Source organism: Pseudomonas sp. PAMC25584 (genome assembly GCF_058135675.1).
Genome location: NZ_CM176870.1, coordinates 5906742 through 6018541 on the forward strand (window position 1 = coordinate 5906742; position 111800 = coordinate 6018541).

At 61.0% G+C, this 111800-nt stretch carries 110 protein-coding genes and 1 other RNA gene (2 of these 111 cut by a window edge); 45 read left to right on the forward strand and 66 right to left on the reverse strand.

Going from position 1 to position 111800, the window contains the following annotated elements; translation table 11 throughout:
• Nucleotides 1–3 carry the 3' portion of a Cd(II)/Pb(II)-responsive transcriptional regulator gene (gene cadR, locus ACS5Q8_RS27705; RefSeq protein WP_017845051.1) on the forward strand. Its footprint begins 447 nt before the window's first position, so only the last 3 of its 450 coding nucleotides appear in the window; its start codon lies beyond the left edge, outside the window; the stop codon is at nt 1–3.
• Between the two features lie 173 nt (nt 4–176).
• Here cadR and ACS5Q8_RS27710 read toward each other — a convergent pair whose 3' ends face one another.
• The 3 genes from ACS5Q8_RS27710 to ACS5Q8_RS27720 all read right to left on the reverse strand — a co-directional run bounded on the left by ACS5Q8_RS27710 (nt 177) and on the right by ACS5Q8_RS27720 (nt 2723).
• On the reverse strand, nt 177–1010 hold the full coding sequence (locus ACS5Q8_RS27710; protein ID WP_253399984.1) for a thymidylate synthase: 834 nt from the start codon (nt 1008–1010) through the stop codon (nt 177–179).
• 52 nt (nt 1011–1062) lie between these two features.
• A complete protein-coding gene (gene lgt, locus ACS5Q8_RS27715) occupies nt 1063–1875 on the reverse strand; it encodes a prolipoprotein diacylglyceryl transferase (RefSeq protein ID WP_276195326.1) in 813 nt (270 codons plus the stop codon).
• Between the two features lie 65 nt (nt 1876–1940).
• Nucleotides 1941–2723, reverse strand: coding sequence for a sulfite exporter TauE/SafE family protein (locus tag ACS5Q8_RS27720; RefSeq protein ID WP_443695312.1), 783 nt, complete (start codon nt 2721–2723; stop codon nt 1941–1943).
• Between the two features lie 121 nt (nt 2724–2844).
• On the opposite strand from ACS5Q8_RS27720, the gene ACS5Q8_RS27725 reads away from it, so the two are divergent.
• Complete coding sequence (locus tag ACS5Q8_RS27725; RefSeq protein WP_465159657.1) at nt 2845–3591, forward strand: NRDE family protein; 747 nt, start codon at nt 2845–2847, stop codon at nt 3589–3591.
• Between the two features lie 142 nt (nt 3592–3733).
• Here the strand turns inward: ACS5Q8_RS27725 and ptsP are convergent, their stop codons facing one another.
• Together ptsP and ACS5Q8_RS27735 are read right to left on the reverse strand one after the other, a co-directional pair.
• On the reverse strand, nt 3734–6013 hold the full coding sequence (ptsP, locus tag ACS5Q8_RS27730; RefSeq protein ID WP_276195329.1) for a phosphoenolpyruvate--protein phosphotransferase: 2280 nt from the start codon (nt 6011–6013) through the stop codon (nt 3734–3736).
• A 22-nt stretch (nt 6014–6035) separates the two neighbouring features.
• The gene (locus ACS5Q8_RS27735) at nt 6036–6515 is read right to left on the reverse strand and encodes an RNA pyrophosphohydrolase (protein ID WP_026139795.1); all 480 of its coding nucleotides are present in this window, start codon (nt 6513–6515) and stop codon (nt 6036–6038) included.
• Between the two features lie 143 nt (nt 6516–6658).
• Between ACS5Q8_RS27735 and ACS5Q8_RS27740 the strand changes: the two genes are divergently transcribed.
• On the forward strand, nt 6659–7315 hold the full coding sequence (locus ACS5Q8_RS27740) for a histidinol-phosphatase (RefSeq protein WP_443695314.1): 657 nt from the start codon (nt 6659–6661) through the stop codon (nt 7313–7315).
• A gap of 111 nt (nt 7316–7426) precedes the next feature.
• Here ACS5Q8_RS27740 and ACS5Q8_RS27745 read toward each other — a convergent pair whose 3' ends face one another.
• Together ACS5Q8_RS27745 and ilvA are read right to left on the reverse strand one after the other, a co-directional pair.
• Entirely contained in the window at nt 7427–7840 is a 414-nt protein-coding gene (locus ACS5Q8_RS27745; protein ID WP_426099951.1) for a DUF2269 family protein, read from the reverse strand.
• A 40-nt stretch (nt 7841–7880) separates the two neighbouring features.
• Entirely contained in the window at nt 7881–9395 is a 1515-nt protein-coding gene (gene ilvA, locus ACS5Q8_RS27750) for a threonine ammonia-lyase, biosynthetic (protein ID WP_247396877.1), read from the reverse strand.
• Between the two features lie 137 nt (nt 9396–9532).
• Between ilvA and rpiA the strand changes: the two genes are divergently transcribed.
• Nucleotides 9533–10204 (forward strand): ribose-5-phosphate isomerase RpiA, encoded by a 672-nt coding sequence (rpiA, locus tag ACS5Q8_RS27755; RefSeq protein WP_276195332.1) that lies wholly within the window; start codon nt 9533–9535, stop codon nt 10202–10204.
• Nucleotides 10205–10321: 117 nt separating this feature from the next.
• Here the strand turns inward: rpiA and ACS5Q8_RS27760 are convergent, their stop codons facing one another.
• The 4 genes from ACS5Q8_RS27760 to ACS5Q8_RS27775 form a co-directional block, all read right to left on the reverse strand.
• Complete coding sequence (locus tag ACS5Q8_RS27760; protein ID WP_426099950.1) at nt 10322–11236, reverse strand: SdiA-regulated domain-containing protein; 915 nt, start codon at nt 11234–11236, stop codon at nt 10322–10324.
• Nucleotides 11237–11355: 119 nt separating this feature from the next.
• Nucleotides 11356–12282 (reverse strand): SdiA-regulated domain-containing protein, encoded by a 927-nt coding sequence (locus ACS5Q8_RS27765; RefSeq protein ID WP_276195334.1) that lies wholly within the window; start codon nt 12280–12282, stop codon nt 11356–11358.
• A gap of 233 nt (nt 12283–12515) precedes the next feature.
• Entirely contained in the window at nt 12516–13181 is a 666-nt protein-coding gene (locus tag ACS5Q8_RS27770) for a fumarylacetoacetate hydrolase family protein (protein ID WP_465159658.1), read from the reverse strand.
• 22 nt (nt 13182–13203) lie between these two features.
• A complete protein-coding gene (locus ACS5Q8_RS27775; RefSeq protein ID WP_276195336.1) occupies nt 13204–14598 on the reverse strand; it encodes an FAD-binding oxidoreductase in 1395 nt (464 codons plus the stop codon).
• 204 nt (nt 14599–14802) lie between these two features.
• On the opposite strand from ACS5Q8_RS27775, the gene serA reads away from it, so the two are divergent.
• A complete protein-coding gene (serA, locus tag ACS5Q8_RS27780; RefSeq protein WP_276195337.1) occupies nt 14803–16032 on the forward strand; it encodes a phosphoglycerate dehydrogenase in 1230 nt (409 codons plus the stop codon).
• Between the two features lie 66 nt (nt 16033–16098).
• Here the strand turns inward: serA and ACS5Q8_RS27785 are convergent, their stop codons facing one another.
• Nucleotides 16099–16539, reverse strand: a complete 441-nt coding sequence (locus ACS5Q8_RS27785; protein WP_247396887.1) for a DUF4399 domain-containing protein — start codon at nt 16537–16539, stop codon at nt 16099–16101.
• 133 nt (nt 16540–16672) lie between these two features.
• Here ACS5Q8_RS27785 and ACS5Q8_RS27790 point away from each other — a divergent pair, with 133 nt between their 5' ends.
• Nucleotides 16673–17167, forward strand: a complete 495-nt coding sequence (locus tag ACS5Q8_RS27790; RefSeq protein WP_465159659.1) for a transporter substrate-binding domain-containing protein — start codon at nt 16673–16675, stop codon at nt 17165–17167.
• Between the two features lies 1 nt (nt 17168).
• Here ACS5Q8_RS27790 and ACS5Q8_RS27795 read toward each other — a convergent pair whose 3' ends face one another.
• Together ACS5Q8_RS27795 and ACS5Q8_RS27800 are read right to left on the reverse strand one after the other, a co-directional pair.
• Complete coding sequence (locus ACS5Q8_RS27795) at nt 17169–17651, reverse strand: 2-thiouracil desulfurase family protein (protein WP_276195339.1); 483 nt, start codon at nt 17649–17651, stop codon at nt 17169–17171.
• Between the two features lie 2 nt (nt 17652–17653).
• The gene (locus ACS5Q8_RS27800) at nt 17654–18286 is read right to left on the reverse strand and encodes a 2OG-Fe(II) oxygenase (protein ID WP_276198006.1); all 633 of its coding nucleotides are present in this window, start codon (nt 18284–18286) and stop codon (nt 17654–17656) included.
• Nucleotides 18287–18417: 131 nt separating this feature from the next.
• On the opposite strand from ACS5Q8_RS27800, the gene ACS5Q8_RS27805 reads away from it, so the two are divergent.
• Complete coding sequence (locus tag ACS5Q8_RS27805; protein ID WP_465159660.1) at nt 18418–19170, forward strand: DUF2059 domain-containing protein; 753 nt, start codon at nt 18418–18420, stop codon at nt 19168–19170.
• 105 nt (nt 19171–19275) lie between these two features.
• Here the strand turns inward: ACS5Q8_RS27805 and bipL are convergent, their stop codons facing one another.
• The gene (gene bipL, locus ACS5Q8_RS27810) at nt 19276–20217 is read right to left on the reverse strand and encodes a phospholipase BipL (protein ID WP_276195341.1); all 942 of its coding nucleotides are present in this window, start codon (nt 20215–20217) and stop codon (nt 19276–19278) included.
• A 112-nt stretch (nt 20218–20329) separates the two neighbouring features.
• Between bipL and ACS5Q8_RS27815 the strand changes: the two genes are divergently transcribed.
• Both ACS5Q8_RS27815 and ACS5Q8_RS27820 read left to right on the forward strand, forming a co-directional pair.
• Nucleotides 20330–20905 (forward strand): DUF6436 domain-containing protein, encoded by a 576-nt coding sequence (locus ACS5Q8_RS27815; protein WP_247407550.1) that lies wholly within the window; start codon nt 20330–20332, stop codon nt 20903–20905.
• A gap of 31 nt (nt 20906–20936) precedes the next feature.
• On the forward strand, nt 20937–23291 hold the full coding sequence (locus ACS5Q8_RS27820; RefSeq protein ID WP_465159661.1) for a penicillin acylase family protein: 2355 nt from the start codon (nt 20937–20939) through the stop codon (nt 23289–23291).
• Nucleotides 23292–23421: 130 nt separating this feature from the next.
• Here ACS5Q8_RS27820 and ACS5Q8_RS27825 read toward each other — a convergent pair whose 3' ends face one another.
• Nucleotides 23422–24387, reverse strand: coding sequence for a GlxA family transcriptional regulator (locus ACS5Q8_RS27825; RefSeq protein WP_465159662.1), 966 nt, complete (start codon nt 24385–24387; stop codon nt 23422–23424).
• 333 nt (nt 24388–24720) lie between these two features.
• Here ACS5Q8_RS27825 and ACS5Q8_RS27830 point away from each other — a divergent pair, with 333 nt between their 5' ends.
• On the forward strand, nt 24721–25362 hold the full coding sequence (locus ACS5Q8_RS27830) for an HD domain-containing protein (protein ID WP_276195344.1): 642 nt from the start codon (nt 24721–24723) through the stop codon (nt 25360–25362).
• A 148-nt stretch (nt 25363–25510) separates the two neighbouring features.
• Here the strand turns inward: ACS5Q8_RS27830 and ACS5Q8_RS27835 are convergent, their stop codons facing one another.
• The 8 genes from ACS5Q8_RS27835 to ACS5Q8_RS27870 all read right to left on the reverse strand — a co-directional run bounded on the left by ACS5Q8_RS27835 (nt 25511) and on the right by ACS5Q8_RS27870 (nt 34293).
• The gene (locus ACS5Q8_RS27835) at nt 25511–26395 is read right to left on the reverse strand and encodes an ABC transporter permease subunit (protein WP_247402191.1); all 885 of its coding nucleotides are present in this window, start codon (nt 26393–26395) and stop codon (nt 25511–25513) included.
• Nucleotides 26392–27312, reverse strand: coding sequence for an ABC transporter permease subunit (locus ACS5Q8_RS27840; RefSeq protein WP_426099944.1), 921 nt, complete (start codon nt 27310–27312; stop codon nt 26392–26394). Before ACS5Q8_RS27840 ends, ACS5Q8_RS27835 begins: the two co-directional genes overlap by 4 nt.
• Nucleotides 27309–28451, reverse strand: coding sequence for an ABC transporter ATP-binding protein (locus tag ACS5Q8_RS27845; protein ID WP_276195345.1), 1143 nt, complete (start codon nt 28449–28451; stop codon nt 27309–27311). Before ACS5Q8_RS27845 ends, ACS5Q8_RS27840 begins: the two co-directional genes overlap by 4 nt.
• 65 nt (nt 28452–28516) lie before the next feature.
• The gene (locus ACS5Q8_RS27850) at nt 28517–29611 is read right to left on the reverse strand and encodes a polyamine ABC transporter substrate-binding protein (protein ID WP_426099943.1); all 1095 of its coding nucleotides are present in this window, start codon (nt 29609–29611) and stop codon (nt 28517–28519) included.
• Between the two features lie 209 nt (nt 29612–29820).
• The gene (locus tag ACS5Q8_RS27855; protein ID WP_276198008.1) at nt 29821–30915 is read right to left on the reverse strand and encodes a polyamine ABC transporter substrate-binding protein; all 1095 of its coding nucleotides are present in this window, start codon (nt 30913–30915) and stop codon (nt 29821–29823) included.
• A 205-nt stretch (nt 30916–31120) separates the two neighbouring features.
• Nucleotides 31121–32485, reverse strand: coding sequence for an aspartate aminotransferase family protein (locus ACS5Q8_RS27860; RefSeq protein ID WP_426099942.1), 1365 nt, complete (start codon nt 32483–32485; stop codon nt 31121–31123).
• A 58-nt stretch (nt 32486–32543) separates the two neighbouring features.
• Complete coding sequence (locus tag ACS5Q8_RS27865; RefSeq protein WP_426099941.1) at nt 32544–33902, reverse strand: glutamine synthetase family protein; 1359 nt, start codon at nt 33900–33902, stop codon at nt 32544–32546.
• Between the two features lie 88 nt (nt 33903–33990).
• Nucleotides 33991–34293 carry a glutamine amidotransferase gene (locus ACS5Q8_RS27870; RefSeq protein ID WP_276195347.1) on the reverse strand — a complete coding sequence of 101 codons (303 nt, stop codon included), beginning with the start codon at nt 34291–34293 and terminating at the stop codon, nt 33991–33993.
• Between the two features lie 278 nt (nt 34294–34571).
• On the opposite strand from ACS5Q8_RS27870, the gene ACS5Q8_RS27875 reads away from it, so the two are divergent.
• From ACS5Q8_RS27875 to ACS5Q8_RS27885, 3 genes are all read left to right on the forward strand, one after another.
• Nucleotides 34572–35948: a glutamine synthetase family protein gene (locus ACS5Q8_RS27875; protein ID WP_247402177.1), complete on the forward strand. Its 1377-nt coding sequence runs from the start codon at nt 34572–34574 to the stop codon at nt 35946–35948.
• A gap of 261 nt (nt 35949–36209) precedes the next feature.
• On the forward strand, nt 36210–36851 hold the full coding sequence (locus ACS5Q8_RS27880) for a TetR/AcrR family transcriptional regulator (protein WP_276195348.1): 642 nt from the start codon (nt 36210–36212) through the stop codon (nt 36849–36851).
• 178 nt (nt 36852–37029) lie between these two features.
• A protein-coding gene (locus tag ACS5Q8_RS27885) for an IS3 family transposase (protein WP_465159113.1) occupies nt 37030–38405 on the forward strand; the annotation gives its coding sequence in 2 pieces (ribosomal slippage) (nt 37030–37530 and nt 37533–38405; 1374 coding nt in all).
• 35 nt (nt 38406–38440) lie between these two features.
• On the opposite strand, the gene ACS5Q8_RS27890 is transcribed toward ACS5Q8_RS27885, so the two are convergent.
• The 10 genes from ACS5Q8_RS27890 to argE form a co-directional block, all read right to left on the reverse strand.
• Entirely contained in the window at nt 38441–38656 is a 216-nt protein-coding gene (locus ACS5Q8_RS27890; protein WP_003213899.1) for a TOBE domain-containing protein, read from the reverse strand.
• 28 nt (nt 38657–38684) lie between these two features.
• Nucleotides 38685–39491: an aliphatic sulfonates ABC transporter ATP-binding protein gene (gene ssuB, locus ACS5Q8_RS27895; RefSeq protein WP_276195349.1), complete on the reverse strand. Its 807-nt coding sequence runs from the start codon at nt 39489–39491 to the stop codon at nt 38685–38687.
• Complete coding sequence (ssuC, locus tag ACS5Q8_RS27900; protein WP_443697281.1) at nt 39488–40276, reverse strand: aliphatic sulfonate ABC transporter permease SsuC; 789 nt, start codon at nt 40274–40276, stop codon at nt 39488–39490. Before ssuC ends, ssuB begins: the two co-directional genes overlap by 4 nt.
• Before the next feature lie 9 nt (nt 40277–40285).
• The gene (ssuD, locus tag ACS5Q8_RS27905; protein WP_247402582.1) at nt 40286–41434 is read right to left on the reverse strand and encodes an FMNH2-dependent alkanesulfonate monooxygenase; all 1149 of its coding nucleotides are present in this window, start codon (nt 41432–41434) and stop codon (nt 40286–40288) included.
• A gap of 25 nt (nt 41435–41459) precedes the next feature.
• Nucleotides 41460–42428, reverse strand: coding sequence for a sulfonate ABC transporter substrate-binding protein (locus ACS5Q8_RS27910; RefSeq protein WP_276195352.1), 969 nt, complete (start codon nt 42426–42428; stop codon nt 41460–41462).
• A 93-nt stretch (nt 42429–42521) separates the two neighbouring features.
• The gene (ssuE, locus tag ACS5Q8_RS27915) at nt 42522–43115 is read right to left on the reverse strand and encodes an NADPH-dependent FMN reductase (RefSeq protein ID WP_276195353.1); all 594 of its coding nucleotides are present in this window, start codon (nt 43113–43115) and stop codon (nt 42522–42524) included.
• Nucleotides 43116–43431: 316 nt separating this feature from the next.
• On the reverse strand, nt 43432–44070 hold the full coding sequence (locus ACS5Q8_RS27920; RefSeq protein ID WP_276195354.1) for a peroxiredoxin: 639 nt from the start codon (nt 44068–44070) through the stop codon (nt 43432–43434).
• Nucleotides 44071–44361: 291 nt separating this feature from the next.
• Nucleotides 44362–45726, reverse strand: a complete 1365-nt coding sequence (locus ACS5Q8_RS27925) for an OprD family porin (protein ID WP_276195355.1) — start codon at nt 45724–45726, stop codon at nt 44362–44364.
• 696 nt (nt 45727–46422) lie between these two features.
• Nucleotides 46423–47721, reverse strand: coding sequence for an amino-acid N-acetyltransferase (gene argA / locus ACS5Q8_RS27930; protein ID WP_276195356.1), 1299 nt, complete (start codon nt 47719–47721; stop codon nt 46423–46425).
• 133 nt (nt 47722–47854) lie between these two features.
• Nucleotides 47855–49003 carry an acetylornithine deacetylase gene (argE, locus tag ACS5Q8_RS27935; protein WP_276195357.1) on the reverse strand — a complete coding sequence of 383 codons (1149 nt, stop codon included), beginning with the start codon at nt 49001–49003 and terminating at the stop codon, nt 47855–47857.
• A gap of 158 nt (nt 49004–49161) precedes the next feature.
• On the opposite strand from argE, the gene ACS5Q8_RS27940 reads away from it, so the two are divergent.
• Complete coding sequence (locus ACS5Q8_RS27940) at nt 49162–50529, forward strand: CYTH domain-containing protein (RefSeq protein WP_465159663.1); 1368 nt, start codon at nt 49162–49164, stop codon at nt 50527–50529.
• A gap of 84 nt (nt 50530–50613) precedes the next feature.
• On the opposite strand, the gene ACS5Q8_RS27945 is transcribed toward ACS5Q8_RS27940, so the two are convergent.
• Entirely contained in the window at nt 50614–51084 is a 471-nt protein-coding gene (locus tag ACS5Q8_RS27945; protein WP_010167872.1) for an Lrp/AsnC family transcriptional regulator, read from the reverse strand.
• A gap of 127 nt (nt 51085–51211) precedes the next feature.
• Here ACS5Q8_RS27945 and ACS5Q8_RS27950 point away from each other — a divergent pair, with 127 nt between their 5' ends.
• From ACS5Q8_RS27950 to ACS5Q8_RS27980, 7 genes are all read left to right on the forward strand, one after another.
• Complete coding sequence (locus tag ACS5Q8_RS27950) at nt 51212–51550, forward strand: ACT-like domain-containing protein (RefSeq protein ID WP_465159664.1); 339 nt, start codon at nt 51212–51214, stop codon at nt 51548–51550.
• 83 nt (nt 51551–51633) lie between these two features.
• Entirely contained in the window at nt 51634–53316 is a 1683-nt protein-coding gene (locus ACS5Q8_RS27955; RefSeq protein WP_443697289.1) for a GspE/PulE family protein, read from the forward strand.
• A gap of 77 nt (nt 53317–53393) precedes the next feature.
• Entirely contained in the window at nt 53394–54314 is a 921-nt protein-coding gene (locus tag ACS5Q8_RS27960; RefSeq protein WP_046381704.1) for an SPFH domain-containing protein, read from the forward strand.
• A 10-nt stretch (nt 54315–54324) separates the two neighbouring features.
• Nucleotides 54325–54771 carry an NfeD family protein gene (locus tag ACS5Q8_RS27965; protein WP_426099934.1) on the forward strand — a complete coding sequence of 149 codons (447 nt, stop codon included), beginning with the start codon at nt 54325–54327 and terminating at the stop codon, nt 54769–54771.
• 69 nt (nt 54772–54840) lie between these two features.
• Nucleotides 54841–55155, forward strand: a complete 315-nt coding sequence (locus ACS5Q8_RS27970; protein ID WP_003176799.1) for a DUF2388 domain-containing protein — start codon at nt 54841–54843, stop codon at nt 55153–55155.
• Nucleotides 55156–55339: 184 nt separating this feature from the next.
• Entirely contained in the window at nt 55340–56005 is a 666-nt protein-coding gene (locus ACS5Q8_RS27975) for an outer membrane protein (RefSeq protein ID WP_276195362.1), read from the forward strand.
• Nucleotides 56006–56161: 156 nt separating this feature from the next.
• Nucleotides 56162–57301, forward strand: a complete 1140-nt coding sequence (locus ACS5Q8_RS27980; protein WP_276195363.1) for a DegT/DnrJ/EryC1/StrS family aminotransferase — start codon at nt 56162–56164, stop codon at nt 57299–57301.
• Between the two features lie 42 nt (nt 57302–57343).
• Here ACS5Q8_RS27980 and gcvH read toward each other — a convergent pair whose 3' ends face one another.
• From gcvH to ACS5Q8_RS28025, 9 genes are all read right to left on the reverse strand, one after another.
• The gene (gene gcvH, locus ACS5Q8_RS27985) at nt 57344–57730 is read right to left on the reverse strand and encodes a glycine cleavage system protein GcvH (RefSeq protein WP_276195364.1); all 387 of its coding nucleotides are present in this window, start codon (nt 57728–57730) and stop codon (nt 57344–57346) included.
• A 51-nt stretch (nt 57731–57781) separates the two neighbouring features.
• Nucleotides 57782–58864 (reverse strand): glycine cleavage system aminomethyltransferase GcvT, encoded by a 1083-nt coding sequence (gene gcvT / locus ACS5Q8_RS27990; protein WP_465159665.1) that lies wholly within the window; start codon nt 58862–58864, stop codon nt 57782–57784.
• 156 nt (nt 58865–59020) lie between these two features.
• Nucleotides 59021–60637, reverse strand: a complete 1617-nt coding sequence (locus ACS5Q8_RS27995) for an ABC transporter permease (protein ID WP_426099932.1) — start codon at nt 60635–60637, stop codon at nt 59021–59023.
• Nucleotides 60638–60780: 143 nt separating this feature from the next.
• Nucleotides 60781–61785 carry an extracellular solute-binding protein gene (locus ACS5Q8_RS28000; protein ID WP_276195367.1) on the reverse strand — a complete coding sequence of 335 codons (1005 nt, stop codon included), beginning with the start codon at nt 61783–61785 and terminating at the stop codon, nt 60781–60783.
• A gap of 157 nt (nt 61786–61942) precedes the next feature.
• Nucleotides 61943–63160, reverse strand: coding sequence for a 2-octaprenyl-3-methyl-6-methoxy-1,4-benzoquinol hydroxylase (locus ACS5Q8_RS28005; protein ID WP_276198009.1), 1218 nt, complete (start codon nt 63158–63160; stop codon nt 61943–61945).
• Nucleotides 63161–63169: 9 nt separating this feature from the next.
• Entirely contained in the window at nt 63170–63655 is a 486-nt protein-coding gene (locus ACS5Q8_RS28010; RefSeq protein ID WP_276195368.1) for a DUF4442 domain-containing protein, read from the reverse strand.
• Nucleotides 63648–64835, reverse strand: a complete 1188-nt coding sequence (gene ubiH, locus ACS5Q8_RS28015) for a 2-octaprenyl-6-methoxyphenyl hydroxylase (RefSeq protein ID WP_443697786.1) — start codon at nt 64833–64835, stop codon at nt 63648–63650. The genes ACS5Q8_RS28010 and ubiH overlap by 8 nt, the downstream gene beginning before the upstream one ends.
• Nucleotides 64832–66154: a Xaa-Pro aminopeptidase gene (pepP, locus tag ACS5Q8_RS28020; protein WP_276195369.1), complete on the reverse strand. Its 1323-nt coding sequence runs from the start codon at nt 66152–66154 to the stop codon at nt 64832–64834. The genes ubiH and pepP overlap by 4 nt, the downstream gene beginning before the upstream one ends.
• Nucleotides 66155–66191: 37 nt before the next feature.
• A complete protein-coding gene (locus ACS5Q8_RS28025) occupies nt 66192–66749 on the reverse strand; it encodes a YecA/YgfB family protein (protein WP_443694019.1) in 558 nt (185 codons plus the stop codon).
• Between the two features lie 138 nt (nt 66750–66887).
• On the opposite strand from ACS5Q8_RS28025, the gene ACS5Q8_RS28030 reads away from it, so the two are divergent.
• From ACS5Q8_RS28030 to ACS5Q8_RS28045, 4 genes are all read left to right on the forward strand, one after another.
• Nucleotides 66888–67097 carry a TIGR02449 family protein gene (locus tag ACS5Q8_RS28030; RefSeq protein ID WP_247405660.1) on the forward strand — a complete coding sequence of 70 codons (210 nt, stop codon included), beginning with the start codon at nt 66888–66890 and terminating at the stop codon, nt 67095–67097.
• Entirely contained in the window at nt 67094–67411 is a 318-nt protein-coding gene (locus ACS5Q8_RS28035; protein WP_247405663.1) for a cell division protein ZapA, read from the forward strand. Before ACS5Q8_RS28030 ends, ACS5Q8_RS28035 begins: the two co-directional genes overlap by 4 nt.
• 30 nt (nt 67412–67441) lie before the next feature.
• Nucleotides 67442–67620: non-coding RNA, 6S RNA (gene ssrS, locus ACS5Q8_RS28040), on the forward strand.
• 57 nt (nt 67621–67677) lie between these two features.
• Complete coding sequence (locus ACS5Q8_RS28045; RefSeq protein WP_276198010.1) at nt 67678–68307, forward strand: 5-formyltetrahydrofolate cyclo-ligase; 630 nt, start codon at nt 67678–67680, stop codon at nt 68305–68307.
• 7 nt (nt 68308–68314) lie between these two features.
• On the opposite strand, the gene ACS5Q8_RS28050 is transcribed toward ACS5Q8_RS28045, so the two are convergent.
• Nucleotides 68315–68464, reverse strand: a complete 150-nt coding sequence (locus ACS5Q8_RS28050; RefSeq protein ID WP_426099931.1) for a hypothetical protein — start codon at nt 68462–68464, stop codon at nt 68315–68317.
• A gap of 195 nt (nt 68465–68659) precedes the next feature.
• Between ACS5Q8_RS28050 and ACS5Q8_RS28055 the strand changes: the two genes are divergently transcribed.
• From ACS5Q8_RS28055 to ACS5Q8_RS28070, 4 genes are all read left to right on the forward strand, one after another.
• Nucleotides 68660–69109, forward strand: a complete 450-nt coding sequence (locus tag ACS5Q8_RS28055; protein WP_276195372.1) for an EVE domain-containing protein — start codon at nt 68660–68662, stop codon at nt 69107–69109.
• A gap of 139 nt (nt 69110–69248) precedes the next feature.
• Complete coding sequence (locus tag ACS5Q8_RS28060) at nt 69249–70214, forward strand: HlyD family secretion protein (protein WP_276195373.1); 966 nt, start codon at nt 69249–69251, stop codon at nt 70212–70214.
• Nucleotides 70211–72937: a ribosome-associated ATPase/putative transporter RbbA gene (gene rbbA / locus ACS5Q8_RS28065; RefSeq protein WP_465159666.1), complete on the forward strand. Its 2727-nt coding sequence runs from the start codon at nt 70211–70213 to the stop codon at nt 72935–72937. The genes ACS5Q8_RS28060 and rbbA overlap by 4 nt, the downstream gene beginning before the upstream one ends.
• Nucleotides 72937–74055, forward strand: a complete 1119-nt coding sequence (locus ACS5Q8_RS28070) for an ABC transporter permease (RefSeq protein ID WP_247407850.1) — start codon at nt 72937–72939, stop codon at nt 74053–74055. Before rbbA ends, ACS5Q8_RS28070 begins: the two co-directional genes overlap by 1 nt.
• Before the next feature lie 96 nt (nt 74056–74151).
• Here ACS5Q8_RS28070 and ACS5Q8_RS28075 read toward each other — a convergent pair whose 3' ends face one another.
• The gene (locus tag ACS5Q8_RS28075) at nt 74152–74559 is read right to left on the reverse strand and encodes a flagellar basal body-associated protein FliL (protein ID WP_247407849.1); all 408 of its coding nucleotides are present in this window, start codon (nt 74557–74559) and stop codon (nt 74152–74154) included.
• A gap of 150 nt (nt 74560–74709) precedes the next feature.
• Here ACS5Q8_RS28075 and ACS5Q8_RS28080 point away from each other — a divergent pair, with 150 nt between their 5' ends.
• Together ACS5Q8_RS28080 and glpT are read left to right on the forward strand one after the other, a co-directional pair.
• Complete coding sequence (locus ACS5Q8_RS28080; protein WP_465159667.1) at nt 74710–75687, forward strand: NADPH:quinone oxidoreductase family protein; 978 nt, start codon at nt 74710–74712, stop codon at nt 75685–75687.
• 310 nt (nt 75688–75997) lie between these two features.
• Nucleotides 75998–77335, forward strand: a complete 1338-nt coding sequence (gene glpT, locus ACS5Q8_RS28085; RefSeq protein ID WP_247406189.1) for a glycerol-3-phosphate transporter — start codon at nt 75998–76000, stop codon at nt 77333–77335.
• On the opposite strand, the gene ACS5Q8_RS28090 is transcribed toward glpT, so the two are convergent.
• Nucleotides 77332–77985 carry a gamma-glutamylcyclotransferase gene (locus tag ACS5Q8_RS28090; RefSeq protein ID WP_276195378.1) on the reverse strand — a complete coding sequence of 218 codons (654 nt, stop codon included), beginning with the start codon at nt 77983–77985 and terminating at the stop codon, nt 77332–77334. The two genes, glpT and ACS5Q8_RS28090, sit on opposite strands and share 4 nt — an antisense overlap.
• A 283-nt stretch (nt 77986–78268) precedes the next feature.
• On the opposite strand from ACS5Q8_RS28090, the gene ACS5Q8_RS28095 reads away from it, so the two are divergent.
• A complete protein-coding gene (locus tag ACS5Q8_RS28095) occupies nt 78269–78751 on the forward strand; it encodes a sn-glycerol-3-phosphate transporter (RefSeq protein WP_276195379.1) in 483 nt (160 codons plus the stop codon).
• 39 nt (nt 78752–78790) lie between these two features.
• Here ACS5Q8_RS28095 and ACS5Q8_RS28100 read toward each other — a convergent pair whose 3' ends face one another.
• The 5 genes from ACS5Q8_RS28100 to ACS5Q8_RS28120 form a co-directional block, all read right to left on the reverse strand.
• On the reverse strand, nt 78791–79759 hold the full coding sequence (locus tag ACS5Q8_RS28100) for a CDP-6-deoxy-delta-3,4-glucoseen reductase (RefSeq protein ID WP_276195380.1): 969 nt from the start codon (nt 79757–79759) through the stop codon (nt 78791–78793).
• Entirely contained in the window at nt 79759–81225 is a 1467-nt protein-coding gene (gene ubiD / locus ACS5Q8_RS28105; protein WP_426099926.1) for a 4-hydroxy-3-polyprenylbenzoate decarboxylase, read from the reverse strand. Before ubiD ends, ACS5Q8_RS28100 begins: the two co-directional genes overlap by 1 nt.
• Before the next feature lie 155 nt (nt 81226–81380).
• Nucleotides 81381–82640, reverse strand: coding sequence for a transcription termination factor Rho (gene rho / locus ACS5Q8_RS28110; protein WP_003176825.1), 1260 nt, complete (start codon nt 82638–82640; stop codon nt 81381–81383).
• A 234-nt stretch (nt 82641–82874) separates the two neighbouring features.
• On the reverse strand, nt 82875–83204 hold the full coding sequence (gene trxA, locus ACS5Q8_RS28115; protein ID WP_247398910.1) for a thioredoxin TrxA: 330 nt from the start codon (nt 83202–83204) through the stop codon (nt 82875–82877).
• 121 nt (nt 83205–83325) lie between these two features.
• Nucleotides 83326–84021: a FadR/GntR family transcriptional regulator gene (locus tag ACS5Q8_RS28120; RefSeq protein WP_426099925.1), complete on the reverse strand. Its 696-nt coding sequence runs from the start codon at nt 84019–84021 to the stop codon at nt 83326–83328.
• 255 nt (nt 84022–84276) lie between these two features.
• On the opposite strand from ACS5Q8_RS28120, the gene ACS5Q8_RS28125 reads away from it, so the two are divergent.
• The 4 genes from ACS5Q8_RS28125 to ACS5Q8_RS28140 are packed head-to-tail and all read left to right on the forward strand — an operon-like array spanning nt 84277 to nt 87123.
• Nucleotides 84277–85062 (forward strand): transporter substrate-binding domain-containing protein, encoded by a 786-nt coding sequence (locus ACS5Q8_RS28125; protein ID WP_276195383.1) that lies wholly within the window; start codon nt 84277–84279, stop codon nt 85060–85062.
• A 21-nt stretch (nt 85063–85083) separates the two neighbouring features.
• Nucleotides 85084–85752 (forward strand): amino acid ABC transporter permease, encoded by a 669-nt coding sequence (locus ACS5Q8_RS28130; protein WP_017736949.1) that lies wholly within the window; start codon nt 85084–85086, stop codon nt 85750–85752.
• Complete coding sequence (locus tag ACS5Q8_RS28135) at nt 85749–86399, forward strand: amino acid ABC transporter permease (protein WP_247398900.1); 651 nt, start codon at nt 85749–85751, stop codon at nt 86397–86399. The genes ACS5Q8_RS28130 and ACS5Q8_RS28135 overlap by 4 nt, the downstream gene beginning before the upstream one ends.
• On the forward strand, nt 86386–87123 hold the full coding sequence (locus ACS5Q8_RS28140) for an amino acid ABC transporter ATP-binding protein (protein WP_017845136.1): 738 nt from the start codon (nt 86386–86388) through the stop codon (nt 87121–87123). The genes ACS5Q8_RS28135 and ACS5Q8_RS28140 overlap by 14 nt, the downstream gene beginning before the upstream one ends.
• Here ACS5Q8_RS28140 and ACS5Q8_RS28145 read toward each other — a convergent pair.
• The 4 genes from ACS5Q8_RS28145 to ACS5Q8_RS28160 all read right to left on the reverse strand — a co-directional run bounded on the left by ACS5Q8_RS28145 (nt 87095) and on the right by ACS5Q8_RS28160 (nt 91612).
• Nucleotides 87095–87643 (reverse strand): DUF1120 domain-containing protein, encoded by a 549-nt coding sequence (locus ACS5Q8_RS28145; protein ID WP_276195384.1) that lies wholly within the window; start codon nt 87641–87643, stop codon nt 87095–87097. The two genes, ACS5Q8_RS28140 and ACS5Q8_RS28145, sit on opposite strands and share 29 nt — an antisense overlap.
• The gene (locus ACS5Q8_RS28150; RefSeq protein WP_276195385.1) at nt 87633–90134 is read right to left on the reverse strand and encodes a fimbria/pilus outer membrane usher protein; all 2502 of its coding nucleotides are present in this window, start codon (nt 90132–90134) and stop codon (nt 87633–87635) included. Before ACS5Q8_RS28150 ends, ACS5Q8_RS28145 begins: the two co-directional genes overlap by 11 nt.
• 7 nt (nt 90135–90141) lie before the next feature.
• Nucleotides 90142–90831 (reverse strand): fimbria/pilus chaperone family protein, encoded by a 690-nt coding sequence (locus tag ACS5Q8_RS28155; protein WP_276198011.1) that lies wholly within the window; start codon nt 90829–90831, stop codon nt 90142–90144.
• 133 nt (nt 90832–90964) lie between these two features.
• Nucleotides 90965–91612: a DUF1120 domain-containing protein gene (locus ACS5Q8_RS28160; RefSeq protein WP_276195386.1), complete on the reverse strand. Its 648-nt coding sequence runs from the start codon at nt 91610–91612 to the stop codon at nt 90965–90967.
• A gap of 480 nt (nt 91613–92092) precedes the next feature.
• Here ACS5Q8_RS28160 and ppx point away from each other — a divergent pair, with 480 nt between their 5' ends.
• Complete coding sequence (gene ppx, locus ACS5Q8_RS28165) at nt 92093–93595, forward strand: exopolyphosphatase (protein ID WP_247398889.1); 1503 nt, start codon at nt 92093–92095, stop codon at nt 93593–93595.
• A gap of 138 nt (nt 93596–93733) precedes the next feature.
• Here the strand turns inward: ppx and ppk1 are convergent, their stop codons facing one another.
• Nucleotides 93734–95953, reverse strand: a complete 2220-nt coding sequence (gene ppk1 / locus ACS5Q8_RS28170) for a polyphosphate kinase 1 (RefSeq protein WP_247398886.1) — start codon at nt 95951–95953, stop codon at nt 93734–93736.
• Nucleotides 95954–95971: 18 nt separating this feature from the next.
• The gene (hemB, locus tag ACS5Q8_RS28175; RefSeq protein WP_276195387.1) at nt 95972–96985 is read right to left on the reverse strand and encodes a porphobilinogen synthase; all 1014 of its coding nucleotides are present in this window, start codon (nt 96983–96985) and stop codon (nt 95972–95974) included.
• Nucleotides 96986–97192: 207 nt separating this feature from the next.
• On the opposite strand from hemB, the gene ACS5Q8_RS28180 reads away from it, so the two are divergent.
• A complete protein-coding gene (locus ACS5Q8_RS28180) occupies nt 97193–97840 on the forward strand; it encodes a DedA family protein (RefSeq protein WP_247398870.1) in 648 nt (215 codons plus the stop codon).
• On the opposite strand, the gene ACS5Q8_RS28185 is transcribed toward ACS5Q8_RS28180, so the two are convergent.
• Nucleotides 97821–99056 carry a sterol desaturase family protein gene (locus ACS5Q8_RS28185; protein WP_247398867.1) on the reverse strand — a complete coding sequence of 412 codons (1236 nt, stop codon included), beginning with the start codon at nt 99054–99056 and terminating at the stop codon, nt 97821–97823. The genes ACS5Q8_RS28180 and ACS5Q8_RS28185 overlap by 20 nt on opposite strands.
• A 115-nt stretch (nt 99057–99171) precedes the next feature.
• On the opposite strand from ACS5Q8_RS28185, the gene elbB reads away from it, so the two are divergent.
• Nucleotides 99172–99837, forward strand: coding sequence for an isoprenoid biosynthesis glyoxalase ElbB (gene elbB, locus ACS5Q8_RS28190; protein ID WP_465159668.1), 666 nt, complete (start codon nt 99172–99174; stop codon nt 99835–99837).
• Here elbB and ACS5Q8_RS28195 read toward each other — a convergent pair.
• Nucleotides 99834–100289, reverse strand: coding sequence for a YaiI/YqxD family protein (locus tag ACS5Q8_RS28195; protein ID WP_276195389.1), 456 nt, complete (start codon nt 100287–100289; stop codon nt 99834–99836). The genes elbB and ACS5Q8_RS28195 overlap by 4 nt on opposite strands.
• A gap of 2 nt (nt 100290–100291) precedes the next feature.
• Nucleotides 100292–102187 (reverse strand): FTR1 family protein, encoded by a 1896-nt coding sequence (locus tag ACS5Q8_RS28200; protein ID WP_276195390.1) that lies wholly within the window; start codon nt 102185–102187, stop codon nt 100292–100294.
• Nucleotides 102188–102500: 313 nt separating this feature from the next.
• Between ACS5Q8_RS28200 and ACS5Q8_RS28205 the strand changes: the two genes are divergently transcribed.
• From ACS5Q8_RS28205 to ACS5Q8_RS28220, 4 genes are read left to right on the forward strand one after another with little or no spacing between them, the layout of a single operon-like run.
• Nucleotides 102501–103895: a COG3014 family protein gene (locus ACS5Q8_RS28205; protein ID WP_276195391.1), complete on the forward strand. Its 1395-nt coding sequence runs from the start codon at nt 102501–102503 to the stop codon at nt 103893–103895.
• A 10-nt stretch (nt 103896–103905) separates the two neighbouring features.
• The gene (locus tag ACS5Q8_RS28210) at nt 103906–104277 is read left to right on the forward strand and encodes a YcfL family putative periplasmic lipoprotein (RefSeq protein ID WP_276195392.1); all 372 of its coding nucleotides are present in this window, start codon (nt 103906–103908) and stop codon (nt 104275–104277) included.
• Nucleotides 104278–104312: 35 nt separating this feature from the next.
• Nucleotides 104313–104900, forward strand: coding sequence for a penicillin-binding protein activator LpoB (gene lpoB / locus ACS5Q8_RS28215; protein ID WP_276195393.1), 588 nt, complete (start codon nt 104313–104315; stop codon nt 104898–104900).
• A 3-nt stretch (nt 104901–104903) separates the two neighbouring features.
• The gene (locus ACS5Q8_RS28220; protein ID WP_443698816.1) at nt 104904–105644 is read left to right on the forward strand and encodes a penicillin-binding protein activator LpoB; all 741 of its coding nucleotides are present in this window, start codon (nt 104904–104906) and stop codon (nt 105642–105644) included.
• A gap of 138 nt (nt 105645–105782) precedes the next feature.
• Here ACS5Q8_RS28220 and ACS5Q8_RS28225 read toward each other — a convergent pair whose 3' ends face one another.
• From ACS5Q8_RS28225 to ACS5Q8_RS28235, 3 genes are all read right to left on the reverse strand, one after another.
• Nucleotides 105783–106415, reverse strand: coding sequence for a LysE family transporter (locus ACS5Q8_RS28225; RefSeq protein WP_247406615.1), 633 nt, complete (start codon nt 106413–106415; stop codon nt 105783–105785).
• Nucleotides 106416–106503: 88 nt separating this feature from the next.
• Nucleotides 106504–107076: a mechanosensitive ion channel family protein gene (locus ACS5Q8_RS28230; RefSeq protein ID WP_276195395.1), complete on the reverse strand. Its 573-nt coding sequence runs from the start codon at nt 107074–107076 to the stop codon at nt 106504–106506.
• Nucleotides 107076–108986, reverse strand: coding sequence for an ATP-binding cassette domain-containing protein (locus tag ACS5Q8_RS28235; protein WP_276195396.1), 1911 nt, complete (start codon nt 108984–108986; stop codon nt 107076–107078). The genes ACS5Q8_RS28230 and ACS5Q8_RS28235 overlap by 1 nt, the downstream gene beginning before the upstream one ends.
• A gap of 50 nt (nt 108987–109036) precedes the next feature.
• Between ACS5Q8_RS28235 and ACS5Q8_RS28240 the strand changes: the two genes are divergently transcribed.
• Entirely contained in the window at nt 109037–109501 is a 465-nt protein-coding gene (locus ACS5Q8_RS28240) for a TIGR02444 family protein (RefSeq protein WP_276198012.1), read from the forward strand.
• Here the strand turns inward: ACS5Q8_RS28240 and ACS5Q8_RS28245 are convergent.
• Complete coding sequence (locus ACS5Q8_RS28245) at nt 109498–110562, reverse strand: AlgP family protein (RefSeq protein WP_465159669.1); 1065 nt, start codon at nt 110560–110562, stop codon at nt 109498–109500. The two genes, ACS5Q8_RS28240 and ACS5Q8_RS28245, sit on opposite strands and share 4 nt — an antisense overlap.
• 192 nt (nt 110563–110754) lie before the next feature.
• Between ACS5Q8_RS28245 and ACS5Q8_RS28250 the strand changes: the two genes are divergently transcribed.
• Nucleotides 110755–111432, forward strand: a complete 678-nt coding sequence (locus ACS5Q8_RS28250; RefSeq protein WP_276195398.1) for an FKBP-type peptidyl-prolyl cis-trans isomerase — start codon at nt 110755–110757, stop codon at nt 111430–111432.
• Nucleotides 111433–111486: 54 nt separating this feature from the next.
• Here the strand turns inward: ACS5Q8_RS28250 and rsd are convergent, their stop codons facing one another.
• A protein-coding gene (rsd, locus tag ACS5Q8_RS28255; RefSeq protein ID WP_247406450.1) for a sigma D regulator crosses the window boundary here: on the reverse strand, nt 111487–111800 show its 3' portion. 145 nt of this gene lie beyond the right edge of the window; the window shows 314 of its 459 coding nt (coding positions 146–459); its start codon lies off the right edge, out of view; its stop codon occupies nt 111487–111489.

Sequence of the window (111800 nt, forward strand, 5' to 3'; positions counted from 1 at the left end):
TAATTCAGCCTGGTAACCGAATCAAACTGTGGGAGGGGCGGTGCGACGATTCGACTTGCTCCCGATAGCGGAGTTTCAGCCACCAAATATTTAGCTGATCCACCGCTATCGGGGGCAAGTCGAATCGTCGCACCGCCCCTCCCACACAAGCCCACACCTTTAGACTGAGGCAGCCTTTAGATGGCGACGTCGGCCTTGATGCTTGGGTCGGCGTCGTAGCCCACGATTTCGAAGTCTTCGAACTTGTAGTCGTAGATCGACGCAGGCTTACGCTTGATCAGCAATTCCGGCAGTTTTTTCGGCGTGCGCGCCAACTGGGTCTGGATCTGTTCCATGTGGTTGCTGTAGGCGTGGGTGTCGCCGGTGGTGACGATGATCTCGTGGGGGATCAGGTCACACTGCTGGGCCAGCATATGGGTCAGCAACGCCAGCGCGGCGGTGTTGTACGGCAGGCCGAGGAACACGTCGGAGCTGCGGATATACAACTGCATCGACAGATGGCCGTCATGCACGAACGCCTGGTACAGCAGGTGGCACGGCGGCAGGGCCTGCTTGCCGTTGCGCGCATTTTCCTGGGGGCTCTTGGTCTCGTCCGGCAGGTACTCGACGTTCCAGCCGTGGAACAGGATGCGGCGGCTGTTGGGGTTGGTCTTCAGCGTCTGGACCATGTAGTCGATCTGATTGATCTTGCCGCCGTCCTTGGTCGGCCAGGCGGTCCACTGCTCGCCGTACACCGGGCCCAGATCACCGTCTTCGGTGGCCCACTCGTCCCAGATGCGCACGCCGTTCTCGTTCAGCCACTTGATGTTGGTGTTGCCGCTCAACATCCAGATCAATTCGTTGGCGATGCTTTTGAAGTGAAGCTTCTTGGTGGTCAGCAGCGGGAAGCCGTCGGCCAAGTTATGCCGATACTGACGGGCAAACACGGCCTTGGTGCCGGTGCCGGTGCGATCGCCCTTGGTCAGGCCATTGGTCACGACGTCGTTCAGTAGTTCGAGATATTGCTTCATGTCATTACCCGTATCGTTGCAGCCGAGACCTCGCAGGCCTCGGCATTCGAATTTAAAGCGCGGTGTTCTTCAACGGTTGCGCACGGTTGTACGCCCACCACAGCAGGCCCAAGCCGGCGACAATCATCGGGATACTGAGGATCTGCCCCATGGTCACCCAACCGAACGCCAGGTAGCCCAGTTGCGCATCCGGTACGCGCACGAACTCGACGACAAAACGGAAGATCCCGTAGAACAACGCGAACATACCCGACACCGCCATGGTCGGCCGCGGCTTGCGCGAGAAGAGGTACAGAATGAGGAACAGTGCCACACCTTCCAGGGCGAACTGGTACAGCTGCGACGGATGGCGCGGCAATTGCGCCGGGTCGCTGAACGGCGGGAACACCATCGCCCACGGCACGTCGGTCGGCTTGCCCCACAGTTCGGCGTTGATGAAGTTACCGATACGCCCGGCGCCCAGGCCGATCGGCACGAACGGCGCAACGAAGTCCATCAACTGGAAGAATGACTTGCCGTTGCGGCGGCCAAACCACCAGGCGGCAATCATTACGCCGACAAAGCCACCGTGGAAGGCCATGCCGCCCTTCCATACCTCGAAGATCAGCGTCGGGTTGGCGATGTAGGCGGACAGGTCGTAAAACAGCACATACCCCAGGCGACCACCGACGATGACCCCCATCGACAACCAGAAAATCAGGTCGGAGAGTTTTTCCTTGGTCCACGTCGGGTCAAAACGGTTCAGGCGCCGGGACGCCATAAACCAGGCACCGCCGATGCCGATCAGGTACATCAACCCGTACCAGTGGATTTTCAGCGGACCGATGGCCAGGGCCACCGGGTCGATCTGCGGGTAAGGCAGCATTGCGACTCCTCGTTAAATCATTCGTTATAGCGACCGGACCTTGCCCGGGCGCGATTAAGCCTTCGTTACAGCAAGAAATTCAAACCCACGCAAAACAGCAGCGCGGCAAACAGCCGTTTCAGCAAGCGCGGCGACAAGCGGTGCGCCAGGCGTGCGCCGAAGCGGGCAAACACCATGCTGGTCAGGGCAATGCCCAGCAGTGCCGGCAAATACACGAACCCTAAACTATGAGCGGGCAGCAGCGGGTCATGCCAGCCCAGAATCATGAAACTTAATGCACTGGCCAGTGCAATCGGCAGCCCGCAGGCCGACGAGGTGGCCACCGCTTGCTGCATCGGCACGCTGCGCCAGGTCAAAAACGGTACGGTCAGCGAACCGCCGCCTATCCCGAAAATCGCCGAGGCCCAGCCGACCACCGTGCCTGCCAAGGTCAACCCGACCTTGCCCGGCACCGTTCGACTGGCCTTGGGCTTGACCTCCAGCGCCAGTTGCACAGAGATGATCAGCGCGAACACGCCGATGATCTTCTGCAAGTGGGGGCCGGAAATCGCCTCGGCGGTCAACGCGCCAAAGCCGGCGCCGATCAGGATGCCCACGGTCATCCACACAAAAATCGGCCAGCGCACCGCGCCTAGTCGGTGGTGCTCACGCACGGCATTGATCGAGGTAAAGATAATCGTCGCCAGGGACGTACCCACGGCCAGATGGGTCAGCACCTGCGGGTCGAAACCCTGCAAGGTGAAGCTGAACACCAGCACCGGCACGATAATGATCCCGCCACCCACGCCAAACAGCCCGGCGAGCACGCCGGCACAGGCGCCCAGCAGCAAATACAGCAGAAATTCCATGGGAGCCCCCAAACCAAGTCCGGCATGTTAACGGATGGAAGGCATGCGACCCAACTGGATACGATGGAACGCCCGCGCCAGTGTCGGTAGAGTGGCCAAACACACAAAAGGGGATCGCCTGATGTGCCTGATAGTTTTCGCCTGGCGGCCGGGCCATGCCCAACCGCTGATCGTCGCGGCCAACCGTGATGAGTTCTACGCCCGCCCCAGCCTGCCGCTGGCCCAGTGGCCGGATGCGCCTGCGGTCTACGCCGGCCGCGATCAGGAAGCGGGCGGCACCTGGCTGGGGGTGAATGCCGATGGGCGTTTTGCCGCCCTGACCAATATCCGCGACCCGCACCAGCCGCCGGCACGCAAGTCGCGCGGGGAACTGGTGGCGCGGTTTCTCAGCGGTTCGCTGCCGCTTGAGCAGTATTTGGCCGACATTAACGGCCGTTCGATTGAATACGCCGGGTTCAACCTGCTGGTGGGCACGCGGGAGGAGCTGTGGCATTACAACGCCAATGACACCGAGCCCACGTTGCTGGCAGCGGGAGTCTATGGGCTTTCCAATGCTGGGCTGGATACGCCGTGGCCGAAGCTGGTGAAGGCCAAGACGGCGTTAGGCGCGGTGCTGGAGAACCCGCAGACGGAGGCGTTACTGGAGATTTTGAGCGACCCGCAGACCGCACCGTTTGCTGACTTGCCCGATACCGGCGTGGGCTTGGCGACCGAGAGTTTGCTATCAAGCGTATTTATCGCCAGCCCCAGTTATGGGACACGGGCGAGTACAGCGTTGATTGTGAATGCGGACGGCACGCGGCAGATGGTGGAGCGTAGTTTTGGGCCGCATGGTGGCCGGCTCGGCGAAGTTGAACTCAATTTCTAGCCACACCACAAAACCAATGTGGGGGGGGGCGGTGCGACGATTCGACTTGCCCCCGATTAGGGTGTATCAGCCAAAAGTGTGCTGACTGACACTCCGCAATCGGGGGCAAGCCCCCTCCCACATTTTTAATCAGCGCCAGGCTTTAGAGGGTTTTGGCAGCGGCCGGATTGATCATTCGCGTCAACCCGAGGTTCTTCAGCGCCAGTTGCAGCGAGCTGTGGATAACTTGCGGGTTGTCGATGGTCATCAGCTCGGCCAGCAGTTCCTTGGCCATGCTCAGGTTGACCTGGCGCAGCAGCCACTTCACCTTCGGCAAGTTGGTGGCGTTCATCGACAGGCTGTCAAAGCCCATCGCCATCAGCAGTACCGCCGCCGCCGGGTCGCCGGCCATTTCACCGCAGATGCTCACCGGTTTGCCTTCGGCATGGGCGTCGCGCACCACATGTTGCAGCGCTTGCAGCACCGCCGGGTGCAGGTAGTCGTAGAGGTCGGCCACCCGTGGGTTGTTGCGGTCCACGGCCAGCAGGTATTGGGTCAGGTCGTTGGAGCCCACCGACAGGAAGTCCACCTGCCGCGCCAGTTCCTTGGCCTGGTACACCGCTGCCGGGATTTCGATCATTACGCCGATCGGCGGCATCGGTACGTCGGCGCCTTCGTCGCGCACTTCACCCCAGGCGCGGTGGATCAGGTGTAGGGCTTCTTCCAGCTCATGGGTGCCGGAGATCATCGGCAGCAGGATGCGCAGGTTGTTCAGGCCTTCGCTGGCCTTGAGCATGGCGCGGGTTTGTACGAGGAAAATTTCCGGGTGGTCGAGGGTCACGCGAATGCCGCGCCAGCCGAGGAAGGGGTTGTCTTCCTTGATCGGGAAATACGACAGTGACTTATCGCCGCCAATGTCCAGGCTGCGCATCGTCACCGGCAACGGATGGAAGGCGGACAGTTGCTCGCGATAAATCGCCAGCTGCTCCTTCTCACTCGGAAAACGCTGGTTGATCATGAACGGCACTTCGGTGCGGTACAGCCCGACACCTTCGGCGCCGCGTTGTTGCGCACGGGCCACATCGGCGAGCAGGCCGGTGTTGACCAACAACGGCACGCGATGCCCGTCGAGGGTCACGCAGGGCAGTTCGCGCAGGGCGTCGAGGCCCTGGGACAGCTGGCGTTCTTCTTCCACCACCTCGGCGTATTGCTTGCGCAGCACTTCGCTGGGGTTGGTAAACACCTCGCCACGGTTGCCGTCGACGATCATGGCGATGCCGTCGACCTTGGAGTACGGCAGGTCCACCAGGCCCATCACCGTCGGAATACCCATGGCCCGGGCCAGGATAGCGACGTGGGAGTTGCCCGAACCGAGCACCGAGATCAGGCCCACCAGTTTGCCTTCCGGCACTTCACCGAGCATGGTGGCGGTCAGTTCTTCACTGATCAGGATGGTGTTGTCGGGGTAGACCAGGTTGGTGGAGCGGTCTTCCTGCAAGTAGGCGAGCAGACGGCGACCGAGGTCACGCACATCCGAGGCCCGCTCACGCAGGTAGGCGTCGTCCATCAATTCGAAACGGTTGACGTGATCGGAAACCACCTGACGCAGCGCACCCTGGGCCCACTGGCCGGTCTTGATCACGGTCTTGACTTCGTTACCCAGCGACGCGTCATCCAGCATCATCTGGTACACCTCGAACAGCGCTCGCTCTTCGGGGCGCAGTTGGGTGGCGAGCTTGTTCGACAGGTTGCGCATGTCGGCGCGCACGCCTTCCAGGGCGGTCTTGAACAGTTTGATTTCGGCGTCGATGTCGCTGACCGTCTTGTCCGGCACCACATCGAGGTCGGCCGGCGGCAACATGACGACGGCCGTACCGACGGCAGCACCCGGCGAACCCGGTACGCCGACGAACTTGGCTTCCTGGATGCCCTTGCCCTGGCGCCCCAGGCCGCGAATCGAGCCGGTGGCTTCAGCGTGGGCGATAACCCCGGCCAACTGCGCGCTCATGGTCACGAGGAAGGCTTCTTCGCCTTCGTCGAACTGGCGGCGTTCTTTCTGCTGGATGACCAACACGCCGACAACGCGGCGGTGGTGAATGATCGGTGCGCCGAGGAACGAGGCGTAGCGCTCTTCGCCGGTTTCGGCAAAATAGCGATAACGCGGGTGATCAGCCGCGTTTTCAAGGTTCAGGGGTTCTTCACGCGTCCCTACCAAGCCCACCAGACCTTCATTGGGCGCCATGCTGACCTTGCCGATGGAGCGCTTGTTCAAGCCCTCGGTCGCCATCAGCACAAAACGGTTGGTCTCGGGGTCCAGCAGGTAAACCGAGCAGACCTGGCTGCCCATGGCTTCCTTGACGCGCAACACAATAATCCCCAACGCCGCCTTGAGATCCTTGGCGGAGTTAACTTCCTGGACGATCTTGCGCAGCGTATTGAGCATGGCTCGGGGTCGAACTCCGTCGTCAGTCGCGCGTTAAAAGGCGCGGGGCAAGCTCTTTGAGAGCGCGACGATAAACTTCGCGCTTGAATGTCACCACCTGGCCCAGCGGATACCAATAACTGACCCAGCGCCAGCCATCGAACTCCGGTTTACCGGTCAAATCCATCCGCACCCGCTGCTCGTTGGAGATCAGGCGCAGGAGAAACCATTTCTGCTTCTGGCCGATACACAGCGGTTGGCTGTGGGTACGCACCAGGCGTTGCGGCAAACGATAACGCAACCAGCCACGGGTACAGGCCAGAATTTGTACATCTTCGCGCTCAAGTCCGACTTCTTCGTTCAACTCGCGGTACAAGGCGTCTTCAGGGGTTTCGTCAGGGTTGATTCCACCTTGAGGAAACTGCCAGGCGTCTTGGTTGATTCGGCGAGCCCATAGGACCTGTCCAGAATCATTCGTAAGAATAATCCCGACATTAGGACGGAAACCATCGGGGTCGATCACGGCAACAACCTCGCAAACGCATGTCGTCGCATTGTTCCACAAAGGTTGTTCCAGCGGCAACGAGGCTTCTTAGCTTATGTGCACTCTTGTGAAAAGACCGTATTCTGGACGCCTTTTTACAGACATTTCAGCGGGTAACTGTAATGCGCCTGGCTTTATTCGACTTGGACAACACGCTTCTTGGGGGTGACAGCGATCACGCCTGGGGGGATTACCTCTGTGAACGCGGGATTCTCGACCCGGTGGCCTACAAGGCTCGCAACGACGAGTTCTACCAAGACTACCTGGCCGGCCGGCTGGATAACGCGGCCTACCTGAATTTTTGCCTGGAAATCCTCGGCCGCACCGAGATGGCCCAACTGGACGCATGGCACAACGACTATATGCGCGACTGCATCGAGCCGATCATGCTGCCGCAGGCTGCGGAACTGCTGGCCAAGCACCGCGCCGCCGGCGACAAGTTGGTGATCATCACCGCGACCAACCGCTTCGTCACCGCGCCAATTGCCGCACGCCTGGGCGTGGACGCCCTGATCGCCACCGAATGCGAGATGGAAAACGGCCGCTACACCGGGCGCAGTACGGATGTGCCGTGCTTTCGCGAGGGCAAGGTAACGCGCCTGAACCGCTGGCTGGAAGAAACCGGGCATAGCCTGGAAGGCAGCTACTTCTACAGCGATTCGATGAATGACTTGTCGCTGTTGGAGCAGGTGACGCATGCGGTCGCGGTAGACCCGGATCCGAATCTGCGGGCTGAGGCTGAAAAACGCGGCTGGCCGGTGATTACGTTGCGTAGCTGATGGCCCTATCGGGGGCAAGCCCCCTCCCACCTTTAACCGCATTCCAACGGATGTATGCGGTTACATGTGGGAGGGGGCTTGCCCCCGATGCAGACAACTCGGTCCCAAGTCTTAAACCGGCTTGGCGCCCATGAGCCCCGCAATCGCCACAAACCCCACCAGGCTGACCACCGCCAGTACCAGGGTGAAATTCAGGCTACCGCCCTCGCCCTTGCGCAGGCGATTGAGCCGCGCAACCAGCCAGAACCAACACAGCGCCGCAATGGTGTAGAGCAGGCTGGAACCCAGGATCCAGGCTTGCCCCAGCGGCCAGCCGACCAGATGCACCAGCCACCAGCCGGTAAACGGCATGCTGATCAGGCAGATCCCCATCAACAACCACACGAACACCCACGGGCGCTGCACGGTGATCGCCGGGCCGGCGCTGCGTTTGCGCCAGGCCAGCAGCGCCAGGCCGAGGCCACTGAGCAGCAACAATACAGTGGCCGCCATGTGGATAACTTTGAGGGTGGTCAGGGTTTCCATGTGTCGTCTTCCTTAAAGGCCGCCCAATCAGCGTAGTCGCTCAACCGAGGAACAGTTTGTAAGCCGGGTTATCGCTTTCATCCCAGTACGGGTAGCCAATGGCTTCAAGGGCTGCCGACACCAGATGACGCTCGTCCGCCGGAACCTGCAGCCCGGCGACCACACGGCCGTCGGCTGCGCCGTGGTTGCGATAGTGGAACATCGAGATGTTCCAGCGCCCGCCTAATTTGTTAAGAAAGTTGAACAAGGCGCCTGGCCGCTCCGGGAATTCGAAGCGAAACACCACTTCATCGCTGACCTTCGCCGCGTGCCCGCCGACCATGTGGCGGATGTGCAACTTGGCCAGTTCGTTCTCGGTCAGGTCCAGCACCGGGAAACCCTGGCTGGTCAGGCTGGCGATCAACGCGCTGCGCGGATCGTTTTCCGGATGGGTCTGCACGCCAACGAAAATGTGCGCCTCCCGGCCGGAGTGGTAGCGGTAGTTGAATTCGGTGATCTGGCGCTTGCCCACGGCCTCGCAGAACGCCTTGAAGCTGCCCGGCTTCTCGGGGATGGTCACGGCGATGATGGCTTCGCGCCCTTCACCCAGCTCGGCGCGCTCGGCCACATGGCGCAGACGGTCGAAGTTGACGTTGGCGCCCGAGTCGATGGCCACTAGGGTTTGCCCGGTAACGCCACGGGTTTCGACGTATTTCTTGATGCCCGCCACACCCAAGGCGCCTGCCGGCTCGGTGATGGAGCGGGTGTCGTCATAGATGTCCTTGATCGCCGCACAGATTTCATCGGTGCTGACGGTGATCACTTCATCCACATAGTCCTTGCAGATGTCGAAGGTGTACTGGCCGATCTGCGCGACCGCCACGCCATCGGCAAAAATGCCCACGGTCGGCAGCACCACGCGCTCGCCAGCGGCCATGGCGGCCTGCAGGCAGTTGGAATCGTCCGGCTCGACACCGATGATCTTGATCTCAGGGCGCAGGTATTTCACATAGGCTGCGATGCCGGCGATCAGCCCGCCGCCGCCGACCGGCACGAAAATCGCGTCCAGCGGCCCGGGATGCTGGCGCAGGATCTCCATCGCCACGGTGCCCTGCCCGGCAATGGTGTGCGGATCATCGTAGGGGTGAATGTAGACGTAGCCTTTTTCGTCGACCAGTTTCAGCGAATAGGCCAGGGCTTCCGGGAAAGAATCACCGTGCAGCACCACTTTGCCACCACGGGAACGCACGCCTTCGACCTTGATCTCCGGAGTGGTCTTGGGCATCACGATAGTGGCCTTGACCCCCAGCACCTTGGCCGCCAGGGCCAGGCCCTGGGCATGGTTGCCCGCCGAAGCGGTGACCACGCCGCACGCGCGCTCTTGCGCCGTCAACTGGGTCAGCTTGTTATACGCACCGCGAATCTTGAACGAGAACACCGGCTGCAAGTCTTCCCGCTTGAGCAAGACCTTGTTGCCCAGTCGCTCGGAGAGCTGGCGGGCGGGCTGCAATGGGGTTTCTACGGCAACGTCATAAACGCGCGAGGTGAGGATCTTTTTGACGTACTGTTCAAGCATCGGCAGGCATCACTGGGCGGGTTGGGCAGGGCCAACGAGTCTAACTCAGCGTTCGGCCGGGCGACCACACGAATCCAAAGGTTTTGATGGGTTATACTCGCGCCCCTCTCTACTCCCCCGCCCGTTCCGGAGCCCGCATGACCCAGGATCAACTCAAACAGGCAGTGGCCCAGGCCGCCGTCGATTTAATCCTTCCTAAACTCGATGACAAGAGCATCGTCGGCGTCGGCACCGGCTCCACCGCCAACTGCTTCATCGATGCGTTGGCCAAGCACAAGGGCGCATTCGACGGCGCAGTGGCCAGCTCCGAAGCCACCGCCGCGCGCCTCAAGGGCCATGGCATTCCGGTGTACGAGCTCAATACCGTGAGCGACCTGGAGTTCTACGTCGACGGCGCCGATGAAAGCGACGAACACCTGAACCTGATCAAAGGCGGTGGCGCCGCCCTGACCCGCGAGAAGATTGTCGCGGCCGTGGCCAAGACTTTTATCTGCATCGCGGACGCCAGCAAGTTGGTGCCAGTACTCGGCGCCTTCCCGCTGCCGGTGGAAGTGATCCCGATGGCCCGTAGCCACGTGGCCCGCGAACTGGTGAAACTGGGCGGCGACCCGGTGTACCGCGAAGGCGTGCTGACCGACAACGGCAACATCATCCTCGACGTGTACAACATGCAGATCACCAACCCGGTGGAGCTTGAAACCCAGATCAACGCCATCGTCGGCGTGGTCACCAACGGCCTGTTCGCCGCGCGCCCGGCTGACGTGTTGCTGCTCGGCACAGCTGAAGGCGTGAAAACCCTCAAGGCTTGATGCACAGCCAAATGTGGGAGGGGCTTGCTCCCGACAGCAGTGTGTCAGTCGACGTCTACTTGACTGAACCACCGCTATCGCGAGCAAGCCCCCTCCCACATGGGGTCGGCGGTGTTTTCAGGATTTTGGTTTCTTGAATACGTAGAACAGGTTCGGCTCGCTGACCAGGTACAACGTACCTTCGTCATCCATGGCGATCCCTTCGGCCTGAGGCACACGCCTGCTCAGGCCATGGCGCCCGCCCATCAGGGACAGACTGCTCAGCGGGCGACCGTCGATATCCAGTTCCAACACCAGGAACGACTCATCCGACAGCGCCAGTAAATGCCCGCTGCGCTCGTCGTATTGCAGGCTCGACAGGTCGCGCACGAACAGCCCGGCATCGCGCTTGGGGTTGTTGATGACGTGGACCGAGTAGGTTTTTTCCGGTTTGAAATGGGGAAAGCCGTGGACCTCGTAGATCACCATCGGGTCGCGCTCCTTCGCCACGAACAGGCGCTTGCCCACCGAGTCGTAGGCAAGGCCTTCAAAACCCTTGTTGCCCTCCACATGGACACCCAGGGTCATCTGCTCCGCATCGGCGGCGTCGAGGAATTGGGTATCGTCATCCACATGCACCTTGATCAGGCGCTGTTGGCGTTCATCGCTGATGACGTAGATGTTGTCGCTGATGAATTCCACAGCCTCGGCGTCACCGAAGCCGACCAGGGGAATCCGTCGCAGGATCTTGCCTTCAAGGGACAACTCGACCAGCTCGGCGTTTTTGTTGGTGACGGTAAACAGGCTTTTACGCACCGGGTCGTAGGTCAGCGCGGAAACGTCATCATCCAGCCCTTCGATCACCTGGCCCTCCACGCTAACCCGGTAATCCGCCAGGCCAATGGAGCGTTCGTCGGCAGGCTGGCCCCACGCCTGCCAGTTGAACCAGGCACGTTCGAACAGGCGAAACTGTTGCGCGACAACGCCCACGCCGATCAAGGCGATCAGCACCAGTATGAAAAAAGCAGGCTTGGGGCGGGCTAGTCGACGCATCGGGCGGGCTCAAAGTCAAAAGTGGCGAATAAATATCACGCCCATCTGAATCTAAACTTAAACGCGCCCGGTGTGTGGCGTATGCCGCAGATAGAAACGTATCCGACGTTATCGGTCTGTTATGGCTGTTTTTCGAAACGATAGAACAGGTTCGGCTCACTGACCATGTACAGGTTGCCGCGCTCGTCCAGGGTCACGCCTTCGGCACGGGGGATCGTGTTCTTGAGGCCGTTGAAGCCACCGAGCAAGGTCATGAAGCTGACTTGCTCGCCCTTTTCATCCAGTTCCAGCAGCAGGTGGGAGTCGGCCGACAGCACCAGCAGGTGCCCGGTGCGCGGGTCGATGGCCAGGGCCGAGAGGTTGCGCATGTCCAGCTTGGTATTGGCGAGCTTTTGCTTGTCACCGACCAGGGTCTGGCTGCCGTCGCTTTTCCAGGTGAACAGCGCCGGCGGGCGTTCTTCGCCCAGCACGAACTGCTGGTTGCGCTTGTCCCAGGTGACGCCTTCAAAGGCTTTGTTCTGGTTTTTGGACGGGCCCAGGTCGTAACTCGGGAAGTCGGCCTTGTTCAACGCCGTGGTGCCGGCGTCGACTTTGACGATGGTCAGGCTGTGCTGGCGCTCATCGACCACGGCCATCAGGCCGTTTTCCATCACCGTCACACCTTCCGGGTTGCTCCAACCGTTAAGGGGCATCTTGCGCAGCACATCGCCTTGCAGGGTCAACTCGACGAGGAATGCATTTTTGCCCATGACAGAAAACAGGGTTTTCGTCTGTGGGTTGTAGGACAGGTCCGAGGCCTCGTCCTTCTCCATACCGGGCAGCAGCTTGGCGTCGATGACGGCACGGTAATCCGGGAGCCACACGCTCGATTGGCGTTTGGCCGGGCTTTCAAAACGCTCGACTACCCACAACACACCGCGGTCGTCCCAATGCATGGCCCAGGCAATGCCGTACACAATCGCCCCGGCCAGAAACAGCCAGGAATACCAGCGCAGAGCAAAACGAGAGCGTGGCTTGGGGGTCAAGGTAGGCAGGGACACGGCCATTGGGCGCTTTTTCCGGGAAGTCAGCATTAGGTGATAGCACAGGAATAACCGCCCCGCGCTTAGGAGGCGGAAGATTATCCGGATGGGGTGTGAAAAATATGCAAACAACCGAGACTAGCGAGGGACCTGTGGCGAGGGCGCTAGCTCCCGCTGGACTGCTTAGCAGTCCCATTTTCAGGGCCGCTTCGCGGCCCAGCGGGAGCAAGCGCCCTCGCCACAGGGTGCTGCTGAAGTTAGCGAACGCTGCTTTCGAAACGGTTCACACCGGACAATTCCAGCACCAGCTCGTCACCGACATTCAGCGGACCCACGCCGGCTGGGGTGCCGGTGAGGATCACATCCCCGGCTTGCAGCGAGAAGCAGCCGGCCATGTACTGGATCATCGGGATGATCGGGTTGAGCATGACCGCACTGTTGCCATCCTGGCGCACTTCGTCGTTGATGGTCAGGCGAATGCCGATATCGGTCAGGTCAGGGAAGGTGCTGCCGACCACGAACGGCGCGATCACCGCCGCGCCGTCAAAGGACTTGGCGATTTCCCACGGCAAGCCCTTGGCTTTCAACTCGGCCTGCTTGTCGCGCAGGGTCAGGTCGAGGGCCGGGGCGAAGCCGGAGATGGCGTCGAGTACTTCTTCGCGGCTGGGCTTGGTCGACAGGGGTTTGCCGATCAGCACCGCGATTTCCGCTTCGTAATGCACCGAACCGCGTTCGGTCGGAATGCTGAAACCGCCTTCCAGCGCCACAACGCAGCTTCCCGGCTTGATGAACAGCAACGGTTCGGTCGGTACCGGGTTATCCAGTTCCTTGGCATGTTCGGCGTAGTTACGCCCGATACACACCACTTTGCCCATAGGGAAGTGGATGTTGGTGCCGTCGACATACTTGTGCTGGTAGCTCATGGAACGACTCCTTCAGGGGCGGTTAAACAGCGAAGATCTTGCCGGGGTTCATGATCCCGTTCGGGTCGAACACCGCTTTGACTGCCTTCATGTATTCGATTTCAACCGGCGAGCGGCTATAGGTCAGGTAATCGCGCTTGGTCATGCCCACACCGTGCTCGGCGGAGATCGAGCCGTTGTACTTCGCGACGGTCTCGAACACCCACTTGTTCACGGTGGCGCACTTGGCGAAGAACTCGTCCTTGCTCAGGTTTTCCGGCTTGAGGATGTTCAGGTGCAGGTTGCCGTCGCCGATATGGCCGAACCAGACGATTTCGAAGTCGGGGTAGTGTTCGCCGACGATCGCGTCAATTTCCTTCAAGAATGCCGGTACTTTCGATACCGTTACCGAAATGTCGTTCTTGTACGGCGTCCAGTGGGAAATGGTCTCGGAGATGTACTCGCGCAGCTTCCACAGGTTGTGCAGTTGGGTTTCGCTCTGGCTCATCACGCCGTCCAGCACCCAGCCCTGCTCGACGCAGTGCTCGAAGGTTTCCAGGGCGTGGTTGGCGACGTCTTCGGTGGTAGCTTCGAATTCCAGCAGTGCGTAGAATGGGCATTCGGTCTCGAACGGCGCCGGCACGTCACCACGGCCGAGGACTTTGGCCAGGGCCTTGTCGGAGAAAAACTCGAAAGCGGTCAGGTCCAGCTTGCTCTGGAACGCGTGCAGCACCGGCATGATCGAGTCGAAGTCGGTGGTGCCGAGCACCATGGCGGTGAGGTTTTTCGGCGCACGGTCCAGGCGCATGGTGGCTTCCACGACAAAACCCAGGGTGCCTTCGGCGCCGATGAACAACTGGCGCATGTCGTAGCCGGTGGCGTTCTTGATCAGGTCGCGGTTCAGTTCCAGCACGTCGCCTTTGCCGGTGACGACCTTCATGCCGGCGACCCAGTTACGGGTCATGCCGTAGCGAATCACCTTGATCCCGCCGGCATTGGTGCCGATATTGCCGCCAATCTGGCTCGAACCGGACGAAGCGAAGTCCACCGGGTAGTACAGGCCGTGCTCTTCGGCGGCGTTCTGCAATTGCTTGGTGACCACGCCCGGCTGGCACTTGGCGGTGCGGTCGGTGAGGTTCACGTCCAGGATCTGGTTCATATAGTCGAACGAGACGACCACTTCACCATTGGCCGCAACGGCAGCGGCCGACAGGCCGGTACGCCCACCGGACGGCACCAGCGCGACCTTGCGCTCATTGGCCCAGCGCACGATGGCCTGCACTTGCTCAGTCGTCTTGGGGAACACGATGGCAGTCGGGGCCGGCGCGAAGTGCTTGGTCCAATCCTTGCCGTAAGCCTCCAGGGAGTCGGCGTCGGTCAGCACTTTGCCGGGCTCAACCAGGGTCTTTAGCTCATCAATCAGGGCAGGATGGGTCATCGACAGAACTCTCGAACAATTCATGGTCATCCTGAGAACGCTTCACGTCGCAGGAATAGGTGTTTAGCGGGGCGCATATGCTAGCATACCGCCCCCGCAGGACAGAGCCCAAGGGCGTTCTGCGGTGACGGCTTTCCTGCCGTCCGGGTCAGCTTGCGCTGCTCGATTCCCTGCCATTTTTCTCCGGGATACAGGTTTACGCAGATGAGCAAGACTTCTCTCGATAAGAGCAAGATCAAGTTCCTTCTTCTGGAAGGCGTCCACCCATCGGCCGTCGAGGTTCTGAAGGCCGCCGGGTATACCAGCATTGAGTACATCACCAGCTCTCTGCCGGAAGCCCAGCTCAAGGAAAAGATCGCCGACGCGCACTTTATCGGCATTCGCTCCCGCACTCAGCTGACCGAAGAGGTCTTCGATCACGCCAAGAAACTCGTGGCGGTCGGCTGTTTCTGCATCGGCACCAACCAGGTCGACCTTAATGCGGCGCGCGAGCGCGGCATCGCGGTGTTCAACGCACCGTACTCCAACACCCGTTCCGTTGCGGAACTGGTGCTGGCCGAGGCCATCCTGCTGCTGCGCGGTATTCCGGAGAAAAACGCCTCCTGCCACCGTGGCGGCTGGATCAAGAGCGCAGCCAACTCCTTCGAAATCCGCGGCAAGAAGCTGGGTATCGTCGGTTACGGCTCGATCGGCACTCAACTGTCGGTCCTGGCCGAAAGCCTGGGCATGCAGGTGTTCTTCTACGACACCCTGACCAAGCTGCCACTGGGTAACGCCACGCAAGTGTCGAGCCTGACCGAGCTGCTGGGCATGTCCGACATCGTCACCCTGCACGTGCCGGAAACCGCTGAAACCCAGTGGATGATCGGCGAGAAGGAAATCCGCTCGATCAAGAAAGGCGGCATCCTGATCAACGCTGCACGCGGCACCGTGGTCGAGCTAGACGCCCTGGCTGACGCGATCAAGGACAAACACCTGATCGGCGCCGCCATCGACGTGTTCCCGGTGGAGCCACGCTCCAACGACGACATCTTCGAAAGCCCGCTGCGTGGCCTGGACAACGTGATCCTGACCCCGCACATCGGCGGCTCCACCGCTGAAGCCCAGGCCAACATTGGCCTGGAAGTCTCGGAAAAACTGGTCAAGTACAGCGACAACGGTACGTCGGTGTCCTCGGTCAACTTCCCGGAAGTGGCCCTGCCGGCTCACCCTGGCAAGCACCGCCTGCTGCACATCCACCAGAACATCCCGGGTGTGATGATGGAGATCAACAAGGTCTTCGCAGAAAACGGCATCAACATCTCCGGTCAGTTCCTGCAGACCAACGAGAAGGTCGGCTACGTGGTAATCGACGTCGACGCCGAGTACTCGGACCTGGCACAACAGAAGCTGCAGCACATCAACGGCACGATTCGTTGCCGCGTGTTGTTCTAAGGCTTCAAACGCCGTACAAAAAATGGGAGACCCACAGGGGTCTCCCTTTTTTTGTCTGAACAAATCTTACTTGACGTTAACCGTGATCACTTTCGAGGCTACAGTCGGGTTGAACTGCATGTGCAACTTGTCGCCGGCGACCAGTTGCAAGGTGTGCTTGCCAGGGGTGAGGGTCAGTTCGGTTTCGGTCTGGGCCTTACCGTAGTGGATCACGGTGTCAGTGGCCGGGATCGGCACGCTGGCGTCCGGCAGCGCTTTCTGGTCGACCAGCAGGTGATGGTGGCCGGTGCCTGGGGCCTGTTCGGTGGCCGGAGCCAGCTTCAGGCCTTCCATGCCGAATTTGACGGTGAAGGTTTTATCGACGGTGGCGCCGTCTTTCGGCGAAACGATAAACACTTTTGCACCTTCAGGTGGCGCGCTGCGCGGGATGCCGTCTGCGGCAGTCACCAACATCGAAGCACCCAGCAGCACGCTGGCAATCGTTGCACGAGACAAAAGGGCTTTCATTCGCTTCTCCACTTCTCTATGAAATTTGTAGGGTTATGACAACTTAGCGACAAATTGCTGTCCAAGGCACTCAACACCATAACAAAGCGATGCTGAACCACGCCTCGCACATTCGAATTCTTTAGGAGTGACCATGCGCTTTTCGCCTGGCCTGTTACTGCTGCTTCCCCTGATGAGCCCCTTGGCTCACGCCGAACTGATCGATGATGTGTTTGATCGCGGTGAGCTGCGCATCGCCCTGGAGGCCAACACCCCGCCCTACAACTTCAAGGACGGTGAGAAACTCAGCGGTTTTGAAGTTGAACTCGGTGAACAACTGGCCAAAGAGATGGATGTGCGCCCCTCGTTTATCACCACCGATGACAGCGACCTGCTGCCCGGCGTGGCAACTGGCAAGTACGACGTGGCCATCAATCATATCGCTATGACTGCCGAGTTGCAGGATCGGTTCGATTTCAGTGAGCCTTATCGCGACAAACCGGAGTTGGCCATTGCGTTCCAGAAGGGCAACCCGGCGTTCAAGGCGAGCCTGGGCAAGGCGCTGCAACGGGTGAAGGCCGATGGACGGTTGAAGGCGCTGGCGCAGAAATGGTTCGAAGGCGACACAGCGGCAGTCAAGGCGCAGTAGATCAAATGTGGGCCAGGGCTTGTGCCGCCTCAAGCAACTCCAGCTCACTGAACACCAACACTCCATGGCGCTTGAGCAGCGCCGCCGTGACGCCCTCGCCGCTCACCTTCACGCCGCTGAAGCTACCGTCATAGGTCAGCACATTGCCGCAGGACGGGCTATTGGCCTTGAGCACGGCGATCTGGATCTGGTGGCGCTGCACCAGCACCAACGCCTGGCGGGCGCCGTCGAGGAAGGCGGCGCTGAAGTCCTCGCCCGCAGCGGTCAGCACCTGGGCGCGGCCCTCCCACACGTCGATGCCCTGCCCGCCTGGAATCTCGGCGGAAGGCCTGGGCGTGGGCAAACCGCCCGACACTTCCGGGCAAATCGCAACCACACGGCCTTCGGCCTGCCACGCCGCCAGTTGATCGAACGGCCCGCTGGCGCCGCCGTCGTAGCGCACCTTGTGCCCGAGCAGGCAGCGGCTGACGAGAATTTTTTGCATGCTTAAAACGGCTCGTTGCCGCGCCGGCGAAACCAGCCGGTCAGCGACAGGCGCTCGCGGGTGGCGGGCAGGACTTCGTGGGGAACTTCTCCAGACAGGAACACCACCAGGCAACCGCCGCTGGGCACCACGTCATGTTCGACGCCGTCCTTGAGGTACATGCGCAACTGGCCGCCCTGCTCCGCCAGCCACTCGTCGTTCAGGTAGATCACCGCCGAGACCGAGCGCCGGTCATCGTCGCGAAACCGGTCCAGGTGCCTGAGGTAAAACGCCCCCGGCGGGTACATCGCGAAGTGGCCTTCAAAATCTTCCAGGCCGAGGAACAAGCTGCGGTTTATCGCCAGGCGCAAGCTATCCAATACCGCCATATAGCGGTCACAGACGGCGGAGTCGCCCTCCTCTAACCACTGGATATGGTCGCCGCGTATGCCCTCGCGAATCTCCTGGGCCGGCCCGCGCCCGACCGCCGCCGGTGCCAGTTCACCTTCAACCGCACGTTTACGGCACTCAGCCGCCAGTTCCAGGGTCAGAGCCTGGGGCAGGAAGCCGTTCTGCTGCGACCAGCCCTTTTCGGCCAGGTCGTCGACAATGCGTTGCAGCAATGGGTGATCGAGGGGTATTTGCATGGCGCGCATAGTATCCATACGCCTGTGAATCCAACAGGGCCGTTGAGCGTCTGAACGCACTTTAGTCAGGTGACTGATAGGATTTCTCGACAAATCCTACGCCCGACACGGACAATAGTGGCCGACTGACAGGAGTCCATATGCGTCGTTTGTTTTTTTCCTTGCTGATGTTCTGCGTTTTGCCCGCCTGGGCAGACGGCCATGACCTGTTGTACAAGGTCGCCGGCTGGGCCGAACAACGTGCGCATTTCAATGACGCCCTCAGTGCCGCCCAGCAACGCTACCGCAATAGCCTGCCGCCGGCGGTGTACCAGGCGCTGGTCGACAACAGCAATAAGCGCTTCGCCGCCCAGGCCATGGACCGGCGCGCCGAAGCCCAGTTGCGCAAGCGCCTGGCGGACCCAGCGCCAGCCCTGGCGTTTTTTCAATCGCCGCTGGGGCGCAAGATTATCGCCGCCGAATTGCTCGCCACCCGCCGCGACCAGTTGGCAAAAAATGCCCAAGGCCTGCCGCACATCGAAGCCGACGCCACCCGCAGCCTGATCATCGGCCACCTGGCCCAGGCCCTGCCTGCCCGTGAAGCCGGCGCCGAAGTCAGCCTGGCGATCGCCGGCGTGGCGGCCGACAGCTTGAGCCAGATGATTCCCGGCCTGTTGGGCGGCGGCCAGGCCCAGGGCATGTTGGATGGGCAACGCGAGCGGCTGATGCAACAGATCGGCAATGACCTGAACAACACGCTGCTGTACGTCTATCGGGATTTGTCCGACCCGGAGCTGGAAGAGTTCGCTACGTTTGCCGAGTCGCCGCAGGGTAAAGCGTATTACCAGGCGGCACTGGCAGCGGTACGCGCAGGCTTGGCGGTCGGTCAAAGCACTTCCAGCCTGGCGCAGTAACAAAATGTGGGAGGGGGCTTGCCCCCGATGGCGGTGGGTCAGTATCAGATGTGCTGACTGACACCCTGCTATCGGGGGCAAGCCCCCTCCCACATTTTCACCGCGTTATTTCAGGTGGTCGGTGAGGTACTTGAAGTACTCATTGCGAATCTCGGGAATCTCATTGGCCAAGTGATGCCGGCCACGCTTGAGCATCAACACCTCAGGCTGATCGAACTTGCCCCGCAGCATCTTCAGGTTGTGCTGCCAATCCACCGTCATATCCTCTTCGCCCTGCACAATCAGCGGCCGCCGCGGGCTGCGCGGTGCGGCTTCGATTTGCTTGATCCAGCGCGCCAGTGCCCCGACCCAGGCGGTCGGCAGTTGGCGCGGCTGCAAGGGGTCGGCTTCGAGGAACGGCTTGAAGGCCGGGTCATTGGTGTTTTCGCTGAACCGCCGGGCGATGCCTTTGACGAACGGCCGCAGCAGGTAATAGCTGACCTGCGACCAGCCCCACCCACGCGGGCGCACCAAGGGTGAAAGCAGAAAAGTCTTACCCTGGGCCGGGCTGTCGACGCCATGGTTGAGCAAGTGATCCACCACCACCGCGCCGCCGGTGCTTTGCCCGAACAGGTGCCAGGGCCGGGGCAGGTGCAGCGATTCGGCCTGGGCGAACAGCGCCTGCACCACGTCCTGGTACACCGCAAAATCATCGATGCTGGCCCGCACCCCGCTGGACAAGCCATGCCCCGGCAGGTCGCAGGCGATCACCACAAACCCCTGGTCCAGCGCCCAGTCGACCACGTGGCGGTACAGCCCCATATGGTCGTAGAACCCGTGGAACATAAACATCGTCGCCACCGGCACGGGCGGCCACCACACTTGGGCGACCACCTCGAAGCCATCGACCCCGAAGCGGCCAAGACGGCTCACCGCCGGCACCTTGCGCGCGCTCAGGTCCAGCCCGTAGAAACGCTGGTAGACCCGCGCCTCGGCGCTGAGCGGCTGCGCATCCACCAGGGGCCGCAAGCTGTCGCGCAGATGATCGGGGTCAAAGGTAACGGGCATAAGAGGTTCCAGACTTGGGGGCTTCACGCGCTGCGCAGAGGAATATCGAGCTGCGATATTCATCTGTCGGGGCAAGCATGGCAAGCTACGCGTCCTTCGAGGATTGATCTGAATGCGACAACCCTACCGCACCACCCTGTTCGCCAGCCTGGTGCTGCTGCTCTGCGCCGGCGTGTTATGGGCCGCGTATGACTGGTTCCAGGGACGCTACCTGCGCACCTTCAACGAACACACGGCGGTGTTTTCCGGCGACGCCCTGCGCCTGCCCGACGACCTCGCCGGCCCCGGCCCGATCCGTCTCGTGCATTTCTGGGACCCGGCCTGCCCGTGCAACGTCGGCAACCAGCAGCACCTGGGCGAGTTGATCGAGCACTACGCGCCCCAGGGCGTTGAGTTCTACGCCCTGCAAAAGCCCGGCAGCCACGGCCAACTGCCCGACAACCTGCGCCAGATGAAAATCCTCAGCAGCCTGCCCGGCGCCGATCAAATACCGGCGACCCCGGCCGTGGCGATCTGGGACCGCACAGGCAAGCTTGCGTATTTCGGGCCCTACAGCGAAGGGCTGACGTGCAACGCCAACAACAGCTTTATCGAGCCGATCCTCAAAGCCCTTGAAGCGGGACGCGCGGTGAATGCCACTCACACCCTGGCGGTGGGCTGCTATTGTTCGTGGCCAACCGGTTCGTAGCCCGCCGCCCCACTCTTGGTAAGGAATGTTCATGAAGCGCGTCTTGCAGGTTCTCGCGGTGCTGCTGGCGCTGGTTGCCGTCGGCGCCGGCTGGTACGTCTACAGCAAGCAACCCACCCGCCAGGGCGCAGTGACGCTGGCGAACCTGCAAGGTTCGGTCACGGTGCGCTACGACGACCGTGGCGTGCCGCATATCCGCGCCGAGAACGAGACCGACCTGTACCGCGCCCTGGGCTACGTGCATGCCCAGGACCGGTTGTTCCAGATGGAAATCATGCGGCGCCTGGCTCGCGGCGAATTGGCCGAAGTGCTCGGCCCCAAGCTGCTGGAGACCGACAAACTGTTCCGCAGCCTGCGCATTCGCGAACGGTCCGCCACTTATGTCGCGCAGCTGGACCATGAGTCAGCGCACTGGAAGGCCCTGCAAGCCTATCTGGACGGAATCAACCAGTATCAGGACACCCACGCCAGCCCGATGGAGTTCGACGTGCTGGGCATCCCGAAGCGGCCGTTCACCGCAGAGGACACCATCAGCGTCGCCGGGTATATGGCCTACAGCTTTGCTGCGGCGTTTCGTACCGAGCCATTGCTCACGTATGTACGCGACCAGTTGGGCAGCGACTACCTGAACGTGTTCGACCTCGCCTGGCAACCCAAGGGCGCGCTCAACCTGGCCGCCAGCGACTGGCAACGCCTCGGCGCCATTGCAGCCCTGAGCGAACAGGCCCTGGCCGATAACGGCTTGCCGCAGTTCGAGGGCAGCAACGCCTGGGCCGTCAGCGGCAGCCGCACCCAGAGCGGCAAGCCGTTGCTGGCGGGTGACCCGCATATCCGCTTCTCGGTGCCGTCGGTGTGGTACGAGGCGCAGCTGTCGGCGCCGGGCTTTGAACTGTATGGCTATCACAACGCGCTGGTGCCGGTGGCGTTCCTGGGGCACAACCTGGATTTCGGCTGGAGCCTGACCATGTTCCAGAACGACGACCTCGACCTGATCGCCGAGAAGGTCAATCCGCAAAACCCTAACCAGGTCTGGTACCACGGCCAATGGGTCGACATGAGCAGCAGCGAGCAACAGATCGCGGTCAAGGGCCAGGCACCGGTCACCTTGACCCTGCGCCAGTCGCCCCATGGCCCGATCATCAATGACGTGCTCGGCGAGAACGCCGGCAAGACGCCGATCGCCATGTGGTGGGCGTTCCTCGACACCCAGAACCCGATCCTCGAAGGTTTCTACCAGCTCAACCGCGCCGACACCCTGGCCAAGGCCCGCGCCGCAGCAGCCAAGGTCTCGGCACCGGGCCTGAACATCGTGTGGGCGAATGCCAAGGGCGATATAGGCTGGTGGGCGGCGGCGCAGTTGCCGATCCGTCCGGCGGGCGTCAACCCCGGGTTTATCCTCGACGGCAGCACGGCCCAGGCCGACAAGCTGGGCTTCTACCCGTTCAGCGCCAACCCCCAGGAAGAAAACCCGGCGCGTGGCTATGTGGTATCGGCCAATGCGCAGCCGGTGTCGCCCAGCGGCATGGAAATCCCCGGCTATTACAACCTGGCCGACCGCGGCCAGCAGTTGAATGCGCAGTTGAGCGACAAAAGCGTGAAGTGGGAGGTGAACAACAGCCAGGCCCTGCAACTGGGCACCACCACCGCCTTCGCCCCGCGCCTGTTGGCGCCGCTGTTGCCGGTGCTGCGCGAGGTGGTCAAGGACCCGGCGCAATTGCAACTGGTGGAACAACTGGCGGCCTGGAAAGGCGATTACCCGCTGGACTCCACCAGCGCCACGCTGTTCAACCAGCTCCTGTTCAACCTTGCCGACGCGACCTTCCACCCGAAACTGGGCGACGGCATGTTCAAGACGCTGCTCAGCACGCGGGTGATCGACGCCGCGTTGCCACGCCTGGCCGCAACCCCGGACTCACCCTGGTGGAACGGCAAGCGCGCCGACACCGTCAAGCTCGCCTGGGACAACAGCCTCGCACACCTCAAGGCCACCCTCGGCGATGACCCGGGCCAATGGCAGTGGGGCAAGGCCCATACGCTGACCCACGGCCACCCGCTGGGCTCGCAGAAACCGTTGGACCTGATCGTCAACGTCGGCCCCTTCCCCGCGCCCGGCACCCACGAAGTGCCGAACAACCAGTCGGCCAATATCGGCCCGGCGCCATGGCCGGTGACCTACGGCCCGTCGACCCGGCGCCTGATCGACTTCGCAGACGTGCCCCACGCGCTGACCATCAACCCGGTGGGGCAAAGCGGTGTGCCGTTCGACAAGCACTATGGGGACCAGGCGGAGACGTATATCGAGGGTGGCTATGAGCAGGCGCATTTCAGCGATGAGGAAGTCACGGCTAATACGCGCGGCACGCTGAAGTTGCTGCCAGCACGCTGATCGCTTGGAAATCGATCAAAATGTGGGAGGGGGTTTGCTCCCGATAGCTGTGTGTCAGTCGATGCATATATGACTGAACCACCGCTATCGGGGGCAAGCCCCCTCCCACCTTGGATCTGCGGTGTTGTGCCTACACCGGCGGCGCGAAGTTGAGCCGGAACTGTTGTGGCGTCACCCCCAGCCGGCGGTTGAACACACTGCGCATGTGCTGGGCATCGCGAAACCCGCATTGATAGGCCACGGTCTTGAGCGGCGCGTGGCTGCTTTCGAGCATCACCCGCGCCGCGTCCACCCGCGCCCGCTCGACAAACTCCGCCGGGGTGATCCGCGCTTCACGGGCGAACACCCGGGAGAAGTTGCGCGCACTCATATTGGCGGCCTTGGCCAGGTCCGCAATGGTCAAATCGCCGGTCAGGTTGGCCAGCACATACAACTGCACCAGCACCACCGCCGAGGTGGCTTCGGCGTGGGGCGTGAGGAACGGACTGAACTGCGACTGCCCGCCGGAGCGCTGGGTGAACACCACCAGGCGCTTGGCCACGCTCAGCGCCACTTCGGGCCCGTGGTCCTGGGCCAGCAGGTACAGCGACAGGTCGATCCCCGCCGTGACCCCGGCCGAGGTGTAGAGGTTGCCGTCCTGCACGTAGAGGCGGTCGGCCTCGACCCGAGTGGTCGGGCACAGGCGCGCCAGGTCGGCGGCATCGCCCCAGTGCGTGGTGACCGTGCGTGCGTCGAGCAAACCGGCGCGAGCGAGTATGAAGGCGCCGTTGCAGATCGAACCGAAGCGCCGCGCCCTGCCTGCCGCTTCGCGCAGCCAATCATCAAACGGACGCCCGAAGTCCTCGAACGGCAGTTGTGGGCCGCCGGCTACCAGCAACAGGTCATACGCCTGCAAGGCTTCGCGGTAATGCCGATGGGCCTGCAACGACAGGCCGTTGGAACAGGCCATCGTGCCGTGGCCGATACCGATCACTTCCAGTTGGTAGTGATCTTCAGGCGCGAGAAAACGGTTCGCCTCGCAGAACACATCCATCGGCCCGGTCACGTCCAGTGACTGGACGCCGGGGAAGATCAGGATGGCGACAGTTTTGCTCATGAACAGGCACACCTTTACCTAACTGGATAAACACAGAACCCCTGTGGGAGGGGCGGTGCGACTTGCCGCCGATAGCAGAGTGTCAGTCACTGAAGCAGTGACTGATCCGCCGCCCTCGGGGGCAAGTCGAATCGTCGTACCGCCCCTCCCACCTTTGGATTTTCGCAGGCTTGGAGGGTGATATTGCCTGCTACACCCTAGCCGATTTTCACTTGGCACGATGTAGCGGCACATTGGCCGACATCGCACCCTCGTTGCGATAGCCCCTTCCCAGGCGCACGACCAGACTGGCTTCCTCGGCGCCACCCCGGCGCTTTCTTGCGGAGAACGACCATGAGCACCACCATCGCCGGCATCAAGATCCCGGACAGCGCCCTGGCCAAGGCCACCACCGACTATATCCGCGACGTCGAGTCCGACCTGCTCTACCACCACTCGCGCCGGGTGTTTCTGTTTGGCGCGTTGAGCGGTGAGCGCAAGCAACTGGCCTACAACCCGGAGTTGCTGTACGTCGGCGCGATGTTCCATGACCTGGGCCTGGTGCAAGGCCATCGCAGCGATGACCAGCGTTTCGAAGTCGACGGTGCCAACGCAGCGGCGGACTTCCTCACGCCGTATGGGCTGAGCGATGACGATATCGAGCAGGTGTGGCTGTCCATCGCACTGCACACGACGCCGGGTGTGCCGCAACATCTGCGCCCGACCGTGGCGCTGGTCACCGCCGGCGTCGAGATGGACGTGCTGGGCATGGACTACGCCGCGTTTACCCCCGTGCAGCGCGAAGCCGTGGTGCATGCGCATCCACGCGGTGAAGGGTTCAAGGAGTGCATCATCTGCGCCTTCGCCGACGGCTTGCGCCATCGCCCACAGACCACGTTTGGCAACGTCAAGACCGATGTGCTGGTGGATCAGGAGCCGGGGTTCAAGCCGATGAACTTTGTCGAGGTGATTCGCCAGTCGCCGTGGGCTGCGTAATCAACCTGGAATGCGGTCAAAACTGTGGGAGGGGCGGTGCGACGATTCGACTTGCCCCCGATAGCAGAGTGTCAGTCACTGAAGCTGTGACAGATCCACCGCCATCGGGGGCAAGCCCCCTCCCACATTTTTAAGCCGGTGTCGGCCGTTAGACCGGCGCAGGCGCCCGACGCTTGTCCGGCTGCTGCCAGCCATCGGCGGCGGCTTCTTCGATCGCTTGCTGGATGGCTTTCTTGCGCAGGTCTTCGGCACGACGGCTGAAGAACCACACCAGGAAGGTCACTAGCGACACCGCCAACAGAATCAGGCTGGCCACGGCGTTGATCTCGGGCTTAACCCCAAGGCGCACGGCCGAGAACACTTCCATCGGCAAGGTGGTCGAACCCGGGCCGGAGACGAAGCTGGCGAGTACCAGGTCATCGAGCGACAGCGCGAAGGACATCATCCCACCCGCCGCCAACGACGGCGCGATCATCGGGATGGTGATCAGGAAGAACACCTTCCACGGCCGCGCACCCAAGTCCATCGCCGCTTCTTCGATCGACAGGTCCAGCTCACGCAAACGCGCCGACACCACCACCGCCACATACGCCGCACAGAACGTGGTGTGGGCGATCCAGATGGTGACGATGCCACGTTCCTGGGGCCAACCGATCATCTGCGCCATGGCCACGAACAGCAGCAACAACGACAGACCGGTGATCACTTCCGGCATGACCAGCGGCGCGGTCACCAGGCCGCCAAACAGCGTGCGGCCCTTGAACTGGCTGATGCGCGTCAGCACGAACGCCGCCAGCGTACCCAGTGCCACGGCCGCGATGGCCGTGTAGCAAGCGATTTCCAGCGAGCGTGCCACCGAGCCCATCAATTGGGTGTTGTCCAACAGGCCCACGTACCACTTGATCGACCAACCGCCCCACACCGTCACCAGCTTGGATTCGTTGAACGAATAGATCACCAGGATCAGCATCGGCAGGTAGATGAACAACAACCCCGCCACCAGCATGAAGCTTGAGAAACTGACGCGCTTCATATCTTGCCCTCCATCTCTTTGGCTTGGCTGCGGTTGAACAGGATGATCGGCACGATCAGGATCGCCAGCATCACCACCGCCAGGGCGGAAGCCACCGGCCAGTCACGGTTGTTGAAGAATTCTTGCCACAACACTTTACCGATCATCAGGGTTTCCGGGCCGCCGAGCAGTTCCGGGATCACGAACTCGCCGACTACCGGGATAAACACCAGCATGCAACCGGCGATGATGCCGTTCTTGGACAGCGGCACGGTGATCTTCCAGAAGCTGTTGAAGGTGCTCGAACCGAGGTCCGAGGCAGCTTCCAGCAGGCTCTGGTCGTGCTTCACCAGGTTGGCGTACAGCGGCAGGATCATGAACGGCAGGTACGAATAGACCACGCCGATATACACCGCGATATTGGTGTTGAGGATTTGAATCGGTTCGTTGATCAGCCCAATGGACATCAGGAAGCTATTGAGCAAACCATTGTTGCTAAGGATGCCCATCCACGCATACACGCGGATCAGGATCGCGGTCCAGGTCGGCATCATGATCAGCAGCACCAGCACGGTCTGCATCTCTTTGCGCGCGGTGGCAATAGCGTAGGCCATCGGGTAACCGATCAGCAGGCACAGCAAGGTGCTAAAGAACGCCATCTTCAGCGAACCCAGGTACGCGGCGATGTACAACTCGTCGCCCGCCAGCAAGCTGTAGTTGGCGAGGTTGAGCACCAGTTGCAGCTTCTGCTCAACGTAGGTGTAGATCTCGGTGTAGGGCGGAATCGCCACATCGGCTTCGGCAAAGCTGATTTTCAGGACAATGAAAAACGGCAGCGCGAAAAACAGGAACAGCCACAGGAAGGGAATCCCGATGACCACCTGCTTGCCACTGGGGATTATGCGGTGCAAGCGCCGCTTGAATTTCTTCATGTTCATGAGCGAAGTACCACGCCGCTGTCGTCTTCCCACCACACGTAGACCTGGTCACCCCAGGTCGGCCGCTGGCCACGGCGTTCGGCGTTGGCGACGAAGGACTGCACCAGCTTGCCGCTCGGCAACTCCACGTAGAACACCGAGTGCCCGCCGAGGTAGGCGATGTCGTGGACCTTGCCGCTGGACCAGTTGTGCTCGCAGGTCGGCATTTCAGTGGTGACCAGCAGTTTTTCCGGGCGAATGGCGTAGGTCACCGACTTGTCTTCCACCGCAGTGGCGATGCCGTAGCCCACATAGATGTCACGGTCCAGGTCCGGGCACTGGAGCACCGCGTGGCCTTCGGCGTCGTCGACCACCTGGGTGTCGAAGATGTTGACGTTGCCGATGAACTCGCACACAAGCCGGCTGGTCGGCGTCTCGTAGATGTCGACCGGGCTGCCGATCTGCGCGATCCAGCCCAGGTGCATGATCGCGATGCGCTCGGCCATGGTCATGGCCTCTTCCTGGTCGTGGGTCACCATGACGCAGGTCACGCCGACGCGCTCGATGATTTCCACCAGTTCCAGTTGCATCTGCGAACGCAGTTTCTTGTCGAGGGCACCCATCGGCTCATCGAGCAGCAACAGTTTTGGGCGCTTGGCCAGGGAACGGGCCAGGGCCACACGCTGACGCTGGCCGCCGGACAACTGGTGCGGCTTGCGCTTGGCGTACTGGCTCATCTGCACCAGTTTGAGCATCTCGGTCACGCGGGCGTCGACTTCGGACTTGGGAATCTTGTCCTGCTGCAGACCAAACGCGATGTTCTGCGCCACAGTCATGTGCGGGAACAGGGCGTAGGACTGGAACATCATGTTGATCGGCCGCTCGTAGGGCGGCATGTCGGTGATGTCCACACCGTCGAGGTAGATGCGACCCTCGGTTGGGCGCTCAAAACCTGCGAGCATACGCAACAAGGTGGATTTGCCCGAACCCGAACCGCCGAGCAAGGCGAAGATCTCGCCTTTCTTGATTTCCAGGGACACATCGTCCACCGCAATCGTCTCGTCGAACTTCTTCGTGACCCGGTCGATTTTGACCAGCACCTTTTTCGGTGTCTGGTCGCCCTCGAGGGCTTTCTTATAGGCGCCGGAGGCAACTGCCATTTACGAAACTCCCGAAAAAAAAATGCAGTTCGCCCGAGGCGGGCGAACCCAGGATAATTTGAGCCTTACTTGCCCGTCTTGACCTTGGTCCAGCTACGGGTCATCAAACGCTGCACGTTCGGGGGTAGCTCGACGTTGACAAATGTCCGGTCGAGAACCGCCTGCGGTGGGTAAACCGCTTCGTCGGTGCGTATCGATTGTTCCATCAGTGTGTCCGCCCCTGGGTTAGGGTTGGCATAACCGACGTAATCACTGACCTGAGCGATAACCTCAGGTTGCAGTAAATAGTTGATGAAGGCGTGGGCCTCTTTGACGTTGGTCGCGTCCTTGGGGATCGCCAGCACGTCAAACCACAGGTTGCCGCCTTCTTTCGGAATCGCGTAGGCGATATTCACGCCCTTGCCCGCTTCGCTTGCGCGAGCCTTGGCCTGGAACACATCGCCGGAGAACCCGGCCGCCACGCAGATGTTGCCGTTGGCCAGGTCGGAGATGTATTTGGAAGAATGGAAGTAGGTCACATAAGGCCGCACTTTCAGCAGTTTCGCTTCGGCCTTCTTGTAGTCTTCGGGATTCTCACTGTTGGGGTTCAGGCCCATGTAGTTGAGCACCGCCGGCAGCATTTCATCTGCCGAGTCCATGAAGGACACGCCGCACTTCGCCAGCTTCTTCATGTTTTCCGGCTCGAACAGCACGGCCCAGGAGTCGATCTTGTCGACGCCCAGCACTTCTTTGACTTTATCGACGTTGTAACCGATGCCGTTGGTGCCCCACAGGTACGGCACCGCGTATTGGTTGCCCGGGTCGTTCTTTTCCAGACGCTTGAGCAGCGCCGGGTCGAGGTTGGCGTAGTGGGTCAGCAACGACTTGTCGAGCTTCTGGAACGCCCCGGCCTTGATCTGTTTGCCGAGGAAGTGATTGGACGGCACCACCACGTCGTAACCGGTACGCCCGGCCAGCAACTTGCCTTCCAGGGTTTCGTTGGAATCAAACACGTCATACACCGGCTTGATACCGGAGGCCTTTTCAAAGTTGGCCAGGGTGTCGGGGCCGATGTAGTCCGACCAGTTATAAACATGCACAGTCGATGCGGCCTGCACGCTGACGGCCAGCGTGATACCTGCACCTACCAGCAAGGCTTGGCGAAATAAAGAAAATGGCAAGTGGAGGTCCTCTTAAATAGTTGGGCCCAAAGTTGTTGCCCGGCAACAAAACCGGCGCGCAACTTACCCTCGATAAACCGATCCGGCAAAACTTTATGTCATTTAATGTGTGGGAGGGGGCTTGCTCCCGATGGCGGCGTACCATCCGAGAACATCGGCGACTGACACTCCGCCTTCGCGAGCAAGCCCGCTCCCACAGGTTTTAAGGCTTATTTGCCCGATTTGATTTTGGTCCAGCTGCGTGTCATTTCACGCTGAGTCGCCGCCGGCAAGTCGGCAATGGCATACAGCTTGGCTTGCACATCCGCTGGCGGGTAGATGCCTGGGTCGCTGGTGATGTCTTTGTCGACCAATGCGGTGGCTTTCTCGTTACCGTTCGGGAAACGCACGCTGTTGGTGATCGCAGCCATGACTTTCGGCTCGAGCAGGTAGTTCATGAACTTGTAGGCGGCTTCGACGTTTTCGGCATCTTTAGGGATGGCGACCATGTCATAGAAACTACCGGCGCCTTCCTTCGGAATGTCATACGCCACTTTGACCTTGCCACCGGCTTCAGCCGCGCGGGACTTGGCCTGCTGGATGTCACCCGAGTAACCCACGGCTACGCAGATGTTGCCGTTGGCCAGGTCGGAGATGTACTTGGACGAGTGGAAGTAGCCGATCGAAGGACGGATCTTCAGAAACAGGTCTTCGGCTTGCTTGAGGTCAGCCTTCTTCTGGCTGTCGGTCGGCAGGCCCAGGTAATGCAGCGCGATCGGCAACATTTCGGTTGGCGAATCGAGGAAGCTCACGCCGCAGCTCTTGAGCTTGGCGATGTTTTCCGGCTTGAGCAGGATGTCCCACGAGTCGATCTTGTCGACGCCCAGCGCGGCCTTGACCTTCTCCGGGTTGTAACCGATGCCGATCGAACCCCACATGTAGGGGAACGCGTGTTTGTTGTCCGGGTCGCTGATCGACACGGCCTTGAGCAGGGACGTGTTCAGGTTTTCGTAGTTGGACAGCTTGGACTTGTCCAGCTCCTGGTAGACGCCGGCCTTGATCTGCTTGGCGAGGAAGTTGTTCGACGGTACAACGATGTCGTAACCGGACTTGCCTGCCAGCAACTTGGCTTCGAGGGTCTCGTTGCTGTCGAATACGTCGTACACCACTTTAATGCCCGACTCTTTTTCAAAGTTGGCGATGGTGTCCGGAGCAATATAGTCGGACCAGTTGTAGACGTGCAGCACTTTATCGCCTGCCTGGGCCGCGCCCGCCATTGCGCCCATCAGGGACAACGCGAGGAGGGTCTTGCCAGCGTTCTTCAAACCTAATGCCTTCATTTGGTGATGCTCCGATTTTCTTTTTTGGACCGCAACATACTTCATCGATATATAGCTGTTTGGCAGCCCGTCGAAGGGCAGCAAAACAGGACAACAATCTGGCAAGTTAGGGGGCTGGCTTCAACCAACCCGCTCTTTTGTAACTGCCCGAACGCAGCGCCCAAGAGCGACTGCGTTCTGAGCCTAGCACCTAGCCCTGCAATGCCGCCAAAGTCAGGTCCAGGCAACGACGAGCCTTGGTCACCAGCTCGTCAATTTCGGTCTTGCTGATCACCAGCGGCGGCGAAATGATCATGGTGTCCCCCACGGCGCGCATGATCAGGCCATTCTCGAAGCAGAAGGTTCGGCAAATCATGCCAACGCCACGGCCTTCGTAACGCTTGCGCGTCGCTTTGTCCTGAACCAGTTCAATTGCACCGAGCATGCCAACACCGCGCACTTCACCCACCAAGGGATGATCAGCCAGCTCCCTTAGACGTTTCTGCAAATAGGGTGCCGTTTCGTCATGCACACGCTTAATAATTTGCTCATCGCGCATGATACGGATGTTTTCCAGAGCCACCGCTGCTGCCACCGGGTGACCGGAATAGGTGAAGCCGTGGTTGAAATCGCCGCCTTCATTCAGCACCGCAACCACCTCGTCGCGCACGATCAGGCCACCCATCGGGATGTAACCCGAGGTCAGGCCCTTGGCGATGGTCATCATGTCGGGCTTGAGGTCGTAGAAATCGCTGCCGAACCACTCGCCGGTACGGCCGAAACCGCAGATCACCTCATCGGCGACAAACAGGATGTCGTACTTGGCGAGGATTTCCTTGATGCGCGGCCAGTAGCTGTCAGGCGGCACGATCACGCCACCGGCGCCCTGGATCGGCTCGGCAATAAAGGCACCGACGTTGTCCACGCCCAGTTCCAGGATCTTCTCTTCGAGCTGGTTGGCGGCCCACACCCCGAACTCTTCGGGGCTCATGTCGCCGCCTTCGCCAAACCAGTAAGGCTGGGCGATGTGGACGATACCCGGGATCGGCAAGTCGCCCTGTTCATGCATATAGGTCATGCCGCCGAGGCTGGCGCCGGCCACGGTGGATCCGTGGTAGCCATTCTTGCGGCTGATGATGATTTTCTTGTTCGGCTGGCCCTTGATCGCCCAGTAGTGGCGGACCATGCGCAGCATGGTGTCGTTGCCTTCGGAGCCGGAGCCGGTGAAGAACACGTGGTTCATGCCGGCCGGTGCGACGTCGGAGATCGCCTTGGCCAGTTCCAGCACCGGCGGGTGGGCGGTCTGGAAGAACAGGTTGTAGTACGGCAGTTCTTTCATCTGCTTGGCGGCGGCATCAGCCAGTTCATCGCGACCGTAACCGATCGCCACGCACCACAGGCCGGCCATGCCGTCGAGGATCTTGTTGCCTTCGCTGTCCCACAGGTAAACGCCGCGGGCTTTAGTGATGATCCGCGGGCCTTTCTCTTTCAGCTGTTTGAAGTCGCTGAACGGCGCCAGGTGGTGATCATTGCTCAAGGCTTGCCATTCACGGGTTTGCGGGTTGTTGCTGGACATACCAATCTCCTAGACTTTTCAGTGAAGGGCGCACCGTTTAAAGGGCGCGCCCGGCGCATCAGACGGCAAAGAGCAGAAATTCCCGCTCCCAAGAACTGATCACGCGCTTGAAGTTTTCATGCTCGGCCCGCTTGACCGCGACGTAGCCCGTGATGAATTTGTGACCCAGGTATTTCTCGACGGTCTTGCTGTTTTCCATGCGTTCCAGGGCGTCTTCGATGGTCAACGGCAGGCGCAGGTTGCGCCGTTCGTAACCACGGCCGACGACCGGCGCGCTCGGGTTGTGCCCTTCGACCATGCCGATGTAGCCGCACAACAGGCTGGCGGCAATCGCCAGGTACGGGTTGGCGTCAGCGCCGGGCAGGCGGTTTTCCACACGACGGTTCTGCGGGCCGGCATCCGGTACGCGCAGACCGACGGTACGGTTTTCTTCGCCCCATTCCACGTTCACCGGCGCGGAAGTGTCCGGCAGGAAGCGGCGGAACGAGTTCACGTTGGGGGCAAACAGCGGCAGCAATTCCGGGATGAATTTCTGCAGTCCGCCAATGTGGTTGAGGAACAGTTGGCTCATGGTCCCGTCTTCATTGGAGAAGACGTTCTTGCCGGTGGCGAGGTCGATGATGCTCTGGTGCAGGTGCATCGCGCTGCCGGGCTCGCCGGTCATCGGCTTGGCCATGAAGGTGGCGGCCACGTTGTGCTTGAGCGCGGCTTCACGCATGGTGCGCTTGAACACCAGGATCTGGTCGGCCAGGGACAGGGCGTCGCCGTGACGGAAGTTGATTTCCATCTGCGCCGTGCCGTCCTCGTGGATCAGGGTGTCGAGGTCCAGCTCCTGCAGTTCGCACCAGTCGTAGACATCTTCGAACAGCGGGTCGAATTCGTTGGCCGCTTCTATAGAGAAGGACTGCCGGCCGGTTTCCGGACGGCCGGAACGGCCAATCGGCGGTTGCAGCGGGAAGTCCGGGTCTTCGCAGCGTTTGGTCAGGTAGAACTCCATCTCCGGCGCCACGATGGGCTGCCAGCCTTTGTCGGCGTAGAGCTTGAGGACTTTCTTGAGCACGTTGCGCGGCGACAGCTCGATCGGGTTGCCTTGCTTGTCGTAGGTGTCGTGGATCACCTGGGCGGTGGGCTCGATGGCCCACGGCACCAGGAACACCGCGTTCTGGTCGGGGCGGCAGATCATGTCGATGTCGGCCGGGTCGAGCAATTCGTAATAGATGTCGTCTTCGACATAGTCGCCGGTCACGGTCTGCAACAGAACGCTCTCGGGCAGGCGCATGCCTTTTTCGGCGATGAACTTGTTGGTCGGCGAGATCTTGCCCCGGGTGATGCCGGTGAGGTCGCCAATCATGCATTCGACTTCTGTGATCTTGTGGTCTTTCAACCAATCGGTGAGCTGGTCGAGGTTGTTACTCATAAATGCCTCTGGGCTGGGTTTCCTGACGTCCATTAAAGGTCAGGCTTTGGTTGACGCATCGGCGTCGCTGGTTCATCAGAGTGGGAGCTTAACCGCCATTTGGGGTGCCGTTGCACTCCTTAAGCAAAAGGCTTGCCTCCCGTGCAGGATAATGAGCGGCAACCGCAAAAAAGGCCGGATCGGCGTCATGGAAAGGGCGGGTGTAAAAAAATGAACGGGTAACGCGAACAGCATCCTGGCCGTCAAGAATAATGACCGGATCGAGGGAATTTATCGGGGATTGAATCGTCGACGGGAATGCGCGTTCGCAACATTCGAGATAGCTGTGAAAAGCATGCAGACCGACCTGTTTCGAGCAGGTGGTGATGCCGATTATCGGCAGGCCAGACATGAAGCACCCCGGTATTATTGCTGTTATGGGTTTTAATCGAGCTTAGCCTTGTTCATTTTTTTACACAACACCCCCGTAAAAAATACAACACGGCCCGCTCAAGCCTGCTAGTCCCGAGCCGGTCAAACCGACAAAACCGCCCCAAAAAGCCCCAAAAAAGCCCACCAGGCGCTTTTTTGGGGCAAAAAAGGCCTCGCTTGACTTCGGCATGCGGTTCGGGTTGACTGAAACCAGAAAAGATCAATGATTGATATTTTTAACAACAAAGGTGTTGCATCATGTCGGTACCCCCGCGTGCCGTTCAGCTTAACGAAGCGAACGCGTTCCTTAAGGATCATCCTGAGGTTCTGTACGTAGACCTTCTAATTGCGGATATGAATGGTGTGGTGCGCGGTAAGCGCATCGAACGCACCAGCCTCCACAAGGTTTACGAGAAAGGCATTAACCTGCCTGCCTCTTTATTTGCCCTGGATATCAACGGCTCAACGGTGGAAAGCACCGGCCTGGGTCTGGACATCGGTGATGCTGACCGAATCTGTTATCCAATCCCCGACACCCTGTGCAATGAACCTTGGCAAAAGCGCCCTACCGCGCAACTGCTGATGACCATGCACGAAATTGAAGGTGAACCTTTCTTCGCCGATCCGCGCGAAGTGCTCCGACAAGTTGTGAGCAAATTCGACGAACTCGGTCTGACCATCTGCGCTGCCTTCGAGCTTGAGTTCTACCTGATCGACCAGGAGAACGTGAACGGCCGCCCACAACCGCCCCGCTCGCCGATCTCCGGCAAACGTCCGCACTCGACACAGGTCTACCTGATCGACGACCTCGACGAATACGTCGACTGCCTCCAGGACATCCTGGAAGGTGCCAAAGAGCAAGGCATCCCGGCTGACGCCATCGTCAAGGAAAGTGCCCCGGCGCAGTTCGAAGTGAACCTGCACCACGTGGCCGACCCGATCAAGGCCTGCGACTACGCGGTACTGCTCAAGCGCCTGATCAAGAACATCGCCTACGACCATGAGATGGACACCACCTTCATGGCCAAGCCTTACCCAGGCCAGGCAGGCAACGGTTTGCACGTACACATTTCGATCCTGGACAAGGACGGCAAGAATATTTTTGCCAGCGAGGATCCCGAGCAGAACGCCGCATTGCGTCACGCGATCGGCGGTGTGCTGGAGACCCTACCCGCCCAAATGGCGTTCCTGTGCCCTAACGTCAACTCCTACCGTCGTTTCGGCGCACAGTTCTACGTGCCGAACTCGCCGTGCTGGGGCCTGGACAACCGCACCGTCGCCATCCGCGTACCGACCGGCGCGGCTGACTCCGTGCGTATCGAACACCGCGTAGCCGGTGCCGATGCCAACCCCTACCTGCTGATGGCTTCGGTCCTGGCAGGCATACACCACGGTCTGACCAACAAGATCGAACCGGGCGCTCCGGTGGAAGGCAACAGCTACGAGCAGAACGAACAAAGCCTACCGAACAACCTGCGCGATGCCCTGCGCGAGTTGGACGACAGCGAGGTGATGGCCAAGTACATCGATCCTAAATACATCGATATCTTCGTCGCCTGTAAGGAAAGTGAGCTGGAAGAGTTCGAACACTCCATCTCCGACCTTGAGTACAACTGGTACCTGCATACCGTGTAAGCGGTGGTTGCACTGAAAAAACGTCGCAGGCCTTTGGTCTGTGGCGTTTTTTTATGGGTTGCTTTTGGTAGACCGAGTTGGCCTTATCGGGAGCAAGTCGAATCGTCGCACCGCCCCTCCCACAGTTGAACGAGTTTTCCTGAAGAAACCGGTTCGAGTGTGGGAGGGGCGGTGCGACGATTCGACTTGCCCCCGATGGCGGCTTGGCAGACAACACAGGCTCCTGCTCATACAATGCCCGCTGCCTTGTAGGAGACTTCCATGACCACCCGCCCCGCCGCCCCTCGCAAACCCCGCGCCCGCAGCCAGGCCCGGATCGACGCGATCCTCGACGCCGCCCGAACGTTGCTGGCGTCCGAAGGCGTGGCCGGTTTGTCGATCTACAGCGTGGCCGAGCGCGCACAGATTCCGCCGTCGTCGGTGTATCACTTCTTCGCCAGTGTGCCAGCACTGCTGGAAGCGTTGACCGCGGACGTCCATGCGGCATTCCGCGCCGCAATCCTGGCGCCCATCGAGCATGATTCGCTCAAGTATTGGCGCGACCTGTCTTACATCGTCGAACAGCGCATGCTCACCATCTACAGCAACGACGCCGCCGCCCGCCAGTTGATCCTGACGCAGCACGGTTTGACCGAAGTGAATCAGGCGGACCGCCAGCACGATCTGGAGTTGGGTGACTTGATGCTGGCCGTATTCAACCGGCACTTTGAAGTGCCGAGCTTGCCTGCGGACATGGATGTGTTTGCGTTAGCGCTGGAGCTGAGTGATCGCGTGTATGCGCGCTCGGTGCATCAGCATGGGCTGATCACGCCGCGTATGGCGGAGGAAGGCATGCGGGTGTTCGATGCGTATATGGGGCTGTATTTGCCGGCGTATTTGCCCAAGCGGGGCGTTACTGCCTGATGGATGCGTCTCCGGGCCGGGCCTCATCGGGAGCAAGCCCCCTCCCACATGTTGAATGTATTCACAGATCAAAATGTGGGAGGGGGCTTGCGACGATTCGACTTGCTCCCGATAGCGGCCTCAAGCGATGAAGTGCGCCCCAGAAGTTGGACACCCATCCAACTCCTGGGGCTTTTTCATGAGCAAGTACACAACGCAGTTCAAGCTTTCCGCCATTACCGCCTTCCTGGAACGAGGCCGAGGCTTTCGCCATATTGCTGCTCGATTTCAAATGGACCCCACTTTACTTCGCCGTTGGGTGGAAGCTTACCGGCTGCACGGTGAGGCCAGTCTGAGTAGTACCGGTGGACGTTACAGTGCTTTGTTCAAGTTCTCCGTTCTGCAACGCATGTGGCGTGACTCCCTTTCTTTTCGCCGCGCAGCGGCACTCTTCAATCTGGGTGACTCTACCCAAGTGGGCAGATGGCAGCAGCAGTATTACAGTGGCGGTATTGAAGCCCTGGCCTCAGGGGAAAAAGGATCGAATACCGCTATGTCCAAGCTACCTGCTAAACCTCGAAAAACGGCCATTCCACTCACCGACCAAGAACGTGCTCACAAGGCTTTACTTGATGAACTCCAGTATTTGCGCATGGAGAACGCCTACCTAAAAAAGCTTGGGGAGTTAGGCGAGGCAGTGATGAGGCGCGAGAAAGAAGCGAAGAAAAAGCCCAATTAGTCTCTGAGTTGAGGCACAGCTTCCCCTTGGACCATTTGCTCAAGCTGGCTGGGCTCGCCCGCAGCACGTACTACTACCAACTCAAGGCGATGGACGGAGCAGACCGGTTCGTTTCGCTAAAAGCCTCTATCCAGAGCCTTCAAGACGAGCATAAGGGGCGATTCGGCTATCGCCGTATGACTTTAGCTCTGCGGAGCGACGGACAGTTGATCAACAGTAAAACTGTGCGGCGACTGATGGGGGAGTTGAGTCTGAAATGTACGGTGCGACCGAAGAAATACAGATCGTATCGAGGACCAATGGGAGAAGTATCGCCTAACATCCTGGCTCGTCAGTTCGAGGCTGAGCAACCGAATCAGAAATGGGTAACGGATGTCACCGAGTTCAAAGTGGCAGGCGAAAAGCTATATCTGTCTCCAGTTTTAGACTTGTACAACGGAGAAATTGTGGCCTATCAAACCGCCACGCGCCCCCAATATGCCCTGGTGGGCGACATGCTGGAACAAGCTCTTGAGCGCTTGCCTGAGGGCGTCAAGCCCATGTTGCACTCGGATCAAGGTTGGCACTATCGATACCCGAAGTACCGGGATCGACTAGAAAAAGCAGGGTTGGAACAGAGCATGTCACGCAGAGGAAACTGCTATGACAACGCCACAATGGAGAGCTTCTTCGGCACGTTGAAGTCAGAGTTTTACTACCGGGAAAGCTTCGAGAGTGTGGCTCAGTTGCAGGCTGGACTGGCTGAATACATCCATTACTACAACCATAAGCGAATCAAAACGAAACTTGGCGGACTGAGCCCTGTAGCGTACAGAGCCAGGTCCGCTGTAGCCTAACAATCACTGTCCAACTTTTGGGGCGCACTTCACGATCACAACTTGGCGATCGACACCTCGGTGGATTTCACAAAGGCAATCACCTCGCTGCCGATCACCAGCTCCAGCTCCTTGACCGAACGGGTGGTGATCACCGACGTCACGATGCCGGACGCGGTTTGCACGTCGATTTCCGAGAGCACGTCGCCTTCGACGATTTCCTTGATGGTGCCTTTGAACTGGTTACGCACGTTGATGGCTTTAATAGTCATGTCGTTTTTCCTTTAGGGGACAAGTGAGTTATTGCGCCCAACGCAATTGCGTAGGCAGCGGTGAAACAGGTTCGGGTTCCGGCGGGCTACCGGGCAGCGACAACACGCGGTTGAGCACTTGTGCTTCCAGCGCCGCCAGGCGATGCGAGCCTCGGGCGCGTGGACGCGGCAGGTCGACGATCAGGTCGAGGCCGATTTCGCCGTCTTCGATCAGGATCACCCGGTCGGCAATGGCCACGGCTTCGCTGACGTCGTGGGTCACCAGCAACACGGTGAAACCGTGCTTCTGCCAGAGGTTTTCGATCAGTTGCTGCATCTCGATGCGGGTCAACGCATCCAGCGCGCCCAACGGCTCATCGAGCAACAGCAGACGCGGCTGGTGAATCAGCGCACGCGCCAGGGCCACACGCTGCTTCTGGCCACCGGACAAGGCGGTCGGCCATTCATTGGCACGCTCGGCCAGGCCGACCGCTTCCAGCGCCTCCAGCGCCTTGGGACGCCAGTTGCCCTTGAGGCCGAGGCCGACGTTGTCGATGACCTTTTTCCATGGCAGCAGACGCGCTTCCTGGAACATCAATCGCGTGTCCTCAATCGCCTCGCTCAGCGGCGCGGCGCCGGCCAGCAGCTCACCGCTACTGGCTTTGTCCAGGCCGGCCAGCAGGCGCAGCAAGGTACTTTTACCGCAGCCACTGCGGCCGACCACAGCGACAAACTGGCCCGCCGGAATGTGCAGGTCGATGGCCTTGAGCACTTCCCGCGACCCAAAGGCCTTGCGCAACTTGCGCACCGCCAGCGGAATGCCGTTCAGCAGGCGCGGAGGTTGTTGAGCGGTCATGCCGCACCTCCTTTATTCACTTGATAGGCCGGATGCCAGCGCAGCCACACACGCTCCAGGCCACGCGCCGCGAGGTCGGCCAGCTTGCCGAGGACCGCGTACATGACGATGGCCAGCACCACCACGTCGGTTTGCAGGAATTCACGCGCGTTCATCGCCAGGTAACCGATGCCGGAACTGGCCGAGATGGTTTCCGCCACGATCAGCGTCAGCCACATAAAGCCCAGGGCAAAACGCACCCCCACCAGAATCGACGGCAGCGCGCCCGGCAGGATCACCTGGCGGAACAGGCTGAAGCCGGACAAGCCGTAGCTGCGCGCCATTTCCACCAGCGCCGGGTCGACATTGCGGATGCCGTGATACGTGTTGAGGTAGATCGGGAACAGCGTGCCAAGGGCGACCAGGAAAATTTTCGCGGTCTCGTCAATGCCGAACCACAGGATCACCAACGGGATCAGCGCCAGGTGCGGCACGTTGCGGATCATCTGCACCGAGCTGTCCAGCAGGCGCTCGCCCCACGTCGACAACCCGGTGATAAAGCCCAGGGCCAGGCCGATGCTGCCACCGATCACAAAGCCCAGGCCCGCACGCCAGCCGCTGATGGCCAGGTGCGTCCAGATTTCGCCGCTGCGCACCAGGTTGACCCCGGCCTCGATCACCGCACTCGGCGCCGGCAAAATGCGCGTCGACAACCAACCCGCCGACACCGACAACTGCCACACCGCCAACAGCAACACCGGCAGCACCCAAGGCGCCACGCGGTGGCTCAGTTTTTCCAGATTCATGGCGCCGCCTCAGCTCTGTGACGCAGCTTTGGGAAGGATGTCGTTGGCGACCATTTCGCCGAACGGGCTGACGTACCCAGCGCTTTTCGGCAACTCGGGACGTTCGATATCCAGGTGCGGGAACAGCAACTCGGCGACGCGATACGACTCTTCCAGGTGTGGATAACCGGAGAAAATAAACGTGTCGATGCCCAGCGCAGCGTATTCCTTGACCCGCGCCGCAACCGTCGGGCCATCGCCCACCAGCGCGGTGCCGGCACCGCCGCGTACCAGGCCGACGCCGGCCCACAGGTTGGGGCTGACTTCGAGGTTGTCGCGGTTGCCGCCATGCAAGGCCGCCATGCGCTGCTGGCCGACCGAATCAAAACGCGCCAGGGAGGCCTGGGCGCGGGCGATGGTGTCGTCGTCCAGGTGCGAGATCAGTTTGTCGGCGGCTTTCCAGGCTTCATCGTTGGTTTCGCGCACGATCACATGCAGACGAATGCCGAAGCGCACAGTGCGCCCGAGTTTCGCGGCCTTGGCCCGTACCTGTTCGATCTTTTCCGCGACCGCAGCCGGTGGCTCGCCCCAGGTCAGCACCATGTCTACCTGTTCGGCTGCCAGGTCCTGGGCGGCTTCGGAGGAGCCGCCGAAGTACAGCGGCGGACGCGGTTGCTGGATCGGCGGGTAAAGCAATTTGGCGCCTTTGACGCTGATGTGTTCGCCGTCGTAATCCACGGTTTCGCCTTCCAGCACGCGGCGCCAGATGCGGGTGAACTCCACCGAGGCCTGGTAGCGCTCCTCATGACTGAGGAACAAACCGTCGCCGGCCAGTTCTTCCGGGTCACCGCCGGTCACCAGGTTGAACAGCGCACGGCCGCCGGACAGGCGATCGAGGGTCGCGGCCTGACGCGCGGCCACCGTCGGGGAAATGATCCCGGGGCGCAGGGCCACAAGAAACTTCAAACGCTGGGTCACCGGGATCAGCGAAGCGGCCACCAGCCACGAGTCTTCGCAGGAGCGCCCGGTGGGGATCAACACCCCGCCGAAGCCGAGGCGGTCAGCCGCCTGGGCCACTTGCTGCAGATAACCGTGATCGACGGCGCGAGCGCCTTCGGCGGTGCCAAGGTAATGGCCGTCGCCGTGGGTAGGCAGGAACCAGAAAATAGTGAGGCTCATGGAGTTGTCTCCTGAAGAAGTCGGATTACGGCGCTTTGGCCACAGCAGCGGGCGGCGTCCAGATCACGTCCTTGATGCTCAAGGGTTTGGGGATCAATTTGAGTTGATAGAAGCTGTCGGCAATCTTCTGCTGCGCGGCGACCACGGCCGGAGTCAGGAACAGCGCCCCGTAGCCCTGGCGTTTCACCGAGGTCAGGGTGATGTCCGCCGGCAGGCCGAGCAGCGGCGCAACTTGTTCGGTGACTTCCTGCGGGTTGGCCTTGGACCAGTCGCCCACCGCGCGCACTTCTTCCACCAGCGCCTTGATCACTTCGGGGTGTTTTTCGGCGTAGGGCTTGGTGGCCAGGTAGAACTGATGGTTGTCGGCAATCCCGGTGCCGTCACGCAGGGTTCGGGCTTGCAGTTGTTTCTCGGCGGCGGCCTGATACGGGTCCCAGATGACCCAGGCGTCCACGCTGCCACGCTCGAACGCAGCACGCGCATCGGCGGGCGGCAGGAACACGGTCTGCACGTCGGTGTATTTCAGGCCGGCATCTTCCAGGGCACGCACCAGCAGGTAGTGAACGTTGGAGCCTTTGTTGAGCACGACTTTCTTGCCCTTGAGCTCGGCCACCGATTTGATCGGCGAGTCTTTCGGCACCAGGATCGCTTCACTGGTCGGTGCCGGCGGCTCGTAGGCCACGTAGAGCAGATCGGCGCCGGCGGCCTGGGCGAATACCGGCGGGGTTTCACCGGTGACGCCGAAGTCGATCGAGCCGACGTTCAGGCCTTCGAGCAATTGCGGGCCGCCCGGGAACTCGGTCCACTGCACCTGCACACCGTCGGCGGCCAGGCGCTTTTCCAGGGTGCCCTTGGCCTTGAGCAGCACCAGGGTGCCGTATTTCTGATAGCCGATCCGCAGGGTTTCGGCGGCGTGGGCTTGAACAATGGCGCCGAAGGACACAGCCGCAGCAAACAGTGCGACCAGACCACGACGCAAGATGACAGTGCGCATGGCGCTCTCTCCAAAAATGCGATTGGGGGGTTGGCTGCACCTGCTTGGCCGTTGGCGGCTGAGTAAGGTGAGTACTTCTTGAATCGGTAAGGCTTAAATGCTCCAGCGAGCACTCAACAAACGTTCATTCAACACATGCGGGTCCAGCGGTTTCGGGCGGCGGGCCATGGCGGCGTAGAACGTTTCCAGAGCCTCGTTCAAGCGTTGTTCGAGGATCGGCACCAGTTGCGCCTGGGCACTGCCTTCGCCGTAGGCGATCTGGCTGTCTTCGGCAAAGATCCCGTGGAGCAATTCCTGGGCTTTCAACGCCGACAGTACCGGCTTCAACGCGTAGTCCACCGCCAGCATGTGGGCGATGCTGCCGCCGGTGGCGATGGGCAACACCACCTTGTGGGCCAGGGCGCGTTCGGGCAGCAGGTCGAGCACGGTTTTCAGCGCGCCCGAGAACGAGGCCTTGTACACCGGCGTGGCGATCACCAGGCCATCGGCGTTGGCCACTTGTTGCAACAAGTCGATGACTTTGGGGCTGTCGAAACGCGCATACAGCAAGTCTTCGGCCGGAAAGTCGCGTATCTGATAACTCACCACTTCCACGCCCTGCTGTTGCAGCCACTGACGGGTTTTATCCAGCAAGACCCCGGAGCGGGAACGCTGGCTGGGACTGCCTCCAAGTGTTACGACCAGCATGTAGGAAATTCCTTTAGCAAGTGTCGGCGGTTCGCTGTGTGGCGATGGCGCCAAGATGGAACAAACCTTATCAGCAGATTTATATATCTATAAATCTTATTTTTTCATTTGTTTATTCTTTAAAAGAATATACAACCAATCAATCGCCAGGCGAAAAAAAGGCCGTCGAAACGGCCTGAAAACCCCTGCTATGTGTGACTTGAAATGCGGTCAACCTGTGGGAGGGGGCTTGCTCCCGAAAGCAGTGTGTCAGTCGACACATTCAATCCTGACACACCGCCATCGGGAGCAAGCCCCCTCCCACATGGGTCCTGTGTCAGCGGTTGGGTTGCGGGGTGAGACGCAGGTACGGCTTCACCGCTCGATAACCCTTGGGAAAGCGCTTCTTGAGCTCCTCCTCATCCTTGAGCGACGGCACGATCACCACTTCATCGCCGTCCTGCCAATTGGCGGGCGTGGCGACTTTGTAGTTATCGGTCAGTTGCAACGAGTCGATGACCCGCAGGATTTCGTGGAAATTGCGCCCGGTGCTCGCCGGGTAGGTGATGGTCAGGCGAATCTTCTTGTTCGGGTCGATCACGAACAAGGAGCGCACGGTGAGGGTGTCACTGGCGTTCGGGTGGATCAGGTCGTAGAGGTCCGAGACCTTGCGGTCGGCGTCAGCCAGGATCGGGAAGTTGACGATCGTGTTCTGGGTTTCGTTGATGTCTTCGATCCACTTGTGGTGCGAGTCCACCGGGTCTACCGACAGGGCGATGGCCTTGACGCCGCGTTTGGCGAATTCGTCCTTGAGCTTGGCGGTGAAGCCCAGCTCGGTGGTGCATACCGGCGTGAAATCCGCCGGGTGGGAAAACAGCACACCCCAGCTATCGCCCAGCCACTCGTGGAAACGAATCTTGCCGGCGCTGGAATCTTGTTCGAAATCGGGGGCGATGTCGCCCAGTCTTAGGCTCATGGTGTGGCTCCTGATGAATGCTTATGGAGCCCACTGTGCATGGATTACAGATTATTTAAAAAGAATAAATATCGATTTATTTAGACGATATAGGAATATTAAAAATGTGTTCACTAGACCTATGAACGGGCGAGGATCAACATTCATTCCAAGGTTCGAGAAGGCCTTGAGACGCTGTAAAAAGAGGGATTCAGGAAGGGCTTGCGGGGGTTGAGCCCGACTTGAAAAGCAAGACACCTTGCCCGGCATTGCGCCGGGCAAGGTTTACAGGCTTACAACAGCTTTACGCTACTAGAACAGTGGCAGCGAGTAGCTGACGATCAGGCGGTTTTCGTCCTGGGAACGGGTGTTCGCCAGGTCGGTACGCCACATTGCGTTTTTCCAGGCAACGCCGAGGTTTTTCAGCGGGCCTTCTGGAATCACGTAGGCAAGCGTGATGTCACGTTCCCACTCGGACTGACCAGTAATTTCAGTGCGTGTGGCGGTGACGGTGTCGATATCGGAACCTTTAAGGTAAACAACACCGGCGGTCAGGCCAGGCAAGCCGACTTTAGCGAAGTCATAAGCGTAGCGAGCTTGCCAGGTACGCTCGCCGGCACGGGCGAACTTCTGGATCTGCATGTCAGTTGTCAGGTAAGCCGACGAACCGTCACCCTGGTTCAACCAAGGGAAGTCGCTGCTGCCATTGCTGACCTGATAACCACCACCAAAGGTGTGGCCGGCAACGCTGTACAGGAACAGACCGCTGTACAGGTTGTTGTCAACCTTACCCTTGCCGTTGGCGACACCACTGTAGTTACCGCTGGTGTAGTAAGCGGCGGTGTTGCCGTTCTTACCATCGTCAGAGCTGTTGAAATAACGCAGGTCAGACTTCAACACGCCCGGACCAATAGCCCAGTTGTGAGTCAGCCCCAGGAAGTGCTGCTTGTAGAAGTCTTCCAGATTGCCGTAGTAGTACTGGGCAGTCAGGTCCTTGGTGAGTTTGTAGTCACCACCGGCGTAGTAGAACTTGTTAACGAAAGTGCCTGTGTTGTAGTTGGAGCTACCGTTGGCACCGGCAATCGACAGGTTTTCGTTATTGCTGGAGTTACGACCCTTGGCCTTTTCAACCTGACCGGCAACCAGGGTCAGATCCTTGATGTCATTGGTAGTGATCTGACCACCTTGGAACGTTTGCGGCAGCATACGACCGTCGTTGGTCACGATAACTGGCAGCTTGGGCTGCAAGGTGCCCAGTTTCAGCTCGGTTTGGGAGATCTTGACCTTGCCGGTCACGCCCAGGCTGGCGAAATCATTAACAGCAGTGTTGCCATCACTCGGGAACACAGTACCGCCAGATGCGGTGCCGTTGTAGTTACCGTGTTCTGCGCGGCTGGAATCCAGACGCACGCCGTACAGGCCGATCGCATCAACCCCGAACTGAACGGTACCTTGGGTGTAACCCGAGATGAAACGCAGGTCGAAGCCTTGGCCCCATTCAGAGTTCTTGCTGCGGGTGTTCGAGGACGCCGATGGCTGGCCATCACGGTTATCAGTGTTGATGTAAAAGTTACGCGCACTCAGTGTGGCGTGGCTGTCTTCGATGAAACCGGCAGCCCCTGCTTGCTGAGCGATTACGCCCAAAGCTACAGACAATGCCAATGTGGACTTCTTCATGTACCGCTCCTCTCATTTCTAATTTTTGTATTTCTTTGGTCTCGGGTCTAACGCCCGAGATCCACAGATGCGCGATTAGCGCCAGATAGTGACCGCCAAGTCAATCGTAACCTTGTATGTCTACTACCTTCGTCTAATCGCAGTTTATTTGGTCCCTGCAGGGTAATGAGTTTTTCATACACCCAAAAAGAATTATTTCATTCTTTTTCATACTACTTTGGAATAAGCCTTTGCATGAAGCGGGGCACGTCAGAATAGACCAACCGCCGCACCAGCTAATTCCTAAAGGGTATTAGTTTTCCGATTTTCAGATCTTTTAGATCTGAATGCACCGTTACAGACGTCAACCAGCGATCAAAAAAGGCGACGCCATCATGGCTAAACGCCCATCTTCCCGTCAATTTGTTACAGTTTTTGTATCGCTAACATTTCATCGCGCTGTCAGCGCCGCCGACCGAGCCGTCTGACAGCAGCAATTTCATGCAATTTACCCATTGCCGACTTGATCATATCGGCTGAGATCAAGATTTCTAAAACTTTAGTAGGGGGGATGGTAGGCACATTGACGCACCCTTCGCCCGTGGGGCGTAGCGATATTCGAAGTGGGGGGCTGGTTTGGCTGCGATAGCGTTACGTCTGCATCGCAGGCAAGCCAGCGCCCATGGGGGTCAGCTCAGTGGCCGGGAGGGCTGGGTTTTACAGGGCCTTCTCGAAAATCTTCGAGTTACGCTGATAGTTGTACAGCGATGCCCGCGCCGAAGGCAGGCGCTCCACACTGCTGGGCACAAAGCCGCGCTCGCGGAACCAGTGCGCCGTGCGTGTGGTTAGCACGAAGAGCGTCTTCAAACCCTGCGCCCTGGCGCGGGTCTCGATGCGCTCCAGCAGCTCATCGCCGCGTCTGCCGTGGCGGTACTCCGGGTTGACCGCCAGGCACGCCAGCTCCCCCGCATCCGAATCGGCGATCTGATACAGCGCCGCGCAGGCGATGATCATGCCTTCGCGTTCGACCACGCTGAACTGCTCGATCTCACGCTCCAGCACTTCCCGCGAACGGCGTACCAGGATGCCTTGTTCCTCCAGCGGGCTGATCAGGTCGAGCAAGCCGCCAACGTCCTCGATCGCCGCCTCGCGCACCAGCTCGAATTGTTCCTGGGCCACCAGCGTACCGCCGCCGTCCCGGGTGAACAGTTCGGTGAGCAAGGCGCCGTCTTCGGCGTAGCTGACGATATGGCTACGCGCTACGCCGCCACGGCACGCCTCGGCAGCTGCATCGAGCAATTCCGCCTGGTAGTTACTGCCCAGGCGTTGCAGGTGCGCCGGCACTTGTTGCGGACGCAGTTCGCGCACCAGGCGACCATTTTCATCGATAAGGCCAGGATCAGCGCCGAACAGCAGCAGTTTGTCGGCGGCCAGGTCGATGGCGGCACGGGTGGCGACGTCTTCGCAGGCCAGGTTGAAGATCTCGCCGGTGGGCGAATAACCCAGGGGCGACAACAGGACGATGGAGCGCTCGTCCAGCAAGCGATTGATGCCTTTGCGGTCGACCCGACGCACTTCGCCGGTGTGGTGGAAGTCCACGCCTTCGAGGACGCCGATCGGGCGCGCCGTCACCAGGTTGCCGCTGGCCACGCGCAGGCGCGAGCCCTGCATCGGCGACGAGGCCATGTCCATCGACAGGCGCGCTTCAATGGCGATGCGCAGATGGCCGACCGCGTCGATCACGCACTCCAGCGTGGCGGCATCGGTGATGCGCAGGCCGTCATGGTAAGCCGGGGTGAGGCCGCGCGCTTCAAGGCGCGCTTCAATCTGTGGGCGCGAACCGTGGACCAGCACCAGTCGCACCCCCAGGCTGTGGAGCAGCACCAGGTCGTGGACGATATTGCCGAAGTTCGGATGATCCACACCATCGCCGGGCAGCATGACCACAAAGGTGCAGTCGCGGTGGGCGTTGATGTAGGGCGAAGCGTGACGAAGCCAATTGACGTAGTCGGGCATGGAACCTGGGCCTGTAATAAAAAGCAGCCTAAAAAGGATGAGTCGTGAAAACGCACAGCAGGCTGATGGTTATCGTCGGAACAGGCTTGGGGACACGCTCGCTCTCCTTATGTACGCATGGGCAGGGGTTAAATCAGGCCGGTGTCAGGCAGTAATACTCGATCAGTTCCCGCAATAGACGCACTGTAGGCGTCAAGCGTGACATTTCGAGGTATTCGCCCGGCTGGTGGGCGCAGGCAATATCGCCAGGGCCAAGCACCAGGGTTTCACAACCAAGGCGCTGAAGATAAGGCGCTTCGGTGCCGAACGCTACTGCTTCGGCGCGATGACCGGTCAATCGTTCCGCGACCCGCACCAGCTCCGCGTCTTCGGCCTGCTCGAACGGCGGCACTTCGGCGAACAGCGGTGCATAGTCGATCTTCACCTTATGGCGCTCGGCCACCGGTTCGAGCTTCTGCCGGATCGCCGCGCGCAACACCTGCGGGTCCATGCCGGGCAAGGGCCGCAGGTCGAACTCCAGGGAACACTGGCCGCAGATGCGGTTGGGGTTGTCGCCGCCGTGGATGCAGCCGAAATTCAGGGTCGGTTGCGGCACGCTGAACTGCGGGTTGCGGTACTCGCGCTGCCAGGCCAGGCGCAGGCCGCGCAGTTCGCCGATGGCGTCGTGCATGGCTTCCAGCGCGCTGTGGCCCAAGCTCGGGTCCGACGAATGGCCGCTGCGACCGAGGATGTCGATGCGTTCCATCATCACGCCTTTATGCAGGCGGATCGGCTTGAGGCCCGTCGGCTCACCAATCACCGCCGCACGCCCCAGCGGGCGCCCGGCCGCCGCCAATGCACGGGCACCGGACATGGAGCTTTCTTCATCACAGGTGGCGAGAATCAGCAGCGGTTGCTTGAACGGCTGATCGAGCAGTGGCAACACCGCTTCGATGGCCAGCGCGAAAAAACCCTTCATGTCGCAACTGCCCAATCCTACCCAGCGACCGTCGACCTCCGTCAGCTTGAGAGGGTCGGTCTTCCACAGCGCGGCGTCATACGGCACGGTATCGCTGTGGCCGGCCAACACCAGGCCACCGGGGCCCGTGCCGAAGCTGGCGAGCAGGTTGAACTTGCCGGGGCTGACAGGCTGGATGTCGATGGCGAAGCCCAGGTCGCCCAGCCAGCCGGCGAGCAGGTCGATCACCGGACGGTTGCTCTGGTCGAGAGACGCTTGGGTGCAACTGACCGACGGCGTGGCAATCAAGGCGGCGAATTGCTCTTTCATGGACGGTAACGGCATGCGCAGTCTCCCTACTTCCCGGATGAACCTCACTATAGAGGCATCTGCACGACACAATAAACCGTTGCGGCGCGTTGCCGGGCTCAGTCCTGTACACTGCACGACCTTGGCAGCCACTCTTTTTCCCGGCTGCGCTCCCGATCCTGGATTTTCCGGCCATGCAGAAAGAAACCGAAATCAAGCTCCGCGTCAGCCGCGAAACACTCGCCGCGCTACGTGAGCACCCGCTACTGAAAAAACGCAACAAAAGTGGCTGGGAACACCTTGAGTTGATGAACCAGTACTTCGACACCCCCGAGCGCGACCTGGCCAAGGCCAAAGTCGCCCTGCGTTTACGCAAGGACGGTGACACCGTGATCCAGACCCTCAAGACCCGCGGCCAAAGCGTCGCCGGCTTGTCGGAGCGTAACGAGTACAACTGGGAACTGCCCAAAGCCAAGCTCGACGTGAAAAAACTCGACGGCGAATGCTGGCCCGAGGAACTCGCCGAGCTGGACAAAAAGACCCTTAAGCCGATCTTCACCACCGACTTCGTGCGCGAACGCGCCGAAATCGCCTGGGGCCGGGGCAAGACCAAGGTGGTGATCGAAGCCGCACTGGACCTGGGCCATGTGGTGGTCGGCAAGCAGAAAGAAGAAATCTGCGAGTTGGAATTGGAACTGCGCGAAGGTGAACCCGCCGCCCTGCTGGAACTGGCCGCCGAACTGGCCGCGACCCTGGCGCTAATGCCATGTGACATCAGCAAGGCCGAACGCGGCTACCGCCTGTATGACGCCAGCAGCTATTCCCTGAGCCTGCCGGCGCCGCAATTGCAGGCCGAAATGCCACTGGACGATGCCTTCGCCGCGATCATGTGGCACCTGCTGGGCAGCAGCCAGCGCCTGGCCGAGCAATACCGTTTCAATGGCCACTGGCGCCTGCTGCAGGACTGGGTCGACAACCTTGGCGAACTGCGCGCCCTGCTCGGCAGCCTCGGCCAGGCCGCGCCGCGTCAATCCACCAGCGAACTGCGCAGCGCACTGGACGCGTTGCTGGAAGACTGGCGCCCGCTGGTCCAGGCCGGTGACGACGATGAAGACATTCGCAAAGCCGCGCCGGAGCAATTCGCCGAGGAATTGACCGACGTGCGCTGGGGCCTGTTCTCGCTGAACACCTCCCGCTGGTTGCTGAACCGCACCTGGACCGCCGACCGCAACGTGCGCGGCAACCGCCAGGGCGCTGCGCAAATCACCAACTGGCTGCCACGCCTGCTGGCCGAAGATGCCGTCGCCCTGCAACTGCCGCGCTATCAGCAGCAACCGGAAGACCTGGCCGAGCAACTGCCGCGCATCGAACGCATCCAGGCCTGGCTGCACCACGCACGCCAGGTGGTAGACATCCCGGAACTCGACCGCCTGTACGGTGAATTGAACAAGCTGGTGCAACTGGCCAACCAGCCGATCACCGATGAATCGCTGGATGCGCGCATGCACCAGGCGATTGCGGTGTATCAGAACCGTGCCTGGAAGACCCTGCTGCGTCTGTAATATCGCCATCGGGAGCAATCCCCCTCTCACTTTGGAATGCATTCCAATGTGGGAGGGGGCTTGCTCCCGATGAGGCCAGCCCTGTCAGCGCAATACTGGCAAGCTAGTGGTGGACTTGATCTCCGACAACGCCACGATCGAATTGACCTCCTGAATCCCCGGCACCATCGACAACTTCTCGAAGAAAAACCGCTCATACGCCTCGATATCCGACGTGACGATGCGCAGCAGAAAATCCACCGCCCCCATCAGCACATAACACTCCAAGACTTCGGGAAACCCACGGATCGCCTCGGTGAACTCGGTGAAGTTGGAGCGCCCGTGGGCATTGAGTTTGACCTCGGCAAAAATCTGCGTATTGAGGCCGATCTTCTTACGGTCCAGCAGCGTGACCTGACCGCGGATCACGCCCTCCTCCTTCAGCCGCTGGATTCGCCGCCAGCATGGCGATTGAGACAGGCCGACCTGCTCGGCGATCTGCGCGCTGGAGAGCGAGGCGTCCTCTTGCAGCAGGGCCAGGATACGGCGGTCGTAGACGTCCAGCTCGCTGTGCATAGAAATACCTATTGTTGTGGCTATCTTGAATTGATTTGTGCATTTTTCTGCGAATCAGGCTCATCTTAGATAAGAAATCTCCGCTGGCGAATGTAAAAATTTCTTCAGTCAAATCTGGAGAGTCAGCATGCACGCCGTCGAAACCACCTACCCCGCTACCCGCGTCGATGCGTGGGCCGTCAATAATCCCCATTGCCAGGCCCATTACCAGATCGTCGCCGAGGCCGAACCCGACGTGCTGTGCCGGGTGCTCAACTATTTCGCGCTGCAACTCCTGACACCCCGGCAGGTCGTTGTGAATCGCCAGGATGACTTGCTGACCCTCGATATCGTGATCGATGGCCTGAGCTGGCACCGCGCCCAAGTGATCGGTGAAAAGATTCGAAACCTGATCAGCGTGTGCTCGCTGGAGATGTGGGCGGCTGATTCCGGGCGGCCTCAGGCGGTGGTGGCAGGCGCCCGGTAAAAGCCTGCAATACACACTGGAAGGCAGCGAACCAGGGGCTGACTAGCCTGGGAATACACCCGGTGCCACCCAGGAATACCTCAATGTCTGTTGATCAGCGATTGGAATTGCCCACGTTGTTACCGGCCCTGGTCGAACAAGGCATGGTCACATTCGATGTGGCTCAGCGCTTGTCGACGCTGCCGCCCGTACCTAACCAGCATCCCCTGGAGTGCATCGCGGCCCAGGGGCCTTGCCTGGAAACCCTGACGCAATGGCTGGCGCAGCGTAGCGGGCAACCTTACCTGCGTATCGACCCGCTGAAGATCGATGTGGCGACGCTGGTGCCGTTGATGTCCCACGCGTTCGCCCAGCGCCACGGCATTCTTGCGGTGGCCGTGGATGCGCAGAGCATCACAGTTGCTAGCGCCGAGCCGTATGTCAGCGCCTGGGAAGCCGGGCTGGCGCAGGTGCTCAAGCGCTCGATCAAGCGCGTGGTCGCCAACCCCCAGGCCATCCAGCGCTGCATCGGGGAGTTTTACCGCCTGGCGAAGTCGGTCAGCGGGGCCGATCAAACAACGCCTGCGCCGGGCCATTTCGACCTGCTCAACCTCGGCGCCGGCGACCAGGCGCCGGATGCCAACGACGCGCATATCGTCAATATCGTCGACTGGCTGTTGCAGTACGCGTTCGGCCAGCGGGCCAGCGATATCCACATCGAGCCGTGTCGCGACCAGGGCCGCGTGCGTTTTCGCATCGATGGACTGCTGCATGACGTCTATCAGTTTCCGCCCCAGGTCACGATGGCGGTGGTCAGCCGCCTGAAAAGCCTGGGCCGGATGAACGTGGCGGAAAAACGCAAGCCGCAAGACGGGCGGGTCAAGACCAAAACCCCGGCGGGCGCGGAGGTTGAATTGCGCCTTTCAACCTTGCCCACGGCGTTTGGCGAGAAACTGGTGATGCGGATTTTCGACCCCCAGGTACTGCTCAGGGACTTCGACCAGCTTGGCCTCTCGGCCCAGGACCAAGAGCGCTGGCACAGCCTGACCCGCCAGACCCACGGCATCATCCTGGTCACCGGCCCCACCGGCTCCGGCAAGACCAGCACCCTCTACACCACCCTCAAGCGCCTGGCGAGCCGTGAGGTCAACCTGTGTACGGTGGAAGATCCGATCGAGATGGTCGAGCCGGCGTTCAACCAGATGCAGGTGCAGCACAATATCGGCCTGACCTTCGCCAGCGGCATCCGTGCGTTGCTGCGCCAAGACCCGGACATCATCATGATCGGCGAGATTCGCGACCAGGAAACCGCCGAGATGGCGATCCAGGCCGCGCTGACCGGGCACCTGGTGCTGTCGACCCTGCACACCAACGATGCGCCGAGTGCGATCAGCCGTTTGCAGGAACTGGGAATTGCTCATTATTTGATCAAGGCCACATTATTGGGCGTGATGGCGCAGCGCCTGGTGCGACTCTTGTGTCCCGACTGCAAACGCACGACGAGCGGCAAGCACACCACAGCGATCGGGTGCGCAGAGTGTCGTGACAGCGGTTATCGTGGGCGCGCCGGGGTCTACGAAATCATGGTGCTGGACGACGCGCTCAAGTCGCTGATCACCCCTTGTACCGACGTGCAGGCCTTGCGCCGGACGGCGCTCCGGCAAGGTATGGGCAGCCTGCGAATGGCCGGCATGCACAGGGTTGAAGCCGGGCTGACCAGCCTGGCGGAAGTCTTACGGGTCACGCCTGGGGATTCAGAAACAAATCCGTTGGCTGTCGGGCGGTGAAATCCTTCTTATCGCAGACAACCCCGCTACAATCGGCCGAACGTCGTTTTACTGACATCTTCAGATAGGGAATCGCTATGCAGATCGGAACCGTACTGCTTCTTTTCGTGGGATTGGCCATCGCCATCCTGTTCATGGGCTTCAAAGTCGTGCCCCAGGGCTATCAGTGGACGGTCGAACGCTTCGGCCGCTACACCAACACGCTCAAGCCCGGCCTCAACATCATCATCCCGGTCATGGACCGCATCGGTCGCAAGATCAACGTGATGGAAAGCGTGCTGGATATCCCGCCCCAGGAAGTGATCACCGCCGACAACGCCACCGTGCAGATCGACGCCGTGTGCTTCTTCCAGGTGGTCAACACCGCCCAGGCCGCATATGAGGTGAACAACCTCGAACATGCCATCCGCAACCTGTTGCAGACCAACATCCGTACCGTACTCGGTTCCATGGAACTGGATGCGATGCTCAGCCAGCGTGACGGCATCAACGAAAAACTGTTGCGCACCGTCGACGAAGCCACGGCGCCGTGGGGTATCAAGATCACCCGGATCGAGATCAAGGACATCAGCCCGCCTGCTGACCTGATGGCCGCCATGTCGGGCCAGATGAAAGCCGAGCGGATCAAGCGTGCACAGATCCTCGAAGCCGAAGGCCTGCGGGCGTCGGCGATCCTGACCGCCGAAGGCAAGAAGCAGGCGCAGATCCTCGAAGCGGAAGGCGGACGCCAAGCCGCGTTCCTGGAGTCCGAAGCCCGCGAGCGTCAAGCCGAGGCAGAAGCCCGCGCCACCCAAGTCGTCTCCGAAGCGATCGCCACCGGTAACGTGCAGGCCATCAACTACTTCGTCGCACAAAAATACATCGATGCGCTGGGCAAACTGGCTTCCGCCAACAACAGCAAGGTGATCCTCATGCCGCTGGAAGCCAGCCAGGTGATCGGCGCTGTGGGCGGTATCGGCGAAATCGTCAAAGCGACTTTCGACAACAAGAAAGGCTGAGGCCATCGCCATGTGGGATTTCCTGCAGCATCTATCGTTTTGGGATTGGCTGGCGCTGGGGACGGTGTTGCTGATTCTTGAGGTGTTCGGCGCCGGCGGCTACCTGTTGTGGATGGGTATTGCCGCCGCTGCCGTGGGCGTGATCAAGTTCCTGGTGCCGCCGCTCGGGCTGGAATGGCAACTGCTGCTGTTCGCGGTATTGTCGATATTGACGGCGGTGTACTGGTGGAAACGCCAGCGCAGCAGCGCCAAGGCCAGCGACCAACCGGGGCTCAACGAGCGGGGTTCTGAGCTGATCGGCCACACGTTTGTCGTGCATCAGGCGATTGTGGATGGCCGCGGCAAGATAAAAGTCGGCGATGGCGTGTGGATCGTGACCGGCCCGGACACCCCCGTAGGCGCTCATGTACGCGTGATTGCACAGGATGGGACGGTTTTGCAGGTTGAAACTGTTTAGTCAGTGATGGAACTCGATTGGGTTAACTACAATCATAATGTACAGATAACCCACCCGGAGTCACCCGCCATGCGTCTCAAATATGCTGTCGCCACCCTCGCTGTGCTTTCCCTACCTGTCGGCTCAGCCATGGCCGACAGTTTCTGGCGCAATGTCATCTCGTCGGGCGCCACAACCGGCTCGACGTACCTGACCTTCAAGGACCACAAGCTGGTGGTTGCCGCCCAAGACGACGCAGGCAGCTTCGTTGCCAGCGACGGCGGCATCCGCGGCCCGTACCTGGAAGCCGCCATGCAGAAAGTCCGCGCCGACAACCCTGGCCTCCAAGCCACGGACATGGAATTGGCCAACGCTATCCTCGCGAAAAACGCTGTCACCGAGTAAGACTCGCCCCATAAAAAATGCCGCTTCTGAGCGGCATTTTTTTTGGATCATTTCCTACAGTCATCGCCCCCGGGCACTACGCAGATAGTCTATTTTTTCCAGCCGCTGACAGAGAAGTCCTGTCGAACCCTCAAGGGCTAGGCAACAAGCTAAGGGTTCCCTTTACATCAAGCGAATCCCCTCCATGCAAAAACTTGCCTACGCGCTGCTGCTCTCTGCGCTCTTTACCCCCTACGCCCATGCAGAAAACTGGTACGGGTCGTTAAAGCTCAACCACGCCCGCCAGAATCTCTCCAGCGCTCTACTGACCAGCCCACGCGTCACCGACCGGGTGGAGGCGCCCGATAGCAGCAAGTCTATCGTCGCCTCTTTCGCCACGGGTTATGCCTTTGCCGATGGCTGGCGCCTGGAAGGGGAATACACCATGCCGAAGAATTCGACCTTCAAATCCTACTGGGCGCCCTTCAATGCCAACGTCAACAGCCTGCAGGTCCATAGCCAGCGCTTGATGCTCAATGGCTACAAGGACATCCCGATCAATGATTGGCTGTCGTTTTACGGCATGGCCGGGGTGGGGGTGGCGCGGATTAGCGCCGAGGGCTACCAAACCAACGAGACCCGGCGTTTTGCCAATAACCGCCAGCACAATTTCGCCTACAGCGTCGGCATGGGGCTGGAGGCCAAGATCAGCGAACAACTCACCCTCGGCGCCGGCTATCGCTATATCGCCATGGGCGATGTGGAAACGGGCTACAACACCTTCGCCAACCGCGTGAACGCACGGGATGAGCAGCTCAAAGGCAAGCTCAAAGAGCAGAATATGTTTCTGGAGGCGCGCGTTTCCTTCTGACTCGCAGCAGAAAATGCCGCGTTCAATGCGGTATTTTCGCCGTTTGGGTGACGTTTCATTCACAGAAGACAGGCTATATTCAGTCAAGCCGTGCAACCATGCCGGTATTGATACGCCTTCTCTCATCGTCTATCTGAAACGGATGCCTTCGTCGTCATGAGCCAACAGCCCTTTCTGCCATTTTCCAAACCTACCATTGATGAAGCCACCATCTCGGCGGTCGGTGATGTACTCCGTTCAGGCTGGATCACCAGCGGGCCGAAAGTGCAGGCGTTCGAAGCGCAGTTGTCGGAATACTTTGGCGGGCGACCGGTACGCACCTTCAACTCGGGCACCTGCACCATGGAGATCGCCCTGCGCATCGCCGGTATCGGGCCGGGTGATGAAGTCATCACCACGCCGATCTCCTGGGTCGCCACGGCCAACGTGATTCTGGAAGTCGGCGCCACGCCGGTGTTTGCCGATATCGACCCGGTAACCCGCAATATCGACTTGGCCCAGGTCGAAGCGGCCATTACCCCGCGCACCAAAGCGATCATCCCGGTGTACCTGGCCGGCCTGCCCGTGGATATGCCGATGCTTTACGCACTGGCCAACAAGTACAACCTGCGTATCGTTGAGGATGCCGCCCAGGCACTGGGTTCGAGCTGGAACGGTGAGCGGATCGGCTCCACCGGCGACTTCGTGTCGTTCAGCTTCCAGGCGAACAAGAACATCACCTCTTCCGAGGGCGGCTGCCTGGTGTTGAACAACGCCGACGAAGCACGCCTGGCAGAGAAGTACCGCTTGCAGGGCGTCACCCGCACCGGCTTCGACGGCCTGGACGTGGATGTGCTGGGCGGCAAGTTCAACATGACCGACATCGCCGCCGCCATCGGCCTGGGGCAATTTGCCCATATCCAGGAGATCACCGCTCACCGCCAGAACCTGGCGCGGCACTACTTCAAGTGCTTCGGCAGTGATTTTGAAGAACAATCCGGCGCGCAACTGCCACCGGCAGATTTCGAAAACAGCAACTGGCACCTGTTCCAACTGGTCCTGCCGGAGCGCCAGGACGGTCTGCCCGCCCGTGCCACATTCATGGAGCAGATGCAGGCCCACGGCGTCGGCATTGGCTATCACTACCCGCCGATCCACCTGTTGAGCCTGTATCGGGCACAGGGTTTCAAGGAAGGCATGTTCCCGGTGGCGGAGCGTGTTGGGCGTTTGATCGTGTCGTTGCCGATGTTCACGGCGATGACAGAGGCGGATGTGGAACGCTCGGTAGCGGCCGTGAAGGCCGTGTTGAAACGCTGAAAGCCAGTTGCAGGAGCCGGGTGACCGGCTCCTGCAGCGGAATCACTCGCCGATGGCGGCCTTGTAGGCGTCAGCATCGAGCAATTTGGCCAGGTCGGCGTCAACGCTGCTTGGCTTGAGCTTGAAGATCCAAGCGCCGTAAGGGTCGGTGTTCAGCAACTCAGGGCTGCCACCCAGTTCTTCGTTAACCGCAATCACTTCGCCAGCAACTGGCGAGTAGATATCAGAAGCCGCTTTAACCGACTCCACGACACCCGCCGTGTCACCCGCCGCAAACACTTTGCCGACTTCGGCCAACTCTACAAACACCACATCACCCAAGGCTTCCTGGGCATGGTCGGAGATCCCGACGGTGACGGTGCCGTCGGCTTCCAAACGGGCCCATTCATGACTTTCGGCAAAACGCAGGCCGGCAGGGATATCGCTCATAGTCTATGTCCTCAAGAAGAAATGTCAGCGGCCATTGGCCTGCCGGAATAGTTAGATCAAGGTTTTACCATGGCGCACAAAGGTCGGTTTGACCACTCGAACCGGATACCACTTGCCGCGGATTTCCACTTCGGCCCGATCGGCTGTCGCCGTCGGTACACGCGCCAAAGCAATGGATTTGCTCAGCGTAGGAGAGAAACTACCACTGGTGATCTCCCCTTCGCCAACATTGGCGATACGAACCACCTGGTGAGCGCGCAAAACCCCACGCTCTTCCAGCACCAAACCGACCAATTTGGTCTGCACACCGGCCGCCAGTTCGGCTTCCAGCGCGGCGCGGCCGATGAAACGGCGCTCGGCCGGTTCCCAGGCAATGCTCCAGGCCATGTTGGCCGCCAGGGGCGAAACGTCCTGGTGGATATCCTGGCCATACAGGTTCATACCGGCTTCCAGGCGCAGGGTGTCACGGGCGCCGAGGCCGATGGGTGAAATACCCGCGCCCACCAGATCGTTGAAAAATCCTGGGGCCTGATCGGCTGGCAGGACAATTTCCAGGCCGTCTTCGCCGGTGTAGCCGGTGCGGGCGATAAACCAATCGCCGTCGGCCTGGCCTTCGAAGGGCTTTAGCTGGTGGATCAGGGTGCCACGCGACTGAGTCACCAGCTCGGCGATTTTCTGCCGGGCGTGGGGGCCCTGGATAGCGAGCATGGACAGTTCGGAACGCTCGTGCAGTTGCGCCTGATAAGTGCCCAACTGCGCCTGCATCCAGGCCATGTCCTGGTCACGGGTGGCGGCGTTGACCACCAGACGATAACCGGTGTCGGTGCGGTAGACGATCATGTCGTCCACCACCCCACCGTGCTCGTTGAGCATGGCGCTGTACAATGCACGGCCGCAGCTATGCAAACGGTCGACGTCATTGGCCAGCAGGTACTGGAGCCATTCCTTGGCCTGGGGGCCGGTGACATCGATCACGGTCATATGAGATACATCGAACACCCCGCAGTCGCGTCGCACCTGATGGTGTTCTTCCACTTGCGAGCCATAGTGCAGAGGCATATCCCAACCGCCAAAATCGACCATTTTCGCGCCGAGGGCGAGATGCAGGTCATACAGAGGCGTGCGCTGTCCCATGGGTTTCTCCTTCCGGGCTTGGCGAAGGTACGCAGGGCTGCGGGATGGGCTGAACACCTTGAATTAAAAGGCCTGCCGCCACATCCAACGAGCCGGTCCGAAACACGGAGCGTACCGAATGCCGCGCATTGTAGCCTCAAGCCGTAGGACTGGCACCTAACCGATTTGTCGAGCGGAGCGTCGTATCAGTCCAACCACCGGCAACAGGCCGACCAGCACCAAGGTCAAGGCTGGCAATGATGCCCGCGCCCACTCCCCTTCACTGGTCATCTCAAAGATCCGCACCGCCAGGGTGTCCCAGCCAAACGGGCGCATCAGCAGGGTCGCGGGCATTTCCTTGAGCACGTCGACGAACACCAGCAACGCGGCGCTCAGGGTGCCCGGCAGCAATAACGGAAGATACACTTTGCAAAACAGTCGTGGGCCGCTCACCCCAAGGCTGCGCGCCGCTTCGGGCAACGATGGACGAATACGCGCCAAGCTGTTTTCCAGCGGCCCGTAAGCCACCGCCAGGAAGCGCACCAGATACGCCAGCACCAAGGCCGACAAACTGCCCAGCAACAAGGGCTTGCCCGCGCCGCCGAGCCAGCCCGACAACGGCACCACCCATTCACGGTCCAGGTAACTGAACGCCAACATGATCGACACCGCCAGTACCGAGCCCGGCAAGGCATATCCGACGTTGGCCAGGCCGATGGCGGAACGAATCGCCCGGGTCGGTGCCAGGCGGTTGGCGAAGGCCAGGATCAGGGCCACGCCGACAGTGACCAGCGCCGCGATACCGCCCAGGTAGAGGGTGTGGACGATCAGGCCCGTATAGCGCTCGTCCAGGTCGAAGCGGCCGCGCTGCCAGAACCAGGCGACCAGTTGCAGCATCGGAATGACAAAGGCACAGGCAAACACCAGGCCGCACCAACCACTCGCCACCGCCGCCTTCCACCCGCGCAGGTGATACAGCGCCTTGCCGCGCGGCCGCTCATTGCTCGGCCGACTGGCACCGCGGGCACGACGCTCGCCGTAAAGCACCAGCATCACCACCAGCAGCAACAGGCTGGCCAGTTGGGCCGCGCTGGACAGGCTGAAAAAGCCGTACCAGGTCTTGTAAATGGCGGTGGTGAAGGTATCGAAGTTGAACACCGAGACCGCACCGAAATCCGCCAAGGTCTCCATCAGCGCCAGGGCCACCCCGGCGCCAATCGCCGGCCGCGCCATGGGCAGGGCCACGCGCCAGAAGGCTTGCCAGGGCGATTGCCCCAGCACGCGCGCCGCTTCCATCAGGCCCTTGCCCTGGGCCAGGAACGCCGTGCGCGCCAGCAAATAAACGTAGGGATAAAACACCAGCACCAACACGACGACCACCCCACCGGTGGAGCGCACGCGGGGCAGGCGCAAGCCGCTGCCGAATGTTTCACGCAGCAGGGTTTGCACCGGCCCCGCGAAGTCCAGCAGGCCGACAAACACAAACGCCAGCACATACGCCGGGATCGCGAACGGCAGCATCAGCGCCCAATCGAGCCAGCGCCGCCCGGGAAATTCGCAGAGGCTGGTCAGCCACGCCAGGCTCACACCCAACAGGGTCACGCCGACGCCAACGCCGAGCACCAGGGTCAAGGTATTGCCCAACAGGCGCGGCATCTGGGTTTCCCACAGATGGGACCAGATTTGCACATCGATACTTTGCCAGGACAGCAACAGCACGCTCAGCGGCAGCAACACCAGGGCGGCGACGCTGAAGACCGGCAGGTACCAGCGGCGTTGGGCGGAGTGGGCCAAGAGCAAATTCCCTGGGAAAGGATGATCTACAGACAGACACAAAACAGTGTGGGAGGGAGCTTGCTCCCGATAGCGCAGTGCCAGTCACCTCATCAGTGACTGACCGACCGCCATCAGGAGCAAGCCCCCTCCCACAGACACATTCAGTTCCAGCCGGCCCGATCCATCAAGCGAATCGCCTCTGCCTGGCGCTTGCCCGCGACTTCCACCGGCAAGGTGTCCGCCACGAACTTGCCCCAACTGGCCACTTCAGCCGACGGCGCCACCACCGGGTTGGCCGGGAATTCCTGGTTCACGTCGGCAAAAATCTTCTGCGCCTCAGGCGTGGTCATCCATTCCACCAGCGCCTTGGCCGCTTCGGGGTGCGGCGCGTGCTTGGTCAGGCCGATGCCGGATAGGTTCACATGCACGCCACGGTCGCCCTGGTTCGGCCAGAACAGCTTCACCGCCAGGTTCGGCTTCTGCTTGTGCAGGCGGCCGTAGTAGTAAGTGTTGACGATGCCAACGTCGCACTGCCCGGCGTTGATCGCTTCGAGCACGGCGATATCGTCGGAGAACACATCGGTGGACAGGTTATTGACCCAGCCCTTGACGATTTCTTCGGTCTTGGCCGCGCCATGGGTTTCGATCAGGGTGGCGGTCAGCGACTGGTTGTAGACCTTTTTCGCCGTGCGCAGGCACAGGCGGCCTTCCCATTGTTTGTCGGCCAGGGCTTCGTAGGTGGTCAGCTCGCCCGGCTTCACCCGGTCGGTGGAATAGGCGAGGGTCCGCGCACGCAGGCTCAACCCGGTCCAGGCATGGGTGGACGAGCGGTATTGCAGCGGAATATTGGCGTCGATCACCTTGGAGGTGAACGGTTGCAGGATGCCCATCTGCTCGGCCTGCCAGAGGTTGCCGGCGTCCACGGTGAGCAGCAGGTCGGCGGTAGCGTTTTCGCCCTCGGCCTTGATGCGCTGCATCAGAGGGGCTTCCTTGTCGGTGATGAACTTCACCTGCACCCCGGTTTTCTGGGTGTAGGCATCGAACACCGGCTTGATCAGTTCGTCGATGCGCGAGGAGTAGACCACGACTTCGTCGGCCGCCTGCACGGTGGAGCTGCCGATGAGGGTGAGTGCCAGGGCAGTCAGGAGGCGCTTGGGTGCCGACATGGGTGCGGTCTCTCGTGAACAAAAGAGCACAAATGATAAGGACTCACATTTAGCATCTCAATCAAACACTCAGCGGAGGAGTTACGAGATGTTGCACGACCGCGATCGGCAGTTCATCGCGGGCACGCCCGGCGCCCACAAGGCACTGTATTGTGTGTCAGGGTTTGGCCAGCTCCGGCAGATCCCCGGTCAAGCCAAGGGCTTGGCGCACGAAGATCGCCTTGGCTTCCGGCATCTGGTCGACCACCTTCAAGCCGGCATTGCGCAGCCAACGCAACGGCAGTTGATCGGCCTGGAACAAGCGCTCGAAACCTTCCATCGCCGCCATCAGCGCCAGGTTATGCGGCATGCGCCGACGCTCATAGCGGCTCAGTACTTTCACATCCGCCAGGCGTTCACCGCGTTCGGTCGCCGATAACAGCACCTCGGCCAGCACGGCCGCGTCGAGAAAACCCAGGTTCACGCCCTGCCCCGCCAACGGGTGGATCACATGGGCCGCGTCACCGATCAACGCCAGGCCTTCGGCCACATAACGTTTGGCGTGGCGCTGGCGCAATGGCACGCACACGCGCGGGTCGGCGCTGAGCACCGTGCCCAGCCGCCCTTCGAAGGCGCGCTCCAGCTCACGGCAGAAGTGTTCATCATCCAACGCCATCAGGCGCGCGGACTCAACCGGCGTGGTCGACCAGACGATCGAACACCAGTCCTCCTGCCCATCGCGCACCAGTGGTAAAAACGCCAGCGGGCCGGTGTCGGTAAAGCGTTGCCAAGCTGTGCGCTGGTGCGGCTGGCTGCTGCGCACGCTGGTGACGATAGCGTTGTGCAGGTAATCCCATTCGCGGGTCGCGGTGCCGGTCAAACGACGTACTGCGGAGTTGGCGCCATCGGCCGCGACCACCAGCGGCGCGCGCAGCGTGCGGCCGTCGGCCAGGGTCAGCAGCCAGTCATCGCCGGAGCGGCGCATCTGTTCCAGGCGCGCATTGGCCAGCAGGCCCAGGTCGCAGTCGTGCAGGCGATCGAGCAAGGCATCCTGGACCACGCGGTTTTCGACGATATGCCCGAGCACTTCGGCATGCACGCTGGCCGCCGAAAAATGGATCTGCCCGGTGCCACTGCCGTCCCACACCTGCATCTCGCCATACGGGCTGGCGCGCCGTTCGACGATGCCGTCCCACACGCCAAGGCGCTCAAGGATGCGCTGGCTGGCGACCGACAAGGCGCTCACCCGTGGCTCGAAGGCAGCGTCACGCTCGAACGGCTTGACGCTCAGCGGGCTGCCATCCAGCAACAGCACCTGCAGGCCACTGCCCTGCAACGCCAGCGCCAGGGCGCTCCCGACCATTCCGGCCCCGACAATCAGCACATCTGCGCGCATGTCCATGCTTTAAGCCTGTCTCGCTCGCGGCTTGCGCCGCACGTAAAGGGTTTTGTCGACCCGCGCCACCAGGGTGCCGGAGCCGTCATGAATCTGGACCTTGAGGTGGGGCAAGTACTTCTCGCCGCCCTCCGTCTGTCGACGAACCTCATCCAGCAAGGCATCGTCGATGGAAAATTCGGCATACACCGGGCCTTTGCCCGGCGAGATGAAGTCGATGCTCGCGGCCTTGTCCCAGACGATGTAGTCGCGGCCCAGGTTCTCCATCAGCATCAACATGTAGAACGGGTCGACCATCGAATACAGGCTGCCGCCGAATTGCGTACCGACGTAGTTACGGTTGTACCAGCCCAGGCCCATGCGCACTTTGACATGCCGGAAATCCGCGCTCATCTGCTGCACGCGAACCCCCGCGCCCAAATACGGCGGATACACACTCATGACCCAACGCAACAAGCGCGCTTTGCCCAGACGGGCGATCAGCCACTTACGCATCCGGACGCGTGCCCAGGCCCATGGCTTGACGGGCGAACCAGCGTTTGGCCGGCGGTAGCAAATCCAGACCCAGCAAGCCCATGTTGCGCCCCAGCGCGACCAGCGGCTGGGCGCTGCCGAACAGGCGCGTGACCTGATCGGAGAAGCCCACGGTCAGCTTCTGATCCATGCGCTGCCGCTCGCGATATGCCTGCAAGGTCGCCAGGTCACCCGGCACCGCTGGCCCGGCCAGCAAGGCCTCGGCCAGGGCACTCGCATCGCGCAGGGACAGGTTGAAACCCTGCCCCGCAATCGGGTGCAGGCTGTGGGCGGCATTGCCGAGGATCGCCAGGTGCGAACGTACTTGTTCTTCGGCTTCCACCAGGGTCAGCGGGTACAGATGCCGCGCCCCGACTTGCTTCAAGGTGCCCAGGCGGTAGCCGAACACGCCCTGCAATTCACTGAGGAAACTGCGCTCATCCAGGTTGGCCAGACGCTGCGCGTCCATGCCGGCACGGGTCCAGACCAACGCGCAGCGGTTGTCCGGCAGCGGCAGCAGGGCCATCGGGCCGTCGTCGGTGAAACGCTCGAAGGCTTCGCCGTTGTGGGCTTCGCTCGGGGTGATATTGGCGATCAGCGCGCTCTGGTTGTACGGGCGGGCTTTCACGGCGATACCCAATTGCTCACGCAGGCCGGAGCGACCGCCGTCGGCCAGCACGGCAAGGTCACACTCGAGCACGGTTTCGTCGTTGAGGGTCAGGCGATAGCCGTCGGGCAACGGCTCCATGCGCGTGACTTCAGCCGGGCAGCGCCAACTGACCACGTCCTTATCCAGGCCTTGCCACAGGCATTGGCCGAGCCAGGCGTTTTCCACTACGTAGCCGAGGGCCGGCACGCCCTCTTCCATGGCGGACAAACGCGCAGTGGAGAAGCGCCCGCGGTCCGACACATGAATCTGCTTGATCGGTTCGGCGCGGCGGGAGATGGCCTGCCACAGGCCCAAACGCTGATAAATCTGCCGTGCGCCATAGGACAGCGCCGAAGAGCGAGCGTCGTAGCTCGGCTGGTAGCTGTCGCCCGGCGCGAAGGGTTCGATCAGTACGATCTTCCAGCCCCGCGCCTTGGCCCCGGCCTGCAACGCCAACGCCAGGCTGGCGCCCACCAGGCCGCCGCCGATAATGGCCAGGTTGACCCGGCTCATCGGGCGGCCGCCATCAACGCTTCGATGTCGGCGACGGTCTTGGGCACGCCGCTGGTCAGAATCTCACAGCCTTGTTTGGTCACTACCACGTCGTCCTCGATGCGCACGCCAATGCCACGCCATTTCTTTGCCACGTTCTGGTTGTCCGGCGAAATATAGATCCCCGGCTCCACGGTCAACGCCATGCCGACTTCCAGCACACGCCATTCACCGCCCACTTTGTACTCGCCGACATCATGCACATCCATCCCCAGCCAGTGGCCGGCGCGGTGCATATAGAAAGGCTTGTAGGCTTCGCTAGCGATCAGTTCGTCAACGTCACCTTGCAGTAAACCCAGCTTCACCAGCCCGGCGGTGATGACCTGCACGGTGGCCTCATGGGCCTGGTTCCAATGCTTGTTCGGTGCAATCTCGGCGAAGGCGGCTTCCTGGGAGGCCAGCACGACTTCATAGATCGCCTTTTGCTCGGGCGAGAACGTGCCGTTGACCGGCCAGGTGCGGGTGATGTCGCTGGCGTAGCAGTCGATCTCACAACCGGCGTCGATCAGCACCAGATCACCGTCCTTGAGCAGCGCGTCATTCTGCTGGTAATGCAGGATGCAGCTGTTGCGCCCAGCAGCGACGATGGAGCCATAGGCCGGCATCTTCGCGCCGCCTTTGCGGAACGCGTAATCCAGCTCGGCTTCGAGGCTGAACTCATGCAAGCCAGCGCGGCTGGCCTGCATGGCCCGCACGTGGGCCGCGCAGGAAATTCGCGCAGCTTCACGCATCACCTTCACTTCCGCCGCCGATTTATACAGGCGCATGTCGTGGAGCAGATGATCCAGGGCAACAAATTCGTTCGGCGGCTGGGCGCCCAGGTGCGCTTTAGAGCGGATGACGTTGATCCACTCCATCAGGTGCCGGTCGAACTCGGCATTGCTGCCCATGGCCGAATACACCCGGTCGCGGCCTTCGATCAGGCCGGGGAGGATGTCGTCGATATCGGTGATGGGGAAGGCATCGTCGGCGCCGAAATCACGCACCGCGCCTTCGGTGCCTGCGCGCAGGCCGTCCCACAGTTCGCGCTCGGCATTGCGTTCGCGACAGAACAGCACGTACTCGCCGTGCTGGCGACCGGGCATCAGCACGATCACCGCCTGGGGCTCGGGGAAGCCGCTCAGGTACTGGAAATCGCTGTCCTGGCGGTAGACATGTTCGACATCACGGTTGCGGATGGCCACGGCAGCGGCCGGTAGAATCGCGATGCTGTTGGGCACCATCTGCGCCATGAGCGCCTTGCGGCGACGGGTGTATTCCGCTTTCGGGATATGGATCATGGGCAGATGGGTTTCCTTTCTTGGTGCAGTGACAGCCTTAGTGCAACGACGGCTTAGCCGCGACCGGTTCAGCGGACTTGCGGGTCTCGGTGAACAGCAGCAACGGCGCGACGCGCAGGTACTCCATGACTTCCATGTAGTCGCCTTCACCGTCTTCGGATTCTTCCAGGGCATCTTGCACCTGGGAGATGGCGGCCAGGTCCTGCAGCACTTCCTTGGCGTCGGTGCTCAGCTCCAGGCCGCTGGCGTTCACGCCAAAACCGTGGAGGAAGCCCTGGCACCATTGGCCCAGCGCGGCAGCGCGCTCGGTGAGCGGTGCATCGTCGGTCGGCAGCAGCAGAACCACGGTGACGTCATCACCGGTCAGCTCGCCCTTGACCATTTCCTGCAGGCCGATCAGCGCGTTACGCACGTTCTCGGTGGGTTCGGTTTCCAGCAGTTCGGCCACATCGGCCAACCAGTTGTCGGCGTCAAAGCCAACACCGGTGCAACTGCGGCCCAGCAACACGCCGTGCAGTTCGGCAGGCGAGCAAGGATGACCGCTGGTGCTCAGCAGTTTGGTAAAAGCATCATACGGGGAGTTCTGAATGGGCATGGTGAGCTAGGCGCCAGACGGCGCAATGTCTAGAATGGAGCGCTGTATCCTAGCACCGGCAGACGTACCAAGACTATCAAGGGCGTCAGATCGTTTATCCTGCAGTTGCCATTCATCAGACAAATCCAGTGGAACCCAATGGAAGACACCGACCTGCAAGCGCTGATGGCCAGATTCGAATTGCTAATTGATCGGGTCGAGCAACTAAAGAGGCAAAACGGACTCCTATTAGCTCAGGAAAAGACCTGGCGCGAGGAACGCGCTCACCTCATTGAAAAAAACGAAATCGCCCGGCGTAAGGTCGAATCGATGATTTCGCGCCTGAAGGCCCTGGAGCAAGACTCATGAGTTCAAGCAATAGCGTCACCGTGCAGATTCTCGACAAAGAATATTCGATCATTTGCCCCCAGGAAGAGCGCAGCAACCTGGTGAGCGCCGCCCGCTACCTGGATGGCAAGATGCGTGAAATCCGCAGCAGCGGCAAAGTAATCGGCGCCGACCGCATCGCCGTGATGGCCGCGCTGAATATCACCCACGATTTGCTGCACAAGCAGGAGCGCCCTGACGTACAGGCCAGCGGCTCGACGCGCGAGCAGGTGCGTGACCTACTGGAGCGTGTGGACCTGGCACTGTCCAACGATTCCGAGGCACCCAAGGGCTGATTGCCGCGCCCGTTTAAGGTATACTCGCCCCACTCCCTGGCGTGCTTGCCAGTCGGCGATGTCCCGGAGCCGATTCGCACTACCCTGGAAGTTGCACGTTTGGCTGGTGTGCATGTCCGCTAGACGGAAAGCCTTAAAGCCTACTGCATCTTCCACCTTGAACTTTCGGGTTCAAGGGCTTAGTCGACAGCGGTTCTGTCGGGGAGCCTGAATCCCAAACTCAATGCCAGTCCCAGGACTGGCATTGTTTTATGAGCCGAAAAACCATGACCGAACCTGCGCCGCTTTCCCGTCCGCAACTTCGACGCATGTTGCGCAACGCCCGCCGCGCCCTCACGCCGAGCGAGCAACGCGAAGCCGCCCAAGGCGTGTATCGGCAACTGGCACAGCACCCGCTGTTTCGCCGGGCCAAACATATTTCCCTGTATCTACCGACGGACGGTGAAATCGATCCGCGCTTGCTGCTGCGTGCGGCCCAGCGGCGGGGCAAGGCCACCTACCTGCCGGTGCTCAGCGCCTGGCCACGGACCAAGATGGTGTTCCAGCGTGTTCGGCCTGGGGAGAAGCTGCTGCCCAATCGCTTTCGCATTCTTGAACCACGCACGAATGTCCGCCGCCAGCGCAAGGTCTGGGCGCTGGATCTGGTGTTATTGCCATTGGTTGGGTTCGATGACGCGGGTGGGCGCCTGGGCATGGGCGGCGGCTTTTATGACCGCAGCCTGGCTTACCTGGCGCGCCGCCAGCACTGGCGCAAGCCGACGCTGTTGGGCCTGGCCCATGAATGTCAGAAAGTCGAACGATTGGTGCAGGCGAGCTGGGATGTGCCGTTGGCGGGCACCGTCACCGATAAGAAATGGTATATCGCGCAGGCGTCGCTGGAACCTGCGACGCCCTGAAGAAGGGTTAACGCTTGAACGGTTGTGGCGGCTGCTGAGTCAGCTCAATGGGCGCATCGGTCTTGTTCGACCACAAGCTCTGCGCATACCCGGTGGTCACGACGCCCAGACCAAACAAAATAACCAATATCCATAGTAAATCCGGTTTACGTTGCATCGATTGCCCCCCTTCAGGCACCTCGTACACGATGACAACAACGTTCCAAAGTAGTCCGTTGCAGCTGCGTCAAGCTTAAAATCCCGGCATTCTGCGTTAACGTGAACCAACACGCAAACCTTGACGCCAACCGACCGTCGGTTTGTCATGCAATTGCCCGACAACCTGTCCAACGCCTTTTTCAGGAGCCGCCCAATGGCCTACTGGCTGATGAAATCCGAGCCCGACGAACTTTCCATTACCGGCCTGGAACACCTCGGCGAAACGCCATGGGATGGGGTTCGCAACTATCAAGCGCGCAACTTTCTGCGCGCGATGGCGGTGGGCGATGCGTTTTTCTTCTACCACTCCAGTTGCCCGGAGCCTGGCATTGCCGGCATCGGCAAAATCGTCGCGGCGGCGTATCCCGACCCCACCGCGCTGGACCCTTCCAGCCACTATTTCGACGCCAAGGCCGGCCCGGACAAAAACCCGTGGAGCGCGATCAACGTGGCCCACGTCCAGACGTTTCCCAAGGTACTCGGCCTGGGCTATCTGAAGCAACAAACCGCACTGGCCGAACTGCCGCTGGTGCAAAAAGGCAGCCGTCTCTCGGTGATGCCGGTGACCGCCGAGCAATGGTCAGCGGTACTCGCGCTGCGCTAAACAGCAGAACCTTACAGTCACGCGCCCAACGCATGCATCTGCACCGCAACCGGGTTAGGCTTGCGCTTCATTTGACCCGTATCAAGCGCCCTCGGGCCGAACCGGTCAGACTAGGACGCTAACACCGCAGGAAGCAACCATGTCGACGAACCATCGCACCTCCCAGTTGTTTGCCACCCTCCTGATTGTGTTGCTGCTCGCCGCCGGCGGTTTCGGTTACTGGAAATCCACCCAGGACCGCCTGCCCGAAGGCTTGAGCATGGGCAATGGCCGCCTGGAATCGACCGAAGTGCAGATTGCCGCCAAGATCCCCGGGCGGCTGGACGAAGTGCGAGTGGATGAAGGCGACAAGGTCCTCAAGGGCCAACTGCTGGCGCGCATGGACACGCGCACCCTGGAAGCCCAGCGCGCCCAGGCCGAAGCCGAAGTGCTGCGCGCCAAGGAAAACCTCGCCGCCGCCGAAGCCAATGTGCAATTGCGCCAGAGCGAACAACTGCTCGCCCACCAGGAACTCAAGCGAACCCAGGAGCTGTACAAGCGTGGCTTCGCCAGCGGCCAGTTGATCGACCAGCAGCAGGCGCGCCAGAACACCGGCAATGCGGCCGTGGTTGCCGCCCAGGCCCAGGTCAATTCGGCCAAGGCCGCCATCGGTGCCGCCCAGGCCCAGGTGGCGCAGCTCACCAGCGAAATCGATGACAGCAGCCTGCGTGCGCCCATCGACGGCATTATCCAACTGCGCCTGGCCGAGCCGGGCGAAGTGCTCGGCGCGGGCGGCCGCGTCTTGCTGCTGATCGATCCCGAAGATCAATACATGAACCTCTACCTGCCCGCCTCGGTGACCGGCGCCCTGACCGTCGGCAGCGACGCGCGCATCCTCCTCGACGCGCTTCCCGACCAATCGCTGCCGGCCAAAATCAGCTTCGTCGCGGCCAAATCGCAGTTCACGCCCAAAGAGGTAGAAACCCGCGATGAACGCCAGAAATTGGTGTTTCGCGTCAAACTGCGCCTGACCCACCCCAGCGCCGTGCCGCAGGCCAAACCGGGCATGCCCGGCGCCGGCTACGTGCGCACGGCTGACATCGACTGGCCGGCTAACCTGCAATGACCGATCTGGCGCTGCACGCCACGGGCATCCAGCACCGCTACGGCAAGCAACAGGCGCTGGTCGATATCGCCTTCAGCCTGCCCGCTGGCACGCGCTGCGGGCTGATCGGCCCGGATGGCGCGGGCAAGTCGAGCCTGCTGGGCTTGATCGCCGGGGTTAAAAAACTCCAGGACGGCCAACTGGAGGTGCTCGGCGGCTCCATCGCCGACCGCCACCACCGCAACAGCCTCTACCCGCGCATCGCCTTCATGCCCCAAGGCCTGGGCGGCAACCTGTACCCCGAACTGTCCATCAGCGAAAACATCCGCTTCTTCGCGACGCTGTTCGGCCTGACCAAAGCCGATTGCGACCAGCGCATGCACAGCCTGCTGCTGGCCACCGACCTTGAGCGCTTCGCCGACCGCCCGGCCGGCAAACTCTCCGGCGGGATGAAGCAGAAACTCGGCCTGTGCTGCGCGCTGATCCATGACCCGGACCTGCTGATCCTCGACGAGCCCACCACCGGGGTCGACCCGCTGTCACGTCGGCGCTTCTGGGAACTGGTCGAAACCGTTCGCAGCGAGCGCCCACAACTGACGCTGCTGGTGGCCACGGCCTACATGGAAGAAGCCGAGCAGTTTGAACATTGCCTGATGCTTGACCGCGGCAAACTGATCGCCGACGGTTTGAGCAGTGAGCTCGCCGCAGCAACCCCCAGCGGCAAGCTGGATGAGGCCTTCACCCACTTCCAGGGCGACAGCGCCCATGACAACCAACCGCTGGTTATCCCTGCGCGCGCAAGCAACAGCACCGATATCGCCATCGAAGCCCACAACCTGACCCTGCGCTTTGGCGACTTCACGGCGGTCGATAACGTCAGCTTTGCCATCGGCCGCGGCGAGATTTTCGGTTTCCTCGGCTCCAACGGCTGCGGCAAGACCACCACCATGAAAGTCCTCACCGGCCTGATGCCGGCCACTGAGGGCACTGCCACGCTGCTGGGCAACCCGGTGAACGCCAAGGACCTGGCCACCCGCAAGCGCGTGGGCTTCATGTCGCAGAGCTTTTCGCTGTACGGCGAACTCAGCGTGCTGCAGAACCTGGTGCTGCACGCGCAGTTGTTCGATTTGCCCAAAGCCGACAGTGGCAAGCGGATCGATGAGCTGATCCAGCGTTTCGACCTCGGCGAGGTGGCCGAGCAGCCGTCGGGCGAGCTGCCCCTCGGCCTGCGTCAGCGCTTGTCGTTGGCCGTGGCGGTGCTGCACCGCCCCGAAGTGCTGATCCTCGATGAACCGACCTCGGGCGTCGACCCGGCGGCGCGGGATGACTTCTGGCGGCTGCTGATCGAACTGTCGCGCAAACAAGGGGTGACGATCTTTCTGTCCACCCACTTCATGAACGAAGCCCAGCGTTGTGACCGCATCTCCCTGATGCACGCGGGCAAGGTGCTGGCCTGCGACACGCCCGACGCGCTGCAGCAGCAATTCCACGGCGACACCCTCGAAGCCGCGTTCGTCACATGCCTGGAGCAAGCCCAGGGCGAAGCCGAACCCGCCGCGCCCAACGCACCCACCGCTACCGTCAGCGAAACCAGCCCACCGCCCGTGAGCAAGCGCGGGTTCAGCCTGTCGCGCCTGTTGGCCGTGGCCAGCCGTGAAGGCAAGGAACTGCTGCGCGACAAGGTGCGCATGGCCTTCGCCCTGCTCGGGGCGATGTTCATGATGGTGATCTTCGGCTACGGCATTTCCCTGGATGTGGAAAACCTCGCCTTTGCCGTCTACGACCAGGACCAGACCCCACAAAGTCGCGCCTATCTGGAAGCGTTCCGCAGCTCGCGCTACTTCGCCGAACAAACACCCATCCAGGATGCCAACGAACTGCACCGGCGCCTGCAACGCTCGGAAATCAAACTGGCCCTGGAAATCCCGCCCGGTTTTGGCCGCGACCTCTACGCCGGCCGCCAACCCAGCGTGGCCGCCTGGCTCGACGGCGGCATGCCGTTTCGCGCAGAAACCAGCCGTAACTATGTAGAAGCGGTCCACCAGGCCAACCTGCAGCAACTGTCCGAACTGAGCAGCCAGCCGTTGAACAGCCAAAGCGCGGCCAAGCTCGAAACCCGCTTTCGCTACAACCAGGATGTGGTCAGCGTGAACGCCATCGGCCCAGGCGTGATGGCACTGATCCTCGCCTTCATCCCGGCGATGCTGACTGCGCTCGGTATCGTGCGCGAGAAAGAGCTGGGCTCGATCACCAACTTCTATGCCACGCCGCTGACCCGCCTGGAGTTCCTGCTGGGCAAACAGGCGCCGTACCTGGCCGTGAGCCTGGTCAACCTGGCCGTGCTGGCCGCGATGAACCGCTGGCTGTTCGGCGTGCCGTTCAAGGGCAGCGCCCTGACCCTGGCGTTCGGCGGCCTGCTGTACGTGCTCGCCACCACCAGCATGGGCCTGCTGATTTCCGCGTTCACCCGCACCCAGATCGCGGCGATCCTCGGCACCATGATCATCACCAGCCTGCCGACCATTCAGTTCTCCGGGCTGATCGTGCCGCGTTCGTCCCTGGAAGGTGCGGCGGCGGTGATGGGCATGCTGTTTCCGGCGGGGCACTTTCTCGATATCGCGGTGGGCACGTTCACCAAGGCCCTCGACCTGCGCCAACTGTGGCCGCAATGCCTGGCGCTGTTCGGGTTTTTCCTCGGGTTTACCGGGCTTAGCCTGATCATGCTGAAGAAGCAGGAGGCTTGATGCATAAGTTCGCGCACATCCTGCGCCTGGGGATCAAGGAACTGACCAGCCTGCGCCACGACAGCGTGCTGCTGTTGTTTCTGTTCTATGCCTTCACCGTCGCGATCTATATGCCTGCGGCCGGCTCGGTGATTGGTGTGCATAACGCCAGCGTGGCGTTTATCGACGAGGACCACAGTTCGCTCTCACGGCAGATGGCCGAGGCGTTGCAGCCGCCCGAGTTCCAGTCACCCGTGCCGTTGGCGTATGACCAGTTGGATAAGGTCATGGACAGCGGCCAGTACACCTTCGTGATCAACGTACCGGCGAATTTCCAGGCCGACCTGTTGGCCGGTCGCGAGCCCGGCGTGCAGGTGAACGTCGATGCCACCGCGATGAGCCAGGCCTTCATGGGCGCCGGCTACATCTCGCGGATTTTCCAACGTGAGCTGCTGACCTACAGCGGCCAGGCCGACTCCGCCAGCAAAGCGCCGGCGCTGCTGACGACGCGGGCGCTGTTCAATACCAATCTGGAAGGTGGCTGGTTCCTCGCGGTCATCCAGATCGTCAACAACATCACCATCCTCGCCATCGTGCTCACCGGCACCGCGCTGCTGCGCGAGCGCGAACACGGCACCCTCGACCATTTGCTGGTGCTGCCGCTGACGGCGCTGGAAATCATGCTGGCGAAAATCTGGAGCAACATGCTGGTGGTGGTGCTGTGTACCTGGCTGTCCCTGGAAGTGGTGGTCAAGGGCATGCTCGGCGTGCCGCTGGCCGGGTCGCTGAGCCTGTTTCTGTTCGTGACCGCGCTGTACCTGTTTGCCAGCACCGCCCTGGGGATATTCCTCGCCACCCTCGCCCGCTCGACGCCGCAGTTCGGCTTGCTGGCGATCCCGGTGATCATCCCGATGCTGTTGCTCTCCGGCGGCAGTACGCCGCTGGACAGCATGCCCGAGTGGTTGCAGTGGGTGATGCAGGGGTCGCCGTCGACGCACTTTGTGAGCCTGAGCGCGGCGATCCTGTTCCGCGATGCGGGCGTGAGTGTGGTGTGGCCAGATTTGCTGGCGCTGGCGGGGATTGGCTTGCTGTTCTTTGCGGTGGCGTTGGCGCGGTTCAGGAAGAGCCTGGCGTCTTGAGGTGTCTGCATGGCCGCGATCGCGAGCAAGCCCGCTGCCACATTTGGAACGCGTTCCGATGTGCGCGCGTGCCTGCTTGCGATCGCCGTACAGCGACTATTGGATGATCAGGTTGTTGAACAACAGGTCTTCCACCATCGGCTTGCCGGTTTCGTCGTTCATCACTTGCTGGGTTTGCTTCAGGGCTTCCTGGCGCAGTTTTTCCTTGCCTTCAACGGTGCTCATGCTCTCGTTGGTTTGCTGGGTGAACAGCGCCACCAGTTGATTACGAATCAACGCATCGTTGGCTTTGACGGCGGCAGCCGCTTCGGTGCCGGTCACGCGCAGGGCGATATCGGCCTTGTACACCTTGAGCTTGGCCGTGCCATCCAGGCCATAGTTGCCCACGAGCGGCGGGGCCAGGCTGATATAGCTGACCTTCGGCGCCTCGCCTTCTTTCGCCTCTTGGGCCTGGGCCGCCATCGGCAAGGTCAGGGCGAGCATCAACAAAATCCACGCTTTCACAGTTCATTCCTCACATTCTGTTGCCCAGTAGCATAACGCTAGCAGGGCAGAGCACAAGCTTATGGCGACTTATCAGGCCCGGGCATGCTTGTTGACCCACGGGCGCACCCTCCTACACTTATCGGCCACGACGCCAAAAGGAATAGTCCGATGAAAGCTGTGCTGTGCAAAGCCTTCGGCCCCGCCGAAAACCTGGTGCTGGAAGAGATCGCCAGCCCGGCGATCAAGAAGAACGAAATCCTGCTGGACGTGCACGCCGCCGGGGTCAACTTCCCGGACACCCTGATCATCGAGGGCAAGTACCAGTTCAAACCGCCCTTCCCGTTCTCACCGGGGGGCGAAGCGGCGGGGGTGGTCAGTGAAGTGGGCGAAAAAGTCAGCCATCTGAAGGTCGGTGACCGCGTGATGGCGCTGACCGGCTGGGGCAGTTTTGCCGAGCAGGTCGCGGTGCCCGGCTATAACGTGCTGCCGATCCCGCCCAGCATGGACTTCAACACCGCAGCCGCGTTCAGCATGACCTATGGCACCTCGATGCATGCCCTGAAACAAAGGGCCAACCTGCAACCCGGCGAAACCCTGCTGGTCCTCGGCGCCTCCGGTGGCGTGGGCCTGGCCGCCGTGGAAATCGGCAAGGCCATGGGCGCCCGCGTGATCGCCGCCGCCAGCAGCGCCGACAAACTGGCGGTGGCCAAGGCCGCCGGCGCCGATGAGCTGATCAACTACAGCGAAGCCAGCCTGAAAGATGAGGTCAAGCGCCTGACCGACGGCAACGGCGCCGATGTGATCTACGACCCGGTGGGCGGCGACCTGTTTGATCAGGCCATCCGCGCCATCGCCTGGAACGGCCGCCTGCTGGTGGTGGGTTTTGCCAGCGGGCGTATTCCAGAGCTGCCGGTGAACCTGGCGCTGCTCAAGGGTGCGGCCGTAGTCGGGGTGTTCTGGGGCTCGTTCGCCCAGCGCCAGCCACAGGACAATGCGGCGAACTTCCAGCAGCTGTTTGGTTGGTATGCCGAGGGCAAGTTGAAACCGCTGGTGTCGCAGGTGTACCCACTTGAGCAGGCTGCCCGGGCGATCAATGACCTGGGGCAGCGCAAGGCCGTCGGCAAGGTTGTCGTCCAGACCCGCTGACAGAGGTGAAACGCGCTCAAATGTGGGAGGGGGCTTGCCCCCGATGGCGTTGGTTCAGTCAACAGATGTATTCACTGACCCACTGTCATCGGGGGCAAGTCGAATCGTCGCACCGCCCCTCCCACATTTTGATCTCCAGTGTCCTGCAGACGCCAACTGCGACCATCACTTGCCCATTCACGACATGTTCGTAAGAGAACATGCGTTTGCTCATATTTCTTGTGTTTGCACGTAAGACGCGATGCTATTTTCGGTAACGAAACTGTAACATTCGCATCCGCTGTCAAAACAAGAAATCTGGAGCTCTTGAATGTTTGCTTTCTTTCGTCCTGCCGTGCATCAGGCGCCCCTGCCTGAAGAAAAAATAGACAGTACCTACCGACGGCTGCGCTGGCAGATCTTCGCCGGTATTTTCTTCGGTTACGCCGGGTACTACCTGCTGCGTAAAAACTTCTCCCTGGCCATGCCCTACCTGATCGACGAGGGTTACACCCGTGGTGAACTGGGCCTGGCGATGTCGGCGATCGCGATTGCCTACGGCCTGTCCAAGTTCCTCATGGGCCTGGTGTCCGACCGCTCCAACCCGCGCTACTTCCTGCCCTTCGGCCTGCTGGTATCGGCGGGAGTGATGTTCATTTTCGGTTTCGCGCCTTGGGCGACGTCCAGCGTGACCATGATGTTCATTTTGCTGTTCATCAACGGTTGGGCCCAGGGCATGGGTTGGCCGCCGAGCGGACGGACCATGGTGCATTGGTGGTCGCAGAAGGAACGCGGTGGCGTGGTGTCCGTGTGGAACGTGGCGCACAACGTCGGCGGCGGCCTGATCGGCCCGTTGTTCCTGCTCGGCATGGCCTGGTTCAATGACTGGCATGCCGCGTTCTATGTGCCGGCAACGGTTGCGTTACTGGTGGCGGCATTCGCCTTCATCACCATGCGCGACACCCCGCAATCGGTCGGCCTGCCGCCGATTGAGCAGTACAAAAACGATTATCCGGAAGGCTACGACGCCAGCCACGAAGACGAATTCAGCGCCAAGGAAATCTTCGTCAAGTACGTGCTGCACAACAAAATGCTCTGGTACATCGCCTTTGCCAACGTGTTCGTCTACCTGTTGCGCTACGGCGTGTTGGACTGGGCACCGACCTACTTGAAAGAAGCCAAGCACTTCACGGTCGACAAGTCGTCCTGGGCATATTTCTTCTACGAGTGGGCAGGTATTCCGGGCACGCTGCTGTGCGGCTGGATGTCGGACAAGATCTTCCGCGGCAACCGTGGCCTGACCGGTATCGTGTTCATGGCGCTGGTGACCGTTGCGACCCTGGTGTACTGGCTCAACCCGCCGGGCAACCCGATGGTCGACATGATCGCGCTGTTCTCGATCGGTTTCCTGATCTACGGCCCGGTGATGCTGATCGGCCTACAGGCGCTGGAACTGGCGCCGAAAAAAGCCGCCGGTACGGCTGCGGGCTTCACCGGCCTGTTCGGTTACCTGGGCGGTTCGGTGGCGGCGAGTGCGGCCATGGGCTACACCGTGGACCACTTCGGCTGGGACGGCGGCTTTGTGCTGCTGGTCGGCGCGTGCCTGCTGGCGATCGCGTGCCTGATCCCGACGTTGTGGCACACCAACAGTGTCAGCTCGGCGCGTTAATCGCCTGAGCAATCCTTGGCACAACGCTTGAGCCGCGCCTCCAGGTTTTTGTCTGGCATGGCGTGGCTACGCAGGGCGTTAACGGTCTGCTCGACATAATCGCGCGTAGTGCCGTAACGCCCGCAAGCGCTTTGCAGCACGTGGCTGAGCACGATGTCGGGCAGATTGCCGGCGTAGCTCGGCAGGTGCCGCTCCAATACAAACCCCAGCGCCTGCACCCGACTGCCATCTTCCAGACGGCAACTGAGCCAGTGCGGCCGATAGGAAGGGTAAGGCATTTCGCGCTGCCACAAGGCGTAAAGCGAGGCCTCCAGTTGGTCTTCCGGCAGGCGGTAGGCAAAACCGCTGCACGAACCCCCGCGATCCAGGCCGAAGACCAACCCGGGTATTTCCGGCGTACCCCGATGCTCGTGGGACCACAGGTACAAACCGCGGTGATACCCATGGACCCGTGCCCGCACCCGCTCGGTCGATGAACACTCAGGCCGCCAGATCAGCGAACCGTAAGCGAATAGCCAGACCGGCCCACCCTTATGCCGGGCCATGGTGGCCTGCATCGAGCTCATCAACTGTTCGTGAGTGAGTTGCGGCCCCAGATCGAGCTGCGGAGGGTAAGCCAATTGCAAAAGATCGGATTCAATGGCGGTCATGGCGGATCGCTGAGGTCTCCTGTGCGGCTACGAGAATCTATTACCAATTGTAAGTAACTTTACCGTAATAGAACCCGCCGCTGTAACCGTATGGCGAAAAAGTGCTAATCGGCCGAGTTGCCCTGGGGCTGGGGCGTGGTTCCACCCATTCGTCAGGATTCAGGGCGCCAATCCCGCTACTTTCAGCCCCGGTTCAGCCTGGGTGCGCGCACAACCTTCAAAATAGTCTCCACATCACGACCCACCTAGCCGCCCCTCATACCGACTAATCGAGGTCATCCCCATGAAAAAATTTCGACTGCCCGGCCTGCTGTTCCTGGCCCAGGCCACCACCGCCCTCGCGGCCGAGGCCCCACCTGTCGACGATGACAAGGGCTTCTGGTATGCGCAGACCAGCGTCTACACCCGGCACTTTGCGCCGGACCCCGAGCATAACAACCATCAGGATCTGCTCGGCCTGGAGCGCAATGAAGCGTCAGGCCTGGTGTATGGCGCGGCGACGTTTCGCAACTCGTTCAGCCAGCGGTCCTACTACGCCTATGCGGGCAAACGCTATGACATGACCGACTATCCGGTCTATTTGAAGCTGACAGGCGGGGCGATTCAGGGCTATCGCGGCAAGTACCGCGACAAGATCCCGTTGAACCGTTTCGGCGTGGCGCCGGTGATCATTCCGTCCGTAGGCACCCATTACGGGCCAGTGGCGGCGGAGCTGGTGCTGCTGGGGTTCAATGCGGCGATGATCACGACCGGCGTGCGTTTCTGAACGCGACGCCAGCTCCCCATTAGAAGCCCGCGTAGGGCTTCAGGGCCGCGGGGCGTAGGCGAATACGTCGGCACGCATCTGATGTGCATCCATGCCGGCGTCCACCAGCGCATCCAATGTGCCGTAGATCATCGCCGGTGAACCGCTGGCGTAGACATACACGCCCTTGAGGTCGCGGATGTCTTCGCACACCGCTTCATGCAACAGCCCACAGCGTCCTTCCCAGCCGCACACGTCGCTGACCACTTTGTGCAGGAACAGGTTGGGCAGTTGCAACCATTGATCCCAATGCTCGATCTCGTAGAAATCTTCCGGACGCCGCACGCCCCAATACAGATGCACCGGGTGCTTGAAGCCGGAGGCGCGGCAATGCTCGATCAGGCTGTGCATCTGCGCCATGCCGGTACCGGCGGCGATCAACACCAGCGGCCCATCGGGTAACTCGGCCAGGTGGGTATCGCCAAACGGCAGCTCGATGCGGGCCATCTGGTTGCGCTGCAACTGTTCGAGCAGGTTGCGCGCGCTGTCTTCGCGAGCCAGCACGTGCAGTTCCAGCTCGCGTCCGGAGTGGGGCGCCGAGGCCAGGGAAAACGCCGACTTCTCGCCGTTTTCCCGTTCAATCATCAGGTATTGCCCGGCGTGGTAACGCACGGCCTTACCGGCCGGGGCGAGCAAGCGCACGCGCCATACATCGCCACCGACTTCCACACACTCACTCACTTGGCACGACAACTTGCGCAACGGCAACTCTCCCGGCGCCAGCACGCCATCCCACAACACCACACAATCTTCCAGCGGCTCGGCGATACAGGTGTAGAACTCACCATGGTCGCGTACCTCACCGGCCTGCTGCACGCGGCCTTCCACCAACAGCGCCGCACACACATGGCACACGCCATTGCGGCAGGCTTGCGGGCATTCGTAGCCCAGGCGGCGCGCACCTTCGAGGATTCGCTCGCCAGGGTCCAGCTCCAATACGGCGCCGGAAGGTTGCAGGGTTACACGCATCAATCTATTCCCAATTCTTTCCAGATCGCATCGACACGCGCCGTCACGGCTTCGTCCTTGACGATCACCCTGCCCCACTCGCGGGTGGTCTCACCCGGCCATTTGTGCGTGGCATCCAGGCCCATCTTCGAGCCCAGGCCCGAAACCGGCGAAGCGAAGTCGAGGTAGTCGATCGGCGTGTTGTCGATCATCACCGTGTCGCGCTTGGGGTCCATGCGCGTGGTGATGGCCCAGATCACGTCGTTCCAGTCGCGGGCGTTGATGTCGTCGTCGGTGACGATAACGAACTTGGTGTACATGAACTGTCGCAAAAACGACCACACACCGAGCATTACCCGCTTGGCGTGGCCGGGGTACGACTTCTTCATGGTCACGATGGCCATACGGTACGAGCAGCCTTCGGGCGGCAGGTAGAAGTCGGTGATTTCCGGGAACTGCTTCTGCAGGATCGGCACGAACACTTCGTTCAGCGCCACGCCAAGAATCGCCGGCTCATCCGGCGGACGGCCGGTGTAGGTGCTGTGGTAGATCGGCTTGATCCGATGGGTGATGCGCTCGACGGTGAACACCGGGAAGCTGTCGACTTCGTTGTAGTAGCCGGTGTGGTCGCCGTAGGGGCCTTCATCGGCCATCTCGCCCGGATGAATCACGCCTTCGAGGATGATTTCGGCGGTGGCCGGTACTTGCAGGTCGTTGCCGCGGCACTTCACCAGCTCGGTGCGATTGCCGCGCAGCAGGCCGGCGAAGGCGTATTCGGACAGGCTGTCAGGCACCGGGGTCACGGCGCCGAGGATGGTGGCCGGGTCGGCGCCCAGGGCCACGGCGACCGGGAACGGCTTGCCGGGATGCTTTTCGCACCACTCACGAAAGTCCAGGGCGCCGCCACGATGGCTCAACCAACGCATGATCACCTTGTTGCGGCCGATCACTTGCTGACGGTAGATACCGAGGTTCTGGCGGTCCTTGTTCGGGCCTTTGGTGACGGTCAGGCCCCAGGTGATCAGCGGGCCAACGTCGCCGGGCCAGCAGGTCTGCACCGGGAGCATCCCCAGGTCGACGTCATCGCCTTCGATGACCACTTCCTGACACGCCGCGTCCTTGACCACCTTGGGTGCCATGGCAATGATCTTGCGGAAGATCGGCAGCTTCGACCAGGCGTCCTTCAAGCCCTTGGGAGGCTCGGGCTCTTTGAGGAAGGCCAGCAACTTGCCGATCTCGCGCAGTTCGCTGACCGACTCGGCACCCATGCCAAAGGCCACGCGGTCGGGGGTACCGAACAGGTTGCCGAGCACCGGGATATTAAAACCGGTCGGGTTCTCGAACAGCAGCGCCGGGCCCTTGTTGCGCAGGGTGCGATCGCAAATCTCAGTCATTTCCAGCACCGGCGAAACCGGCATCTGGATACGTTTCAACTCTCCGCGCTGCTCAAGTTGCTGCACGAAATCCCGAAGATCCTTGAATTTCATTAACCATGCCACCCGTAAAATAGGCGTACATCGTACCTGCTCTGAGGGCGGCTGGCAGCTTATCGCAGTGCATTGGGGGGTCGAAGGCACTTAAAAAACGGGAAAAAAAAATGGCACCCCTGAGGGCGCCATTTTTTTGGACCTGAAACGTCGTATTACTTACGCTTCATCGACAGGAAGAACTCGTCGTTGGTCTTGGTGGTTTTCAGCTTGTCGATCAGGAACTCGATGGCGGCGACTTCGTCCATCGGGTGCAGCAGCTTGCGCAGGATCCACATGCGCTGCAGTTCGTCGTCGGCAGTCAGCAACTCTTCGCGGCGGGTGCCGGAACGGTTGATGTTGATGGCCGGGAACACACGCTTTTCAGCGATACGACGGTCCAGGGGCAGTTCCATGTTGCCGGTACCCTTGAACTCTTCGTAGATCACTTCATCCATCTTCGAGCCGGTTTCAACCAGCGCGGTAGCGATGATGGTCAGCGAGCCGCCTTCTTCGATATTGCGCGCGGCGCCGAAGAAACGTTTCGGTTTCTCCAGGGCGTGGGCATCGACACCACCGGTCAATACCTTGCCGGAGCTCGGGATCACGGTGTTGTAGGCACGGGCCAGACGGGTGATGGAGTCGAGCAGGATCACCACGTCTTTCTTGTGTTCGACCAGGCGCTTGGCCTTCTCGATCACCATTTCGGCAACCTGCACGTGGCGGGTTGGCGGCTCATCGAACGTCGAGGCAACCACTTCGCCGCGCACGGTGCGCTGCATTTCGGTCACTTCTTCCGGACGCTCATCGATCAGCAGCACGATCAGGTGAACTTCAGGGTTGTTACGCGCAATGTTCGCGGCAATGTTCTGCAGCATGATGGTCTTACCGGCTTTCGGCGGTGCGACGATCAGGCCACGCTGGCCCTTGCCGATCGGGGCGCACAGGTCGATGACACGACCGGTCAAGTCTTCGGTGGAACCGTTGCCGGCTTCCATCTTCATGCGCACGGTCGGGAACAGCGGGGTCAGGTTCTCGAAGAGAATCTTGTTTTTCGCGTTCTCGGGACGATCGAAGTTGATCGTGTCGACCTTGAGCAGGGCGAAATAACGCTCGCCTTCCTTCGGAGGGCGGATCTTGCCAACGATGGTGTCACCGGTGCGCAAGTTGAAGCGACGGATCTGGCTCGGCGAGACATAGATATCGTCTGGGCCGGCGAGATAGGAAGCGTCCGCAGAGCGGAGGAAGCCGAAGCCGTCCTGGAGAATCTCCAGCACGCCATCACCGGAAATTTCCTCGCCGCTTTTCGCGTGCTTTTTGAGCAGGGAGAAAATCACGTCCTGCTTGCGCGAACGGGCCATATTTTCTATGCCCATCTCTTCGGCCAATTGGAGCAGGTCGGTAATCGGCTTTTGCTTGAGTTCAGTCAGATTCATATAGGAATGACGTAATCATTTATGGAGGGGGGAAATTAAGCTTTTGGCTTAATGAGGCCGCGCCGCAGAGAAGGCGACATGATCGCGTACTAATCGAAAAGGAATGCGTCGGCGACGGCTTGCAGGGGGCAGTGGAGAAACCAGTGCGGGGCCGAATGTACCACCTGAATTTAGGAGCGTCTAGCCCTGTTTCACGAAAAAGCCCCGCAAATTGCGGGGCTTTTTTGACGACGCTTAGATGTTTGCGTCGAGGAATGCCGCCAACTGGGACTTCGACAACGCGCCCACTTTGGTCGCTTCCACGTTGCCGTTCTTGAACAGCATCAGCGTCGGAATACCACGCACGCCGTGCTTGGCCGGGGTTTCCTGGTTTTCGTCGATGTTCAACTTGGCAATGGTCAGCTTGCCGTCGTAGGTGGTTGCAATCTCGTCCAGAACCGGAGCGATCATTTTGCAAGGGCCACACCATTCAGCCCAGTAGTCAACCAGCACCGGGCCAGTTGCCTTGAGTACTTCGGCCTCAAAGGTCGCGTCAGTGACGTGCTTGATAAGATCGTTGCTCATGGATGTCTCCGGATTGTAAGCAAAAAAAACGTGGCCCATCATAGCTGCCCTTCCCCCGTTCAGGAAGCCGCCTCTGATTGAGTCTTGCTATGGTGATGCATGAGTTTGGGTATCGCTCCGCTCACGGCGATACCGGCGTCACAAAGGCAATCCCCGTGCGCAACGCCGCATTGCGCACATGCTCCTGCATGCTTTTCTGTGCCGCCGCACTGGCGCGACGGGCCAGGGCGCGCAGAATTCTACGGTGCTCCTGCCAGGTTTCCATGGCCCGTTCCGGCCGGATGAACGGTAGCTTCTGGCTCTCCAGGAACACCTCGGCGCTGGCACTCAGGATGCTGACCATCGCCTGGTTGCCACTGGCCAGGAGGAGGCGCTGGTGGAATTCGAAGTCCAGCCGGGCGGCGGCTTCGAAGTCGCCGGCCTTGAGCACCTTGCGCATGGCTTCGACATTATCTTCCAGGCGGTCCAGCTCATCGATGGTCAGCGTGACGGCCGCCAACCCCGACGCAAACCCCTCCAGGGCATAGCGCAACTGGAAGATATCCAGCGGCGTCGCCTGGGCCGCGAAGGGCCATGCAAACCCCGGCGACTCTTGTGCCTCTTGCACGAACACGCCTTTGCCCGGCTGCACGCTGACCACCCCCAAGGCACTGAGAGACGACAACGCCTCGCGCAATGACGCCCGGCTCACGCCCAACTGCAGCGCCAGGTCGCGCTGGGATGGCAATGCGTCGCCCGGCCCGAAGCCTTGCTCCTTGATCAGTTTGCGGATGGCCTGCAAGGCCGCTTCCGGTACCGCTTGGGCGATGGAATTCATAAAAAACTCAAGGTTCCAGACAACTGAGCGAGTAGTTGTAAAGCTATTCGCGCCTGGCGGCAAGCCACGCCCCAAAGGGGCTCGCGCGGTTTTGCCGGCGCTCGAAAACGGTGCAAAACCCGTGCTCACTGTTCAGACCAGTAAGACCACCACAACGCAACAAATCCCGGCCTTGCAGACAATCCGAGCGGTCATGGCATGGGCTGTGCACTGGGCAAAAACAGAATATCCCTTCGCCCTTCTCGGAGAGTTCCCATGACCAAGCGCTACAGCGCCCTGCTCACCGCCCTGTTTGCCAGCCTGATGCTGAGCCAGGCACCCGCCCAGGCCAACGGTCTGGACGATATCGTTGCCCGTGGCACCTTGAAGGTCGCCGTACCCCAGGACTTCCCGCCGTTCGGCTCGGTCGGCCCCGACATGAAACCACGTGGCCTGGACATCGACACCGCCAAGCTGCTGGCCGACCAGCTCAAGGTCAAACTGGAGCTGACCCCGGTCAACAGCACCAACCGCATCCCGTTCCTCACGACCGGCAAGGTCGACCTGGTGATCTCCAGCCTGGGCAAGAACCCCGAGCGGGAAAAGGTCATCGACTTCTCCAAGGCCTACGCACCCTTTTACCTGGCCGTATTCGGCCCGCCTGATGCCGCCATCAGCAGCATCGACGACCTCAAGGGCAAGACCATCAGCGTGACCCGTGGCGCCATCGAGGACATCGAGCTGACATCCGTCGCGCCCAAGGAAGCCACGATCAAGCGCTTCGAAGACAACAACTCGACCATCGCCGCCTACCTGGCCGGCCAGGTCGACCTGATCGCCAGCGGCAACGTGGTGATGGTTGCGATCAGCGAGCGCAGCCCGAAACGCGTGCCGGCGCTGAAAGTGAAGCTCAAGGATTCGCCGGTGTACGTGGGCGTGAACAAGAACGAGCCGGCGCTGCTGGAGAAGGTCAACCAGATCCTGGTCGCGGCCAAGGCTGACGGCAGCCTGGAAAAAAACGCGATGCAGTGGCTGAAAGAACCCCTGCCTGCTGATCTCTGAAGCCTGCGACGGAGCTGATTCATGGCCTATCAATTCGACTTTGTGCCGGTGCTGGCCAATACCGACCTGCTGTTGCGCGGCGCCCTGTTCACCCTTGAACTGACGGCGATCGGTGCGATCCTGGGGGTCGCCCTGGGCACCGTCGGCGCGGTGGTGCGGGCGTGGAAAATCCAGCCGTTCGCCTGGTTCTTCGGGGTGTATGTCGAGTTGATCCGCAACACGCCATTTTTGGTGCAGTTGTTTTTCATCTTCTTCGGCCTGCCTTCCCTGGGGCTGAAAATCACCGAATGGCAAGCGGCGGTATTGGCAATGGTGATCAACCTGGGCGCCTATTCCACCGAAATCATCCGCGCTGGCATCCAGGCGATCCCCCGTGGCCAGCTAGAGGCCGCCGCCGCGTTGGCGATGACGCGCTTCGAGGCGTTCCGCCATGTGGTGCTGCTGCCGGCGCTGGGCAAGGTGTGGCCGGCCCTGAGCAGCCAGATCATCATTGTGATGCTCGGCTCGGCGGTGTGTTCGCAGATCGCCACCGAAGAGCTGAGTTTTGCCGCTAACTTCATCCAGTCGCGCAACTTCCGCGCCTTTGAAACCTATGCCCTGACCACCCTGGTGTACCTGTGCATGGCGCTGATGATTCGCCAGTTGCTCAACTGGATCGGTCGCCGGTTTGTGATGAGGAACAGCCGATGAGTGATTTTTCCTTCTGGGACATCGTGCGCAACCTGCTCATCGGCCTGCAATGGACGCTCTTGCTGTCGCTGGTGGCGTTTGTAGGCGGTGGCTTGATCGGCCTGCTGGTGATGACGATGCGCATCAGCCGCAAAGCCTTCACGCGCAATGTCGCCCGCACCTATATCGAACTGTTCCAGGGCACGCCGCTGTTGATGCAGCTGTTCCTGGTGTTTTTCGGCATTGCCCTGCTTGGGGTGGATATCTCGCCCTGGCTGGCGGCGGCGATTGCCTTGACCTTGTTTACCAGCGCCTACCTCGCCGAGATCTGGCGCGGCTGTGTCGACTCCATCGCCCACGGGCAGTGGGAAGCCTCGGCCAGCCTGGCCCTGAATCCGCTTGAACAGCTGCGCTACGTGATCCTGCCCCAGGCCCTGCGGATTGCCGTAGCACCTACCGTGGGGTTCTCGGTGCAAGTGGTCAAAGGCACTGCCGTGACCTCGATCATCGGCTTCACCGAACTGACCAAGACCGGCGGCATGCTCGCCAACGCCACGTTCGAGCCGTTTATGGTCTACGGCTTGGTGGCCCTCGGTTACTTCCTGCTCTGTTACCCCTTGTCCCTCAGTGCGCGCTACCTGGAAAGGAGACTGCATGCCTCTGCTTAGAATTTCCGCCCTGCATAAGTATTACGGCGATCACCACGTGCTCAAGGGCATCGACTTGACCGTTGAAGAAGGCCAGGTCGTCGCGATCATCGGCCGCAGCGGCTCGGGTAAGTCGACCTTGCTGCGCACCCTCAATGGCCTGGAGTCGATCAACGACGGTGTGATCGAAGTCGACGGCGAATACCTCGACGCCGCCCGCGCCGACCTGCGCAGCCTGCGACAAAAAGTCGGCATGGTGTTCCAACAGTTCAACCTGTTCCCGCACCTGACGGTGGGCGAAAACGTCATGCTCGCGCCGCAGGTGGTGCAGAAAGTGCCCAAGGCCAAGGCCGCCCAATTGGCGCGACAGATGCTGGAGCGGGTCGGCCTGGGGGAGAAGTTCGATGCCTTCCCTGATCGCCTGTCCGGCGGCCAGCAACAACGCGTCGCGATAGCCCGCGCACTGGCCATGTCGCCCAAGGTGCTGCTGTGCGATGAGATCACCTCGGCGCTGGACCCGGAACTGGTCAATGAAGTACTGAGCGTGGTGCGCCAACTGGCCAAGGACGGCATGACCCTGATCATGGTGACGCACGAAATGCGTTTCGCCCGCGAAGTCGGGGACAAGCTGGTGTTCATGCACCAGGGCAAGGTGCATGAAGTGGGCCCGCCCCAAGCACTGTTCGCCAATCCCAGAACGCCCGAGCTGGCTAACTTCATCGGCTCAGTGGGACAGCCGGGCTGACCAGCTCAAAGGTGCCCTGCCCCTCCAGCCGCGTCTCATTGCGTACCTGCAGGGCATCGGAAGGCAGGTCGATATCGACATCGACCTGGGCGGTCAGGCGCTGGCCGACCATTGTTTGGCCTGCTGCGCGTGCCACCAGGACCTGGCCCGGTAACAACTGCCCGCTGACGGTTTCACCGGGCGGATGCGCCACTTCCCACTCGACGGCGCGCCCATCCACCTGAGCATGCCTGAGATGCATACGCATACGCCCCTGGCGATCAAACCGAAAACCTTGCCCGTCCGCCGCACCGATGAAGCGCAACGCCATCACCGAAGGCTGCGCACACGCAACGTTCAGATGCAGCGTGCGGGTGCCAAGGGCTAAGGTGGTGCTTTCGACAAAGGCCTCCCGGCGAATGACCCCATAGTCGATGCGCGGCTGACTCACGGACAACCGGCAGTTTTCAGCGCGCACGCCCTGGGCCATCAACAGGCTGCAGAACAGGGTGAAACATGCACTTTTCCATTTACCGGCCATGGCACACCGCCGTCGTGGTCTCATAGAACTTGTCATGATCAGGTTTGGTTCCGGGGTCAAGGCTTAGCCGGCAGGTGGAAGAGTCCGGCAACGAAACCCGCAGGCTTTGCGACTCATTGACGTCATTCAGGAAAATCATGCCCTCGCCCGCCACGCTGGTCAGGAAGCGGTCATCCTTGCCGAACACCGAAGCGCCCTGGGGCAACGGCCGACCGTACTGATCACTGGCGGTGAGTAGCACGCGGCGCGCTGTCACCACATCGAACGCGACGGTATTGAAGGACCCGCGACCGGCGGCGAGCACCTGGGTGCCGTTCTTCAGGTCAACCCGTTTGGGCAACGACTGCGTCTGCACTTCGACGCGGCTATTGGCATACGCGGGCAAGCCGGCAATCACCGCCTGCCCGGTGAAGTCAGTCCACACCGGCCCCTGCGGGGTTTCGACTTTTGCAGAACCGATATCCCCCACCGAGACGATGCCAAACGTGTCCTGCACGGTGTAGGGCGAAAATGTCAGGCCGTTTTCGTGCGCGACGATGCCGCCTTGCAACTGCCCCGTATAACCGGTGCCCTGCGCATCTCGGCTGACGCCCAGGCCAACGCGGGTGTAGCGTGGCAGCAAGTCCACATGGCCGCGAACCGACTGCTCGCGGGCGCTGAGGTCGCGTTCGACGCCCACTTCGTAATTCACATACTCATTGACCCGCTCACTGAGCGCCGTACCGACGCGGGACTGGTCGCCACGCCGACTGACGTAGCTGTTCACACGACGATCGCCGCCCAGCGGCACACTGATCTGCAGCCGTACCGACAGATCATTGTCCTCAGCGCTATCGCGCCGGTCGCCGGCAACGGCAGCATCACGGCGAGGCCGTGTACCGCCCACCTGCGAATCGGCGATCAACGCGACATCGAGATGGCTGAACGACTTGTTCCACGAAGCAAACACATGTTCGGCCGTGTGCCGGTCAAATTGCGCACTGCGCGAATAGCCCAGGGAGAACACGCCCAGGGTCGGATCAACCCAGCTCATGCCCGCTGTGTACTGGTTCTTGAATCGCGAATCCAGTTCGCCGGCCTTGAACGAGCGACCCGCTTCAAGTACCTCGCGATACCCTCGGGTCTGGGTGGTAGCGCTGAAGTTCACGTCTATATTGGCGTAGACCGGGCTGCTCGCGGACACGCTGCTACGCGAACCCGACACGGCGTTACGGCTGTCTCGGGACACATTGTGACGAGCGCCAACGGCAACCCGCTGGAAAAACACGCTGCTCAGGGTGCCGCCTGCCGACCAGTACTCTTCGGTACTCAATAAGCCAAACCCCGCCGACGATTCACGCCCCAGGCCCCAGGTGCCACTGCCCATGGCGACCACCGGTGACGGAACCTGTGCGTCGATATTTTCGCGCACCTTGCCGAGGGAAACGTAATAACCGGGCGCCGCCGGGGCCGCTCCCGCGAATGACGCCGCCGGCACCACGAAACTGCGCTTGGCGCCGCGTACATCGATCACGCTGACGTCGAGGTCGCTGGTGCCATTGAGCAAAGGCAACCCCGTCAGCCGGAAGGGGCCTTCGGGCACCAGCGTGCTATGGATCAGCACGCCGGACTGGCGTACTTCAATCCGCGACTGACTCTGGGCCAGACCTTCGACGACTGCGTTGTTGCTGCCCGCCAGCGCCCGCGACTGACCATCGGGGGAAAACTGGATGCCGGACAACTGGATACCACCAAACAGCGGATTGTTGCTGGAGAGCTGGCCCATCTGAAAAGTCGATTGCAACGCGGCGATATCCCGCTGGGCGTAGGCATACAGGTGTTCGGTACGGGCTTCACCATTGTCAGACACATAAAACTGGCGGCTGCGCACAATCCAGTCGCCCAGGTTGAAGCCCGCTTCGGTGTAGGCCGACACGAACCGGCTGGGCCCACTGCGCGAACGGCTGTCGAAACCCAGCACGTCATAGTTGAACATCGCCGCTGCGCCGCCCTGGGCAAAGTGCCCGGCCTCCCACTGGGGTTCATGCAATGCCTGGGTCGGCACCACCAGCGCCACCTCATCGATGCCGGGCCGGAGCCGGACCATCGTCGTCGGAAAGGCCCCCAGGAAGTCATGGCAGGCCTGGTCCGGTGAGGCACCTTCGCGAACAACGGCGCGGGGCTGCACCAACCCGGCTTTCTCGAGCAAGCCCGGGGTGAAACACAATTGCCCTTGGGCATCGAACCGCGCATCGACTGACCCGAGCGGGTTCCCGTTGACCCGCAGCCCCACCACCTGGACGCCTTCGCGAAAACGCGCCGCACTGCGGAAGTAGTCGGAGACCTTCGGGTCAATGCCGTGGGTGGTCAGTGCCGCGAGGTCGAAACCCTCGCCCAACTCCAGCGCCGGGGCCAGGCCGGGCAAGCTCCACAGCGTCGCACACCCGATGAGCAGCGTGGGGCGGCGAGGCCGGATAAAAATCGCAGATTTGTTACTCGACAGGTTCGTCATAAGCCGCTCAATCCCCATCGGCACTGATCGGGGCGCGGTAGCTGTCCACTGAAAACCCGTAGACCGTGGCGGGCTGGATCTCGACTTCAGCCAAGCCGTCCAACGTTCCGTCAACCTTCGCCGTCAACGCCTCCCCCGGCAAAATGTAGGTACGCGGCAACGTCGCCAGGGCCTGCTGCGGAAGTAGCTGCACCTGGGGCGCCAACCGCACTACGTAGGCGCTGTCGTTGTGAACCGTTAGACGCGACCCGGTCCGCTTCCAGGTGAGCAGCTCCCAGGGTGCTTGATGCCGAGGCAGACTTTTGGGGTGCAGAATCAGCGGCAAATTCTGTCGCAGGGTGATACCGATCGTCGCACCACCTGCGGCACGCGCTTGGGGAATCCCCTCGAAAGATACGCGCTTCAACCGCTGGGTCTTCAGCGGTTCCTTCAAGGTACTGATGAAGCGCACGAGCTGGGTTTCGCCCGCCTCCACGCGGGTGATGGGAGGCGTGACAATTAATAACGGTTCCGGGTCCTCTGGCACATTTTCCACTACCGAATGAAGTAACGCCGGACCCGAATCGGTATTCCTGATATTTATTGTGGCCTCGCCATCTTCCTCATAAAGCACCACCACTGTGGTTTCCGGCTGCATGCCGTCCGCTACTGCAACAGTGGCAACACAGAGACATGCACTTACACTCCATAACAGCACACTATTTATTATTGAAAGACTACGCACTCGGTATTCCCCGTGACCATGACGTTGAGCAAATGGCAACTGATCGCTCACATGAAAACAGCCGATAAGAAATAGTCAGTTTCTTGATCGGCTGCTGTTGAGTCGTTTAGATGTAACTCAGTTCAAGGGTGGCGCGCCCATCAAGGGTAATGTCGCGGCTCAGGTCCAGGTCCTGGCCTTTGTTGATCACTGCCTTCACAGCGATGGTGCCAGTCAGTTGGGAAATTGAAGCCGGTGTAACCGTGGTGCTACTGCGCCAGGAATACTGGGTAGGGGCTTGAGTAACTTTGCCATCACTGTTCTGCCAGGTACCGGTGCCGACACGCATGATTGGAAACAGCGCGGTGCTCGACGACCGAAGGTCCCTGAGAGTGACCGAATAGCCACCGGTTCGCCGGCCCGAGACCTGACCCAAGCCATAGTTCTGTGCTTCAGTGAAACCCGCACCGAGAATGCCCGTCACCTTGCTGCCGGCCTGCAGATCGGTGAGTTTCAGCCCGAACTTGGCAGGGGTAGTGCCGCAACTGACGGACAGGGAGGTGGTTTTCTCCTCTCGCGGGTTGAACGCGGTCTGGGACAGTTCACCGGAGCGGATGGTGCCGTAATCGATAGTGCCACTCCCGGTCAGGCTGAGGTTGCAAGCAGCGGGTGTAATCGTGCCCCTGACGGACAACTGGGCAACGGTAGATGCCTGTGCGCTGATGGCCGCAGCCAGGCAAGCGAGACCGAGAGTCAATCCAACAATTTTTTTCATATTTGACCTGTCACTAAAAGTTATCAGGCGTTCTTTATTTTCTTCTTAGCAAGCCCAGCGCCGAACGGTTTATTTCTCTGGACCTGCACGACTATAAATAAATAACACCCAGGCAATATTGCCGAGTGACAGTCTGTCGCTTTGGCCCCTCATTAAAGAATCAGATAACACATCAGTTACTGTGGGAGCTGTAAAAACAAAGAGTCGCCTTTGCCCGAATACGAGGTAGTCCAAAACAAAAAAACCAAAGGATTTCAAACAATAACCCTGTAGGGAAAATCACAAAAATTTTTACAACGACAACTAGTTAAAAATTCCTACGAAACTAAAACCTCATTCAGGGCAATTTTAGAAACCCACCTTACATTTCCCACAAGAGTTCCTCACGGACAGTCATAGGAAAATTAGCGAAGCGCTACGCGTTGGCTCCAGCGGTCGATCGTGGCACGATGGCGAGGTTATCGACCGAGACCCCTAACCATGCCGCAATCCCAAGCCAAGAATCTGTCCCTGATCGCCGCCATCGACCTGGGCTCCAACAGCTTTCATATGGTCGTGGCCAAGGCCCAGAACGGCGAAATCCGCATCCTTGAGCGGCTAGGCGAGAAAGTCCAACTGGCTGCCGGAATCGACGACGCGCGCCAGCTCAATGAAGAATCCATGCAGCGAGGGCTCGATTGCCTCAAGCGTTTTGCCCAATTGATCAACGGCATGCCCCTGGGCGCTGTGCGAATCGTCGGCACCAACGCGTTGCGTGAAGCCCGTAACCGCGGCGAATTCATCCGCCGCGCCGAGGAAATCCTCGGGCACCCGGTAGAAGTCATCTCCGGACGCGAAGAAGCGCGCCTGATCTACCTCGGCGTGTCCCACACCCTGGCCGACACCCCTGGCAAGCGCCTGGTGGCGGACATCGGCGGCGGCAGTACCGAATTCATCATCGGCCAGCGCTTTGAGCCGCTGCTGCGCGAAAGCCTGCAGATGGGCTGCGTCAGTTATACCCAGCGTTATTTCAAGGACGGCAAAATCACCCCGGCGCGCTATGCACAGGCCTATACGGCGGCGCGGCTGGAGATCATGAGCATCGAGCACGCCCTGCATCGCCTGACCTGGGATGAAGCCATCGGCTCGTCCGGCACCATCCGCGCCATCGGCCTGGCCTTGAAAGCCGGCGGCCATGGCACCGGCGAGGTCAACGCCGAAGGCCTGGCGTGGCTCAAGCGCAAGCTGTTCAAACTGGGCGATGCCGAGAAAATCGACTTCGATGGCATCAAGCCTGACCGCCGCACGATCTTCCCCGCGGGCCTGGCGATTCTCGAAGCGATCTTCGACGCCCTCGAACTGCAACGCATGGACCACTGCGACGGCGCCCTGCGCGAAGGGGTGCTCTACGACCTGCTCGGCCGTCATCACCACGAGGACGTGCGTGAGCGCACCCTCAGCTCGTTGATGGAGCGCTATCACGTCGATCTGGAACAAGCGGCCCGCGTGGAGCGCAAAGCCCTGCATGCCTTCGACCAGGTGGCTGCGGACTGGGACCTGGAAGACGGCGTATGGCGCGAACTGCTGGGCTGGGCGGCCAAGGTGCATGAAGTAGGCCTGGATATCGCCCACTACCATTACCACAAGCACGGCGCCTACCTGATCGAGCACTCCGACCTGGCCGGTTTCTCCCGGGAAGACCAGCAGATGCTCGCACTGCTGGTACGCGGCCATCGCCGCAATATCCCCAAGGACAAGTTCGCCGAATTCGGTGACGAAGGCATCAAGCTGATCCGCCTGTGCGTGCTGCTGCGCTTTGCGATCCTGTTCCACCACATCCGTGGCACCCAGGAAATGCCCCAGGTGACCCTGCGTGCCAGCGGCGACAGCCTCGACGTGGTGTTCCCGGAAGGCTGGCTGGAAGAAAACCAGTTGACCCAGGCGGACTTCGCCCAGGAAGCGGAATGGCTGACGCGGGTGGGCTTCAGCCTGAACGTGCACTAACTCGATCTAGACAGCACCGAAAAAAAATGTGGGAGGGGGCTTGCCCCCGATGGCGGTGTGTCAGTCACTTGGTACTTTGACTGAACCACCGCCATCGGGGGCAAGCCCCCTCCCACATTGGGCCTGAGCCAGCCTGGGTTAATTCACCGCGAGAATCGGGCTACCCAGTTTCTCCAGCAACGTCGCCTGGGCGCTGCGCGGGTTCTGGTTGCCGGTCGGCGTGTTGCGCACGTAGCGGCCGTCCGACTGCAGACTCCAGCTGTGGGTGTTATCGGTGAGATAACTTTCCAGCTCTTTCTTGACCCGCATGATCAGCTTCTTGCCTTCCACCGGGAAACACGTCTCTACGCGCTTATCGAGGTTGCGCTCCATCCAGTCGGCGCTGGAGAGGTACATCTGCTCTTCGCCGCCGTTGAGGAAGTAGAACACCCGCGTGTGCTCCAGGAAGCGCCCGATGATCGAGCGCACATGGATGTTGTGCGAGACCCCGACGATGCCCGGCCGCAGGCAGCACATGCCGCGCACCACCAGATCGATGCGCACGCCGGACTGGCTGGCCTTGTACAGCGCGCGGATGATCTTCGGATCGGTCAACGAGTTGAACTTGGCAATGATGTGCGCCGGCTTGCCGTCGAGGGCGAACTGGGTCTCGCGGGCAATCATGTCGAGCATGCCCTTCTTCAGGGTGAACGGCGCATGCAGCAGCTTCTTCATGCGCAACGTCTTACCCATGCCGATCAACTGGCTGAACAACTTGCCGACGTCTTCACACAGGGCGTCGTCGGAGGTCAGCAGGCTGTAGTCGGTGTAGAGCTTGGCGTTGCCGGCGTGGTAGTTGCCGGTGCCCAAGTGCGCGTAACGCACGATCTCACCGGCTTCGCGGCGCAGGATCAGCATCATCTTGGCGTGGGTCTTGAACCCGACCACGCCGTAGATCACCACCGCGCCGGCCGCTTGCAGGCGGCTGGCCAGTTGCAGGTTGGACTCTTCGTCAAACCGCGCACGCAGCTCGATCACCGCAGTAACTTCCTTGCCGTTACGCGCAGCGTCCACCAGCGCATCGACGATTTCCGAGTTGGCGCCGCTGCGGTACAGGGTCTGGCGGACCGCCAATACATGCGGGTCCTTGGCGGCCTGGCGCAGCAGGTCGACCACCGGGGTGAAGGACTCGAACGGGTGCAGCAGCAGGATGTCCTGCTTGCTCACCACGCTGAAGATGTTCTCGCTGTTTTGCAGCAGTTTCGGGATCTGCGGCGTGAACGGCGTGTATTGCAGCTCCGGGTGGCTGTCCAGGCCGGTGATGCTGAACAGGCGCGTCAGGTTGACCGGGCCGTTGACCTGATACAACTCACTCTCGCCGAGGTTGAATTGCTTGAGCAGGTAGTCAGACAGGTGTTTCGGGCAGGTGTCGGCCACTTCCAGGCGTACCGCATCGCCGTAGCGCCGCGAGAACAGCTCACCGCGTAGGGCGCGGGCCAAGTCTTCGACGTCTTCGGAGTCCAGCGCCAGGTCGGCGTTACGGGTCAGGCGGAACTGGTAGCAGCCCTTGACCTTCATGCCCTGGAACAGGTCATCGGCGTGCGCGTGGATCATCGACGACAGGAATACATAGTTATCGCCAGCGCCCCCCACCTCTTCCGGTACCTTGATGATCCGTGGCAGCAGACGCGGTGCCGGGATAATCGCCAGGCCGGAATCGCGACCGAAGGCGTCGATACCCTCCAGCTCAACGATGAAGTTCAGGCTCTTGTTGACCAGCAACGGGAACGGGTGAGTCGGGTCGAGACCGATCGGCGTGATGATCGGCGCGATTTCGTCGCGAAAGTAGCGACGCACCCAGGTCTTGATCTTGGTGGTCCAGTGGCGGCGACGGATAAAGCGGACCTGATGTTTTTCCAGTTCTGGCAGCAGGATGTCGTTGAGGATTGCGTATTGGCGATCCACATGACCGTGCACCAGATCGCTGATGCGTGCCAGGGCTTGATGCGGTTGCAGACCATCGGCACCGGCTTGTTCACGGGCGAAGGTGATTTGTTTCTTGAGACCGGCGACGCGGATCTCGAAGAACTCGTCCAGGTTGCTGGAGAAAATCAGCAGGAATTTCAGGCGTTCCAGCAACGGGTAGGACTCATCCAGCGCCTGCTCCAGCACGCGGATGTTGAATTGCAGCTGTGACAGCTCGCGGTGGATGTACAGGCTGCTGTCATCCAGGTTGGTCACCACGACGGGCGCGGGCGCCGGAGCCGGTGCTTCAGCGACCACCACAGGCGGTTCCAGCTCCGGCGGGGTCTCGGCGACTTGTTCAACCACCGGGTGGGCGTCTTTTACGGCAACTTCTGAGAGTCCTTCGGTATTCATCGAGTGTTCCTGTGAGGGCTATTGTTGCTCTCTAAGCAATTGGGCAGCGCGGGCGGCGAAGTAGGTCAGAATGCCATCAGCGCCGGCACGTTTAAAGGCTGTCAGGGATTCGAGGATCACCCCTTCACTCAACCAACCATTCTGGATCGCGGCCATGTGCATGGCGTATTCACCGCTGACCTGATAGACAAAGGTCGGCACCTTGAATTCTTCTTTGACCCGATAAAGGATGTCCAGGTAGGGCATCCCGGGCTTGACCATCACCATATCGGCACCTTCGGCCAGGTCGGCGGCCACTTCGTGCAGGGCTTCATGGCTGTTGGCCGGGTCCATCTGGTACGAGGCCTTGTTGGCCTTGCCCAGGTTCAGCGCCGAGCCCACCGCATCGCGGAACGGGCCGTAGTAGGCGCTGGCGTATTTGGCCGAGTAAGCCATGATTCGCACATTGACGTGGCCGGCCAGCTCCAGGGCTTCGCGGATCGCCTGGATGCGGCCGTCCATCATGTCCGACGGCGCGACCACCTGGGCCCCGGCTGCCGCATGAGATAGGGCTTGTTTGACCAGCGCGTCGACGGTGATGTCGTTCTGCACGTAGCCTTCTTCATCCAGGATGCCGTCCTGCCCGTGGGTGGTGAACGGGTCCAGGGCCACATCGGTGATTACGCCCAACTCCGGGAAGCGCTCACGCAACGCGCGGGTGGCGCGTTGGGCGATCCCTTGCGGGTTCCAGGCTTGGGCAGCATCGAGGGACTTGAGTTCCGCAGGCGTCACCGGGAACAGCGCCAACGCTGGAATCCCCAGTTCCACCCAGTTCGCCGCCTCTTCAAGCAGCAGATCAATGCTCAAGCGCTCTACACCCGGCATCGACGCCACGGCTTCCCGACGATTTTCCCCGTCCAGCACAAAGACCGGCAGGATCAGATCGTTCGTGGTCAGTACGTTTTCACGGACCAGACGGCGAGAAAAATCATCACGACGGTTGCGGCGCAGACGGGTGGCGGGGAACAGGCGATTGGCAGGGGTAAAGCTCACGACAGACTCCTGAGCCCGCATTTACGGACGAGTGTTGCAGTTATAAGCGGCCATTATGACGAAGGAATGACAGTTGTGCTTATCCATGCGACCTGTAGTCGCATTCGGCGTTTATGTAGGAAATGTTCACTTCGTGACACATCTCGATACTTTCATGAATGTTCACGAAGGCGTAGGCTGCGCGTTCATTTCGCCAGCACCCAGACCATGCTTCAACAATTTCTGCATGACTTCGGCTACTTTGCCCTCTTCCTAGGCACGTTCTTCGAAGGCGAAACCATACTGGTTCTCGCAGGCTTCCTGGCGTTCCGTGGATATATGGATATCAACCTGGTGGTGGTCGTTGCCTTTTTCGGCAGCTACGCCGGCGACCAGCTTTGGTACTACATGGGGCGCAAGCACGGCCGCAAACTGTTGGCGCGCAAGCCGCGCTGGCAATTGATGGGCGACAAGGCCCTGGAACATATCCGCAAGCACCCGGATATCTGGGTGCTGAGCTTTCGCTTCGTCTACGGATTACGCACAGTGATGCCCGTGGCGATTGGCCTGTCCGGCTATCCGCCCTTGCGCTACCTATTGCTCAACGGCATTGGCGCGGCGGTGTGGGCGGCGGCGCTCGCCGCGGCGGCGTACCATTTTGGCGCGGTCCTGGAAGGCATGCTGGGCAGCATCAAGAAGTACGAGCTGTGGGTGCTGGGTGCTTTGTTACTGCTGGGCCTGGCTCTCTGGCTGCGGCGGCGGTTCAAGAACGCGCGCATCGCCCGTCAAGCCTGTGCCGATGCAAAGGCCCGACTGGCGGCTACACACCCGGCCGAAACCAGCCCGGTCGAGCCGCCTAAGACGCCAGCCGAGTAAGCCGGCCTCTGCAACAGTAGAGGCCCATCAGGCTCAGCAAGCTGTAGCTCAAAAGGCCCAGCCAGCCCAGGTGGCTGGCCGGCCATAGCCCGACCAGCGGCGCCAGCCATACCAGCGGCACATTCAGCCCCAGGCGCACCAGCTCCGCCCTCAACGCCCACGGGCGGTTCTCCAGGGCGACGCCCACGCAAAACAAGCCCAGCGCCATCGCACTCCAGCCCAGCACCAGTGCCGTCGTGGGCAGCCCTTCCCCGACGTTCATCAGATAACTGCCAAACCCCACATACACCGCAAATTGCAGGGCGACGTACACCTGTTGTCGCGTATCCAGCGGCACCTCGAATTTGCGGAACTGGCTCAAATCCGGCTTGGCCAACGGGTAGTTGGCCTTCACATCGGCGGGCCGCCAACCGGTGCGCATGAACCAAATACGCAGCTTGTCCCAGCGGCTTTGCGTGCGCCGCGCATCACTCCACAACTGCGCATAGAACTGCAGGTTGGCCCACAGCGGGTTCCAACTGGCCAAGGGGGTGGTGACGCCAAAGATCACCGGCTCGTTATCGTCCTCTTCCTGAAACGAGCCAAACAGCCGGTCCCAAATAATGAACACCCCGCCGTAGTTGCGATCCATGTAGAGAGCGTTCTGTGCATGGTGGGCCCGATGATTGGACGGCGTGACGAAGAACCACTCGAACCAGCCGAGCTTGGGCACGTGGCGGGTGTGGACCCAGAATTGATACAGCAGGTTGAGCGAGGCTACGCTGATAAACACCAGCAGCGGCACGCCGAGCACGGCCAGGGGCAGGTAGAAGATCCAGCTCAGCAGAAAGCCGGTGCTGGTCTGGCGCAAGGCGGTGGTGAGGTTGTAGTCCTCGCTCTGGTGATGCACCGAGTGCGCGGCCCACAGGATATTGCGCTCATGCCCGCAGCGATGCAGCCAGTAGTAGCAGAAGTCGTAGAACACAAAGGCAAACACCCAGGTCCAGACGCTCTGGGCCGACAACTCGAGCAGCGCCAGGTGCTTGAGGGCGAACGCGTAGGTCAGCAGCCCCACGCCCTTGGTCAGCAGCCCGGTGGTGGTGGACAGCACGCCGGTGCTGAGGCTGTTGATGGCATCCGCCACCCGGTAGTTGCGCGCCCCGCGCCAACGGTCGGCGAGCAGTTCAACCACGATCAAGGCGATGAAAAACGGCACCGCGTAAGGCACGAAGTCCATGAGCTAGTCCGATCTGTTTTTATTGCCTCAAGATTAGGTGCTGCGGCGGGAGTTCCCATTGGCAACAGATGACAAATTAGTAGACATTTAACGCCATGAATCAGGAGAAATGCCCATGAGCAAAAAGATTGCAGTGATCCTTTCCGGCTGTGGCGTGTACGACGGCGCAGAAATCCACGAAAGCGTGATCACCCTGCTGCGCCTGGATCAGCGCGGCGCTCAGGTCCAATGCTTTGCCCCCGACATTGCGCAGTTGCATGTGATCAACCACCTCACGGGCGAAGAAATGCCCGAGTCGCGCAATGTGCTGGTGGAGTCCGCCCGCATTGCCCGGGGCGAGGTTAAGGACATCGCTGAAGCCAACGCCGAGGATTTCGATGCGTTGATCGTGCCTGGCGGGTTTGGCGCGGCGAAGAACCTGTCGAACTTTGCCATCGAAGGCGCGGGTTGCAGCCTCAACCTGCAGGTATTGGCGCTGGCCGAAGCCTTTGTCGAAGCGGGCAAGCCGCTGGGGCTGATCTGCATCTCGCCAGCCCTGGCCGCAAAAATCTATGGTCCGGGCGTGACCTGCACCATCGGCAACGATACCGACACCGCCGCCGCCCTGGACAAGATGGGCGCCCACCATCAGGAATGCACGGTAGAGGATATCGTCGAAGACACGGCGCGCAAGCTGGTCAGCACGCCGGCCTATATGCTTGGCAAGAACATCAGTGAAGTCGCGTCAGGCATCAACAAGCTGGTGGATCGGGTGCTTGAGCTGACCCACGAGAACGACTAATCGGCCCGCATCAAGCGCGTAAGGAGACGGTCGAGTGAGTTGGCAAACGCTTGCTTGTCCTTTTCCCCATGGGGCGGTGGACCACCGCCCATCTGGCCTTGCTCGCGCAGATCGGTGAACAGGTTGCGTACCGCCAACCGCTCACTCATGTTCTGCGGGCTGAACTCCTTGCCACGCGGGTCGAGTGCCGTCACGCCGTTCTTCACCAGGCGGTCGGCCAAGGGTACATCGCTGCAGATCACCAACTCACCGGGCACCGCGTGCGCCACCAGGTAGTCATCCGCTGCGTCCGGGCCGCTGGGCACCACGATCAGCTTCACGCAGGCAAAGCTCGGCTTGATCTGGCTCTGCCCGGCCACCAGCACCACCTCGAACTGACGCTTGAGGGCGAACTTCACCACCTGGTCCTTGGCCGCCCGCGGGCAGGCGTCGGCGTCGATCCACACGCGCATGCTTATGCCGCCAGCCGGCGCTTGTCGGCGATCCGACTGCGGCCATACATCACCACAATCGCCAGGATCGCCACGACCTGCGCACTCAACGAGTAGGCATCGGCGTGGATACCCAGCCAATCGAAGTCAAAGAATGCCACCGGCCGCGTGCCGAAGATGCCGGCTTCCTGCAACGCCTTCACGCCGTGCCCGGCGAACACCACCGACAACGCACACAGCAACGCCGCGTTGATCCCGAAGAACAGCGCCAATGGCAGCTTCGCCGAACCGCGCAGGATCACCCACGCCAGGCCCACCAGCAGCACCAGCGCCGTCGCGCCACCCGCCAGCACGGCGTTGTGCCCGGCCGGGCCGGCTTGCAGCCACAGGGTTTCGTAGAACAGGATCACTTCGAACAGCTCGCGGTACACCGAGAAGAACGCCAGCAGCGCGAAGCCGAAACGCCCACCGCCGCCCACCAGGCTGCTCTTGATGTAGTCCTGCCAGGCCGCTGCGTGGCGCCGGTCGTGCATCCACACGCCGAGCCACAGCACCATCACACTGGCAAACAATGCCGTGCAGCCTTCGAGCAGTTCGCGCTGGGCGCCACTCACATCGATCACATAGGCGGCCAACGCCCAGGTGGCCAAGCCGGCCACCAAGGCCAAGCCCCAGCCGACGTGGACGCTGCGCACCGCCGATTCCTGGCCGGTGTTACGCAGGAAGGCGAGGACCGCCGCCAGCACCAGGATCGCCTCCAGACCTTCGCGCAGCAGGATCAGCAAGCCTGAGATAAAGCTCAACGACCAGCTCAGACCATCGCCGCCCAACAAGCCGGCGGATTCGCTGAGCTTGCCCTTGGCTGCGTCCAGGCGCTGCTGCACCTGTTCGAGCGGCAAACCGTCCTGCAACGACTGCCGATAGGCCATCAGGGCCTTCTCGGTGTCCTTGCGCACGTTGGCGTTGACGTTGTCCAGGGAGCTTTCTACCAGCTCGAACCCTTCCAGATACGCCGCTACCGACAGGTCATAGGCTTGCTCATGGTCGCCGTTGCGGAACGCCGCAAGGCTCTTGTCGAGGGTGGCGGCGGTGTAGTCGAGCAACTGCGCCGGGCCGCGCTTGACCTGCGGCGGCTGGGCACGCTGGGCGCGGAACGTCGCGGCAGCGGCTGGGCCGCTGGCGGCCAGCACTTCATTCGGGGTCTGACGGGCCAGGTCGGCGAGGTTGAAGGGCTGCGCGCTTTTCGCGGCAGCCGGGTCGGCCGTGAAGCTGGCGATATAGGTGGCCAGGTCCCAGCGCTGGCGGTCGTCCAGTTGGTCGGCGAAAGACGGCATGTCCGTGCCTTCGACGCCCAGGCCCAGCGTGTTGTAGATCGCATAAAGACTCAGGCGGTCCAGGCGCTCAGCGTTCTGCAGATTCGCCGGCGGCGGCGTCATGCCCACACCCGCCGGGCCATCACCGGCTCCGGCCGCGCCGTGGCAGACCGAGCAGTGCTGCGCATACAGCGGTGCGCCGCGTGTCGGGTCGGGCGTAATCGCCGGGGCCTGGCTGACTTCATATGCCGCCGCCAGCTTGGCGCCCAACTGCCGGGACTGGCGGGCCACACTGGCGCCTTCCTGACGAGCGGTCACAGCGGCAACCAATTCATCGACCCCTTTGACCAGATCGGCGCGCTCGGGCTTGGAAGGCAGCTCAGCCACCAGGCCCTGCAACACCCCCAGAAATTCCACCTGCTCACGGTATTCCGACTCATCGATGACCTTCCCCGCCGCTACCGTCGGCGGGTAATCCGCGCCAATGTAGTCCAGCAAATGCAGGGCTTTCGTGGCGCCCTCGGCAGGTGCAGCCAACAGGTTGAAGCTGCACGACATCAACGCCGGCAATACCAGCCAGGCGAGAAAACGGAAGGGGGCAGTCATGAATGAATCTCAAAAAGAAATACGAAGTAACACATTGTTGAGCTTTAAGAGGTTTGACTCAAGGTGTAAGTGATTTGTATTTGGAATAACAGTGCGGACCAAGGAGCGGCAATAACATGGATGATGGCGACTAAATAGCAAAAAGCCATTGTTTTGCCATGCTCGCCGCCTATAATGCCGCGCCCTGTTATCGCAAAAGGGAATTTTGCTCCTCATTTTTATGAGGAATTAGTTGGAGGCACGCTGTCTCCCGCGATTGGTGATTCGAGCCGACCAGCACCTCGGCCGATTACATTCAGGGAAGAAGCCTGCCATGGCATTTCGCGCCTTAACCCCGCTCGCGCTCGCTGCGGTCACTGCGTTGTCCGGCTGTTCGATGTTTCGCAGCTACGACGACGAGCTGCAAGCTACCAACCAGCAACTGGCAACCGGCAACGTCGAGGCCGCGCTGACCCTGCTGGAAAAGAACAACACCGGCGAAGACAAGGACCTGCTCTATTTCTTCGAGAAAGGTGAACTGCTGCGGGCCAAGGGCGACCTGACCGGCAGCCAGACCGCCTGGCGCAGTGCTGACCTGCAAGTTTACAAGTGGGAAGAGTCGGTCAAGTTCGACAGCGAAAAGTACCTTTCCCAGTTCGGCAGCTTCCTGGCCAACGACAAAGTGCGTCGCTACGAAGGCTACGACTACGAAAAAGTCATGCTGACCACCCAGATGGCCCTGAACCTGCTGGCCCTGAATGACTTCGACGGCGCGCGCACCGAGATCAAGAAGACCCACGAGCGCGAAGCCGTGATCGCCAACCTGCGAGACAAGGAATACCTCAAGCGCGAAAACGAGGCCGAACGCCAGGGCGTGACCACCCAGATCAAAGACCTGCGCGGGTACCCGGTGGAAGCCTTGGACGCGCCGGACGTGGTCGGCTTGAAAAACAGCTACCAGAGCGCGTTCAGCCATTACCTGGCCGGTTTTGTCTACGAAGCCCTCGGCGAAAAAGACCTGGCGGCGCCGGGTTATCGCAAAGCCGCCGAGTTGCGCCCCAACACGCCGTTGCTCGAGCAAGCGCTGCTGAACCTGGATGCGTCCAACGTCGGCGCCGATGAAACCGACGTGCTGATCGTGGTCCAGAGCGGCCTGGCGCCAGCCCGCGACTCGATACGCTTGCCGCTGCCAATCCCGATCAATGGCAACCTGGTGATCACACCGCTGTCGTTCCCGGTGATCAAGGCCGACACGTCCACCCAGGCCTTCGCCCAGATCGGCGTCGACGGCCAGCAACAGAACCTCACCGTGCTCAACAGCACCACCGCCATGTCCCGTCGCGCGCTGCGTGACGACATGCCGGGGATCATCCTGCGCACCACCGTGCGGGCAGTCAGCCGGGGCGTGGCGCAAAACAACCTGAACAAGACCAACCCGATGGCCGGCCTGGTGCTGGGCATTGCTTCGGCCGTGGCCGAAGGCGCCGACACCCGCACCTGGCGCACCCTGCCGGACATGACCCAAGTGACGCGCCTGCGCCTCAAGCACGGCGAGCATCAAGTCAGCCTGCCCAACGCCTTGGGCGGCACGCGGGTGACGGTCAAGGCCGATCAGCGCTATCAGGTCATCACCCTGCGCGTGGTCGGCAACCAGGTATTCGCCGGCGGTCTGGCGGCCCACGTGGTGCCGAGTACTTCCGCCCAGGCCATCGCCCTCAAACAACCTTAAGGAGCACGCTATGCGTCATTTCATCCTCGGCGCCTTGGCGCTGGTCGTGCTCGCCGGCTGCGCCACCCCGCCGCCACCGGCACCCGGCAGCGCCGCCAGCAAAATCGTGGTGATGGGCAAGTTCAAGGGCATCGCCGTCGGTGCCATTCGGGTGGCGCGCGAGAATGGTTTTCTCACCGCCAAGGTGCAGTTGAGCAACATCACCAGCAGCAACCGGATGATGTATTACCGCTTCGCCTGGCTGGGCGCCGACGGCTTCCCGGTGGGCGACGAAGAAACCTGGAAGGTACTGACCCTGTACGCCAACCAGGCCACGTTCCTGCCAGCCATTTCCAACTTGCCTCAAGCGGCGGACTTCCGCCTCGAAGTGAAGACCCCTTGAGTCGCTCCCCTTTTCAGGTTTTAGAGAGATTTCCCATGTTTGCACGCTTCTCGCTCCTCGCCGTGATCGCCGTATTGGCCAGCGGCTGCGCCAACACCTCGCCGATACTCGGCGGCAAGAACATCAGCTACGGCGACACCAAGGCCGTGGAACTGGTGACCAACGAGTTCGGCTCCACCGACCTGCAGATGATCGCCGAAAGCATGACCCGCTCCCTCGCCCAGTCCGGCGTCCTCCAGGGCCGCCCGGTGGTGCAGGTGTATGACGTGAAGAATAAGACCAGCGAGTACATCGACACCCGCGAGATCACCACGTCGATCAAGACCCAGTTGATGAAGACCGGCACCGCGCGTTTCGCCAGCGACAACACCGACATGCAAAGCCAGGTCGACCAGCTCAAGCTGCAGAACCAGAGCGGCCTGTACAAAAAATCCAGCGTGAGCAAGACCGGCAACATGGTCGCTGCCAAGTACCGCCTGGAAGGCTCGATCAGTTCCATCGTCAAGCGCAGCTCGGACTACAAGGACGTGTTCTACAAGTTCAGCCTGCAACTGATCGACGTCGAAAGCGGCGTGGCCGAATGGATGGACGAAAAAGAAATCCGCAAGACCACGGAGCGCTAAGCAATGCGTGCATGGATCGGCATGATCGGCCTGCTGTGCGCCTTTGGCGCATCGGCTGCACCGAAGATCGCGGTGACCGACCTGGCCTACGAGGCGCAGGTCGAGGAGTACATCCATCAGGTCTCGGCCAGCAACAACTTCCAGGCCAGCGCATACAACGCCAGCGGCGCGGCGAACTACAGCGAGTACGAAAGCCGCACCCGCTACATCGAACAGGCAGAGCTGCGTAAATTCAGCGGCGACATCAAGGGCGAGATCCTCAAGTCGCGCCAGTTCCAGTTGGTGCAGGGCACGCCCTACACCCCCGATGCCAAGGGTGACGTGTATGACGTGATCAAGCGCATCAAGGCCGGCCACTTCAAGGGCGCGGACTACGTGCTGTTCGGCACCCTGTCGGACATCGACTTCACCCAGGACATCAACGCCCTGGACCGCACCAACAGCTACTCGGCGGTGCTGGGCCTGACGCTGGTGGCGGATTTCAGCCTGATCAACACGCGCACCTTCGAAATCACCTCAGCGTTTACCGCGATGGGTGAAGGTCAGGACACCAAACTGGTGAACAGCCGCGACGTGCACGTCAGCCTGAACCGGCCGCGTGTGGTGAAGGAAGTGTCGAAAGCCTTGGGTGAGGATGTGGCCAGGCAGTTGGCGGAACAGTTGGGCGGTGGGTATCAAGACCCAGGCCAGCCAGTGTTGCGCAATAACCTGCCAAGGGATGAAGCGCCGAAGATTCTGCGCTGAGCCGCGACTTCACAAGCAACACAAATCAAAGGTGGGAGCTGGCTTGCCTGCGATGCAGGCACCTCGGTGTATCAGTTACACCAAGGTGCTGCTATCGCAGGCGAGCCAGCTCCCACATTTTTGCTGCGGTTTCGTCAGTTACGCCGTTGCGCGATGCAAGCTGGCCAGAAACCCCGCCGCCCCCACGAACAAACCGGCAAACGTGCGGTTCATGCGTTTTTGCTGCTTGGGCGTGCGCAACAGGCGCAAGACCTTCGACGCCAAGCCGGTATACCCCGCCATCACGATCATATCGACGCTGATCATCGTCGCGCCGAGGATCAGGTACTGGGTCAGCAGCGGTGCCTGCGGGTTCACGAACTGCGGCAACACCGCGAGCATGAACACCAGCGCCTTGGGGTTACTGGCGTTGACCAGAAACCCCCGGAACATCATCGCCATCGGCTTGCCAATCGGCCGCACTGCCGCGTCGTCGGTCATGTCCATGGGCAAGGCACGCCACTGCTTGACGGCCAGGTACACCAGGTACGCCACGCCAAACCATTTGATCGCATAGAACGCGGTGGACGACGCCGCCAAAATAGCCCCCAGCCCGCCCGCGACCACGGCAATCTGCATCGCCAGGCCGATTTGCAGGCCGATGGCGTTCCAGTAACCGCGCAGGAAACCGTATTGCAGGCCGCTGGACATCGAGGCGATGGCGCCTGCGCCAGGGGAAAGGGAGATGATCCAACTGGCGAGGAAAAAGGCCAGCCATGTGTCGAGTGCCATTGCACACCTCAGCAGCGAGTTTGCGGTTGTGCCTTAAGCTAACTCTGCCGACCGAAGGCTGGCTATAGATTTTTACAAGATGTGAACGCTAGCGCTCGCCCGGCATCACCGCACTGTCGCGCCAGCGTCGCACCGAGCGCTGGAAGAACAGGCTATTGGGCACCTGCACCGTCACTCCGCCGGTCCCCGCCTCTTCCACTTCGATCAGCGTGGTGTAAAGCAGATTGATCGCCACGACGCGGCCCTTCACACCCGGTTTGTCGACGGTGTCCACCAACTCGACGATGTCACCCAGGCGGAACGGTCCGACGGTGAAGATCAGGATCGCGCACAACAGGTTGGACAACACCGACCACATGGCGAAGAACGCCACCGCCGCCACCGCGACGAACCCCGACAGCGCGGTCCACAACACCGTGGCGGACACGCCCAGGCGTTCCAGCACGAAGATCAGCGCACTGCCCATGATCAGCCAGCGCAAGCCGCCGCGCAGCGGCATCAACAATTGCGGCGGGAAGGGGTAGCGCTCACCCAGTCGGGTCAGGCCCTTGGCGACAAACCGCTGGGTAAGGTAGCCAGCCAGCAGGATCAGCAGGACTTGCACGCCGATCCACACAGGCTCGACCCATTGCGCCGGCAGCGGCAGTTGCAGCGCTTCCATCAGGACAGCGCCTCCAGCTCCGCTTGCAGGCTTTCGAGCAGTTCGAGGGCTTCCATCCAGCTTTCCTCCAACTGACCTTCACGGACCTTCAGCTTGGCCTGCTCGGCCAGCAGATCGCGCAGTTCATCCTTGCGTGCCGCTTCGTACACGGCACTGTCGCCCAGGCTGGTCTCGATCTTGGCCAGACGTTCGTGGACCTTGCCCAACTCGGCTTCCAGCTTGTCGGCGTCGCGCTTGTGCGGCGCCAACTGCTGGCGCAGGGCGGCGGCGGCCTGGCGCTGGGCCTTCTTGTCGGTTTTGTCCGGGTTGACGGGCGTGTTGCTGGTCGGCGCGTTACGCAGGCGGTAATCCGTCAGCCAGCGCGCATAGTCCTCAAGATCGCCGTCGAACTCTTCGACTTTGCCATCGGCCACCAGCAGGAAGTTGTCGGTGGTGCTCTTGAGCAAGTGGCGATCGTGAGACACCACCAGTACCGCACCACTGAATTCCTGCAACGCCATGGTCAGCGCCAGGCGCATTTCCAGGTCGAGGTGGTTGGTCGGTTCGTCGAGCAGCAACAGGTTCGGCCGGTCCCAGGCGATCAGCGCCAGGGCCAGGCGGGCTTTTTCGCCGCCGGAGAAGTTCAGCACCGGCTCATCGATGCGCGCACCCCGGAAGTCGAAACCGCCGAGGAAGTCGCGCAGAGTCTGCTCGCGCTCGGTCGGCGCCAGGCGCTGCAAATGCAGCAACGGGCTAGCCTTGGCGTCCAGGGAGTCCAACTGATGCTGGGCGAAGTAGCCCACCACCAGGTTCTCGCCCCGGGTCAGGCGACCGGCCAGGGGTTGCAGTTCGCCCGACAGGTTCTTGATCAGCGTCGACTTGCCCGCGCCATTCGGTCCGAGCAGGCCAATGCGCGCGCCCGGCGTGAGTTGCAGTTTGACCTTCTCGAGGATGGTTTTATCGCCATAGCCCAAGCGTGCATCGGACAGATCGAGCAACGGGCTGGAGATCTTCGCCGACTCGCGGAACACGAAATCGAAGGGCGAATCGACGTGGGCCGCCGACAGCTCTTCCATGCGCTCCAGCGCCTTGATCCGGCTCTGGGCCTGGCGGGCCTTGGTGGCCTGGGCCTTGAACCGGGCGATGTAGCTTTCCATGTGCGCGCGCTGCGCTTGCTGCTTCTCGAACGCCTGCTGTTGCTGGGCCAGGCGTTCGGCGCGGGCGCGCTCGAACGCGCTGTAGCCGCCACGGTAGAGGGTGATTTTCTTCTGTTCGACGTGGGCGATGTTGTCGACCACGGCGTCGAGAAAATCCCGGTCGTGGGAAATCAGCAGCAAGGTGCCTTGATAGTTCTTGAGGAAATCCTCCAGCCACAGGATCGCATCGAGGTCCAAGTGGTTGGTCGGTTCGTCGAGCAGCAACAGGTCCGAGGGGCACATCAGTGCCTGGGCCAGGTTCAGGCGCATGCGCCAGCCGCCGGAGAAGTCGGCGACCGGGCGGTCCATCTGCTCGTTGGTAAAGCCAAGGCCGGCGAGCATCTTGCGCGCACGGGCGTCGGCGGTGTAGCCGTCGGCGCTGTCCAATTCCGCGTGCAGGCGGGCCTGAGCGGCGCCGTCCTGGGCTTTCTCGGCCTCGGCCAGGTCGTGTTGCACCTGGCGCAGACGCAGGTCGCCATCGAGCACGTAGTCGATCGCGATGCGGTCCAGGGTGTCGATCTCCTGGCGCATATGGGCGATGCGCCAGTCGGCCGGCAGCAAGCAGTCCCCGGAATCCGGGGTCAGCTCACCCAGCAACAGGGCAAACAACGTGGATTTGCCGGCGCCATTGGCACCGATCAGGCCGGCTTTGTGACCGGCGTGCAGGGTCAGCTCGGCGTCTTCAAGAAGACGTTGCGGGCCACGCTGTAATGTTAGGCTTTGAAGTCGGATCATAATGGCGGCGGAGTCTACCAGCTTCGTTGGCCGCTGGCTTGGGTGTGAATATGTGCGCTGACCTGTGGAGCTTTGCCCTCTCGACTTACGCCCGCACGGGCGTCGAGGCCGCGTGCCTGCGTTTGCAGGAACAAGGCGCGGATGTGTGCCTGTTGCTCTGCGGGGCGTGGCTGGAACGGCGCGGTGTGGCGCTGACGCTTGAACGCACGCAGGCGCTGAGGCAAATCGCCGAGCCGTGGCAATCGCAGGTCGTTGAACCGTTGCGACAGGTGCGCATGCAATGGCGGGCCGTGGCGCAGCAGGATCAGCCCTTGGCGGCGTTACGGGAGCGGGTCAAGGCCCTGGAGCTGGAGGCGGAACGCGAGTTGCTGACACGCCTGGCAACGCTGGCAACAGCATGGCCGACAGGCGAAGCGATGGGTCAACGATGGCTGGAAGGACTGGCGGCCGAGGGAGCCGCCAACCTTGACCACGACGCGCTGCAGCAGATGCGCGTCGCAGTCACCGGCGCTTAGGAAGCGCTGGTTGGGGTGTTGCTTGGCGCGACCGGTGCAGGAGTGCTGCTGGCCGATGCGGTTGGAGCGGCGGACACTGCTGGGGTAGCAGCCGATCCTGCCGGGGTGGCTGGCTTGGCCGATGCTGGTTTTGCAGCAGCAGGTTTAGCGACTGGCTTAGCGGCAGCGGCTTTAGCGACCGGCTTGGCGGCTGGTTTTGCGGCAGCGGCTTTAGCAACTGGCTTGGCGGCTGGTTTTGCGGCAGCGGCTTTAGCAACTGGCTTGGCGGCTGGTTTTGCAGCAGCGGCTTTAGCAACTGGCTTGGCGGCTGGTTTTGCAGCAGTGGCTTTAGCAACTGGCTTGGCGGCTGGTTTTGCAGCAGCGGCTTTAGCAACTGGCTTGGCGGCTGGTTTTGCAGCAGCGGCTTTAGCAACTGGCTTGGCGGCTGATTTTGCAGCAGCGGCTTTAGCAACTGGCTTGGCGGCTGATTTTGCAGCAGCGGCTTTAGCAACTGGCTTGGCGGCTGGTTTTGCGGCAGCGGCTTTAGCAACTGGCTTGGCGGCTGATTTTGCAGCAGCGGCTTTAGCAACTGGCTTGGCGGCTGGTTTTGCGGCAGCAGCTTTAGCAACTGGCTTGGCGGCGGCCTTAGCCGGCGTCTTCGCTGCAACGGCTTTCACCGGTGCACGAGCGCCCAGCACTTTCGATACAGCTTCCTTCACACGACCAACGCCCTGGGCCAGTTTCAGGCTTTCTTGAGCATCTTTTTTGAGTTGGGAAATGTAGGTGCGGGTTTCGGCTTGGCGATCCTTGAGGGCGTCCAGCAGGTCCTCAAGTTCTTTGACTGCGTCTTTGGCTTTGGCTTGAGCCTTGGCCTTGCCGGCAGTGGCGGCGTCTTGCAGTTTGGTGCGGGAGTTGTGCAGTTTTTCTTGCGCTTTACCGCGTTGTTTTTCCAACTTGGCGAGCAGTTTTTCTGCATCAGCCAAGGCTTGGGAACACGCGCTTTCCAAATGTTCGAGCAGACTGCCCGAGAGTTGTTGGAGTAAGTGCAACGGGGTATTTACAGGCTTCTGTTTGGCCGACATGGTTTACCTCCTGGCTGACGTGGGTGCGGCTCATACTAGCCCTCTGCTCTTACCGCCGCTAGCGCATGTTGACAGTATCGTTTGCCTTGCGTTGCACCGTGCGAAAAATCTTATCGATATAACGGAAAACCACGCCACTTTTTATCCACTCACACTGGCATAATCCGTCGCACTTTCGGCTGGAGAAGACCCATGTCGCGTTACCTTTTTCTTGCGCTTGGCTTGGCGATTTCCGTGGCCAATGCCAGCGAGCCTTCGCCGTCCAAAACCACTGCCCCAGATGCGCACGACCTCGCGTACAGCCTGGGCGCCAGCCTCGGTGAGCGGCTGCGCCAGGAAGTCCCTGACCTGCAGCTCCAGGCCTTGATCGATGGCCTCAAGCAAGCCTATCAAGGTAAACCGCTGGCGCTGGATAACACGCGCATCGAACAGATCCTGGCGCAGCATGAAGCGCAGGACGAAGCCGATATTCAGGCACCCCAAAGTGAAAAAGCCCTGACGGCCGAACAGCAGTTTTTGACCCAGGAAAAAGCCGCGAGCGGCGTGCGCGAATTAGCCGATGGCGTTCTGCTCACCGAGTTGACGCCCGGGACCGGCAATAAACCGTTGGCCAATGATGAGGTTCAGGTGAAATACGTGGGGCGATTGCCCGATGGGACGGTGTTCGATCAAAGCACCCAAGCGCAATGGTTTCGTCTAGACAGTGTGATCAGCGGCTGGAGCAGCGCGCTGCAACAGATGCCGGTGGGCGCGAAATGGCGCCTGGTGATTCCGTCAGCACAGGCCTATGGCGCCGACGGTGCCGGTGCGTTGATCCCGCCTTACACACCCTTGGTATTCGAGATCGAATTACTCGGCACCCGGCATTGACCCAATAAAAAACGGTGCGTCATGCGCACCGTTTTTTTATCTCATCACCAAGGGTCAGGCCTGAGCGACAGCCACATCCCGGTGAGCATTGTGCAGCACTTCGATCAGGCAATCCTCAAGCTCGAAACGCTCATGGAGCAGGCCACCCAGCTCTTTGAATTTTTCCGCAACACACTTGCCGGCATCACACAGGTCATTGAACGCCAGCAACTTCTCGGTGATCACATCGATGCGTGGGTAGAGGGTATCGGCCAATTCAAGACCGCGCTGATCGTCGAAGGCTTCAGCCTCCTTGGTCAGTTGCTCGTAGATGCCGAAATGACCGGCAGACACGTAGTCCACCAACACACCGCAAAACGCCTGCAACG

Bases quoted from the DNA above. Each gene is read 5' to 3' on its own strand.
- ACS5Q8_RS28030 (WP_247405660.1), top strand. From the start codon at position 66,888: ATGGAAGACACCGACCTGCAAGCGCTGATGGCCAGATTCGAATTGCTA.
- ppx (WP_247398889.1), top strand. From the start codon at position 92,093: ATGCCGCAATCCCAAGCCAAGAATCTGTCCCTGATCGCCGCCATCGAC.
- lgt (WP_276195326.1), bottom strand. From the start codon at position 1,875: ATGCTGCCTTACCCGCAGATCGACCCGGTGGCCCTGGCCATCGGTCCG.
- ACS5Q8_RS27795 (WP_276195339.1), bottom strand. From the start codon at position 17,651: ATGCAAAAAATTCTCGTCAGCCGCTGCCTGCTCGGGCACAAGGTGCGC.
- ACS5Q8_RS27820 (WP_465159661.1), top strand. From the start codon at position 20,937: ATGAAGCGCGTCTTGCAGGTTCTCGCGGTGCTGCTGGCGCTGGTTGCC.
- ACS5Q8_RS27880 (WP_276195348.1), top strand. From the start codon at position 36,210: ATGACCACCCGCCCCGCCGCCCCTCGCAAACCCCGCGCCCGCAGCCAG.
- ACS5Q8_RS28235 (WP_276195396.1), bottom strand. From the start codon at position 108,986: ATGATCCGACTTCAAAGCCTAACATTACAGCGTGGCCCGCAACGTCTT.
- ACS5Q8_RS28135 (WP_247398900.1), top strand. From the start codon at position 85,749: ATGAGTGATTTTTCCTTCTGGGACATCGTGCGCAACCTGCTCATCGGC.
- ACS5Q8_RS28080 (WP_465159667.1), top strand. From the start codon at position 74,710: ATGAAAGCTGTGCTGTGCAAAGCCTTCGGCCCCGCCGAAAACCTGGTG.
- ubiH (WP_443697786.1), bottom strand. From the start codon at position 64,835: ATGAGCCGGGTCAACCTGGCCATTATCGGCGGCGGCCTGGTGGGCGCC.
- ACS5Q8_RS27860 (WP_426099942.1), bottom strand. From the start codon at position 32,485: ATGTCCAGCAACAACCCGCAAACCCGTGAATGGCAAGCCTTGAGCAAT.
- ACS5Q8_RS28245 (WP_465159669.1), bottom strand. From the start codon at position 110,562: ATGTCGGCCAAACAGAAGCCTGTAAATACCCCGTTGCACTTACTCCAA.
- rpiA (WP_276195332.1), top strand. From the start codon at position 9,533: ATGACCCAGGATCAACTCAAACAGGCAGTGGCCCAGGCCGCCGTCGAT.
- ptsP (WP_276195329.1), bottom strand. From the start codon at position 6,013: ATGCTCAATACGCTGCGCAAGATCGTCCAGGAAGTTAACTCCGCCAAG.
- ACS5Q8_RS28095 (WP_276195379.1), top strand. From the start codon at position 78,269: ATGAAAAAATTTCGACTGCCCGGCCTGCTGTTCCTGGCCCAGGCCACC.
- ssuB (WP_276195349.1), bottom strand. From the start codon at position 39,491: ATGACCGCTCAACAACCTCCGCGCCTGCTGAACGGCATTCCGCTGGCG.
- ssuE (WP_276195353.1), bottom strand. From the start codon at position 43,115: ATGCTGGTCGTAACACTTGGAGGCAGTCCCAGCCAGCGTTCCCGCTCC.
- argE (WP_276195357.1), bottom strand. From the start codon at position 49,003: ATGCCGTTACCGTCCATGAAAGAGCAATTCGCCGCCTTGATTGCCACG.
- ACS5Q8_RS27840 (WP_426099944.1), bottom strand. From the start codon at position 27,312: ATGAACATGAAGAAATTCAAGCGGCGCTTGCACCGCATAATCCCCAGT.
- ACS5Q8_RS27720 (WP_443695312.1), bottom strand. From the start codon at position 2,723: ATGGAATTTCTGCTGTATTTGCTGCTGGGCGCCTGTGCCGGCGTGCTC.
- ACS5Q8_RS27805 (WP_465159660.1), top strand. From the start codon at position 18,418: ATGCGTCGTTTGTTTTTTTCCTTGCTGATGTTCTGCGTTTTGCCCGCC.
- ssuD (WP_247402582.1), bottom strand. From the start codon at position 41,434: ATGAGCCTCACTATTTTCTGGTTCCTGCCTACCCACGGCGACGGCCAT.
- ACS5Q8_RS28140 (WP_017845136.1), top strand. From the start codon at position 86,386: ATGCCTCTGCTTAGAATTTCCGCCCTGCATAAGTATTACGGCGATCAC.
- ACS5Q8_RS28120 (WP_426099925.1), bottom strand. From the start codon at position 84,021: ATGAATTCCATCGCCCAAGCGGTACCGGAAGCGGCCTTGCAGGCCATC.
- ACS5Q8_RS28010 (WP_276195368.1), bottom strand. From the start codon at position 63,655: ATGCGTAAGTGGCTGATCGCCCGTCTGGGCAAAGCGCGCTTGTTGCGT.
- ACS5Q8_RS27925 (WP_276195355.1), bottom strand. From the start codon at position 45,726: ATGAAGAAGTCCACATTGGCATTGTCTGTAGCTTTGGGCGTAATCGCT.
- serA (WP_276195337.1), top strand. From the start codon at position 14,803: ATGAGCAAGACTTCTCTCGATAAGAGCAAGATCAAGTTCCTTCTTCTG.
- ACS5Q8_RS28060 (WP_276195373.1), top strand. From the start codon at position 69,249: ATGTCGACGAACCATCGCACCTCCCAGTTGTTTGCCACCCTCCTGATT.
- ACS5Q8_RS28000 (WP_276195367.1), bottom strand. From the start codon at position 61,785: ATGTCGGCACCCAAGCGCCTCCTGACTGCCCTGGCACTCACCCTCATC.
- ACS5Q8_RS27975 (WP_276195362.1), top strand. From the start codon at position 55,340: ATGCAAAAACTTGCCTACGCGCTGCTGCTCTCTGCGCTCTTTACCCCC.
- ACS5Q8_RS28005 (WP_276198009.1), bottom strand. From the start codon at position 63,160: ATGCGCGCAGATGTGCTGATTGTCGGGGCCGGAATGGTCGGGAGCGCC.
- lpoB (WP_276195393.1), top strand. From the start codon at position 104,313: ATGTTTGCACGCTTCTCGCTCCTCGCCGTGATCGCCGTATTGGCCAGC.
- ACS5Q8_RS27965 (WP_426099934.1), top strand. From the start codon at position 54,325: ATGTGGGATTTCCTGCAGCATCTATCGTTTTGGGATTGGCTGGCGCTG.
- ACS5Q8_RS28220 (WP_443698816.1), top strand. From the start codon at position 104,904: ATGCGTGCATGGATCGGCATGATCGGCCTGCTGTGCGCCTTTGGCGCA.
- ACS5Q8_RS27725 (WP_465159657.1), top strand. From the start codon at position 2,845: ATGTGCCTGATAGTTTTCGCCTGGCGGCCGGGCCATGCCCAACCGCTG.
- ACS5Q8_RS28045 (WP_276198010.1), top strand. From the start codon at position 67,678: ATGACCGAACCTGCGCCGCTTTCCCGTCCGCAACTTCGACGCATGTTG.
- ACS5Q8_RS27890 (WP_003213899.1), bottom strand. From the start codon at position 38,656: ATGACTATTAAAGCCATCAACGTGCGTAACCAGTTCAAAGGCACCATC.
- ACS5Q8_RS28225 (WP_247406615.1), bottom strand. From the start codon at position 106,415: ATGGCACTCGACACATGGCTGGCCTTTTTCCTCGCCAGTTGGATCATC.
- ACS5Q8_RS28205 (WP_276195391.1), top strand. From the start codon at position 102,501: ATGGCATTTCGCGCCTTAACCCCGCTCGCGCTCGCTGCGGTCACTGCG.
- ACS5Q8_RS28125 (WP_276195383.1), top strand. From the start codon at position 84,277: ATGACCAAGCGCTACAGCGCCCTGCTCACCGCCCTGTTTGCCAGCCTG.
- ACS5Q8_RS27775 (WP_276195336.1), bottom strand. From the start codon at position 14,598: ATGACCCATCCTGCCCTGATTGATGAGCTAAAGACCCTGGTTGAGCCC.
- ACS5Q8_RS28130 (WP_017736949.1), top strand. From the start codon at position 85,084: ATGGCCTATCAATTCGACTTTGTGCCGGTGCTGGCCAATACCGACCTG.
- ACS5Q8_RS27745 (WP_426099951.1), bottom strand. From the start codon at position 7,840: ATGGAAACCCTGACCACCCTCAAAGTTATCCACATGGCGGCCACTGTA.
- ACS5Q8_RS27870 (WP_276195347.1), bottom strand. From the start codon at position 34,293: ATGTCTGGCCTGCCGATAATCGGCATCACCACCTGCTCGAAACAGGTC.
- ACS5Q8_RS27920 (WP_276195354.1), bottom strand. From the start codon at position 44,070: ATGAGCCTAAGACTGGGCGACATCGCCCCCGATTTCGAACAAGATTCC.
- ssuC (WP_443697281.1), bottom strand. From the start codon at position 40,276: ATGAATCTGGAAAAACTGAGCCACCGCGTGGCGCCTTGGGTGCTGCCG.
- argA (WP_276195356.1), bottom strand. From the start codon at position 47,721: ATGCCCGACTACGTCAATTGGCTTCGTCACGCTTCGCCCTACATCAAC.
- ACS5Q8_RS27875 (WP_247402177.1), top strand. From the start codon at position 34,572: ATGTCGGTACCCCCGCGTGCCGTTCAGCTTAACGAAGCGAACGCGTTC.
- ACS5Q8_RS27980 (WP_276195363.1), top strand. From the start codon at position 56,162: ATGAGCCAACAGCCCTTTCTGCCATTTTCCAAACCTACCATTGATGAA.
- pepP (WP_276195369.1), bottom strand. From the start codon at position 66,154: ATGATCCATATCCCGAAAGCGGAATACACCCGTCGCCGCAAGGCGCTC.
- ubiD (WP_426099926.1), bottom strand. From the start codon at position 81,225: ATGAAATTCAAGGATCTTCGGGATTTCGTGCAGCAACTTGAGCAGCGC.
- ppk1 (WP_247398886.1), bottom strand. From the start codon at position 95,953: ATGAATACCGAAGGACTCTCAGAAGTTGCCGTAAAAGACGCCCACCCG.
- ACS5Q8_RS28195 (WP_276195389.1), bottom strand. From the start codon at position 100,289: ATGCGCGTGTGGATCGACGCCGACGCCTGCCCGCGGGCGGCCAAGGAC.
- ACS5Q8_RS28250 (WP_276195398.1), top strand. From the start codon at position 110,755: ATGTCGCGTTACCTTTTTCTTGCGCTTGGCTTGGCGATTTCCGTGGCC.
- ACS5Q8_RS28145 (WP_276195384.1), bottom strand. From the start codon at position 87,643: ATGGCCGGTAAATGGAAAAGTGCATGTTTCACCCTGTTCTGCAGCCTG.
- ACS5Q8_RS28180 (WP_247398870.1), top strand. From the start codon at position 97,193: ATGCTTCAACAATTTCTGCATGACTTCGGCTACTTTGCCCTCTTCCTA.
- ACS5Q8_RS27740 (WP_443695314.1), top strand. From the start codon at position 6,659: ATGCGCCTGGCTTTATTCGACTTGGACAACACGCTTCTTGGGGGTGAC.
- ACS5Q8_RS27765 (WP_276195334.1), bottom strand. From the start codon at position 12,282: ATGGCCGTGTCCCTGCCTACCTTGACCCCCAAGCCACGCTCTCGTTTT.
- ACS5Q8_RS27940 (WP_465159663.1), top strand. From the start codon at position 49,162: ATGCAGAAAGAAACCGAAATCAAGCTCCGCGTCAGCCGCGAAACACTC.
- ACS5Q8_RS27835 (WP_247402191.1), bottom strand. From the start codon at position 26,395: ATGAAGCGCGTCAGTTTCTCAAGCTTCATGCTGGTGGCGGGGTTGTTG.
- ACS5Q8_RS27825 (WP_465159662.1), bottom strand. From the start codon at position 24,387: ATGAGCAAAACTGTCGCCATCCTGATCTTCCCCGGCGTCCAGTCACTG.
- ilvA (WP_247396877.1), bottom strand. From the start codon at position 9,395: ATGCTTGAACAGTACGTCAAAAAGATCCTCACCTCGCGCGTTTATGAC.
- ACS5Q8_RS28025 (WP_443694019.1), bottom strand. From the start codon at position 66,749: ATGCCCATTCAGAACTCCCCGTATGATGCTTTTACCAAACTGCTGAGC.
- ACS5Q8_RS28210 (WP_276195392.1), top strand. From the start codon at position 103,906: ATGCGTCATTTCATCCTCGGCGCCTTGGCGCTGGTCGTGCTCGCCGGC.
- ACS5Q8_RS27960 (WP_046381704.1), top strand. From the start codon at position 53,394: ATGCAGATCGGAACCGTACTGCTTCTTTTCGTGGGATTGGCCATCGCC.
- elbB (WP_465159668.1), top strand. From the start codon at position 99,172: ATGAGCAAAAAGATTGCAGTGATCCTTTCCGGCTGTGGCGTGTACGAC.
- ACS5Q8_RS28090 (WP_276195378.1), bottom strand. From the start codon at position 77,985: ATGACCGCCATTGAATCCGATCTTTTGCAATTGGCTTACCCTCCGCAG.
- ACS5Q8_RS28150 (WP_276195385.1), bottom strand. From the start codon at position 90,134: ATGACGAACCTGTCGAGTAACAAATCTGCGATTTTTATCCGGCCTCGC.
- ACS5Q8_RS28100 (WP_276195380.1), bottom strand. From the start codon at position 79,759: ATGCGTGTAACCCTGCAACCTTCCGGCGCCGTATTGGAGCTGGACCCT.
- ACS5Q8_RS28240 (WP_276198012.1), top strand. From the start codon at position 109,037: ATGTGCGCTGACCTGTGGAGCTTTGCCCTCTCGACTTACGCCCGCACG.
- glpT (WP_247406189.1), top strand. From the start codon at position 75,998: ATGTTTGCTTTCTTTCGTCCTGCCGTGCATCAGGCGCCCCTGCCTGAA.
- ACS5Q8_RS27845 (WP_276195345.1), bottom strand. From the start codon at position 28,451: ATGGCAGTTGCCTCCGGCGCCTATAAGAAAGCCCTCGAGGGCGACCAG.
- ACS5Q8_RS27770 (WP_465159658.1), bottom strand. From the start codon at position 13,181: ATGAGCTACCAGCACAAGTATGTCGACGGCACCAACATCCACTTCCCT.
- ACS5Q8_RS27865 (WP_426099941.1), bottom strand. From the start codon at position 33,902: ATGAGTAACAACCTCGACCAGCTCACCGATTGGTTGAAAGACCACAAG.
- ACS5Q8_RS28035 (WP_247405663.1), top strand. From the start codon at position 67,094: ATGAGTTCAAGCAATAGCGTCACCGTGCAGATTCTCGACAAAGAATAT.
- ACS5Q8_RS28160 (WP_276195386.1), bottom strand. From the start codon at position 91,612: ATGAAAAAAATTGTTGGATTGACTCTCGGTCTCGCTTGCCTGGCTGCG.
- bipL (WP_276195341.1), bottom strand. From the start codon at position 20,217: ATGCCCGTTACCTTTGACCCCGATCATCTGCGCGACAGCTTGCGGCCC.
- ACS5Q8_RS27950 (WP_465159664.1), top strand. From the start codon at position 51,212: ATGCACGCCGTCGAAACCACCTACCCCGCTACCCGCGTCGATGCGTGG.
- ACS5Q8_RS27815 (WP_247407550.1), top strand. From the start codon at position 20,330: ATGCGACAACCCTACCGCACCACCCTGTTCGCCAGCCTGGTGCTGCTG.
- ACS5Q8_RS28070 (WP_247407850.1), top strand. From the start codon at position 72,937: ATGCATAAGTTCGCGCACATCCTGCGCCTGGGGATCAAGGAACTGACC.
- ACS5Q8_RS27830 (WP_276195344.1), top strand. From the start codon at position 24,721: ATGAGCACCACCATCGCCGGCATCAAGATCCCGGACAGCGCCCTGGCC.
- ACS5Q8_RS27945 (WP_010167872.1), bottom strand. From the start codon at position 51,084: ATGCACAGCGAGCTGGACGTCTACGACCGCCGTATCCTGGCCCTGCTG.
- rho (WP_003176825.1), bottom strand. From the start codon at position 82,640: ATGAATCTGACTGAACTCAAGCAAAAGCCGATTACCGACCTGCTCCAA.
- ACS5Q8_RS27790 (WP_465159659.1), top strand. From the start codon at position 16,673: ATGCGCTTTTCGCCTGGCCTGTTACTGCTGCTTCCCCTGATGAGCCCC.
- ACS5Q8_RS27800 (WP_276198006.1), bottom strand. From the start codon at position 18,286: ATGCGCGCCATGCAAATACCCCTCGATCACCCATTGCTGCAACGCATT.
- ACS5Q8_RS27785 (WP_247396887.1), bottom strand. From the start codon at position 16,539: ATGAAAGCCCTTTTGTCTCGTGCAACGATTGCCAGCGTGCTGCTGGGT.
- gcvH (WP_276195364.1), bottom strand. From the start codon at position 57,730: ATGAGCGATATCCCTGCCGGCCTGCGTTTTGCCGAAAGTCATGAATGG.
- ACS5Q8_RS28055 (WP_276195372.1), top strand. From the start codon at position 68,660: ATGGCCTACTGGCTGATGAAATCCGAGCCCGACGAACTTTCCATTACC.
- ACS5Q8_RS27910 (WP_276195352.1), bottom strand. From the start codon at position 42,428: ATGCGCACTGTCATCTTGCGTCGTGGTCTGGTCGCACTGTTTGCTGCG.
- ACS5Q8_RS28200 (WP_276195390.1), bottom strand. From the start codon at position 102,187: ATGACTGCCCCCTTCCGTTTTCTCGCCTGGCTGGTATTGCCGGCGTTG.
- ACS5Q8_RS28230 (WP_276195395.1), bottom strand. From the start codon at position 107,076: ATGGAAGCGCTGCAACTGCCGCTGCCGGCGCAATGGGTCGAGCCTGTG.
- ACS5Q8_RS28185 (WP_247398867.1), bottom strand. From the start codon at position 99,056: ATGGACTTCGTGCCTTACGCGGTGCCGTTTTTCATCGCCTTGATCGTG.
- ACS5Q8_RS27710 (WP_253399984.1), bottom strand. From the start codon at position 1,010: ATGAAGCAATATCTCGAACTACTGAACGACGTCGTGACCAATGGCCTG.
- ACS5Q8_RS27955 (WP_443697289.1), top strand. From the start codon at position 51,634: ATGTCTGTTGATCAGCGATTGGAATTGCCCACGTTGTTACCGGCCCTG.
- rbbA (WP_465159666.1), top strand. From the start codon at position 70,211: ATGACCGATCTGGCGCTGCACGCCACGGGCATCCAGCACCGCTACGGC.
- ACS5Q8_RS28050 (WP_426099931.1), bottom strand. From the start codon at position 68,464: ATGCAACGTAAACCGGATTTACTATGGATATTGGTTATTTTGTTTGGT.
- gcvT (WP_465159665.1), bottom strand. From the start codon at position 58,864: ATGGGACAGCGCACGCCTCTGTATGACCTGCATCTCGCCCTCGGCGCG.
- ACS5Q8_RS27760 (WP_426099950.1), bottom strand. From the start codon at position 11,236: ATGCGTCGACTAGCCCGCCCCAAGCCTGCTTTTTTCATACTGGTGCTG.
- trxA (WP_247398910.1), bottom strand. From the start codon at position 83,204: ATGAGCAACGATCTTATCAAGCACGTCACTGACGCGACCTTTGAGGCC.
- ACS5Q8_RS27970 (WP_003176799.1), top strand. From the start codon at position 54,841: ATGCGTCTCAAATATGCTGTCGCCACCCTCGCTGTGCTTTCCCTACCT.